The sequence below is a fragment of the Bacillus paramycoides genome, from assembly GCF_038971285.1.
Taxonomy (GTDB): domain Bacteria; phylum Bacillota; class Bacilli; order Bacillales; family Bacillaceae_G; genus Bacillus_A.
This window is the reverse complement of record NZ_CP152427.1, coordinates 3,681,772-3,797,114: the sequence shown is the minus strand read 5'-3', so window position 1 is coordinate 3,797,114 and position 115,343 is coordinate 3,681,772. Positions and strand designations below refer to the sequence as shown.

The following is a 115,343-nucleotide window of genomic DNA, read 5'->3' as shown; positions in this document are numbered from 1 at the left end:
GCAATTGAACCAGCAAGTGATATACCGGAAAAGCCAGATCCATCTAATCCTGTTATGACACCAACGATAGTTAATGTTCCCGCTGATACATATTGATTTAAAGGAACTGTTTGAGACAAAGCGATTCCTAAGTCGTTAATGATTCCATGTGAACCTTTCGGTAAATAGTCCCCGATAATTTTTACAAAACCGCTATCTCCTAAATAAAAGAGTGCAGCAATTGGGATAACTGGGCCAAAGATTTTAAAGCCAAATTGGAGCCCTTCTATAAAATAATCGGTCGTTTTATTTAGTCCATTACCTTTGTAGGCGATGAGGGAAATGATGATAATCATAATAACAGTCGTCCCGCCGATCAGTGCAGTTGCATCGCTTCCTTGTAGTTTAAATTGAATCATGCAAAGAATATCGATGACATATACGATCGGGATGCAAATAGCAAGCCATTTTTTTGTCCGAGGAGATAATGAAGTGAGCGTTTTAGAAGCCACAGTTGATGAAATAGATTCTTGTATGGATAAGCCTGTATGAAATTCTTTTCGTAAGAAGAAAAATGCGACGGAAGTTGTTACAATGCCCATAACAATTACGAGAGGAACACTGGCAGAAACAACGCTGGAAACAGGAAGGCCAGCAGCGTCTGCAGTTAATTTTGGTGCACCTTGAATAACGAAGTCACCAGATAAGGCGATGCCGTGTCCGAATAAATTCATAGCAATGGCAACTCCAATTGGAGGAAGGCCGACGCGTACAGCGACGGGTAATAAAATAGCTCCCATTAAAGCGACAGCTGGAGAAGGCCAAAAGAAGAAAGAAATTGTCATCATTAAAAGGCCGATAATCCAATAGGCGAGGGTAGGGGTACGAATCATTTTTGTAAACGGTGAAATCATCGTGTCATTTATACCAGTATGAACGAGTAGATTGCTCATTGATACGATAATGGAGATGATTAATATAGTTGGTAATAGCTCAGTAATAGCGTAAATGAAACTTTGAAAAATACCGCTAACGGCAAGAGGGATAGAACTTGTAGCAGTTAATGCTAATAAAAAGATAAAAATGATACAAATAATCGTCGTATCTTTACGGAGAATAAAAAAGGTAATAATGGTGAGTAAACAAAGAATATAGAGAGCATGCAACAGCGTTAATTCAACTCCCATAACAGTCACATCCTTTAGGCATTCGTGTAGTTTATTGTATGAAAGCAGTGAAAGTATGTGAGTATAGGAAAAAGAAAAAAATGAAATTTCATGTACTGTAATGGTAAGAATAGTAAATGGATGTTACAATACAATTAATCCTAAAATTGGAATTTAAGGAGGGCTTATGCGCAAAAAAATTGGATTTTGGGGATTCGTTATATCTTGTAGTCTATTAATCATTTTAAACCTGATTACAAACAATGAATGGATCAGTATTATACCTGTTTTCGGGTTTGTATTTATACTTTTATATAACTGGGAAGATATGAAACAATATAGTAAGAAAAGTATCGGAATTATGATAGGTAGTATTGTTGTTTGCTCATTTTTCGTAGGGTTTATTTTAATAGAAGGGCAGAAGCAAATGGAGAAAATGTCTATTTTTCAAGAGTGGATGTCTTCTGCGAAGGGGCTTTATATTGTCATTGTAGTTGTTGTTTTTCTAAGAATTGTTATAAGGATAACAAGTTACATATTAAAGGGAAAGTAGAATGGGGGAGTATGAATGAGAGAGAAAATAGGATATTATGGTGTGCTCGTTTGTTTACTATTATCAGTTATTTTAGGACAATTTCTTAAAAGTGAATGGATACCGCCGATTATATTATGTATAGGAGTATTGATTTTTGCACCTATGTATCGCTGGGGTGAATGGAAAGCATATAGCCGAAAAAAGAAATTTGTTTTCAGCATAGAGTTTGTCATTATCATTAGCGCAATTCCATTTTTGTTATTGAAAGGAAATGAGATCATAGACGGAATTGTAATGTTTCAAGGGTGGTTATTTATTGCGAAATTGCTATATTTAATATGTATTTTAATATCGGTAGCGGTAGTCGCCAAAAAAGTAAATGAAAAGCTATTCGCTAATGAATAAAAAAATGCCACCTTATTCGGTGGCATTTTTTTCTATGATTTCAACAAGGAATAACAATTAGTTCTCGATTTGATTTCGTAATCACTTCATATCCGTCTTTTGTAATGACAATATCATCTTCAATTCTACAACCGCCCCAGTTTGGTATGTAAATACCTGGTTCAACTGTAACGACCATACCTTCTTCTAAAGTAGCTTTACTTTCTTGGGATAGGCGAAGTGGTTCATGAATTTCTAATCCAAGACCATGACCAGTAGAATGTCCAAAATATTGACCGTATCCATGCTCAGTAATGTAGTTTCTCGTTATATCATCGATACGTTTCGCAGTTTCTCCAGGGCTAATTGCTTCAATCCCACGTTTTAACGCTTCAAGTACAATATTGTAGATCTTTTTGAATTCTTCTGATGGTTCCCCGATTGCTACAGTACGTGTTATATCGGAACAATATCCGTCATAAAGTGCACCGAAATCTAATGTAACGATGTCACCTCGTTCGATTATTTTATTTGATGCAACTCCATGTGGAAGAGAAGAACGAACACCAGAGGCTACAATAATTTGAAATGATGAGGATGTAGCCCCTTTTTTTCGCATGAAAAATTCTAACTCATCTCGTACATCATTTTCGCTTATTCCCGGTTTTAAAAATGTAATAATGTGTTGAAATGCCTCGTCAGCGATATTAGCTGCGATTTTCATTATTTCTATTTCGGGCGTGTCTTTAATAATACGAATATTTTCGATGATTTCGCACACTTGAACCATTTCTACATGTATATATTTTTGTAAGTTTTTATATTGTTGCAATGTCATGTTGTTTTCTTCAATTCCGAGTTTTTGAATGTTTAATTTCGATACTTGATTTGCAATTTCTTTTTCCAAATTTCCTTGATGCATAATAATTTCAGCCTCTTTTATTTGTGATTTCGCTTGATCTACATAGCGAAAATCAGTTATAAAAACAGCCTTATCCGCAGAGAGTAAGACGACGCCAGCGCTACCTGTGAAGCCAGTTGCGTATTGGCGATTTTCTTTTTTTGTAATAAGTAACCCGTCAATCCCGTACTTATGTAGTTGTTTTTGGATATTAGTTATTCTTATATTCATTTTAATGCCTCCTTTTTATATTTAATAAAGCAAAAATTGTGCCAGTATACTTATTGACAATAAAAGAGAAGAGGGAGTTTTGTGTCAAAAAAACTAGAAAAATATAAAATGAGGATGTCAGAAATTTATACAGTAATTTAAACTTGCGGATTGTAATCTTTTAATTTTAATATTATATTTTTTTATAAGCGAATGGTGATAATTGGTATAATAAGGGGTCGTTATGTTTTCTTGTAGATAAAGGTACGTAACGAATAAATAGGAATAAGGAATGTGAGTATATGAAGAAATTAAGTAAAGCCATTTCATTTTGCTTCGCTGCTAGTATGCTAGTTGTAACAGGGTGTGAAAAAAGTGAAATCAAAGTTCAAGCAAATGAAACGATTGAACACCTTGATGAAGCGCCAGAAGTGACAGAAAAAGAAGCGAAAAAGATTGTAAGAAAGAGTGTAGATGCAATAGCAAATGTATTTAGTGAGATGGAAAAAGAAAATGGATGGAGTCGAAATAATCCTGGAGATTTAGGTACCGCTAAAAAAGGCGTTAAGGGATTAGTTACAGATAAGTTTGTGGACAGGGAGCTTCCAGGATCGCTTGATACATTTAATAGGTCAAGGGAAACTGATATGTTACCATTTCCGATTCATATTGAGCCGGACGTGAGGACAACTTATTCACAGAAAAAAGATGTTTTAAAGATTGAGACGCTTACTCTTGCAAATGATATGGGGAATGAAGCGGAGATATGGGAATTTGTTTTAGTGTATACCGATGGAAAATGGTTAATGGATAGATGGTCATCAAATACGACAGTAGATTTAAAGTTAACTAAAGAAGAAGCTAAAGAACTTCTTAGAGTACAAGGGTTCAAGAATGTCTCTTTCGTTAGAGAAGAGAATAGTGGAAATAAGAAATATATTTTTAAAGAAAGTAACGGAGTAGTTGCTGTCGACGCCCAAACCTCAGTTATTACACACAATGTAGATGATGAAGAGGAAGAAAAGATAACGAAGAAAGATTATATTCAAGAGCAAAAAACAGTTAAGGGGAATGATTCTAGTACGTATACGAGTTCAAAAAAAGAAACTTCGTCAGCAGTAGGTAAAGCTAAGGTTTTAAATGAATTAGCTGCTCTAGAAAATCAAGAAACACATGCAAATGTTGCGTCAGATAATGACATAGTAAGTGAAATAGAAGGAAATTATGAACTGTGGGATAATAAACTAAATGAAATTTACAGTACATTAAAAAGTACGATGTCAGCTGATGCGTTCCAGTCGTTAAAAACGAAACAAATTGCGTGGGTTAAAGAAAAAGAAAATAAAGTTAAAGCAATTGGTACGGATACAAATAACGGAACGATGAGGCGTATAGAAGCTTCGGAAGAGAAATACAAGATGACAAAAGAAAGATGTTATGAATTAGTGAATGGGTATATGAACTAGTATGAACGAATATAAAAAATGCGTTGCTTACAAGCAACGCATTTTTTATATTTACGCTTTTAATTTCATTACAGTATCAGCATCTGGTGTTACATAAACTGTTTGCTGATTGTCGTACGTAACAAAACCAAGTTTTGCGCCACTCGGTTTTTTGACATGGCGTATTTTGGTGAAATCAACAGGTACGGAGCTAGACTCTTTTGCTTTACTGTAATAGGCAGCAATTTTGGCAGCTTCTAGTAAAGTTTCTTCAGCAGGCTCTAAAGAACGAATGACAACGTGAGAACCAGGTATGTCTTTCGTATGTAACCAAATTTCATCACGGCGGGCAAATTTCGTTGTTAAATAATCATTTTGTTTATTGTTTTTACCAACGAAAATCTCTGTGCCATCACTTGCTACATATTTATCTAATACTGGTTTAGTAGGCTTTTTCTTTGCGTTTTTCGTTTTACGATTGCGCATATAACCTTCTTCAGCTAATTCCTCTCGAATTTCTTCAATATCTTTTGAAGAAGCAGCTTCCATTTGTTGAAGTAAGCTATCAAAATAAAGAATTTCTTCATTTGTTTTTTCGATTTGTTCTTCAACAACAACAACTGAATTTTTCGCTTTTTGATACTTTTGGAAATAGCGTTGCGCATTTTCAGATGGCGTTTTTAAAGGATCTAATGTGATCTTTACAGTTCCGCCATTTTCATCATAATAGTTAACGACCTCAATATCTTTATCACCTTTTTTCAAAGCGTACATGTTAGCTGTAAGTAGTTCTCCAAATAGTTGATATTTATCTGCTTTTCCAGCATCTTGTAATGTTTTTTGTAGTTTAATGAGTTTTTTCTCATTTTTATTTTTTTCGTTTTGCATAAAGCGCTCTAAATCATGGGCTTGCTGTTTTACACGGTCGCGCTCTGCTTTTCCGAAAAAGAAACGGTCTAGCAATTCACTAACAGATGAGAACGTCTTGTTTTCCCCTTGCAAATGTGCAAGAGGGAAAAGGTAGAAAAATTCTTTTCCATTTGAAGTAGTCATCGTTGGTGAATATGTATGAGTTAATAATGGTTTTTGCATGGAGAAAAATGCGTCCGCTAATGCTTTTTCATTTACCATACCAGCTTTTTTTACTACTTCTTTTGCGAATAACGGCGATATTCCCGTAAAGGTGCCGACAAGCTGTTTATCCATGTTTCCAGATAAAAAGTCTAGCGGTCTAATAAATTCCTCATTTGTTTCAATCTGAAGTGGATTAATTTTATGTTGTGCTGGTGGCGCAACATATTCAGCTCCAGCGTATACAGTTCGATGTCGGTTTACGGATAAAGAAACGTGTTTTAAGCTATCTAAAATATTATTTGTTTTTGTGTCTACTAAAATGATGTTACTATGTCGTCCCATTATTTCAATTACTAATGTTTTTAGCGATTCATCACCAATTTCATTTCTGCTTCGCACAGTAATTTGAATAATGCGCTCTAAATCAATTTGTTCAATTTTTTCAATGAATCCACCTTCTAAATGCTTACGAAGAAGCATACAAAACATTGGCGGAAGTGCAGGTGAATCGTAATTTTGATTTGTTAAGTGTAAACGTGCATATGTCGGATGAGCGGAAAGAATCAGTTTTTGATTTTTTCCGTTTGCTCGAATATGTAATAAAATCTCATATTTTGAAGGTTGATATATTTTGGAAATTCTCCCCGTGTAAAGAGAATTTGCAATTTCATGTGTAATTGCTCTTGTAAATAATCCATCGAATGCCATAAAAACACTCCTTTCTAACTAAAAGTTAATTATAGCATTTTTTTGGACGAGGCTGAATAAGCTTTCAATAGAGTATGTCTGGAATCAGGAGGTCGATAGCAGGATGAACTGGTATGGAATGCGTGCACATGAAGTGGAAGAAAGAACGAATACGAATGTGAAGATTGGGCTTACAGAGAAAGAAGCAGAAGGGCGAATAAAGAAATTTGGTACAAATGAACTAGATGAAGCAAAGAGGCCTTCTGCACTCATGGTATTTTTAGCACAATTTAAAGATTTTATGGTACTTGTTTTGTTTGGTGCAACAATCGTTTCGGCTTTTTTAGGGGAATACATTGATTCTATTGCGATTGTTGCGATTGTTATTATCAACGGTATTCTCGGCTTTTTCCAAGAAAGAAAGGCTGAAAAGTCATTGGAAGCTTTAAAAGAGCTAGCCGCCCCGCAAGTTACTGTACTGCGGAATGGAAAGTGGGTAAAGGCACCGTCCAAAGCACTCGTTTTAGGTGATGTTATTAAATTTTCTAGTGGCGATCGTATCGGGGCCGATGTACGTCTTGTTGAGGCATCGAGTTTATATATCGAAGAATCAGCTTTGACAGGAGAGTCAGTACCAGTGCAGAAGAAAGTAGAAGCATTGCAAGGGCAAGATGTTTCAATTGGTGATCAAAAAAATATGGCTTTTATGGGTACGATGATTACGCGAGGATCTGGAACAGGGGTCGTTGTTGCAACTGGTATGAATACAGCAATGGGCCAAATTGCAAATATGTTACAAAATGCAGAGCAAATGGAAACACCACTGCAAAGAAGATTAGAGCAACTCGGAAAAATATTAATTATTGTGGCTCTTGTTTTGACAGCGCTTGTCGTATTAGCCGGTGTGTATCAAGGGAATGAAGTGTATCATATGTTTTTAGCTGGCGTGTCACTAGCCGTTGCTGCTATTCCAGAAGGATTACCAGCAATTGTTACAGTCGCTTTATCGCTTGGTGTACAGCGTATGATAAAAAAGAGAGCAATTGTAAGGAAGTTACCGGCGGTAGAAACGTTAGGTTGTGCTTCCGTTATATGCTCTGATAAAACAGGAACGATGACGCAAAACAAAATGATGGTAACACATATGTGGTCAGGTGGAGAGTTGTGGAAAGTGACAGGGCAAGGATATGAACCGAATGGCTCTTTTATGAAAGGTGAAAAAGAAATTAATCCAGATAAGACGAAATCACTTTATCAATTACTCACATTTGGTTCACTATGTAATAACGCAAATATAATTCAAAAGAAAAAGACATATGTATTGGACGGAGATCCAACTGAGGGAGCGCTTGTAGCTGCAGCAATGAAAGCGGGGATAACACGTGAGGCACTGAAAGGGAAATTTGAAATTATCCGCGAATTTCCGTTTGATTCCACTCGAAAAATGATGAGTGTTATTGTACGAGATCGAGAAGGGAAAAAGTTTGTCGTTACAAAGGGAGCACCAGATGTCCTTCTGCAAATGAGTCAAACAATTTTATGGGGGGATAAGCAGCAACCATTAAGTGAGTTGTATAGAAAAGAAGTACAGGCGGCTATTCATAGCTTAGGTAGTCAAGCACTTCGAACAATTGCAGTCGCTTTTAAGCCTTTAAAAGTAACAGACTCAATTGAACATGAAAGAGACGTTGAAAAAGATTTTATGTTAGTCGGGATACAAGGAATGATTGATCCGCCAAGACCAGAGGTAGAGCAGGCTGTAAAAGAGTGCAGAGAAGCTGGTATTCGAACAGTTATGATTACAGGGGATCATAAAGTAACTGCAATGGCGATTGCGGAACAATTAAGCATTTTACCACCAGGTGGACGCGTTGTTGAAGGGGTAGAACTCGCAAGTATGGATGTAGAAGAGTTAGAAAATGTCGTAGAAGACACGTATGTATTTGCTCGTGTATCACCGGAACATAAATTGAAAATTGTTAAGGCGTTGCAAAATAAAGGACATATAGTAGCAATGACAGGTGATGGAGTAAACGATGCACCTGCTATAAAAACAGCGGATATTGGGATAGCGATGGGAATTACAGGTACGGACGTTGCGAAAGAAGCTTCTTCTCTCGTATTGCTGGACGATAATTTCGCTACGATAAAATCAGCAATTAAAGAAGGGAGAAATATATACGAGAACATACGTAAGTTTATTCGTTATTTATTAGCATCGAACGTTGGAGAAATTTTGGTCATGTTATTCGCAATGTTACTTGCATTACCGCTGCCGATGGTTCCAATTCAAATTTTATGGGTGAACTTAGTTACTGACGGCTTACCGGCGATGGCATTAGGTTTGGATAAAGCTGAAGGAGACGTGATGAAGAGAACGCCGCGTCATCCGAAAGAAGGGGTATTTGCTAGGGGGCTTGCCTGGAAAATTATAAGTCGTGGCTTTCTAATTGGGGCAGTGACGTTAGTAGCGTTTATAGTAGCATTTAATCAGCATCCAAATGAACTGAAATATGCACAAACTGTAGCGTTTGCAACGTTGGTACTTGCTCAGCTTATTCATGTATTTGATTGCCGAAGTGAGCATTCTGTTTTCCACCGCAATCCGTTTGGAAATGTGTATTTAGTAGGAGCGGTTATCATCTCATTACTACTCATGCTAGTGGTTATATATTATCCACCGTTACAACCGATTTTTAGCACGATGCCAATACAAGCAAGAGATTGGTTGTTAATCGGAGGTTTATCATCAATTCCGACCTTCTTACTAGTAGGTTCTTTATTAACAGGGAAAAAGGGGAAGAAGGAAAAGCCGATATTATATAAGAAGGGATTAAACTTGAAATAGTCAATGATATGAAAATGTGATATAATTTATAGAAGGTAGTAGAGCCTTGTCTCTATTACCTTTTTCATTGAGTTATTTCATGGCTTGGATGTGATAAAAAATGATTTGTAGTATGACAGGATTTGGAAGGTCGAAAGTAGAAAATGATACTTTTCAAATTACAGTAGAAATGAAATCGGTAAACCACCGTTTTCTAGAGATGAGTATTCGACTTCCGAAGCAAATGATGGTATTCGAAGACAAAATTCGTAAAATAATTGCAGAACAAGTTCGACGTGGACGTATTGAAGTGTCTATTAGTATAACGGGTGAAGGGCTTGTTGAAAGAAAATTAAGTGTGAATTGGTCGCTTCTTGAGCAGTACCAATCGATTATGGAAGATATAAAAGGAAAATTTCAATTACAAGATTCTATTACGCTTCAGCAATTAATGGCAATGCCAGAAGTAACAGCGATTGAAGAAGTAGAAAATGTAAATGAACAATTTGAGAACAGTTTATATGAGGCGGTTCGCCAAGCTGCTCATATGTTAAAAACGATGAGAGATGGCGAAGGAGAACGATTACATAAAGATATAGCGTATCGTTTACAAGAGATTCACAATTGTGTAGATGCAATTATTCCGTATGCACCAATTGTTACGCAAAAATATCGTGAACGATTAGAAAATCGCTTAAAAGAATTACATAATCAAGATCTAGATGAACAAAGATTGCTAACAGAAGTTGCAATCTTTGCTGAGCGTTGTGATATTCACGAAGAGTTAGTTCGTTTGCAAAGTCATTTAGAGCAATTTCGTGAAACACTGCAGATTGAAGAGCCTGTTGGAAGGAAAATGGATTTCATCGTGCAAGAGATGCATAGAGAAATTAATACGATTGGTTCTAAGGCGAATGACTTAACAATTTCAAAATATGTTGTAGAAATGAAAAATAACCTTGAAAAAATTCGTGAACAAGTACAAAATATTGAGTAGCTTTCAAAAAATATATAAAGTTATACGTGGTGGAGAAATCGGATAGACTTACTAGGAGGCGCAAACTATGGCCATGCGGTTTTTAAATATTGGATACGGAAATATTGTATCTGCTCATCGAATTATTGCTATTGTAAGTCCGGAGTCAGCTCCTATTAAACGAACAGTACAGGAAGCACGCGAACATAATGCTTTGCTTGATGCTACGTATGGGAGAAAAACAAGGGCGGTTATTGTTATGGATGATGGGCATGTTGTATTAAGTCCAATTCAGCCAGAGACGATTGCACATCGTTTGAATAATAAAGAAGATTTAAGTGAGGAAGGGTAGGTTTTACATATTTATGAGAAGTAGAAGAGGATTGCTCATCGTTCTTTCAGGACCTTCTGGGGTTGGTAAAGGAACGGTTCGAAAAGAGCTGTTTAGTCATGAGGATACACGTTTTCAGTACTCCATTTCAGTAACGACACGTAAGCCACGTGAAGGTGAAGTGGATGGTGTGGATTATTTCTTTAAAGAGAGAGAAGAATTTGAGGAAATGATTCGTAATGAAAAATTACTTGAGTGGGCTGAATTCGTAGGTAATTATTACGGAACACCGATTGACTATGTTGAAAAAACATTACAAGAAGGAAAAGATGTATTCTTAGAAATTGAAGTGCAAGGAGCAATTCAAGTTAAGAAAGCTTTCCCAGAAGGTGTATTTATTTTCTTAGCACCTCCAAGTCTATCTGAACTAAAGAACCGAATTGTTGGTCGTGGTACAGAAACTGAAGATGTTATTGAAAATCGTTTAACGGTAGCGAAAGAAGAAATTGATATGATGGACGCTTACGACTACGTTGTAGAAAACGATCAAGTTGAACTAGCTTGTGAAAGAATTAAAGCAATTGTGGTTGGCGAACATTGTCGCCGCGAAAGAGTAGCAAAATATTATAAAGAAATGACGGAGGGTCTATAATTATGTTAAATCCATCAATTGATTCATTATTAACAAAAATCGATTCTAAATATACACTTGTAACAGTGGCTGCAAAACGTGCGCGCGAAATGCAACTTGCTAATAACTGTGTTGTAGAAAAACCGGTTTCTCATAAATGTGTAGGTAAAGCATTAGAAGAAATCGATATTGAAGCGTTAAGCTATGTACCAAGTGAAGATAAAGTAACTGAATAAGACTTTGTCTTCGACAATTTAGAACATAGACTTTATAATTTTCTATGTAACGGTAACAACCTATTTACAAGTAGGTTGTTATTTTTTTACGGTAGGGACGAAGTATTGATACTGACGAGATAAGAATTTTGTTTCAGTATGGATAAGTTTGAAAAAGAAAGAGGACGAGCCATATGCTAAAAGGGAAAAAGATACTTTTATGTGTAACAGGAGGCATTGCGGTCTTTAAAGCGGCTGCGTTAACGAGTAAATTGACACAAGCTGGTGCTATTGTAAAAGTAATGATGAGTGAGTCGGCAATGAAGTTTGTTACACCTCTTACATTCCAAGCGCTTTCTCGCCATGATGTATATACGGATACATTCGATGAGAAAGATTCAGCTGTTATTGCTCATATCGATTTAGCGGATTGGGCTGATGTTGTACTTGTTGCACCTGCTACAGCCAATTGTATTGGAAAGTTAGCTAACGGTATTGCGGATGATATGATTACAACTACTTTGTTAGCTACTACAGCCCCAGTGTGGATTGCACCTGCTATGAATGTGCATATGTATGAAAATAAAATTGTTCAAAAAAATATGATGACGTTAAAAACGTTAGGATATACATTTATTGAGCCTGGAGAAGGCTTTTTAGCGTGTGGTTATGTAGCGAAGGGAAGATTAGAAGAACCTGAAGCGATTATTGCACGGTTAGAAGAGGCTTTTTCAGAACAAAAACCATTGCAAGGAAAAAGAATATTAATAACTGCTGGCCCAACTCGCGAAAAGATTGATCCAGTTCGTTTTATGACCAATTTTTCTTCTGGAAAAATGGGCTATGCGATTGCAGAAGTGGCCTCGAACTTAGGTGCTGATGTCATACTCGTTTCGGGACCGACAGCACTAAATCCACCGTTACATGTAACTACGGTGCAAGTGGAATCTGCACAAGATATGTTAGAGGCAGTTCTTCAACATTATCAAAACGTAGATGTTGTCATAAAAACAGCAGCAGTTGCAGACTATCGCCCGAAATATGTTCATGATAATAAAATGAAAAAGAAAAATGGCGATGCTGTAATTGAACTCGAGAGAACAGTAGATATTTTAAAAACATTAGGTGAGATGAAAGAGAAACAGTTACTTATCGGTTTTGCGGCTGAAACGACAAACGTAGAGGAATACGCAACGAAAAAATTACGTGAGAAAAATGCAAATATGATTGTTGCGAACGATGTAAAGGCGCAAGGAGCTGGATTTGGTACAGATACGAACATTGTAACAATGTATAGAAAAGATGGAGAAATTATAGAGTTGCCACTTTTAACGAAGAAAGAGGTCGCTCGTGAAATATTAAAGCAAATTGAAATGATGTTAGAAGATGATCGTCTATGAAATTTGCAAGTGTAATTGTTGATGTACCTGCACGTCAGACAGATCGACCATTTGATTATATTATTCCTAAAAAATGGGAAGATATTGTCCAAACAGGTATGCGTGTAGTAGTTCCATTTGGCCCGAGAAAATTGCAAGGTTTTATTATTGGGATTAAAGATTCGGCTGAAGTAGAAAGTAAGAAGTTAAAAACAATCCATGAAATATTAGATGTAACACCGGTATTAAACGAGGAATTATTAAAGCTTGGATATTGGCTTACCAGTGAAACGTTATGTTATATGATTTCAGCTTTTCAAGTTATGCTTCCAACGGCGATAAAAGCAACATATAAAAAGCGTCTACAACTTCGTAAACAAGAAGAAGTAGCACCTGAACTACTGTTTTTATTTCAGGATAAAGAAGCGATAGATTGGGAAGCGATTGAGACGCAGCCACATCTATACCTTACGATTCAACAAGAAATTAAACATGGCACGATTGAAGTTGTGTATCAAGTAAAAGATAAAGTGCAAAAGAAGAAACAAAGAGTCATACAACCGGAGTTGCCAGAAGATAAATTAGAATTAGCAGCATTTGAATTGAAAAGCAAAAAACAACAAGATGTCCTCTATTATTTTGTGGAAAATTATAAAAGTGTACCGTTGAAAGTAATAACAGAGGAGTTGCAAATAACAGATGCTCCGATTAAAGCACTTGTTAAAAAGGGGCTACTCTCAGAAAAGTATGTGGAAGTGTACCGAAATCCGTATGACGATGATGATTTTGAACAAACGAAACCATTCCCGCTTACGGAGGAACAACAGCAAGTTATTACACCGATTTTATCATCAATTACAAATGAAACTTACAATCCATTTTTACTATATGGTGTTACAGGGAGCGGAAAAACAGAAGTATATTTACAATCTATAGCAGCTGTGCTCAAGAAAGGAAAAGAAGCTATTGTGCTTGTTCCTGAAATTGCACTAACGCCTCAGATGGTAGATCGTTTTAAAGGTAGATTTGGCTCACAAGTTGCAGTTCTTCATAGTGCGCTGTCTGTTGGAGAAAAATATGATGAATGGCGTAAGATTTTAAGAAAAGAAGTGAAAGTTGTAGTTGGTGCACGTTCAGCTGTATTTGCTCCTTTTGAAAATTTAGGGATTATTATTATTGATGAGGAACATGAATCGAGCTATAAGCAAGAAGATAATCCGAGATATCATGCAAGGGATGTAGCTGTGTGGAGGGGACAATATCATAAATGTCCTATCGTTCTTGGCAGTGCAACACCGACACTTGAATCGTTTGCAAGAGCAAAAAAAGGTGTGTATGAATTACTGACGATGGAAAAGCGTATGAATGAACAAGCTTTACCGACAGTAGAGATTGTTGATATGCGTGAAGAACTTCGTGACGGGAATCGCTCCATGTTTTCAAAGGCACTGCATGAAAAAATAGCAGATCGGTTAGAAAAGAAAGAACAAATGGTGCTCTTTTTAAATAGAAGAGGTCATTCTACATTTGTTATGTGTCGTGATTGTGGGTATGTTGTACAATGTCCGCATTGTGATATCTCTCTGACATATCATAAAATGAATCATCGTTTAAAATGTCATTATTGTAGCTACGAAGAGAATATGCCGACTGCTTGTCCTGCTTGTCAAAGTACATACATTCGTTTCTTTGGTACAGGTACACAAAAGGTAGAAGAAGAAATTACAAAACTATTTCCAGAGGCAAGAGTCATTCGAATGGATGTAGATACGACAAGTCGTAAAGGAATGCATGAAAAATTATTAAAGGCATTCGGGGAAGAAAAAGCAGATATATTACTTGGAACACAAATGATTGCGAAGGGATTAGATTTTCCAAAAGTAACGCTTGTCGGGGTTTTAACTGCGGACACGATGCTTCATTTACCTGATTTTCGGGCGAGTGAAAAGACTTATCAGTTATTGACGCAAGTAAGTGGACGAGCAGGCCGACATGAATTGCCAGGGGAAGTTATAATTCAAACGTATACGCCAGAACATTACAGTATAGAGTTAGCAAAGAACCAACAATATGATGTGTTTTTTGATCAAGAAATGCAAATGAGACGAACGAGACAATATCCACCTTATTACTATGTTGTACTTGTGACAGTATCTCACCCGGAATTATTAAAGGCAGTACAAGTAACGGAAAAAATTGTCGGTCATTTACGGTCGCACTGCTCGCAGCAAACAATGGTGTTAGGACCAGTTGCTTCAGCAATTCCAAGGATAAAAGATAGATATCGTTATCAATGCATGATAAAATACAAACGGGAACCAAACTTAAAGAACGTGCTCAAAATGGTAAATGAACATTATCAAGCAGAAATGCAAAAAGAGCTACAAATCTCAATTGATTTTAATCCAACAATGTTAATGTAGCGGAGGGAAATATGGCAGTTTTAGAAATAGTAAAGCACCCAAATGAAGTGTTAGAAACACCGTGTGAAAGAGTAATTAACTTTGATAAAAAGTTAGTGAAATTGTTGAAAGATATGCATGAAACAATGTTAATTGCGGACGGAGTCGGTTTAGCTGCGCCTCAAGTAGGGGTAAGCTTGCAAGTGGCGGTAGTTGATATCGGTGATGATACTGGGAGAATCGAGTTAATCAATCCATCGATACTAGAAAAACGTGGTGAACAAGTAGGTCCCGAAGGCTGTTTAAGCTTCCCGGGACTTTATGGTGAAGTGGAACGTGCGGATTATATTAAAGTACGTGCGCAAAATCGCCGAGGTAAAGTATTTTTACTAGAAGCAGAAGGATTTTTAGCGCGTGCAATTCAACATGAAATCGATCATTTACATGGTGTGTTATTTACATCGAAAGTGACGAGATATTATGAGGAAAGCGAATTAGAATAGGTATTAAAAGGAGCGGTTTTTAAATGATAAAAGTAGTATTTATGGGAACACCGGACTTTTCAGTGCCGGTGCTTCGTCGTCTTATTGAAGATGGCTATGATGTAATAGGTGTTGTGACGCAACCAGATCGTCCGGTAGGCAGAAAGAAAGTATTAACACCTACACCTGTTAAAGTGGAAGCAGAAAAACATGGTATTCCAGTGTTACAACCGTTAAGAATTCGTGAAAAAGACGAATATGAAAAAGTATTGGCATTAGAGCCAGATTTAATTGTAACAGCTGCATTCGGCCAAATTGTACCAAATGAAATTTTAGAAGCACCGAAGTATGGATGTATTAACGTCCACGCCTCTTTACTTCCTGAACTTCGTGGTGGTGCGCCAATCCATTATGCAATTATGGAAGGGAAAGAGAAAACAGGTATTACAATTATGTATATGGTAGAAAAATTGGATGCTGGTGACATCTTAACGCAAGTAGAAGTGGAAATTGAAGAGCGTGAAACGACAGGCTCGTTATTTGATAAATTAAGTGAAGCAGGAGCGCATCTTCTATCTAAAACAGTACCTTTATTAATTCAAGGTAAGCTAGAACCGATTAAACAAAATGAAGAAGAAGTAACGTTTGCATATAATATAAAACGTGAGCAAGAGAAAATTGATTGGACAAAAACAGGTGAAGAAGTATACAATCACATTCGCGGATTGAATCCATGGCCAGTTGCTTATACAACTTTAGCAGGACAAGTTGTTAAAGTATGGTGGGGAGAAAAAGTACCTGTAACGAAATCAGCTGAAGCAGGTACGATTGTTGCGATCGAAGAAGATGGTTTTGTTGTAGCGACTGGTAATGAAACGGGTGTTAAAGTTACTGAGTTGCAACCTTCTGGTAAAAAGCGTATGAGTTGTTCACAGTTTTTACGTGGCACAAAACCTGAAATTGGAACGAAGTTAGGAGAAAATGCATGAGACAAAATGTTCGTGAATTAGCTCTTGATGGTTTAATTCAAGTAGAAAAAAGTGGTGCATACAGTAACTTACTTTTAAATAATTTAATTGAAAAAAGTACAATTGATAGAAAAGATATTGGTTTATTAACTGAAATTGTATATGGAACGATTCAACGTCGTGACACATTAGATTATTATTTACAGCCTTTTTTAAAAAAGAAGGTTGAGGCGTGGGTAAGAGTATTACTTCGCTTATCTTTATATCAAATGATTTATTTAGACCGAGTGCCCGAAAGAGCGGCTATTCATGAAGCGGTTGAGATTGCAAAGCGTCGCGGCCATAAAGGGATTGCTGGTATGGTGAACGGTGTATTACGTTCGATTCAAAGAGAAGGTGTACCTTCTGTAGATGAAATTAAAGATCCAGTAGAACGTTTGGCAATTGCAACAAGTCATCCAGTTTGGCTTGTTCAAGAGTGGACTTCAGAATATGGTTTAGAAACTGCTGAGAAAATGTGTGAAGTGAACATGTTACCGCCTGTACCAACGGCGCGTGTAAATGTTGATAAAATAACAGTAGAAGAAGCAATTAAATTATTGGCTAGTGAAGGTATAGAAGCGAAGCGTGGCGATTTATCAGATGATGCCATTCAAATTGAAAAAGGGAATGTAGCGCACACAGATGCGTTTAAAAAAGGTTTTCTTTCTATTCAAGATGAAAGTTCTATGCTGGTAGCGCGCGCTCTAGAACCAGATGAGGGAGATGTAGTTCTTGATAGTTGTGCTGCTCCAGGCGGAAAAACAACGCATATTGCAGAGCGATTAAAAGGAACTGGCCAAGTTATGTCTCTTGATTTACATGCACATAAAGTACGTTTAATTAAACAACAAGCAGAGCGACTTGGTCTAGAAAATGTCGAAACAAAGGCATTAGATGCTAGAAAAGTGCAAGAGCATTTTGCAAATGGAACGTTTGATAAAATATTAGTAGATGCCCCATGTTCTGGATTTGGTGTAATTAGACGTAAGCCTGATATTAAGTTAGGTAAAGATAAAGGCGATAGTGAAAGATTATCGACGATTCAACTTGCAATACTAGAAAAAATCGCACCGTTATTAAAACAAGGTGGTCGCCTTGTTTATAGTACGTGCACAATTGAGAAAATAGAAAATGAACAAGTAATAGAGCAATTTTTACAAGAGCATCCTGAATTTGAGTGGGATACTACGATAAAAGAGCGTATGCCAGAAAAGTTAAGTCCGTATATTGATGAAGGTCAAGTACAAATTTTACCGCATTATTTTGCAACAGATGGCTTTTATATTGCTTGTTTAAGGAAGAAGGTGTAGCATCGTGGAAACGACTGTGAGAAAACAAAAGAAAAATTTAGAAACGAAAAAACCATCAATTTACTCTTTACAACTTCATGAAATGCAAGAGTGGTTAAAGGAACAAGGAGAACCAAAGTTCCGTGCTGGACAAATTTTTGACTGGTTATATAAAAAACGTGTAAAAAATTATGAGGATATGTCAAACCTTTCTAAAGGATTGCGTGATAAATTGTCGAATTCCTTTGATATTACTACTTTAAACACGTTAGTAAAACAAACGTCTTCAGATGGAACGATTAAATTCTTATTCCAATTATATGATGGATATTCTATTGAAACGGTATTAATGCGACATGAATATGGAAATTCAATTTGTGTAACAACGCAAGTAGGTTGTCGTATTGGATGTACGTTCTGTGCTTCAACGCTTGGTGGTTTAAAACGAAACCTAGAAGCTGGAGAAATTGTAGCACAAGTAGTAGAAGTGCAACGTGCACTTGATGAATCAGAAGAACGTGTAAGCTCTCTTGTTGTTATGGGAATTGGAGAACCGTTTGATAACTACGATAATTTAATGGGATTCTTACGCATTATTAATCATGAAAAAGGACTTCATATTGGTGCAAGACATATGACAGTTTCGACAAGTGGAATTATCCCGAAAATTTATAAGTTCGCTGAAGAAGACTTACAAATTAATTTTGCGATTTCACTGCATGCTCCAAACTCAGAATTACGTTCAAAATTAATGCCGATTAACCGTGCTTATAAGCTACCTGATTTAATGGAAGCTATTAAATACTATGTAAATAGAACAGGTCGTCGTATTACTTTTGAATATGGACTATTTGGAGGAGAAAATGACCAAGTTGAGCACGCTGAAGAGCTTGCTGCGCTCTTAAAAGGTGTAAAATGTCATGTAAACTTAATTCCGGTAAACTACGTACCTGAACGTGATTATGTACGTACGCCACGTGAACAAATTTTCTTATTTGAAAAAACGTTAAAAGATCGTGGAGTAAATGTAACGATTCGCCGTGAACAAGGTCATGATATTGATGCAGCCTGCGGTCAGTTGCGTGCGAAGGAGCGCAAAGAAGAGACGAGGTGACGAGATGAAAGCCGTGTTTCTATCAGATAAAGGAAAAGTTCGTCAACATAATGAAGATAGTGCAGGAGTTTTTCACAATTTAGATGGAAATATTTTAGCGGTAGTAGCAGATGGAATGGGAGGTCATCGAGCTGGTGATGTAGCTAGCTCGATGACCATTCAATTATTCCATGATTATTGGAAGCAAACGCATAATATGAATGAGCCCAAAAAAGTAGAAGAGTGGTTACATACTAGTGTTGGGATTATTAATGAGCGTGTATATGAGTACTCTAAGCAACATGTAGAATGTAATGGTATGGGAACAACGCTTATAATAGCAGTTTGTACGCCAAACTTTGTGACAATAGGTCACATAGGAGATAGTCGTTGTTATATGATATCAGAGGGGAAAATCTCGCTTGTAACGGAAGATCATTCACTTGTAAATGAACTTGTGAGACATGGTGAAATTTCAAAAGAAGACGCAGAATATCACCCGAAAAAGAATGTTTTGTTAAGGGCATTAGGAACAGAAGAAAAAGTCGGATTAGATGTTAAAACATTAGTGCTTGAGGAAGATGATCAGTTACTTCTTTGCTCTGATGGATTATCTAACAAAGTTTCTATTGCTGATATGCAACAAATTTTACAGTTAAATGAACAGCTAGAAGCTAAGGGACAACGTCTCATTCAATTGGCGAATGATCGTGGCGGGGAAGATAATATCACCCTTGTTCTTATTGATTATGCGGGTTCGACAAACGAAAGTAGGTGAAGTGCAACGTGCTGATTGGAAAACGCTTAAATGACCGTTATAAGCTACTGAAAATGATTGGTGGCGGTGGAATGGCCAATGTGTATTTAGCTCATGATGAAATACTGGGCCGGGATGTAGCGGTAAAAATATTAAGACTCGACTATTCAAATAACGAAGAGTTTATTAAACGTTTCCATCGAGAAGCGCAGTCTGTTACAACGTTGTCGCATCCAAATATTGTGAATATGTATGATGTCGGAGAAGAAGATGGTATATATTATCTTGTAATGGAGTATGTACCAGGACAAACATTGAAACAATACATAATCGAGCGAGGGATGTTACCTATAGGAGAAGCTCTTGATATTATGGAGCAGTTAACATCCGCCATGGCACACGCCCATCATTTTGAAATTGTGCACCGTGATATAAAACCGCACAACATATTAATTCGAACTGATGGAGTAATAAAAGTAACAGATTTTGGAATTGCGACAGCTACAAGTGCGACAACAATTACACATACAAATTCGGTACTCGGTTCGGTGCATTACTTATCACCAGAACAAGCGCGCGGCGGGATAGCAAATAAACAATCAGATATTTATTCCCTAGGGATTGTTATGTTTGAGTTGTTAACAGGAAGACAACCGTTTTCTGGCGAATCTGCTGTTGCTATAGCTTTGAAGCATTTACAAAGTGAAATTCCGTCTCCAAAAAGATGGAATGAAAATATTCCACAAAGTGTGGAAAATATTATATTAAAGGCAACTGCAAAAGATCCGTTTCATCGATATCAATCTGCCAATGCGATGAAACGAGATATTGAAACTGCACTATATCCAGAGAGGATAAATGAGCAGCCATTTTACATACCGGAAGATATGGAAGCGACAAAAGCGATTCCAATTATTCAACAAGAACAATTATTCGAAAATGTAACTGATGAAACAATTGTTTTAAAAGGAAGTAAAGTGGATGAACAGACAAGAAACGAAGAAGCAGAATTAAATAAGAAGAAAAAACGAAGTAATAAATGGCTCAAAATTTTAATTACAACATTTTTACTTTTATCGATTGGAATAACATTAGCGCTTACTGTTATTCCTGGGTTCTTTATTCCAAAAGATGTAAAAGTCCCTGATGTGGCTGGTATGAAATATACGACAGCAGTAAATACATTAGTTGAAAAGGGTTTCGAGGTTACCGAACCTAATATTGTATATACAGATGATGTAGAAGTCGGTGATGTCATAAAAACAGACCCTGTGGCAGGGAGAGTCGTGAAAGAAAGTTCTAAAATTACTATCTATCAATCAGGTGGAAAAAAGAAAAATAAGATGAGTGATCTCACAGGAAAAGATTTTGAGAGTATAAGGAATGAATTAGAAGAAAAATATAAGCAAGTTACAATAAATTATATTGAAAATGATAGACCAAAAGGTGAAATCGTTGAGCAAATTCCGACGCCGGATCAAATGGTAGTAGAAGCGGAACAAGAACTGAAAATTTGGGTAAGTAAAGGTCCTTATCAAATTAGACCAGGTGATTTTTCAGGATGGACTGAAAATAGCGTAAATGGTTATTTGAATGAGAGAAAATTAACTCCAGATATAAAACGCGAGTATTCCGATACTGTTGATAAAGGACTTGTCATTTCGCAATCTCCAAAACCAGGAACGCCGTTAAAAGAAGGAGATAAAGTGACGATTGTCATCTCAGAAGGTCCTAAGCCGAAAGTAACGAAAACAGTGAAAGTAGATAATATTTCTATTCCGTATGAGTCTTCTATAATAGGTGAGAAAAAACCACAAACGATAGAAATTTATAAAGAAGATATGCAACAAAAAATGGATAGACCATTTGAAACTAGAGCAATTTCAGAGTCGACAACTATTTCATTAGAATTTGTAATTCAAGAAGGCACAAAAGGACACTATAAAATTGTGCGAGATGGTGTAACGATTATCGACAAAGAAGTACCTTACCCAACTCAATAATAATGAATTTCATGTTCTGTTTTAAGAGGATGGAATGTATTACTCTTGCCTGTTATGTTGTCTACATATAGTAGAAAGTATAACAGGCAAAAATATATGATTCAAAAAGCTATAAAAGTGATACTGTTATAAATAATATTTTAAATTTGATGGTAGGTTAAATATAATAACTTGTATATATGACGGGTTTTGAAATCATTATTTAATAATTTTAATTACAGCTTCACTTTATACAAAATAAAGGAGAATTATATGCCAGAAGGAAAAATTGTAAAAGCTCTAAGTGGGTTTTATTATGTGCAGCATGAAGAGGGGATTACACAATGTCGCGGGCGTGGTGTGTTTAGAAAAAATAAAATTACACCACTGGTAGGAGACCAAGTTGTTTTTCAAGCAGATAATCCAACTGAAGGATACGTGCTTGAAGTATTTGATCGAAAAAATGAACTTGTTAGGCCTCCTATTGCTAATGTTGACCAAGCCATCCTTGTTTTCTCCGCAGTAGAACCAGATTTTAATCCGGGACTGTTAGATCGATTTTTAGTGCTGATCGAATATCATAACATTAAACCGATTATTTGCATTAGTAAGATGGATTTAGTAGATGAAAAAATGAGAGAGACTGTTGAATCTTATGCAAATGACTATCGCGAGATGGGATATGATGTATTATTTACTTCTATAAATACATCGGAAAGTATTGATATTTTAAAACCATTCTTAGAAGGTTGTGTTTCTGTCGTTGCAGGACAATCAGGTGTTGGAAAATCTTCTATGCTAAACGTTTTACGTCCAGAGTTAGAACTGAAAACGAATGATATTTCCTCGCATTTAGGACGCGGGAAACATACGACAAGACATGTGGAATTGATTGCGATTGGAAGCGGACTAGTGGCAGATACACCTGGTTTTAGTTCACTTGATTTCATAGATATCGAGGTAGAAGATCTTACATATTGTTTTCCAGAGTTGAAAGAAGCGAGCCAATACTGTAAATTTAGAGGGTGTACACATCTTTCTGAACCGAAATGCGCTGTGAAGGCAGCAGTTGAAGAAGGGAAGATTACAGAATATCGTTATAAGAATTACAAACAATTCGTAGAAGAAATTAGAGAGAGAAAGCCGAGGTATTAGTTATGATTAAAATTGCACCATCGATCTTATCAGCAGATTTTTCAAAATTAGGGGAAGAAATTAAAGATGTAGAAAAGGGTGGAGCAGATTACATTCACGTCGATGTAATGGATGGACATTTCGTACCAAATATTACGATTGGACCATTAATTGTAGAAGCAATCCGTCCGATTACATCGTTACCATTAGATGTACATTTAATGATTGAAAATCCTGATAACTATATCCCGACTTTCGCAAAAGCGGGAGCGGATATTATTACTGTTCATGTAGAGGCGTGCCCTCATTTACATCGTACAATTCAGTTAATTAAATCTCATGGCATTAAAGCGGGGGTTGTATTAAATCCGCATACGCCAGTTTCAGTGATTGAGCATGTATTAGAAGATATCGATATGGTATTACTTATGACAGTAAATCCTGGATTCGGTGGACAGAAATTTATCCATTCTGTATTACCGAAAATTAAACAAGTTGCAGATATGGTTAAAGAGCGCAATCTAGACGTAGAAATTGAAGTTGATGGTGGTGTAAACGCTGAAACAGCAAGACTTTGTGTGGAAGCAGGAGCAAATGTACTTGTAGCTGGATCAGCTGTATACAATCAAAAAGACCGCGGTGAAGCAATTCGTGTCATTCGTGGATAATGAATGAACGAGTCTTTATCCTAGTGAATCTTCTAGTGTAATAGGTTTTCACTATTTATAAAGGATAGAGAAAAAATATGTAAAAAGGCAATCTACCGAATGGCAGATTGCCTTTTTACAATAGAAGGGGAAGGAAACATGATAATTCATATTTTAGCGGGAGGACCTGCGGAATATTGTGCAGATTTTTCTCGATATGAAAATGAGAAAGTAGTGTGGGCGGCAGTTGATAGAGGAGTATATCGTTTATTAAAAGGAGGGATTACTCCAGCTGTTGCGTTTGGAGATTACGATTCGGTTACTGAAGAGGAATTAGAATGGATGGGACAGCAAACAAATGACTTACATATTGTTTCTCGTGAAAAAGATCAAACAGATTTAGAAATTGCGATTAACTGGGCGTTAGAAAAAAATCCAGCATTAATTCGCATTTTTGGTGCTACCGGCGGAAGGTTGGATCACGGTTTAGCAAATATACAGATGCTTTTAAAAGGGTTAGAAGTAGGAATAGAAATGTGCATTGTAGACAATAAAAATGAAATAAGCGTAAAAAAAGTGGGTACACATATAATTGAAGAAAATAAAAATTTTCCTTATGTATCTTTTGTACCGGTTACTGAAATAGTGGAAGGGATTACATTACTTGGTTTTAAGTATCCTCTAACAAATAAAACAATAGAGTGGGGATCGACACTTTGTATTAGTAATGAACTCGTTGAGGAAAAAGGTACTTTTTCATTTACTTCTGGCATATTAATGGTGATAAGAAGCACTGATTAAAGAAACAATTTTGCTCCTTACATCATATAGTGAACAAGTGGAGTAATGGGGATTAGGAGGGAAACCATGAGATTTTATACAATTAAGTTACCTAAATTTCTTGGTGGAATTGTTCGTGCCATGTTAAATACCTTCAAAAAAGATTAAAAAAAGCACCTATTACCGGTGCTTTTTTCATTGGTATAGTAAAAAAAGAGCCTATCGGCTCTTTTTTTTATTATTAAACACGTTCGATTTTGCCAGATTTTAATGCTCTAGCAGAAACGTAAACACGTTGAACTTTTCCGTCGATGCGTACGCGAACTTTTTGAAGGTTAGCGCCCCACTTACGTTTTGTAGCGTTCATTGCGTGAGAACGAGAGTTACCAGAACGAGCTTTTCTTCCAGTAATAGCACAAACACGAGCCATTTATATTTCCCTCCCTTGATACCTTACCATACGTAATTTTTCAATGTTAGTCTTTTATGCGATGCTAAAAACACTACTATAATTTAACACAACTAAATAGAGAATGCAACACTGTAGAAAAAAGAAATCAAGAAAAATTACTTGACACTACATATCAATGAAGAAAAGTTGAAATCAAGAAAAATTGCTTGACATATTATAGTGGTACATGTTGTATAATAACAATGGACTATTTTGCTCATCATAAAAAATGTGATTTAAAACATAAAATATGAGAGTGAAAAGAAAGAACGATGGAATTTTCTTTAAAAAGATTATATGATAGTAACTAAAGTAGTCTAACTCACTTTCACCATTTATGAAGGGGGAAAACGAGATGTCAATTGAAATTAAAACGAAGTACGGTCAAATTGATATTAGTACAGATGTAATTGCAACAATTGCTGGAGGTGCCGCGGTAGATTGCTACGGTATCGTAGGTATGGCATCAAAAAATCAGTTAAAAGATGGATTAACAGACATTTTACGAAAAGAAAACTTCACTAGAGGTGTTATCGTTCGTAAAGATGAAGATGAAGTACATATTGATATGTATATTATTGTGAGCTATGGTACGAAAATTTCAGAAGTAGCACATAACGTGCAGACGAAAGTGAAATATACATTAGATCAAACTGTAGGACTAGCAGTAGATTCTGTAAACATCTACGTACAAGGAGTTAAAGTAATAAACTTGTAATGTGCATTAAGGAGGAAAATCTGTGTCAATTCAAAAAATTGATGGAAAACGTTTATCACAAATGATCATTCAAGGAGCGAATAATTTAACAAATAATGTTCAGCTTGTTGATGCATTAAACGTATTTCCAGTTCCAGATGGCGATACCGGTACAAACATGAACTTATCTATGACTTCAGGCGCACGTGAAGTGAAAGCAAATCCTTCACAACATGCTGGTAAAGTCGGCGTAAGTTTAGCCAAAGGATTATTAATGGGAGCTCGTGGTAACTCTGGAGTTATTTTATCTCAGTTATTCCGTGGTTTCTCAAAATCCATTGAGCAAAAAGAAAAATTAACAACAGTTGATTTTGCTGAAGCTTTAGAAGCTGGAGTAGAAGCGGCTTACAAAGCGGTTATGAAACCGATTGAAGGAACGATTTTAACGGTTGCTAGAGAAACGGGTAAATATGCAGTAACAGTTGCGAAAAAACAGCGCGACTTTGTTTTGTTTATGGAAGACGTTGTGAAAGAAGCAAATGCATCGTTAAATCGTACGCCGGATTTATTACCTGTATTAAAACAAGTTGGCGTTGTAGATAGCGGTGGTAAAGGTCTTGTTGTTGTATACGAAGGATTTTTAGCTGACTTAAAAGGAGAAACAATTTCTTCTGATGCGCCGACGCAACCATCTATGAATGAAATGGTACGCGCAGAACATCACCGTAGTGTACAAAGCCAATTGAGTACAGAAGATATTAAGTATGGATACTGTACGGAGTTCATGGTGAAATTAGAAGCTGAAAAAGTGAAAGAACATAATTTCTCTGAACAAAAATTCCGTGAAGATATTAGTGTGTATGGTGATTCTTTACTAGTTGTATCTGATGATGAGATTGTAAAAGTTCATATTCATGCAGAGCATCCTGGAGACGCTATGAACTATGGACAACGTTACGGTAGTTTAATCAAGATTAAAGTAGAGAATATGCGTGAACAGCATACTGCTTTATTAGATGAGCCTGCTATGATGCCTGAGCCAATTAGCCAGTCTAAAGAGAAGCAACCGTACGGTATCGTAACTGTAGCTATGGGATCTGGTATTAAAACTTTATTTGAGAGCATTGGCGCAACGAAAGTGATCGAAGGTGGCCAAACAATGAATCCAAGTACGGAGGATATTGTGAAGGCGATTGAAGAAGCGAACGCTGAAAAAATCATTATTTTACCGAATAACGGGAATATTGTGATGGCAGCAGAACAAGCAGCGTCAGTTGTCGATCAAGAAGTAATTGTAGTTCGTTCAAAAACAGTTCCTCAAGGTATGGCTGCAATGTTAGCATTTAACCCAGTTGGAACGTTAGAAGAAAATGAAGAAAACATGAAAGAAGCTTTATCTCATGTGAAAACTGGTCAAATTACGTATGCTGTACGTGATACGGAAATTGATGGTGTAGCAATTCAAAAAGATGACTTCATGTGTATTGCAGATGGAAAAATCGTATCAACAAATACTGAAAAAGTAGGAGCTGCAAAGCAATTACTAGAAGCGCTTATTGATGAAGATTCTGAAATCGTAACGATTCTACAAGGTGAAGATGCAACTGATGAAGAAGTAGCTGAGTTAGTTGAATTTGTAGAAGAGAACTTTGAAGATGCAGAAGTAGAAGTACATGCTGGAAACCAACCAGTGTATTCTTTCATCTTCTCTGTAGAATAAGAAAAAATTCGTTTTGAAAATAAATGGATTATTTACTTGCTAATGGATAATAAGTAGTAATATGAAGTTTATTACTAGTTTTTATTCAAAAGGCTAGCATATTGTAGATAAAAAAGAGCCTTGCTGCTAATAGTGAGGCTCTTTTCTTTCGTGTTGCTTATGAGGGATTTGAGTAGTTTCTCTTAGAATGCCTATGATAGAATATATAAGGTGAAAGAGAGCGATTACAGATGTCAATCGCGTTAATGGATAATGAAAGAAAATAATGTGACGGAGCGTGAGAATCTTGAATGAAGTTGTACAAGTTCCTGTTACGGATGTAAAGGGAATCGGAGGAGAAACATCTGAATTACTACACGAGATGGGAATTTATACAGTTTCTCATCTATTAGAGCATTTTCCGTACCGTTATGAAGATTATGCGATGAAAGATCTTGCTGAAGTAAAGCATGATGAACGTGTAACAGTTGAGGGGAAAGTTCATAGTGCTCCTTTACTACAATATTATGGGAAGAAAAAATCGCGTCTTACGGTTCGTGTCCTCGTCGGTCGTTATTTAATTACAGCTGTATGTTTTAATAGGCCGTACTATAAGCAGAAGTTAACTTTAGATGAAACGGTAACGATTACTGGTAAATGGGATCAGCATCGTCAAACGATTGCAGTATCAGAACTTCACTTTGGACCGGTTGTACGTCAACAAGAAGTAGAACCTGTATACTCAGTGAAAGGAAAGCTTACAGTAAAACAGATGCGCCGTTTTATTGCACAAGCGCTAAAGGAGTATGGAGATTCTATAGTCGAAGTGTTGCCTGATGGATTGTTAAGTCGATATAAATTATTGCCACGTTATGAAGCGCTTCGGGCGTTGCATTTTCCGGCAGGACAGGAAGATTTAAAGCAAGCGCGTCGTCGTTTTGTATATGAGGAATTTTTCTTATTCCAGCTTAAAATGCAAACATTACGGAAAATGGAGAGAGAAAATTCGAAAGGGACGAAAAAAGAAATTCCTTCAGCAGAATTGCAAGAGTTTATCGATGCACTTCCGTTTCCGTTAACTGGCGCGCAACGCCGTGTTGTGGATGAAATTATGAAAGATATGACATCTCCTTATCGAATGAATCGTCTGTTGCAAGGTGATGTAGGTTCTGGTAAAACGGTGGTTGCAGCAATTGGTCTTTATGCAGCGAAATTAGCACATTATCAAGGTGCTTTAATGGTTCCTACAGAAATTTTAGCAGAACAACATTATCAATCGCTTGCAGAGACGTTCTCGCACTTTGGTATGAAAGTTGAATTATTAACAAGTTCAGTTAAAGGCGTGAGACGTCGAGAGATTTTGGCAAAATTAGAGCAAGGAGAAATAGATATCCTTGTTGGAACACATGCTTTAATTCAAGATGAAGTTATTTTTCATAGGTTAGGTCTCGTGATTACTGATGAACAACATCGATTTGGTGTAGCACAGCGACGAGTTTTAAGGGAGAAAGGTGAAAGTCCAGACGTATTATTTATGACAGCAACACCAATTCCGCGTACGCTAGCAATTACTGCATTTGGGGAGATGGATGTTTCTATAATCGATGAGATGCCAGCTGGTAGAAAGGTAATTGAAACATACTGGGCAAAACATGATATGTTAGACCGTGTTCTCGGTTTTGTAGAGAAAGAGATAAAAAAAGGAAGACAAGCATATGTTATTTGTCCTCTTATTGAAGAATCTGAGAAACTGGATGTACAAAATGCAATCGACTTACATAGTATGTTGACTCATCATTATCAAGAGAAATGTCAAGTCGGATTAATGCATGGAAGATTATCATCTCAAGAAAAAGAAGAGATAATGGGACAATTTAGTGAAAATAACGTGCAAATTCTTGTATCGACAACAGTTGTTGAAGTAGGTGTGAACGTACCGAATGCGACTGTAATGGTTATTTATGACGCCGAACGTTTCGGTTTATCACAGCTTCATCAGCTGAGAGGGCGTGTTGGCCGCGGTAGTGAACAATCGTATTGTTTATTAATCGCAGATCCGAAATCGGAAACAGGAAAAGAGCGAATGCGTATTATGACCGAAACGAATGATGGATTTGTATTGTCGGAAAAAGATTTAGAGTTAAGAGGTCCTGGAGATTTCTTTGGAAGTAAGCAAAGTGGTTTACCAGAATTCAAGGTTGCTGATATGGTACATGATTATCGAGCGTTAGAAACAGCTAGACAAGATGCGGCGTTACTAGTAGATTCAGAAGCATTTTGGCATAATGATCAATATGCATCGCTACGTACGTATCTTGATGGGACAGGTGTGTTCCAGGGAGAGAAGCTCGATTAAAGGGAGGCAACGAAAGTTTTTGTTGCATTCTACTTTTAATGATTATATACTACTGTTAGTACCTAGTCATAAAAATGGATGGTGCGGTATGAAAAAAAGAAGAAGTAAAAAAGAAAGACAAGAATTATTACAACAAACTATAGAAACGAATCCTTTTATTACGGATGAAGATTTAGCAGAAAAATTTCAAGTGAGTATACAAACCGTACGTCTTGATCGTATGGAATTATCTATTCCTGAATTAAGAGAAAGAATTAAACATGTAGCTACAAAGCAACATGAAGAAGATGTGAAATCTTTACCGTTAGAAGAGGTTGTCGGAGAAATTATCGATATAGAATTAGATAGACATGCGATTTCTATTTTTGAAGTGAAGGTAGAACACGTATTTAAAAGAAATCAAATTGCCCGTGGGCACCATTTGTTTGCACAAGCAAACTCACTAGCTGTTGCAGTTATTGATGAAGAATTAGCATTAACTGCAAAGTCTACCATTCGATACATTCGTCCTGTAAAATTAGGAGAGCGTGTCGTTGCGAAAGCGCGCGTTGAAGATGTAGAGAATGATAAAGGACGGACGATTGTCAAAGTGCGTAGCTTTGTTGGAGAAGAACTTGTTTTTACAGGCACTTTTGAAATGTATCGATCTAGTAATTATAGTGAGGAAGGTAACAACTTATGAAAATCGCAATAGATGCAATGGGCGGCGATCATGCTCCAAAGGCTGTCGTACTAGGGGCAATGAAAGCTATTAAGGAATATTCTGATTTACATATTACGTTAGTAGGGAAAGAAGAGGAAATTCGTCAATACTTAACGAGTGAAGAACGAATTACTATACTTCATACAGATGAAAAAATCGAATCGACAGATGAACCAGTAAGGGCAGTTCGTCGAAAAAAACAAGCTTCAATGGTACTAGCAGCACAGCAAGTGAAAGACGGTGTAGCGGATGCTTGTATATCAGCTGGTAGCACAGGAGCTTTAATGGCGGCTGGATTGTTTGTTGTAGGTCGTATGGAAGGAATTGAGCGACCAGCTTTATCCCCTACAATGCCAACTGTTGATGGAGAAGGTTTTGTTATGTTAGATGTTGGAGCGAACGTTGATGCAAAACCAATTCATTTATATCAATATGCAGTAATGGGATCTGTATATGCTGAGAAAGTAAGAGGGATTAAAAATCCTCGCGTTGGACTTTTAAACGTTGGAACAGAGGATGGCAAAGGTAACGAGCTTTCAAAACAAGTCTTTGCAATGCTTAAGGATGCCCCAATTAATTTCGTTGGGAACGTTGAATCAAGAGATTTATTGCAAGGTGTAGCAGATGTTGTAGTATGTGATGGTTTTACAGGTAATGTAGCACTGAAATCATTAGAAGGAACAGCACTTGCATTATTCTCTATGCTAAAAGAACAGTTAATGAGTTCGTTTACGAGCAAATTAGCAGCAGCGGTATTAAAGCCAAAACTTATGGTATTAAAAGATAAAATGGATTATTCGGAGTATGGAGGAGCGGCATTATTTGGATTGAAGGCTCCTGTCATTAAGGCTCACGGTTCTTCCAATGACCAATCGATATTTAGTGCGATTCGTCAGACGAGAGAAATGGTAGCGAAAGAAGTTATTCCTACTATTTCAAGCGTAATGGAGAAAGAGCCACTCCAATAAGAGGAGGATTTGAAATGGGAAAACTAGCATTTCTTTTTCCGGGCCAAGGTTCACAGGCAGTTGGAATGGGTAAACAGTTAGCAGAGAATAATAAAGAGGTTGCAAATGTATTTGCAAAAGCAGATGAGGTATTGCAAGATTCACTTTCAGAAGTGATTTTTGAAGGGCCGCAAGACAAGCTTACGCTAACAACAAATGCGCAACCAGCCTTATTAACAACGAGTTTTGCTATTTTGACAGCTTTAAAAGAGTATGATATTACACCAGACTTTGTCGCAGGGCATAGTTTAGGTGAATATAGCGCTCTTGTAGCGGCGGGTGCAATAACTTTTGAAGACGCAGTATATGCTGTAAGGAAACGTGGGGAATATATGGAAGAAGCTGTTCCTGGCGGAGAAGGTGCAATGGCGGCTATTTTAGGTGCTGATCCACATATGCTGAAACAAGTTACAGAAGAAGTAACAAGTGAAGGATATGCAGTACAAATTGCTAATATGAATAGTACGAAGCAAATTGTGATTTCTGGAACAAAGCAAGGAGTCGAGATTGCTTCTCAAAGAGCGAAAGAAAATGGTGCAAAGAGAGCTGTTCCGCTTAAGGTAAGTGGACCGTTCCACTCTTCGCTTATGAAGCCAGCAGCGGAGAAATTCCAAAGTGTCTTAAATGAAATTACAATTCAAGATACGAATATTCCGGTTATTGCAAATGTAACAGCAGACGTTATTACAAGTGGTGCGCATATTCAAGAAAAGCTAATCGAGCAGCTCTATTCGCCTGTCTTATGGTACCCATCCATTGAATACATGGTGAGTCAAGGGGTAGATACATTTATTGAGATTGGACCTGGGAAAGTACTTGCTGGACTTATGAAGTCAATTGATTCATCAGTGAAAGCATACGCGATATATGATGAAGAGACATTACAAGATACCATTTCGAATTTGAGAGGAGAAAACTGATGTTAAAAGGGAAAGTAGCATTAGTAACGGGTGCTTCACGTGGAATCGGTCGTGCAATTGCGATTGATTTAGCGAAACAAGGTGCAAATGTTGTAGTAAATTATGCTGGTAACGAGCAAAAGGCAAATGAAGTAGTTGATGTAATAAAGAAATTAGGTTCGGATGCAATTGCAGTAAGAGCAGATGTTGCAAATGCTGAAGACGTTACAACTATGGTGAAACAAACTGTAGATGCATTTGGACAAGTTGATATTCTTGTAAATAATGCAGGTGTAACAAAAGATAATTTATTAATGCGTATGAAAGAAGAAGAATGGGATACAGTTATTAATACAAACCTAAAAGGTGTATTCTTATGTACAAAGGCAGTATCTCGATATATGATGCGTCAACGTCATGGACGTATTGTAAATATCGCTTCGGTTGTCGGAGTAACGGGAAACCCAGGACAAGCAAACTATGTTGCTGCTAAAGCGGGTGTAATTGGATTAACAAAAACATCAGCAAAAGAGTTAGCGAGCCGTAATATTACTGTAAATGCAATTGCTCCTGGATTTATTGCGACAGATATGACAGACGTATTAGATGAAAATATAAAAGCTGAAATGTTAAAATTAATTCCTGCAGCTCAGTTTGGTGAGGCGCAAGATATCGCGAATGCTGTAACATTTTTTGCCTCTGATCAAAGCAAATATATTACAGGTCAAACGTTAAATGTTGATGGTGGTATGGTAATGTAATAAAAGAATCGATTTCAGCTAGTTTTTTTGGACAATATTTAATATAATATTTGAGGGGAGGTGAATGGAATGGCAGATGTTTTAGAGCGTGTAACAAAAATCATCGTTGATCGTTTAGGAGTAGAAGAAACAGAAGTAGTACCAGCTGCAAGCTTCAAGGAAGATTTAGGAGCAGACTCCCTAGATGTAGTAGAACTTGTAATGCAATTAGAAGACGAATTCGAAATGGAAATTTCTGATGAAGATGCTGAAAAGATTGCTACTGTTGGCGATGCTGTGACTTACATAGAGAGTCATCTATAATGCTTGAATGAAGTCCCGTTTTTTAGCGGGGCTTCTCGGCTTATATCTGGAGGGACCTATGCCGTACCGTAAATATAGAGAAAAAAAATACGAAACAAAATATCGTGAAGCGTTTAAAGTATTTCAAGAAAAGATAGGTATTACGTTTACAGATGAAAAATTATTGATTCAAGCATTTACGCATTCATCGTATGTGAATGAGCATCGAAAAAAACCGCATGAAGACAATGAGCGTCTCGAATTCCTTGGAGATGCAGTATTGGAACTTACTGTATCGCAGTATCTGTTTCAAAAATATCCGACAATGAGCGAAGGAGAGTTAACAAAACTACGTGCAGCTATTGTATGTGAACCCTCTCTTGTTCGTTTTGCAAACGAGTTGTCATTTGGTAGCCTTGTTTTATTAGGAAAAGGTGAGGAAATGACAGGCGGACGTGAACGACCAGCTTTATTAGCGGATGTCTTTGAAGCGTTTATTGGTGCCCTTTATCTTGATCAAGGGCTAGAAACAGTATGGGGCTTCTTAAAAGAAATTGTATACCCTAAAATTAATGAAGGTGCTTTTTCTCATGTGATGGATTATAAGAGTCAATTACAAGAGTTGATTCAGCGTGATGGTAGTGGCAATATTGAGTATCAAATTTTGCAAGAAAAAGGACCGGCTCACAATCGAGAATTTGTGTCACGTGTTACGTTAAATAACGTGGCTTTAGGTCTTGGTAGTGGCAAGTCAAAAAAAGAAGCAGAGCAACAAGCTGCTGCAGAAGCGTTGAAAAAGTTAAAAGAACAACTATAAGGAATCCCCCTTTGAATGAGGGGGATTCCTTGTGCATAGAATGAAACTTTCCTTTCGTTTGTAAATGTAAGGAAAGGAAATCCGTATAATAGTTTGTTTTTGTATAAACAACATTTATAGCAACGGAGAATAGGAGGAAGGCCTTTCGTGTTTTTAAAAAGATTAGAAATAGCAGGATTTAAGTCTTTTGCTGAGCGTGTATCTGTTGATTTCGTCCCAGGTGTAACGTCTGTAGTAGGACCTAATGGAAGCGGGAAAAGTAATATTACTGATGCCATTCGCTGGGTACTTGGTGAACAATCGGCAAAATCATTACGTGGTGCAAAGATGGAAGATATTATTTTTGCAGGCAGTGATACGAGAAGAGCAGTTAATGTTGCTGAAGTAACGATAACTTTAAATAATGAGGATCAACGTTTACCGATTGAATATAATGAGGTGTGTGTAACGCGTCGTGTATCTCGTTCTGGTGATAGTGATTTTTATATTAATAAACAATCATGTAGATTGAAAGATATTATCGATTTATTCATGGACTCTGGTATGGGAAGAGAAGCTTTTTCGATTATTAGTCAGGGGAAAGTTGAAGAGATTTTAAGTAGTAAATCAGAAGAACGTCGTGGTGTATTTGAAGAAGCAGCTGGAGTGCTGAAATACAAACTTCGTAAAAAGAAAGCTGAAGGGAAATTAGCAGATACACAAGAAAACTTAAATCGTGTACAAGATATAATTCACGAATTAAGTAGTCAAGTAGAACCTTTAGAAAGACAAGCTTCTATTGCGAAAGATTATCTTGAGAAAAAAGAAGAATTAGAGAAAGTAGAAGCGGCGCTTATTGTACATGAAATTGAAGAATTACATGAGAAATGGGAAGCGCTTCGAAATCAGTTTGGGCATAATAAAAACGAAGAAGCGAAAATGTCAACGCATTTACAAAAAGGTGAAGAAGAGCTAGAGGAATTACGAGGTCAATTACAAGCAGTAGATGAGTCTGTAGATTCCCTGCAAGAAGTACTTCTTCTTTCTAGTAAAGAACTAGAAAAGTTAGAAGGGCAACGTGAGCTATTAAAAGAGAGAAAGCAAAATGCAACGACGCATTGTGCGCAACTCGAACAGTTAATTGTTGAATTAACAGCGAAAGCTACAAGTTATGATGGTGAAATAGAATCAAGTACAGAAGTGTTGATGCAATTTGTAAATCAAGTAAAAGAGTTGGAGACGAAATTGCATGATAATGAGCAAGTACTTGCAACGTTTGCCGACAATTTAGAGGAACAGATTGAGAATTTAAAAGGTGACTATATTGAACTTTTAAATCAACAAGCTAGTCATCGTAATGAATTATCTATGATTGAAGAACAATCTAAGCAACAAAACTCTAAAAATGAACGCCTTGATGAAGAAAATGCGAAATATGTAGAAATGCGTATGGAAATTACAGCGAAAAAGACGAAACTTGTGGAAAGTTATGAACAAGTGAAAGAAAAAGTAGCTGGAATCCTTTCGAATATACAAAAGACAGAAGCGGCACTTGGGAAATGCAAGGCGCAGTATAGTGAAAACGAAACAAAACTGTATCAAGCGTATCAATTTGTACAACAGGCACGTTCTCGAAAAGAAATGCTAGAAGAGATGCAAGAAGATTATTCTGGTTTCTACCAAGGGGTACGTGAAGTATTAAAAGCTAGAGAAAATAGGTTGCAAGGTATCGAGGGTGCTGTTGCAGAACTGCTAACGGTACCGAAAGAATATGAAGTTGCAATGGAAATTGCTCTAGGTGCAGCAATGCAGCATATTGTCGTACAAAAAGAAGAGCATGCTCGTAATGCTATTGCATTTTTAAAGCAAAATAAACATGGACGAGCAACGTTTTTACCACAAGCTGTTATTAAAGGTAGATCGTTATCGTTTGAGCAATTACGTATTGTAAATCAGCACCCATCGTTTGTAGGTGTGGCGGCAGAACTTGTGCAATATAACAATAAATATGAAAATGTAGTTTCGAATTTGTTAGGTACTGTTATTGTTGCAAAAGATTTACGCGGGGCGAATGAGTTGGCGAAACAACTACAATACCGTTATCGCATTGTAACAATCGAAGGTGATGTAGTGAACCCTGGCGGTTCTATGACAGGTGGAGCGGTAAAACAGGCGAAATCTTCTTTATTAGGACGTCAACGTGAGCTAGAAGAGTGGACAAACAAGTTAACTGATATGGAAGAAAAAACGACGAAGTTAGAAAACTTTGTTAAAGCAGTAAAGCAAGAAATTCAAGAAAAAGAAGTACAAATACGCGAACTGAGACAAAGCGTAGAGGTAGAGCGTGTAGAAGAACAGAAATTAAGAGAAGAAATTAGTCGCTTAGAATTAGAAGAACATCGTATTAATGATCGTTTATCAATTTATGATTTAGAGATTGAAGGGTTCTTGCAAGATCAAGTGAAAATGCAAAGGCGTAAAGAAGAGCTAGAAAAGATTTTAGCGACCCTTCAAGCGGAGATTACGGAATTAGATAGCAACATTGCAGCTTTAACAAAACAAAAAAGTGAGCAGCATTCTTCGAAAGAAAAAGTTCAAAAAGAAATGACAGAGTTAAAAGTGTTGGCAGCTGAAAAGCAACAACGCTTATCTAACCAAAAAGAAAAAGTTGAACGATTGACGAAGGAAAAAGAAGAAACAGATGCAACGCTTGTTAAAACGAAAGAGGACTTAGCATTCTTAAAACAAGAAATGACATCGAATTCAAGTGGTGAAGAGCAAATTACGAATATGATTGAGAAGAAAGCATACGATCGTAATCAAACTTCAGAGTTAATTCGCTCTCGTCGTGAACAACGTGTATCGTTACAAGAGAGAGTAGAACAGTTAGAGCGTAATCTGAAAGAGACCACAGGTAAACATAAATACATTCTTGAGATGTTGAAAGATCAAGAGGTAAAAATTAACCGACTTGATGTAGAGTTAGAAAATAGATTACAACATTTACGTGAAACATATACGATTTCATTTGAAGCGGCAAAACTGAAGTATACAATGGTGATGCCTGCCGAGGATGCACGTAAAAAGGTGAAATTAATTAAATTATCTATTGAAGAGCTAGGTACAGTAAACTTAGGAGCAATTGATGAATATGAGCGTGTAGCAGAGCGTCATACATTCTTACTAGAGCAAAAAGATGACCTAGAAGAAGCGAAAACGACATTGCACCAACTTATTACTGAAATGGATGAAGAAATGAAAAAACGCTTTTCTACTACGTTTGAAGGAATTCGAATGGAGTTTCAATCGGTATTCTCTGAATTGTTCGGAGGCGGTAGAGCGGATTTAGTCATGACGAATCCAGAGGACTTATTAAATACAGGTATTGATATTGTAGCGCAACCGCCAGGGAAGAAACTGCAAAACTTAGGTTTGCTTTCAGGTGGAGAGCGTGCTTTAACAGCAATTGCGCTGTTATTTGGTATTTTAAAAGTGCGCCCAGTTCCATTCTGTGTACTAGATGAGGTAGAGGCTGCTCTTGATGAGGCGAACGTTGCCCGTTTTGCCCAGTATTTAAAGAAATTTAGTGATGAGACACAGTTTATTGTAATTACACATAGAAAAGGTACAATGGAAGAGTCTGACGTATTGTACGGTGTAACAATGCAAGAGTCAGGGGTATCTAAACTTGTCTCGGTTCGTTTAGATGATGGAGAAGAACTAGTTGCAAGCAAATAGGAAGGATGGGTCAGTATGAGCTTTTTTAAAAAACTAAAAGAAAAAATTTCGAAACAAACAGATACGGTAACAGAGAAGTTTAAACAAGGATTAGAAAAAACGAGAAATTCATTTGCGGATAAAGTAAATGATTTAGTCTTTCGTTACCGTAAAGTAGATGAAGATTTCTTCGAAGAATTAGAAGAGATTTTAATCGGTGCAGACGTTGGCGTGTCAACAGTAATGGAATTAATTGATCAATTGAAAGAAGAAGTGCAACGCCGTAACATTCAAGATCCAAGAGAAGTACAAGCTGTTATTTCGGAAAAATTAATAGAAATTTATAAAGGCGACAGCGATTTTACTAATGAAGTTAATATGCAAAAAGATGGCTTGACAGTTGTTTTATTTGTTGGTGTTAATGGTGTAGGTAAAACGACAACAATTGGTAAGATGGCTCATAAGTTTAAATCAGAAGGTAAGTCTGTCTTATTGGCGGCAGGAGATACATTCCGCGCTGGGGCGATTGAACAATTAGAAGTGTGGGGCGATCGCGTTGGTGTAGAAGTGATTAAACAAGGATCAGGGTCTGATCCAGCAGCGGTTATGTATGACGCTGTACAAGCTGCAAAAGCACGTAACGTAGACGTATTACTATGCGATACAGCAGGACGTTTACAAAATAAAGTGAACTTAATGAAGGAGTTAGAGAAAGTGAAGCGTGTAATTGAGCGTGAAGTACCAGGAGCTCCTCATGAAGTATTACTTGTTATTGATGCTACAACAGGACAAAATGGTTTAAGTCAAGCGAAAACATTCCGTGAAGCAACGAATGTTACTGGTATTGTTTTAACGAAGTTAGATGGAACTGCTAAAGGTGGTATTGTATTAGCAATCCGTAACGAAATGGATGTACCGGTGAAATTTGTTGGATTAGGAGAACAAATGGATGATCTGCAACAGTTCGATCCAGAACAATATGTATATGGTTTATTTGCGAACTTAGTAGAAACAGAAGAAGTATAAGTGAAAGAAGCGGTATTTTCCGCTTCTTTTTCTATAAAAATATGTGATGTTAAGAAAAAAACTTGACACTCTTTTGTACTCCATGTAAACTAATTCATGTAAAGGGAAATCACTTAACAAAGGATGATCCAACATGCTCGAAAAAACAACGAGAATGAACTATTTATTTGATTTTTATCAATCGTTGTTAACGCAAAAACAAAGAAGTTATATGTCGCTTTATTATCTAGATGATTTATCTCTTGGTGAAATTGCGGAAGAATTTGATGTAAGTCGCCAAGCCGTGTATGATAACATTAAACGGACTGAAGCGATGCTTGAAGAATATGAAGAAAAATTAGTATTACTTCAAAAGTTTCAAGAGCGACAGCGACTTGTTGCAAAGCTAAAACAGCTAATCAGCGAAGAAGAGCATGTGAATGAAGAAATGAAACAAGTTGTTGAAGCTATCGAAAAATTAGATTAGGAGGGCGGCAATATGGCATTTGAAGGATTAGCCGACCGACTTCAACAGACAATGCAAAAAATCCGCGGCAAAGGAAAAGTTTCTGAAGCCGATGTGAAAGAAATGATGAGAGAAGTTCGTCTAGCTCTTTTAGAAGCGGACGTTAACTTTAAAGTAGTAAAAGATTTTGTAAAGCGTGTGTCTGAACGTGCTGTCGGACAAGATGTAATGAAAAGTTTGACACCTGGACAACAAGTAATTAAAGTTGTACAGGAAGAACTTACAGAACTTATGGGCGGAGAGCAAAGCAAAATTGCTGTTGCTAATAAGCCACCGACTGTTATTATGATGGTTGGTCTGCAAGGTGCAGGTAAAACAACGACGACAGGTAAGCTTGCGAATTTGCTTCGTAAAAAGCATAATCGTAAACCTATGCTTGTTGCAGCGGATATTTACCGTCCTGCAGCGATTAAACAGCTTGAAACATTAGGGAAGCAATTGGACATGCCTGTATTCTCTTTAGGAGATCAAGTAAGTCCTGTTGAAATTGCGAAACAAGCGATTGCAAAAGCAAAAGAAGATCATCACGATTATGTTTTAATTGATACAGCAGGTCGCCTGCATATTGATGAAGAACTAATGGATGAATTAGCGAAAGTGAAAGAAGTTGCGAAACCGGATGAAATTTTCCTTGTTGTCGATGCGATGACAGGACAAGACGCGGTTAATGTTGCACAAAGTTTCCATGAACAGTTAGGTTTAACTGGGGTTGTATTAACAAAATTAGATGGTGATACGCGCGGTGGTGCGGCATTATCTATTAAAGCTGTTACAAATACACCAATTAAATTTGCTGGTATGGGTGAAAAACTAGATGCACTTGAAGCGTTCCATCCAGAACGTATGGCATCCCGTATTTTAGGGATGGGAGACGTCTTAACATTAATTGAAAAAGCGCAAGCTACAGTTGATGAAGAGAAAGCAAAAGAACTTGAGCAAAAAATGCGTACACTTTCGTTTACGCTTGACGATTTCCTAGAACAACTTGGACAAGTGCGTCAACTTGGACCGCTTGATGAATTGTTAGGAATGCTTCCTGGTGCAAATAAAATTAAAGGGCTGAAAAATGCACAAGTTGATGAAAAACAAATTGGGCATATTGAGGCAATTATTCGTTCTATGACTAAATTAGAGCGAGAACAACCGGAAATAATCAATGCTAGTCGCAAAAAGCGCATTGCCAAAGGTAGCGGTACAACGGTACAAGAAATCAATCGTTTAATCAAGCAATTTGATGATATGAAAAAGATGATGAAAACGATGACTGGAATGCAAAAAGGTAAGAAAAAAGGACTAGGTGGATTGAAGTTTCCATTCATGTAAGGAAAAAAGATGGCTCTGTTAAGAAAAAATACTTTACAAAGCAATAGTCTTTTTGCTAATATAATTATCTGTGTGAAATAAATTCGGAGGTGCTTTATAAATGGCAGTTAAAATTCGTTTAAAACGTATGGGAGCTAAAAAAACTCCTTTCTATCGTGTAGTTGTTGCAGATTCTCGTTCTCCTCGTGACGGACGTTTCATTGAGGAAATCGGTACTTACAATCCGGTTGCTCAACCAGCTGAAGTTAAGATCAACGAAGAAGCAGCATTAAAATGGTTAGGAAATGGTGCTAAACCATCTGATACAGTTCGTAACTTATTCTCTAACCAAGGTATCATGGAGAAATTCCACTTATCTAAACAAGGTAAGTAATTGAGGCAATGACTATGAAGAAGTTAGTCGAGACGATTGTCAAGCCTCTTGTCGATCATCCTGAAGATGTAAAAGTTACACAGGAACTTTACAACGGAGAGATAAAGTATCGATTAACTGTACATCCTGAGGATGTTGGAAAAGTCATTGGAAAGCAAGGCAAAGTTGCGAAAGCAATTCGAATGCTCTTGTATTCAGTGGGACATCATAATGATGAAAAAGTAACACTGGAAATTCAATAAACGTAAAAAGGGCGAGGAGTTATTTCCTCTCCCTTTTTTAACATTTAAAGAGAAGTTGCATGTTCCATATGTGAAATGGGGATGCTTAATTTATATAGAAACCAGGGGTGACATACTATTTATGACAAAATGGTTTAACGTAGGGAAAATTGTAAATACTCATGGCGTAAGAGGAGAAATTCGTGTAGTTTCTCGTACTGATTTTCCAGAAGAGCGATATAAAGTAGGAAATACATTATACATATCGAATGAAAAAGGTGGAGAGCCCTTCCCAGTAAAGATTACTTCTCATCGTCAACATAAAACATTTGATTTATTGACATTTGAAGGATATGGGAATGTAAATGAAGTAGAACAGTTTAAAGGATCTCTTTTAAAAGTGCCTGAAGATCAATTAGGCGAACTAGCTGAAGGTGAATACTACTATCATGAAATTATTGGTTGCAACGTTGTAACGGAAGAAGGAGAAGCGTTAGGGACAATAAAAGAAATTTTATCTCCCGGTGCAAATGATGTTTGGGTTATTAAACGTCCAAAAGGTCAAGATCTGTTAATTCCTTATATTGATGATGTTGTACTTCAAGTTAACATTGAGAATAAATTAGTAACCATTCATGTAATGGAAGGGCTGCTATAATGAAAATTGACATTTTAACATTGTTTCCAGATATGTTTACAGGTGTGTTTGGATCTTCAATTTTAAAGAAAGCACAAGAAAAAGAAGCGGTAGAGCTTCGTGTGGTCAATTTCCGCGATTATACAACGAGTAAGCATAATAGCGTAGATGATTATCCGTATGGTGGTGGCGCTGGGATGGTATTAACCCCTCAGCCTATTTTTGATGCTGTAGAAGATTTAACGAAAGAGACAGAGCGTAAACCGAGAGTTGTCTTAATGTGTCCGCAGGGTGAAAGATTTACTCAAAAGAAAGCAGAAGAGCTTGCAGAAGAAGAACATTTAATCTTTGTATGTGGACATTATGAAGGATATGACGAGAGAATTCGTGAACATCTCGTGACAGATGAAATTTCTATTGGTGACTACGTATTAACGGGTGGAGAGTTAGCCTCTATGGTTATAACTGATAGTGTCGTACGTCTCTTGCCAGGAGTACTAGGAAATCATGCTTCACAGGTCGAGGATTCGTTTAGTACAGGTTTATTAGAGCATCCTCATTATACACGTCCAGCTGATTTTCGTGGTATGAAAGTGCCCGATGTATTAATGTCAGGAAATCATAAAAATATTGATGAGTGGCGACATAAAGAATCGTTGCGTCGTACGTACACGCGTAGACCGGATTTACTAGAAGAACGAGAATTGTCTAAGCAAGAAAAGAAATGGCTAGAACAGATTAAAGAAGGCAAATAAGGGCTTGATATATTTTCTATTGCAACAGTTCTAGCAATATGCTATTATAACACTTGTGCTGCTGAAATCAGTAGCCGTATTAACGATGTTCCGCTGTAATTTATTTAGACTTTATAAGAGCATCTGTTTAAAGGAGAGAATTTAATATGCAACAATTAATCGCAGAAATTACAAAAGGCCAATTAAAAACTGACCTTCCTTCATTCCGTCCTGGAGACACTTTACGTGTACACGTAAAAGTAGTTGAGGGAACTCGTGAAAGAATTCAGCTTTTCGAAGGTGTTGTAATTAAACGTCGTGGTGGCGGAATCAGTGAAACATTCACAGTTCGTAAGATTTCTTACGGTGTAGGTGTAGAGCGTACATTCCCAGTTCACACGCCAAGAATCGCGAAAATCGAAGTACTTCGCCGTGGTAAAGTACGTCGTGCTAAGTTATACTACTTACGTAACCTTCGCGGTAAAAAAGCACGTATTAAAGAAATTCGATAAGACATGTATGGGAGCTTGTAAATGCACAAGCTCCCTTTTTCCAATCTATATAAAATTTTGATATAATACGAGCAGCTTACATAATCGTGGAGGGGAAAAGCATGAAGAAAGAAAAGAGTTCACTTTGGGAATGGATCAAAGCAATTTTGATTGCTGTTGTATTAGCGGGTGTTATTAGACAGTTTTTCTTTGCGCCAATTCTCGTAGATGGAGTATCGATGGCGTCTACTTTACATGACCGCGATCGAATGATTGTTAATAAAATTGGTTATCACATAGGAGATCCGAAACGATTTGATATTATTGTATTTCGAGCAACGGAAGATAAAGATTATATTAAGCGTATTATTGGCCTACCAGGCGATGAAATAGAGTATCGTAATGATAAACTATATGTTAACGGAAAGGCTTATGAGGAGCCGTATTTAGACAAGCAGAAAAAACAAATTGCTGACGGACCGCTTACATATGATTTTACTCTTGAAGAAATGACAGGGAAGAAAACTGTTCCGGAAGGTCAATTATTTGTTTTAGGCGATAATCGTCGTTTTAGTAAAGATAGCCGTTCGATTGGTACAATTTCAATGGACCAAGTGATCGGAAAAGCAAATATACTATATTGGCCGTTAAAAGATGCTCGTATTGTGAAATAAAAGAAAAAGAAGGTGGCAACATGGTAATTCAATGGTTCCCGGGCCATATGGCAAAGGCTAGACGCCAAGTAACAGAAAAATTAAAGTTAATTGATGTTGTAATTGAGCTTGTAGATGCTCGATTACCTTTATCTTCTCGAAATCCGATGATTGATGAGATTATTACACATAAACCGAGGCTTGTTGTTTTAAATAAAGCAGATATGGCGGATGATCGTTTAACAAAACAGTGGATCGCATATTTTAAAGAAAAAGGCCATATGGCAATTTCAATTAACGCACAAGCTGGACAAGGTATGAAGGAAATTGCAGCAGCTTGTAAAGTGTTAGTGAAAGAAAAATTTGATAAAATGGTTGCAAAAGGTATTAGACCGCGAGCGATTCGTGCATTAATTGTAGGTATACCGAATGTTGGTAAATCTACGTTAATCAATAAGTTAGCGAAGAAAAATATTGCTAAAACAGGAGATCGTCCTGGTGTGACAACAGCTCAACAATGGATTAAGGTTGGGAAAGAAATGGAGCTGTTAGATACACCTGGTATTTTATGGCCTAAATTTGAAGACGAATTAGTTGGTTTACGTCTAGCTACGACTGGTGCAATTAAAGACTCTATTTTAAATCTACAAGATGTAGCTGTTTATGCGTTACGTTTTATGGAGAAACATTATCCAGAACGATTAAAAGAGCGCTATAGTTTAAATGACATTCCAGAAGATATCGTGGAGTTATTTGATGCGATTGGGAAAAACCGAGGCTGCTTAATGGGCGGCGGAATGATTGATTATGATAAAACATCTGAACTTGTACTTCGTGAGCTTCGTGGTGGCAAACTTGGAAAAATGACATTTGAAACACCAGAAGAGTTTGCAGAGCAAACAGAAGATGTAGAAAAAGTAGAAGAAGTATAAGACGTGCGTTTGTACGTCTTTTCTTTTTTTTGTATATAAAGGGAGTGGCATGAATGCAAAAAGTGACTATTCAAGAAGCGGAACATTTACTGCAAGAAATTATGAGTGAAGAGGACGATCGCTTTCAAATATTAATGAAAGATGAACGTAAAGGGGTACAAAAGCTCATTACGAAGTGGTATAAACAAAAAGAGTTAGCGCAAAAGGAAAAAGAAAAATTTCTAGAAATGTCTAAGTATGAAAATGCGTTACGTGAAAAAGGCCTCACATATATCGCTGGTATAGATGAAGTGGGTCGTGGACCGCTAGCTGGGCCTGTCGTGACGGCAGCTGTTGTCCTTCCTGGAGATTTTTATATTCCAGGGTTAAATGATTCGAAAAAGCTGAGTGAGGCGAAGCGAGAGCGTTTTTATGATGAAATTAAAGCGCAAGCAATTGCAATTGGAGTTGGAATTGTATCACCGCAAGTGATTGATGAGATAAATATTTATCAAGCGACGAAACAAGCGATGTTAGATGCTGTTGCAAATTTATCTTGTACACCAGAATACTTATTAATTGATGCGATGAAACTCCCTACACCAATTCCGCAAACATCCATCATTAAAGGTGATGCAAAAAGTATCTCTATTTCAGCTGCATCCATTATTGCAAAAGTAACGAGAGATCGTATGATGAAAAAGCTTGGAGAAAAGTATCCTGCATATGGATTTGAACAACATATGGGATATGGAACGAAACAACATTTAGAAGCGATCGAAGCACATGGAGTATTAGAAGAACACCGAAAATCGTTTGCGCCAATTAAAGATATGAATAAAAAATAAGCTGTGTTTTCACAGCTTATTTTTTATTTTGACATATAAACATTACTATTTTCAAAAAAGAATAAAGCGATTTCAGTTTTCTGACACTTTATTGTAGACAGCGTGCCAATCATCTTATACAATGGCAATGTAATGTTTTTTAAACATTAAAAAACTTTTCGAGTAAAACAGGAAAACAGGGGAGGATGGGACCATGAATATCCATGAGTACCAAGGTAAGGCAGTCCTTAGAAGCTATGGGGTTAGCGTTCCGAACGGGAAGGTTGCATTTACAGTAGAAGAAGCTGTAGAAGCAGCGAAAGAATTAGGAACGGATGTATGTGTAGTAAAAGCACAAATTCACGCTGGTGGACGCGGCAAAGCTGGCGGAGTAAAAGTTGCAAAAAATTTAGATGAAGTTCGTACATATGCAGAGAGCATTTTAGGAACTACACTTGTGACACATCAAACAGGTCCTGAAGGTAAGGAAGTAAAACGCTTACTTATCGAAGAAGGTTGCGATATTAAAAAAGAATATTATGTAGGTCTTGTTTTAGACCGTGCAACTTCTCAAGTTGTTTTAATGGCGTCTGAAGAAGGCGGAACAGAAATTGAAGAAGTAGCAGAAAAAACACCTGAAAAAATCTTTAAAGAATATATTGATCCGGCAGTAGGCTTACAAGGCTTCCAAGCGCGCCGAATCGCATTTAACATCAATATTCCAAAAGAGCTTGTAGGACAAGCTGTGAAGTTTATGATGGGCTTATACCGTGCGTTTATCGAAAAAGATTGCTCTATCGCGGAGATTAACCCACTTGTTACAACAGGTGATGGTAAAGTTATGGCATTAGATGCGAAATTAAACTTTGATTCTAACGCTTTATATCGCCATAAAGATATTTTAGAACTTCGTGATCTTGATGAAGAAGATGCAAAAGAAATCGAAGCTTCTAAATATGACTTAAACTACATTCCTTTAGATGGAAATATCGGTTGTATGGTTAATGGTGCAGGTTTAGCGATGGCTACAATGGATATCATTAAACATTACCATGGCGATCCAGCTAACTTCTTAGATGTTGGTGGCGGTGCGACAGCTGAAAAAGTTACAGAAGCATTCAAAATTATCCTTTCTGACAAAAATGTAAAAGGTATCTTCGTTAACATTTTTGGTGGCATTATGAAGTGTGATGTTATCGCAGAAGGTGTTATTGAAGCAACGAAACAAGTAGGTCTTGAGTTACCTTTAGTTGTACGTCTTGAAGGTACAAACGTAGAGTTAGGTAAGAAAATTTTAAATGAGTCTGGCTTAAATATTGTTGCAGCAGAATCTATGGCAGACGGTGCACAAAAAATTGTTTCACTAGTGGGCTAATAGAAAGCGGGGGAGAAAAATGAGCGTATTAGTTAATAAAGATACAAAAGTTATTGTTCAAGGTATTACAGGTTCTCAAGGGTTATTCCACACAAAACAAATGATTGAATACGGTACGAAAATTGTCGGTGGTGTAACGCCAGGTAAAGGTGGCACTGATATTGAAGGTGTACCAGTATTTGATACTGTAGAAGATGCAGTGAAAGCAACAGGCGCAAACGCTTCAGTTGTATACGTTCCACCCGCTTTTGCGGCTGATGCAATTATGGAAGCAGTTGATGCAGAAATTGATTTAGTAGTATGTATTACTGAAGGAATTCCTGTATTAGATATGGTAAATGTAAAGAGATATATGGCGGGTAAACATACACGTTTACTTGGACCAAACTGCCCAGGTGTTATCACGCCTGATGAATGTAAAATCGGTATTATGCCAGGATACATTCATAAAAAAGGTCATGTAGGTATCGTATCTCGCTCTGGTACATTAACGTATGAGGCTGTACATCAGTTAACACAAGAAGGTATTGGTCAATCTACGGCTGTAGGTATCGGCGGAGACCCAGTTAACGGTACAGACTTTATTGATGCGTTAAAAGCCTTTAATGAAGATGAAGAAACACATGCTGTAATTATGATTGGTGAAATCGGTGGTACAGCGGAAGAAGAGGCAGCTGAATGGGTGAAAGCTAATATGACAAAACCTGTTGTAGGCTTCATTGGCGGCCAAACAGCGCCTGCTGGCAAGCGTATGGGTCATGCTGGTGCGATCATTTCTGGCGGTAAAGGAACTGCTGCAGAAAAGATTAAAACGATGGAAGCTTGTGGTATTAAAGTAGCGGAAACTCCAGCAGTTATGGGTGAAACGCTAATCTCTGTCTTAAAAGAAAAAGGTCTATTTGAGACTTGTAAAAACTACTAATCTGTTGAAAGACACCTTCTTGCTTGAAGGTGTCTTTTTACAAACTTCTTGTTAACATAATAAAAATTATGGGTAAGGAGAATTATGATGAAAAGAGAACGATTATTGCATCTCCACTACTTGTTAGCGGATCATTGGAAGGCAATAGAGAGGCTATTATATGTCGATCCAGAATTGAAAGGAATATACACTTTTAATGCAAAACAAATGGAATGTTACACTGGAATATCCTCGGAAAAATCTTCAGAATTAGTAAATTTTCTTCAAAGTTCAAATCTCCCGCAATATATATCTTATTTAGAGAAAAACCGAATCTTTTATATGACTATATGGGATGAAGAGTACCCACAATTATTACGTGAAATACAAGACCCTCCCTTTGTATTATATGGAAAAGGAGAGAAGGATTTCCTCAATAAAGCGAATAAATTAGCGGTTGTTGGAACGAGAGAACCGAATTTATATGGACATGAGAGTTTGCAATTTATTTTACATCCATTATTAGAAAAGGAATGGCTTATTGTCAGTGGGTTTGCAAGAGGGATAGATACGATGTCCCATGAAATTACAGTAAGACGGCATTGCCCGACTATAGCGATACTAGGACACGGATTATCGTATATATATCCAAAAGAGAATCGATATTTATATGAAGCTTGGAATGAATATATATTGTTATTAACAGAGTATCCTCCGCACTATGCACCGAAAAAATGGTATTTTCCAAAGAGGAATCGGATTATTAGTGGTATAAGTAAAGGTGTTTTAGTTGTAGAAGCGAAATCGAGAAGCGGAACACTTATTACCGCGGACCTTGCTTTAGAGCAAAATAGAGAGGTATTTGCACTTCCTGGACCGATATTTATAGATAGTGCATCAGGAACAAATCATCTAATTCAACAAGGGGCGAAACTAGTAAGAAATGCAGAAGATATCCTAGAAGAGATTTTAAATTAACCTTATATTTTTATGTTTTTATTAAACAATTATTGACAAATGGTAGATAGGCACTGTATGGTATATTCATTCTTGATTGACAAAAACAAGAGAAATCAATAAGATTAATGAAGACTTGAATCCACCTCTTAAGGAGGCACTAGCATGTCAGATTACCTCGTAATCGTGGAGTCGCCTTCTAAGGCGAAGACCATTGAGAAATATTTAGGGAAAAAATACAAAGTTGTCGCGTCTATGGGACACGTTCGCGATTTACCTAAAAGCCAAATGGGGATAGAAGTAAAGAACAACTTCACCCCGAAGTACATTACCATTCGTGGTAAAGGTCCCGTCTTAAAAGACTTAAAATCAGCGGCAAAAAAAGCAAAGAAAGTCTATCTCGCGGCCGATCCAGACCGCGAAGGGGAAGCTATTGCTTGGCATTTAGCCAATACGTTAAATGTGGACGTTGAATCAGATTGCCGAGTTGTGTTTAATGAGATTACAAAAGATGCAATAAAAGAATCATTCAAACATCCTCGAGCGATCAATATGGATTTAGTAGATGCACAACAAGCAAGACGTATACTAGATCGTCTTGTTGGTTACAATATTAGTCCTTTATTATGGAAGAAAGTAAAAAAAGGATTAAGTGCAGGACGCGTACAATCTGTGGCAGTTCGTTTAATTATCGAACGTGAAAGAGAAATTCAAAGTTTTGAGCCTGAAGAATTCTGGACAATTAAGACAGAATTTGTGAAAGGGAAAGACACATTTGAAGCAAGCTTTTACGGTGTAGATGGTGAAAAAGTTCAATTAACGAATGAAACGCAAGTGAATGAAATAATTGAACAGCTGAAAGATAATGCGTTCTCAGTTGAAAATGTAACGCGAAAAGAGCGAAAACGTAATCCTGCATTACCGTTTACGACATCTTCCTTGCAACAAGAGGCAGCGCGTAAGTTAAACATGCGAGCAAAGAAAACGATGATGCTTGCGCAGCAATTGTATGAAGGAATTGATCTTGGAAAACAAGGAACTGTCGGTCTTATTACGTATATGAGAACTGATTCAACACGTATCTCAGAAACAGCTCAAACAGAGGCGCGTGCTTACATTACTGAGGCGTTTGGTACGGAATACATAGGAACAGAAAAGAAGAAAGAGACGAAGAAATCGAACGCACAAGATGCGCATGAGGCAATTCGTCCTACTTCGGTAATGAGAAAGCCAGAGGAACTAAAGAGTTTCTTAAGTCGTGATCAACTTCGATTGTATAAATTGATTTGGGAGCGATTTGTTGCAAGTCAAATGGCGTCTGCTATAATGGATACTGTGACAGCGAGACTCATTAATAACAATGTTCAGTTCCGTGCAAGTGGATCGGTTGTAAAGTTCCCAGGATTTATGAAAGTGTATGTAGAGTCGAAAGATGACGGTGCTGAAGAAAAGGATAAGATGTTACCACCTTTAGAAGTAGGGGAAACAGTATTTTCGAAGGATTTAGAACCGAAGCAACACTTTACACAACCGCCGCCGCGCTATACAGAGGCTCGTCTAGTAAGAACACTTGAAGAGCTTGGAATTGGAAGACCGTCGACTTACGTACCGACACTTGAAACAATTCAAAAACGTGGATATGTAGGTTTGGATAATAAACGATTCGTTCCAACTGAACTTGGTGAAATAGTAATTGAACTTATTTTAGAGTTTTTCCCAGAAATTATTAACATTGAATTTACTGCTAACATGGAGCAAAGCCTCGATGAAGTAGAAGAAGGAAATGCGAATTGGGTAAAAATTGTTGATGATTTCTACGTAGGCTTTGAACCGCGTTTAGAAAAAGCGGAAAAAGAAATGCGCGAAGTGGAAATTAAAGATGAACCAGCTGGGGAAGACTGTGAATTATGTAATCACCCAATGGTCTTTAAGATGGGTAAATATGGGAAGTTTATGGCTTGTTCGAATTTCCCAGATTGTCGTAATACAAAACCGATTGTGAAAGAAATCGGTGTTACTTGTCCGAAATGTGATAAAGGTCAAATTATTGAACGTCGTAGTAATAAAAAGAAACGTCTTTTCTATGGATGCGGTACGTATCCAGAGTGTGACTTTGTATCTTGGGATAAGCCGATTGGTCGTAAATGTCCGAAGTGCGAAGGTATGCTAGTAGAGAAGAAGTTGAAAAAAGGCGTGCAAGTACAATGTATTTCGTGTGATTATGAAGAAGAACAACAAATGTGAGCGTAACTGCTCACATTTTTTTCGGGAAGAAAAGGAAAGGTGATAAATATATGACAACACAAGTAGTAAACGTCATTGGCGCAGGTCTTGCAGGAAGCGAAGCAGCTTACCAAATTGCAAAACGTGGTGTCCAAGTAAGATTATATGAAATGAGACCGGTAAGGCAAACGCCAGCTCATCACACAGATAAATTTGCAGAGTTAGTATGTAGTAACTCGCTTCGTGCGAACACATTAACAAATGCTGTTGGTGTTATTAAAGAAGAAATGCGCTTAATGGATTCTGTTATTATTCGTGCAGCTGATGAGTGCTCTGTACCAGCAGGAGGGGCTTTAGCTGTAGATCGTCATGAGTTTGCGGCAAAAGTAACGGAATACGTGAAGAACCATCCAAACGTAACTGTGATGAATGAAGAAATCACTGAAATTCCAGAAGGTCCTACTGTTATCGCGACAGGTCCACTTACGTCACCTGATCTTTCTGCACAATTAAAAGAATTAACAGGTGAAGACTATTTTTATTTCTATGATGCTGCAGCACCGATTGTTGAGAAAGACAGCATTGATATGAATAAAGTGTATTTAAAATCTCGTTATGATAAAGGTGAAGCGGCATATTTAAACTGCCCAATGACGGAAGAGGAATTTGATCGTTTTTACGAGGCTTTAATCGCTGCTGAAACAGTACCTTTAAAAGAATTTGAAAAAGAAATTTTCTTTGAAGGTTGTATGCCGGTAGAAGTTATGGCAAGTAGAGGAAGACAGACACTAGTATTTGGACCGATGAAACCTGTTGGATTAGAAGATCCGAAAACAGGGAAAACGCCATATGCTGTTGTTCAGTTACGTCAAGACGATGCAGCGGGAACGTTATACAATATCGTAGGTTTCCAAACGCATTTAAAGTGGGGACCACAAAAAGAAGTGTTACAGTTGATTCCAGGACTGGAAAACGCAGAGATTGTACGTTATGGTGTTATGCATCGTAATACGTTTATTAACTCACCTAATTTACTTCGTCCAACATACCAATATAAACAACGTGATGATTTATTCTTCGCTGGTCAAATGACTGGAGTAGAGGGATATGTTGAATCGGCAGCTTCAGGATTGCTAGCAGGTATTAATGCTGCTCGACTTGTGAAAGGTGAAGAGCCAGTTGTATTACCGCCTGTAACTGCAATGGGAAGTATGGCGAATTATATTACTGCGACAAACGCGAAAAACTTCCAACCAATGAATGCGAACTTCGGATTGTTTGCACCGTTAGAGAAGAAAATTAAGAAGAAAGCAGAACGTAATGAAGCCTATGCAACACGCGCTTTAGAAACGATTCAAAATTTTGTAAATATTTAGTTAAATTTCTTGCAAAGGCTACTAAGTTGTGATACGATTTAGTAGCCTTTATTGAGGTGAATTGTGTGAATGTGAAGAAATTGTTACAATTATTCGTTGGATATTTACAAATTGAAAGAAATTATTCAAAATATACAATTGCAAGTTATCAAAATGATTTAGAACATTTTGTGCAATTTATGGAGCGAGAAGGCATATCCTCTTTTTTAGATATTACATACGCGGATGTTCGTTTGTACTTAACGACGTTGCACGATGAAAAGTTAGCCCGTAAATCTGTCGCAAGAAAAGTATCAAGCTTACGAAGTTTATATCGTTTTTTGATGCGTGAAGGTTATCGAAAAGATAATCCGTTTGCACTTGCGTCACTCCCCAAAAAAGAATTGTCAATCCCAAAGTTTTTATATGCTGAAGAATTAGAGGAATTATTTGAAGTTTCTGATACGGAAACACCGCTAGGTCAAAGGAATCAAGCTTTATTAGAGTTGATGTATGCGACTGGAATCCGTGTGAGTGAATGTGTCAATTTACAACTTACCGATATTGACTTCGCGGTGGGAACAATTTTAGTAATGGGAAAAGGAAAAAAACAAAGGTATATTCCGTTCGGGAGCTATGCACAAGATGCTTTAATTACTTATATAGAGAACGGGAGAAAACAGTTAGCTCAAAAAACTGAAGAACACTCTCATATGGTATTTTTAAACGCGAAAGGCACGCCGCTGACAAGTCGAGGGGTACGCTATGTATTAAACGAACTCATTAAGAAAGCTTCCCTGACAATGCGGATAAGTCCTCACATGTTAAGGCATACATTTGCTACACACATGTTAGATGAAGGGGCAGATTTACGTACTGTACAGGAGCTACTCGGTCATGAGAATTTGTCGACGACACAAATTTATACGCATGTCTCTAAAGAAAGATTGCGTTCTGTCTACATGAAGCATCACCCACGGGCATAAATTGCTTTTAAAGCTATAAAAACATATAAAGGAGTTTTTTCTATGGGAAATTTCCACGCTACAACGATATTTGCAGTTCATCATAATGGAGAATGTGCAATGGCTGGAGATGGCCAGGTGACAATGGGAAATGCTGTTGTAATGAAACATACAGCTCGTAAAGTTCGTAAACTTTTCCAAGGGAAAGTTTTAGCTGGTTTTGCAGGCTCGGTTGCTGATGCATTTACTCTTTTTGAAATGTTTGAAGGAAAATTAGAAGAGTATAATGGGAACTTGCAGCGTGCTGCTGTTGAAATGGCGAAACAATGGCGTGGCGACAAAATGTTACGTCAGCTAGAAGCGATGCTCATTGTCATGGATAAAACAACGATGCTCCTTGTTTCAGGTACAGGAGAAGTGATTGAACCGGATGATGGTATTTTAGCAATTGGATCTGGCGGGAATTATGCGCTTTCAGCAGGTCGTGCTTTAAAGCAATATGCAAGTGAACATTTAACAGCGAAGCAAATTGCGAAAGCGAGTTTAGACATTGCAGGCGATATTTGTGTGTATACAAACCACAATATAATTGTGGAAGAATTGTAGAATCGTAAGGGAGGCATTTTATATGCATTTACATTTTACTCCGCGTCAAATTGTGGAAAAATTAGATCAATACATTATCGGTCAAAAAGATGCGAAGAAAGCGGTTGCTGTAGCTTTAAGAAATCGATACCGCCGAAGTAAATTAGCTGAAAATCTACGTGATGAAATTGCACCTAAAAATATTTTAATGATTGGACCGACAGGTGTTGGTAAAACAGAGGTAGCACGACGAATGGCGAAACTCGTTGGAGCACCTTTTATTAAGGTTGAAGCTACTAAATTTACAGAAGTTGGATATGTAGGTAGAGACGTAGAATCGATGGTACGTGATCTTGTGGAAACGTCAGTTCGTATCGTGAAAGAAGAAATGGTAGTTAACGTACAAGACAAAGCAGAAGAACAAGCGAACCAACGTCTTGTTGAAATTTTAGTGCCGAGTCCGGAGAAGCAATCTGGATTTAAAAACCCATTAGAAATGTTATTTGGTGGCGCTCAAAATTCAAATCAAACAACAGATTCACAGGAAGATGTTGAAATTGAAAAGAAACGTCAAGACGTCGAAAGAAAGCTTGCTGCAGGACTTCTTGAAGATGAAATTGTATCGATTGAAGTGACTGAGCAACAGTCTTCTATGTTTGATATGTTACAAGGAACTGGCATGGAACAAATGGGAATGAATTTCCAAGATGCGTTAGGAAGTTTTATGCCGAAAAAAACAAAAAAACGTAAACTTTCTGTAAAAGAAGCAAGAAAAGTCTTGACAAATGAGGAAGCACAGCGCTTAATTGATATGGATGAAGTTACACAAGAGGCTGTTTATCGTGCTGAACAGCTCGGGATTATTTTTATCGATGAAATTGACAAAATTGCTGGTAAGCAGTCGAATAGCGTAGATGTATCACGTGAAGGTGTGCAACGTGACATTTTGCCAATTGTAGAAGGATCGAATGTTGCGACAAAATACGGATCAGTAAAAACGGATTATATTTTATTCGTTGCAGCTGGAGCGTTTCATATGTCTAAACCGTCGGATTTAATTCCGGAATTACAAGGGAGATTTCCGATTCGAGTAGAATTAACAAAATTATCGACTGATGATTTTGTTAAAATATTAATCGAGCCTGACAATGCGTTAATTAAACAATATATGGCTTTATTAGCGACTGAAGGTATAGAAATTGAATTTTCAGACGAAGCTATTCGTAAGATTGCTGAGATTGCTTATCAAGTTAATCAGGATACAGATAATATTGGAGCAAGAAGACTTCATACGATTATGGAGAAGCTCCTTGAAGATTTATCGTTTGAAGCATCTGAAATTACGTTAGAGAAAATAACGATAACACCTCAATACGTTGAGGAGAAATTAGCAACGATTGCTAAAAATAAAGATGTGAGCCAGTTTATTTTGTAATAGTGTCATCAGGTGACTCGCCCTAGTTTCCAAGTGATGAAAAAATATGTGAGTAATATGTAGGAGGAACTTTTGAAATGGAATTATTAGCAAAAACAAGAAAATTAAATGCGTTATTACAGAGCGCAGCAGGAAAGCCTGTAAACTTTAGAGAAATGTCTGACACAATGTGTGAAGTAATCGAAGCGAACGTATTCGTAGTAAGCCGTCGTGGTAAATTACTAGGATATGCAATTCACCAACAAATCGAGAATGAGCGTATGAAACAAATGCTTGCAGAGCGTCAATTCCCAGAAGAGTATACACAAAGCTTATTCAACATTACAGAAACATCTTCAAACTTAGATGTAAACAGTGCTTACACAGCATTCCCAGTAGAAAATAAAGAATTATTTGGTCAAGGCTTAACTACAATCGTACCGATCGTTGGTGGCGGTGAGCGTTTAGGTACATTAGTATTAGCTCGTCTTGGTCAAGAGTTCTTAGACGATGATTTAATCCTTGCTGAGTACAGCTCAACTGTTGTAGGTATGGAAATCTTACGTGAAAAAGCTGAAGAGATCGAAGAAGAAGCACGTAGCAAAGCTGTTGTTCAAATGGCGATCAGCTCATTATCTTACAGTGAGTTAGAAGCAATCGAGCACATCTTCGAAGAATTAAACGGAACAGAAGGTTTACTTGTTGCAAGTAAAATCGCTGACCGCGTAGGAATCACTCGTTCAGTAATCGTAAATGCACTTCGTAAATTAGAAAGTGCTGGTGTAATCGAGTCGCGTTCTTTAGGTATGAAAGGAACATACATTAAAGTATTAAACGACAAATTCTTACATGAACTTGCTAAATTAAAAACAAACTAATTTATAAAACTCTCCTCATGTTTTTGAGGAGAGTTTTTTTGTATATAACAGATTGATGTTGTTTGTAAATAGCGTCATAATCGTACTCTTTTGAAAAACTATGAATTGAATTTTACTTTTTTGCTTAAAAGAAATGCAGGTTGGTAATACTAGAATTCGAGTATGAACAAAGAAAGTTTTACATTGTTCGCATTTTCGACTTGATTGTAATATTTCAGTATGATATAGTAAGCAGTGGTGTCAGTACAAAGTACACACGTTTACTGATTTAAGTGTTGGTGCTACGTTTGTAGTTTCGCTTAGAGATGAAGTAAACGGAGGATATCAAAAACCATTTAGGAGGAACTATATTATGTCAGTAATTTCTATGAAGCAATTGCTTGAAGCTGGTGTTCATTTCGGACATCAAACTCGTCGTTGGAACCCAAAAATGAAGCGTTACATTTTCACAGAGCGTAACGGTATCTACATCATCGACTTACAAAAAACTGTGAAAAAGGTTGAGGAAGCTTTCAAAGTTATGCGTGACATCGCTGCTGAAGGCGGAGACATCTTATTCGTAGGTACTAAAAAACAAGCACAAGAAGCTATTAAAGAAGAAGCAACTCGTGCTGGTATGTACTTCGTTAACCAACGTTGGTTAGGTGGAACTTTAACAAACTTCCAAACAATCCAAAAGCGTATCAAGCGTCTTAAAGACATCGAAAGAATGCAAGAAGATGGTACTTTCGAAGTACTACCTAAGAAAGAAGTTGTTCAACTTAAAAAAGAGTTAGAGCGTCTTGAGAAATTCTTAGGCGGTATTAAAGATATGAAAGGTCTTCCAAGTGCATTATTCGTAGTAGACCCTCGTAAAGAGCGTATTGCAGTTGCTGAAGCACGCAAATTACACATTCCAATCATCGGTATCGTTGATACAAACTGTGATCCAGACGAAATCGATCACGTTATCCCAGCAAACGATGATGCAATTCGTGCTGTAAAACTTCTTACATCTAAAATGGCAGACGCGATCCTTGAAGCAAAACAAGGTGAAGAAACTGTTACTGCGTAACAAAGTTGGAAAGGTGATAAGGGGTTCGGCCTTTTATCACCTTTTTTAAGGTATAAACACCTTTATAAAAGGTATAAATACATATTTTAGGAGGATGAAAAGTATGGCAATCACTGCACAAATGGTAAAAGAATTACGTGAAAAAACTGGCGCAGGTATGATGGACTGCAAAAAAGCTTTAACAGAAACTAACGGCGACATGGAGAAGGCAATTGACTTCTTACGTGAAAAAGGTATCGCGAAAGCTGCTAAAAAAGCAGACCGTATCGCTGCTGAAGGTTTAACTTTCATCGAAACAAACGGTAACGACGGTTTAATCTTAGAATTAAACTCTGAAACTGATTTCGTTGCGAAAAACGAAGGTTTCCAAACATTAATTAAAGAATTAGCTGCTCACTTATTAACTAACAAACCAGCTAACGTTGAAGAAGCTATGGCTCAAACAATGGAAAACGGTAAAAAAGTTGAAGAGCACATCAACGAAGCAATTGCTAAAATTGGTGAAAAGCTTACACTTCGTCGTTTCGAAATCGTATCAAAAACTGATGCAGATGCATTCGGCGCTTACCTACACATGGGTGGACGCATTGGTGTTCTAACAGTTCTTGAAGGTTCTACTGACGAAGCAGCTGCTAAAGATGTTGCAATGCACATCGCTGCAGTTAACCCTAAATACATCGACCGCGATGCTGTAACAGCTGAAGAAGTTGAGCATGAGCGTCAAGTATTAACACAACAAGCATTAAACGAAGGCAAGCCTGAAAAAATCGTTGCAAAAATGGTTGAAGGCCGTCTTGGCAAATTCTTCGAAGAAATTTGCTTACTTGACCAAGCATTCGTTAAAAACCCTGATATGAAAGTTCGTCAGTTCGTTGAGTCTAAAGGCGGAACATTAAAAGGATTCGTTCGCTACGCTGTTGGTGAAGGTATCGAAAAACGCGAAGACAACTTCGCTGAAGAAGTAATGAACCAAGTAAAAGGTAGTAACTAATACAGATTAGGGAACACATTGTGTTCCCTTTTTTAAAATAAAGATGTAAGCAATTGGAGGTTCATTATGAGTAAACCGAAATATAATCGTGTCGTTTTAAAGTTAAGTGGAGAAGCTTTAGCTGGCGAGCAAGGATTTGGAATTAACCCAGCTGTTATTAAGTCAGTTGCGGAACAAGTGAAAGAAATTGCAGAACTAGATGTAGAGGTTGCTGTTGTTGTTGGTGGCGGTAACATTTGGCGTGGAAAAATTGGAAGTGAGATGGGCATGGATCGTGCAGGAGCAGATTACATGGGCATGTTAGCAACAGTTATGAATTCATTAGCTCTTCAAGATAGCTTAGAGAACATTGGAATTCAAACTCGCGTACAAACTTCAATTGAAATGCGTCAAGTGGCAGAGCCTTACATTCGTCGTAAAGCAGTTCGTCACTTAGAGAAGAAACGTGTTGTTATTTTTGCAGCAGGTACAGGTAATCCATACTTCTCTACAGATACAACAGCGGCATTACGTGCGGCAGAAATTGAAGCAGACGTAATTTTAATGGCGAAAAACAATGTAGATGGCGTATACAATGCGGACCCATCTATTGACCCAACAGCTACGAAATACGAAACGCTTACTTACTTAGATGTATTAAAAGAAGGTTTAGGTGTAATGGATTCTACAGCTTCTTCTCTATGTATGGATAACGATATTCCGTTAATTGTATTCTCAGTTATGGAAAAAGGTAATATTAAACGTGCCGTTTTAGGCGAAAATATCGGAACAGTTGTAAGGGGGAAATAAATATGGGACAACAAGTATTAAAGTCTTCAAATGAAAAAATGGAAAAAGCAGTTGCTGCTTATTCTCGTGAATTAGCAACAGTTCGTGCTGGCCGTGCAAGCGCGTCTGTATTAGATAAAGTACAAGTTGATTACTATGGTGCACCAACACCAGTTGTGCAATTAGCGAACATTACAGTTCCAGAAGCACGTTTACTTGTAATTCAACCTTATGATAAAACTTCTATCGGTGATATCGAAAAAGCAATTTTAAAAGCAGATTTAGGCTTAAACCCTTCTAATGACGGAACTGTAATTCGTATTGCATTCCCTGCATTAACAGAAGAGCGTCGTCGTGATCTTGTAAAAGTTGTGAAAAAATATGCTGAAGAAGCAAAAGTTGCTGTTCGTAACGTACGTCGTGACGGTAACGATGATCTTAAGAAGCTTGAAAAAGCTGGCGAGATTACAGAAGATGATTTAAGAGGATATACTGAAGATATCCAAAAAGAAACAGATAAATATATTGCAAAAGTTGACGAAATCGCAAAAAACAAAGAAAAAGAAATCATGGAAGTGTAATAGCGATACTTTCGCAAATATGACCCTCTTCTTAAGGGGGTCTTTTTACACTTTTAGGCATACGTCTGCTTGCTGGAGGGTATGAATGATGTTTAAAAACTTTCCTTTTTTTAAAGGTAAAAAGGACACATCGTTTGATCATCTCGTTGAAGAAGTAAAAAAAGGATACATCCCAGAACATATTGCCATCATTATGGATGGTAATGGAAGATGGGCAAAGAGGAGAGCGATGCCTCGTATTGCGGGACATCATGAAGGCATGCAAGTTGTAAAGAAAATCACAAAATTTGCAAGCAAACTTAATGTAAAAGTATTAACTCTTTATGCTTTTTCAACTGAGAACTGGAAAAGACCGAAAAAGGAAGTTGATTATTTAATGAAGCTTCCGGAAGAATTTTTAGGTACATTTTTACCAGAATTGATTGAAGAGAACGTACAAGTCCGAGTAATAGGGCAACAAGATCGTCTTCCTACGCATACACGCAGAGCGATGGAGAAGGCCATGGAAGATACGAAAGAGAATACGGGATTAATTCTGAATTTCGCGTTAAACTATGGAAGTCGAGATGAAATCGTTTCTGCTGTGCAACATATGATGAAAGATAGTGAGGAAGGAAAGATTCGTGTAGAAGATGTAAGTGAAGAAATGCTTTCTTCCTACTTAATGACGAGTTCTTTACCTGATCCAGAGTTGTTAATCCGTACGAGCGGAGAGCTGCGTATTAGTAATTTCATGTTATGGCAAATTGCATATTCGGAATTTTGGTTTACAGATGTGTATTGGCCAGATTTTACCGAGGAACATTTGTTAAATGCGATTACAGACTTTCAACATAGAGGGCGCAGATTCGGAGGCGTGTAGAAAGAGAGGGTTTGGTAGTGAAACAGAGAATTATTACTGGAGTGGTTGCTGCCGCGCTGTTCATTCCCATCGTAATTTACGGTGGCGTGCCTTTTACGGTTTTAGTGTATGCACTTGCTTCTATAGGTTTATATGAATTAATTCGTATGAATAAGCTTACGCTTATTTCAGTACCAACAGTTTTAGCTGCAGTATTATTATGGGTTATTTTAATTCCAAGTAGTGCATCAGAACTGTTTACTTGGATTGGATTAGGTAAATTAGAAATCACATTTGTGATTGTTTTATTACTTTTATCATATACAGTCCTTTCTAAGAATACATTTACTTTTGACCATGCTTCCTTTTTATTAATGGCAACAACATATGTTGCAATGGGATTCTTATATTTGAATGAAACGAGAATTTTAGGAATTAAATATGTGTTTTGCGCATTATTTGTTATATGGGCTACTGATTCAGGTGCATATTTTGTAGGGAAAGCATTGGGAAAAAGAAAATTATGGCCAGAAATTAGTCCGAATAAAACGATTGAAGGTTCATTGGGCGGCATCGTTTGTGGGATTGTTGTGGCACTTGTTTACAATATGTTCTTCCCAGTTGAGGCTAATGTAGGGATTTTAATTGTGTTGACAATTATCATTTCTATTTTTGGACAAATTGGTGATTTAGTACAATCTGCATTTAAACGTCATTATGGTGTAAAAGATTCAGGTACAATTTTACCTGGACATGGTGGTATATTAGATCGAACAGATAGTTGGTTATTTGTTTTACCAATTCTCTACTTCTTATTACAATACAATTAATAAATGAACGAGGGGTTGGAGTCATGAAAAACATTAGTTTATTAGGTGCAAGCGGATCAATTGGTACACAAACTTTAGATGTATTACGCTCGCACCCAGACCAATTCCGTCTCGTTGCTTTTTCTGTAGGGAAAAATATTGACTACGCAGTAAAGGTAATTCAAGAATTTTCTCCGCAAATTGTCTCTGTGCAAAGAGAGGAAGATGTTTTAAAATTACAAGCTGTCTCTGGTAATACAAAAATTGTATATGGTAGTGAAGGGCTTTTAGAAGTGGCATTACATCCAGACGCAGAAATTGTAGTAAATGCTGTTGTAGGTAGCGTAGGGTTGTTACCAACACTTCGTGCAATTGAGGCGAAAAAGACAATTGGAATTGCAAACAAAGAAACGTTAGTAACTGCAGGGCATCTTGTAATGGAAGCAGCGCGAAAACATAATGTTTCGTTACTTCCAGTAGACAGTGAACATTCAGCTATTTTTCAATGCTTGAATGGTGAAAATGAAAAAAGAATTTCTCGACTAATTATTACGGCTTCTGGAGGAAGTTTCCGCGATAAAACGAGAGATGAATTGCATCATGTGACCGTAGAAGATGCGCTTCGACATCCAAACTGGTCAATGGGTTCGAAAATTACAATTGATTCTGCTACAATGATGAATAAGGGGCTAGAAGTAATTGAAGCACATTGGCTTTTTGGTATCCCTTATGAGCAAATCGATGTTGTTTTACATAAAGAAAGTATTATTCATTCTATGGTTGAATTTGAAGATCGTAGTGTGATGGCACAGCTTGGCTCACCTGATATGCGAGTACCAATTCAATACACACTTACATATCCTGATCGATTACCTCTTTCAGACACAAAGCAGTTAAATTTATGGGAAATGGGTACATTGCATTTTGAGAAAATGAACCAAGAACGTTTCCGTTGCTTGCGCTTCGCGTATGAAGCTGGAAAAGCAGGTGGAAGTATGCCAGCTGTAATGAATGCAGCGAATGAAGTAGCTGTTGAAGCTTTTTTACAAAAGAGAATTGGTTTCTTAACAGTGGAAGACCTCATTGAAAAAGCAATGAACCATCACAATGTCATTGCACGTCCAAGCTTAGAGGAAATTCTGGAAATTGATGCAACCACAAGACGGTTTGTGATGGAACAAATTTAGCAAAGGTGGTATGGAATTGAATACAGCGATTGCCTTTATATTAATTTTCGGTGCACTCGTATTTTTCCATGAGCTAGGGCATCTATATTTCGCAAAAAGAGCAGGTATTTTATGCCGTGAGTTTGCGATTGGTTTTGGTCCGAAAATATTCTCATTTGAAAAGAATGAAACGGTGTATACGATTCGATTACTGCCCCTTGGTGGCTATGTAAGAATGGCTGGCGAGGATGCAGACACAGTAGAGTTAAAGCCTGGGAAAAAGGTTGGCCTTGTATTAAATGAAAAAGACGAAGTTGCAAAATTAGTTTTTGATGGATATGAAAAATATCCAAATGTTCGCGTTATTGAAGTGGAACAAGCTGATTTAGAACATAATTTAACAATTTCGGGCTATGAAGAGTACGAGGAAGAGCTTCAAACATTCCGAGTGAATGAAAAGGCTCGTATTATTACTGCTGGTGAAGAAATTCAAATTGCTCCGTATAATAGGCAGTTTGGCTCTAAAAAATTAGGTCAACGTGCCCTAACAATCTTTGCAGGTCCTGCAATGAACTTCATTTTAGCGTTTGTTATTTTTGTGATTCTTGGATTTGTACAAGGTGTTCCTGTTGACAAGCCAATGGTCGGAAAAGTAATGGAGAATAGTGCAGCAGAGCAAGCTGGATTAAAAGAAAATGATACAATTCAAGCAATTGATGGGAAAAACACAAGTACATGGAAAGATGTTGTTACCATTGTACGTGAAAACCCGAATAAAGAAATTACGTTACAAGTAAAGCGTGATAGTGAACAGTTTAATGTGAAAGTAACGCCAACGCTTGATAAAGAAGGGAAAGAAGAAGTTGGTAGAATCGGTGTTTACTCTCCTGTAGAGAAAACAGTGATGGGTTCTATTAAATCAGGTTTTGAACAAACATACCAATGGACGAAACTAATTTTTGAGTCTCTTGTGAAATTAGTAACTGGTCAATTTTCTATTAATGAGTTGTCAGGTCCAGTAGGAATTTATAATCTAACAGATCAAGTAGTAGATTATGGATTTACGCGTGTATTAAGTTTAGCTGCAGTATTAAGTATTAACCTTGGTTTATTTAATTTACTACCAGTTCCTGCTTTAGACGGTGGACGTTTGTTCTTCTTCTTAATTGAAGCGTTACGAGGGAAACCAATTGATCGCCAAAAAGAAGGAATGGTTCACTTTATTGGTTTTGCATTATTAATGTTACTTATGTTAGTTGTAACTTGGAATGACATTCGTAAGTTTTTCTTGTAAAATAAAGTGAAACTTATAATGAAATAGAGCTCGTAGAATAAAATCCCTCACCTAACTCGAGGTGAGGGGTTTTCCTGCGTGTAAGAGTAAAATGAAGAGGTGCGAATAAATGAAACAAAGTATGGTATTCAGTCCTACATTACGTGAAGTTCCAGCTGATGCGGAGATTAAGAGTCATCAGTTATTACTTCGTGCAGGTTTTATGCGTCAAAATGCTTCTGGTATTTATAGTTTTCTACCATTTGGTTTAAAAGTACTACACAAAGTAGAACGTATCGTTCGAGAAGAAATGGAGCGCGCAGGTGCTGTAGAATTATTAATGCCAGCGATGCAAGCTGCAGAATTATGGCAAGAATCAGGCCGTTGGTATTCTTACGGATCTGAATTAATGCGTATGAAAGATCGTAACGCTCGTGAATTCGCATTAGGAGCGACACACGAGGAAGTAATTACGGATCTTGTACGTGATGAAGTAAAATCATATAAAAAATTACCGTTAACATTATACCAAATTCAAACAAAATTCCGTGACGAACAAAGACCTCGTTTCGGTTTATTACGTGGAAGAGAGTTTCTAATGAAAGATGCATACTCTTTCCATGCTACACAAGAGAGCTTAGATGAAGTGTATGATCGCTTATACAAAGCATACTCTAACATTTTTGCTCGTTGTGGTTTGAATTTCCGTGCGGTTATTGCTGATTCTGGAGCAATGGGCGGAAAAGATACACATGAATTTATGGTATTATCTGATGTTGGTGAAGATACAATTGCATATTCTGATACATCTGATTATGCAGCGAACATCGAAATGGCTCCTGTTGTAGCTACGTATACGAAGAGTGACGAAGCAGAAAAAGCACTTGAAAAAGTAGCAACACCAGACCAAAAAGCAATTGAAGAAGTATCTGCATTCTTAAACATTGAAGCTGACAAGTGCATTAAGTCTATGGTATTTAAAGTAGATGAGAAATTAGTAGTGGTACTTGTTCGTGGAGATCATGAAGTAAACGATGTAAAAGTGAAAAATGTATACGGTGCTTCAGTTGTTGAACTTGCTTCTCATGAAGAAGTAAAACAACTATTAAATTGTGAAGTTGGTTCATTAGGACCGATTGGTGTAACAGGTGATATCGAAATTATCGCTGACCATGCTGTAGCATCGATTGTTAACGGATGTTCAGGAGCAAACGAAGAAGGATTCCATTATGTAAATGTAAATCCAGAACGTGACTTTAAAGTAAGTCAATATACAGATTTACGTTTCATCCAAGAAGGAGACCAATCTCCAGATGGAAACGGAACAATTCTTTTCGCACGTGGAATTGAAGTTGGTCATGTATTCAAATTAGGAACTCGTTATAGTGAAGCAATGAACGCAACATTCCTAGATGAAAACGGAAAAACACAACCGCTTATTATGGGTTGTTACGGTATCGGGGTATCTCGTACAGTAGCAGCAATTGCAGAGCAATTTAATGATGAGAACGGTTTAGTTTGGCCAAAAGCTGTTGCACCATTCCATGTGCATGTAATTCCAGTAAATATGAAATCTGATGCACAACGTGAAATGGGTGAAAACATTTACAACTCATTACAAGAGCAAGGATATGAAGTATTACTAGACGATCGTGCAGAACGTGCAGGTGTTAAATTTGCAGATGCAGATTTATTCGGTCTTCCAGTTCGTGTGACAGTTGGTAAAAAAGCAGACGAAGGTATTGTAGAAGTGAAAGTACGCGCTACAGGCGAGTCTGAAGAAGTGAAAGTAGAAGAACTTCAAACATATATTGCTAATATTTTACAATAAGAAGAGGTACCTCGTAATGAGGTACCTTCTCTTTCTTTGTAAACATATTTTGTAAAAGAAGAAGGGAGAAATCTTTCTTTGTAGTACGTTTCAATTTATAATAGCAAATGGAAGGAGAGTGCTTATGTCTTTAACAAATGAACAACAAGAGCGATTTCAAATTTTGCTCCAGCAGTTGCAAATACCAGACGACCTTATAAATCAATATTTACAAGGCGGTGGTATTGAAAGGCTCGTTATTGATAAAACAAATAAAAGTTGGCATTTTAATTTACAAGTGCCACGTATTTTGCCTACAGAATTATATGAATTGCTAGAAACAAAGCTTCAGCAATCATTTTCTCATATTGCAAGAACAACATTTGCATTAGAAACAGAGAATAAACAATTTACAGAAGAAGAAGTGAGGGCGTATTGGCCACTTTGTACGGAACGAATTACATTTTCACCTATGTTTGCTTACTTAAAGAAGCAGCTTCCTCAGGTGAATGGAGTGAAGTTGCTTATAAATGTGAATAATGAGCTGGAATCTACGGCTTTAAAGAAAAACGTTGCGAAACCAGTAGGGGATCAATACGAAGCTTTTGGATTCCCACGTTTCCAGTTAGACACACATATACAGCAAAATACAGAAGAAATGCAAAAGTTTCGTGAGCAAACGCAGCAAGAAGACCGCGAACGTGTTATACAAGCTATGGAAGAAATGGCGAAGAAGCAAGCTGAAGAAAGTAGCGTTGTGCATGAAGGGCCGGTTGTACTCGGATATCTTATTAAGCCAGATGAAGAGATTACACCGATGCGAGAAATTCAAGATGAAGAAAGAAGAAAAACGGTTCAAGGATATGTCTTCCACGTAGAAACGAAAGAACTTCGTAGTGGACGTACGTTATTAACTTTAAAAATAACGGATTATACGGATTCTATTATGATCAAAATGTTCTCCCGTGACAAAGAAGATATTCCAATGCTGCAGTCCTTGAAAAAAGGAATGTGGGTAAAAGCACGTGGTTCTGTTCAAAATGATACATTCGTTCGAGATTTAGTAATGATTGCAAATGATATTAATGAAATAACGGGACCGTCTCGTAAAGATAAAGCGCCAGAAGGTGAAAAACGAGTAGAGCTCCATCTTCATACTCCAATGAGTCAAATGGACGCTGTTACTCCAGTTTCTAAGCTTGTTGCTCAAGCTGGTAAATGGGGACATGAGGCGATTGCGATTACAGACCATGCTGTTGCACAGTCATTCCCAGAAGCATATTCAGCTGGGAAAAAAGCCGGAATTAAAGTTATATATGGTGTGGAAGCAAACTTAGTGAATGACGGAGTACCAATTGCTTATAATGAAGAACACCGTTTACTGGCTGATGAAACATATGTTGTTTTTGACGTTGAGACGACAGGTTTATCAGCTGTATATGATACAGTTATTGAGTTAGCTGCCGTAAAAGTAAAAGGTGGCGAAATTATTGACCGCTTTGAATCTTTTGCAAATCCGCATCAACCATTATCGGCAACAATTATTGAATTAACAGGTATTACAGATGATATGTTAACCGACGCGCCAGAAGTGGACGAAGTGTTTAAAAAGTTTGAGGAATGGATGGGTGACCATACACTTGTTGCTCATAACGCAAGCTTCGATATGGGCTTTATTAACGTAGGATTTAAAAAAGCTGGTTTAGAAAAAACGAAAAATCCAGTAATAGATACATTAGAGCTTGCACGATTCTTATTCCCAGAAATGAAAAATCACCGTTTAAATACGTTGTGTAAAAAGATGGATATCGAATTAACGCAACATCACCGTGCAATTTATGATACAGAAGCAACGGGATATTTACTTGTAAAAATGTTAAAAGATGTAATTGAAAAAGGTTTTGAATATCACGATCAATTAAACGATAGTATGGGACAAGGGGATGCATATAAACGCGGGCGTCCAAGTCATATGACATTACTTGCTACATCGGATGTTGGATTGAAAAATTTATATAAACTTGTTTCATATTCTCATCTAAATTACTTTTACCGTGTACCACGAGTACCAAGATCACTATTAAAAAAGTATCGTGAAGGTATTTTAGTAGGAACGGCTTGTGATAAAGGTGAAGTGTTTGAGGCGATGATGCAAAAAGCTCCTGAAGAGGTAGAAGAAATTGCGCAGTTCTACGATTACATTGAAGTAATGCCACCAGAAGTGTTACGTCATTTAGTAGAGCGTGAACTCGTTCGAGATGAGGGACAATTAAAAACAATTATTTCTAACTTAGTAAAACTAGGTGAGACGTTAGATAAACCAGTTGTTGCTACAGGAAACGTGCATTATTTAGATCCAGAAGATGCAATGTATCGTAAAATTTTAGTAAGTTCACAGGGTGGAGCAAATCCGTTAAACCGACATTCATTACCACCTGTACATTTCCGTACAACGGATGAAATGTTAGAGTGTTTCTCATTCTTAGGTGAAGACGTAGCGAAAGAAATTGTTGTAACGAATACACAAAAGATTGCATCATTAATTGGTGATGTTCATCCAGTAAAAGATGATCTATATACACCGAAAATTGAAGGTGCAGATGATGAAACGCGTGATATGAGTTATAAAATGGCGCGTAGCATTTATGGTGAAGAATTACCTGAAATAGTAGAAGCACGTTTAGAAAAAGAATTAAAAAGTATTATTGGGCATGGATTCGCCGTAATTTATTTAATTTCACATAAACTGGTGAAAAAATCATTAGTAGACGGATATCTAGTAGGTTCGCGTGGATCGGTAGGTTCATCATTCGTTGCAACGATGATGGAAATTACAGAAGTAAACCCATTACCACCACATTATGTATGTCCGAAATGTAAGCAATCAGAATTCTTTAATGATGGTTCTGTAGGTTCTGGTTTTGACTTACCGGATAAAGAATGTCCTGCATGTAACGTTCCATACGTAAAAGATGGACATGATATTCCGTTCGAAACGTTCCTTGGATTTAAAGGAGATAAGGTACCCGACATCGATTTGAATTTCTCCGGGGAATATCAACCACGTGCCCATAACTATACGAAAGCACTGTTCGGTGAAGATTATGTATATCGTGCAGGAACGATTGGTACAGTTGCGGAAAAAACGGCTTATGGATATGTAAAAGGTTATGCGAACGATCATAACTTAACGATCCGAAATGCAGAGATTGACCGCTTAGTAGCAGGATGTACTGGTGTAAAACGTACAACAGGACAGCATCCAGGTGGTATTATTGTTGTGCCAGATTATATGGACATCTTTGATTTCTCACCAATACAGTTTCCGGCAGATTCAATAGGGGCTGAGTGGAGAACGACACACTTTGATTTCCACTCGATCCATGATAATTTATTGAAACTTGATATACTAGGACACGATGATCCGACGGTTATTCGTATGTTACAAGATTTAAGTGGTATTGATCCGAAAACAATCCCAACGGACGATCCAGAAGTAATGAAAATTTTCTCAGGTCCAGAATCGTTAGGGGTAACGGAAGAACAAATTAACTGTAAAACAGGTACACTTGGTATACCAGAGTTTGGTACGAAATTCGTAAGACAGATGTTAGAAGAGACGAAACCGACGACATTCTCAGAGTTAGTCCAAATTTCTGGACTATCGCATGGTACGGACGTATGGCTAGGTAATGCCAACGAGTTAATTTATAACGGTACATGTACGCTGAGCGAAGTTATCGGTTGTCGTGATGACATCATGGTATATTTAATCTATCAAGGTTTAGACCCATCATTAGCCTTCAAAATCATGGAGTCCGTTCGTAAAGGTAAAGGTGTACCAGAAGAATGGGAAGAGGACATGAAAAGTAATAATGTACCTGGTTGGTATATTGATTCATGTAAGAAGATTAAGTACATGTTCCCTAAAGCCCATGCGGCTGCGTACGTACTTATGGCTGTGCGTATCGCATACTTTAAAGTACATTTCGCGCTTCTATTCTATGCCGCATACTTTACGGTTCGTGCAGATGACTTTGACGTAGAAGCGATGGCGAAAGGTTCAGCATCTATACGTGCAAGAATTGATGAAATTGCGCAAAAAGGTTTGGATGCAGCGCCGAAAGAGAAGAGTTTATTAACGGTACTAGAAATGACACTTGAAATGTGTGAGCGTGGATACTCATTCCAAAAGGTTGATTTATATCGCTCACATGCAACAGACTTTATTATTGATGGGGATACGTTAATTCCTCCATTTAATGCAGTGCCTGGACTTGGTACAAACGCAGCTTTAAGTATTGTAGAAGCACGCAAAAATGGAGATTTCTTATCAAAAGAAGATTTACAGCAACGCAGTAAGGTTTCAAAAACAATTATTGAGTATCTAGATAGTCAAGGTTGCTTAGGGGATCTACCTGACCAAAACCAGTTATCACTGTTCTAATAGGTAGGAAAAGTCTTTGCAAATCAACATTTGCTATGGTATACTATTAACCGAGATAACCATGTCATGTATATTGTGTGAAAAAAAGAGTGGGGAAACCCACTCTTTCGTGTTACTATCTACATTTTATTGATGTGGAGAGGTAAGAAATTTCTGTCGTATATACATATTTTGTTACAAGTTTTACTTCTTAAATTTGGTAATACTAAGACAGATATTCCCTGCTTAACGGCAGGGGCTTTTGTTAGCTAACGAGAAAGAATAAGATAGACCGTTCTATGGACGGGGTCTTTTCTTGTAAATGGTACATGACGGCAGGAAGGAGGCTGTTTATGGATAAGAAAGTCACAGAAGTTGTAGAAGCATTTGCGCAGCCAATCGTTGAAGAGTTAAATCTTGAACTTGTAGATGTAGAGTATGTGAAAGAAGGACAAGACTGGTTCTTACGCGTATTCATCGATTCTGAAAAGGGAGTCGACATTGAAGAATGCGGTGCGGTGAGTGAACGTTTAAGCGAAGCTTTAGATAAAGAGGATCCAATTCCTCATCTTTACTTTTTGGATGTGTCATCTCCTGGAGCAGAACGCCCATTAAAGAAAGAGAAAGACTTCCAGCAAGCGGTAGGAAAACAAGTGGCAATTAAAACATATGAGCCGATTGATGGTGAAAAGATGTTTGAAGGCAAAATGCTTTCCTATGATGGTACTACAATTACACTATTATTAACAATTAAAACACGTAAAAAAGAAATCCAAATTCCAATGGATAAAGTTGCAAATGCGCGACTTGCTGTTACGTTTTAGTTAGAAGGGGGATCTTCATGAGCACTGAGTTGTTAGATGCCTTGCTCGTATTAGAGTCAGAAAAAGGAATTAGCAAAGATATTATTATTGATGCGATTGAAGCAGCGTTAATCTCTGCTTATAAACGCAATTTTAACCAAGCACAAAACGTTCGTGTGAGCTTTAACCCAGAAGTGGGAACAATCCAAGTTTTAGCACGTAAAGACGTTGTTGATAATGTGTTTGATCCACGTCTTGAAATTTCTGTTGAAGAAGCAAGACAAATTAATCCAAACTATCAAGATGGTGACGTACTAGAAATTGAAGTAACACCAAAAGATTTCGGTCGTATTGCAGCACAAACTGCAAAACAAGTTGTAACACAACGAGTGCGTGAAGCAGAGCGTGGTGTTATTTACTCTGAGTTTAGTGACCGTGAAGAAGATATCATGGTTGGTATCGTACAACGTCAGGATGCTCGTTTCATTTACGTAAGCTTAGGGAAAGTAGAAGCTTTATTACCTGTAAGTGAGCAAATGCCAAACGAACAGTACAAACCACATGATCGCATTCGCGTATTCATTACGAAAGTAGAAAAAACAACAAAAGGACCACAAATTTACGTATCACGTACACATCCTGGTCTCTTAAAACGTTTATTCGAAATGGAAGTTCCTGAAATTTATGATGGAACTGTTGAAATTCGTTCTGTAGCACGTGAAGCGGGCGATCGTTCTAAAATCTCTGTACATGCAGAGAACATTGATGTTGATCCAGTAGGTTCTTGTGTAGGACCAAAAGGACAACGTGTACAACGCATTGTAGACGAACTAAAAGGTGAAAAGATTGACATCGTTCGCTGGTCAAACGATCCAGTAGAATATGTTGCCAATGCTTTAAGCCCATCACAAGTTGTGAAAGTACTTGTAGATGAAGAAGAAAAAGCAACAACTGTTGTTGTTCCAGACCACCAACTGTCATTAGCTATCGGTAAACGTGGACAAAATGCACGTCTAGCAGCTAAATTAACAGGTTGGAAAATTGATATTAAGAGTGAGTCTGATGCGAAACAACTTGGTATTGTAACAGAAGAAGATAGCGTAGTCGCATTCGGATTCGATTCAGTTGAAGACGAAATCGAATAGAGGTGATGAGTATGAGCAATCGAAAAGTTCCGTTACGAAAATGTGTTGTAACGCAAGAAATGAAATCAAAACGAGAGCTCGTTCGCATTGTTCGTTCCAAAGAGGGAGAAGTGTCTATTGATTTAACTGGAAAGAAATCAGGACGAGGTGCTTATTTATCAAAAGATAAAGAAAGCATTCTTCAAGCTCAAAAGAAAAATGTTTTGGAACATCATCTAAAAGCGAAAATCGACAGTTCTCTTTATGAAGAGCTTCTTGAGCTTGTTGAGAAGGAGTCGAAATAAGTGTCCGATTGGAAATCGTTTTTAGGACTAGCAAACCGGGCTCGAAAAATTATTTCGGGTGAAGAACTCGTTTTAAAAGAAGTACGAAGTGGCAAAGCAAAACTTGTTTTGCTATCTGAGGATGCGTCAGCAAATACTGCAAAGCGTATTACGGATAAAACGACGTATTACAACGTACCAATGAGAAAGGTCGAAAATCGACAACAATTAGGGCATGCGATTGGGAGAGATGAGCGAGTCGTTGTAGCTGTGTTAGATGAAGGCTTTGCGAAAAAGCTGCGTAGCATGCTCGATACAAATTACCGGGGGTGAAGGTATGAGTAAAATTCGAGTGCATGAATATGCAAAAAAACATAATATCTCAAGTAAAGATCTTATGACAAAACTAAAAGAAATGAATATCGAGGTTTCGAATCATATGACAATGTTAGACGATGAAGTAGTAAACAAATTAGATAATGAGTATCAAACTGAAAAACCTTCTGTTGCAGATGAGTTTGAAGTAGAAGAAAAAGTTGTTCGTAGTAAAAAGAACAGCAATAAGAAAAAGAAAAAAGGCAAAGGAAACGAAGATAAGCGTCAAGAAAACTTTGCTGGAAGACAACAAACACAAACTGTAGAAACACCAGATAAAATTACTTTCTCTGGAAGCCTTACAGTAGGTGACCTTGCTAAGAAATTAAGCAAAGAGCCATCTGAAATTATTAAGAAGCTCTTCATGCTTGGAATTATGGCAACAATTAACCAAGACTTAGATAAAGACACAATTGAGTTAATTGCTAACGACTACGGTATTGAAGTAGAAGAAGAAGTAATTGTGAGCGAGACTGAGTTTGAAACATTCATCGATGAGCAAGATGATGAAGAGAACTTAAAAGAGCGTCCAGCTGTAGTTACAATCATGGGACACGTTGACCATGGTAAAACAACATTACTTGACTCTATCCGTAACTCTAAAGTAACTGCTGGAGAAGCAGGTGGAATTACTCAGCATATTGGTGCATACCAAGTTGAAGTAAATGACAAGAAGATTACATTCTTAGATACACCTGGTCACGCGGCGTTTACAACGATGCGTGCTCGTGGTGCACAAGTAACAGATATTACAATCCTTGTTGTTGCAGCTGATGACGGTGTTATGCCACAAACAGTTGAAGCAATTAACCATGCGAAAGCAGCAGGAGTACCAATTATTGTTGCTGTGAATAAAATGGATAAACCAGCTGCGAACCCTGATCGCGTAATGCAAGAACTGACAGAATATGAATTAGTTCCAGAAGCATGGGGTGGAGATACTATCTTCGTGCCAATCTCTGCGATTCAAGGTGAAGGTATTGACAACTTACTAGAAATGATTCTTCTTGTAAGTGAAGTAGAAGAATATAAAGCAAATCCAAACCGCTATGCAACTGGTACTGTAATTGAAGCACAGCTTGATAAAGGTAAAGGAACTATCGCGACATTACTTGTTCAAAACGGTACGCTTCGAGTTGGAGACCCAATCGTTGTTGGTACTTCATTCGGACGTGTTCGTGCAATGGTAAGTGATATTGGTCGTCGTGTAAAAGTTGCTGGTCCATCAACTCCTGTTGAAATTACAGGTTTAAACGAAGTACCACAAGCGGGAGATCGTTTCATGGCATTCGCTGATGAGAAGAAAGCTCGTCAAATCGGTGAATCACGTGCACAAGAAGCGTTACTTGCTCAACGTGGTGAAAAATCTAAATTAAGCCTTGAAGATTTATTCCAACAAATCCAAGAGGGCGATGTAAAAGAAATTAACTTAATTGTGAAAGCAGACGTACAAGGTTCTGTAGAAGCAATGGCAGCATCACTTCGTAAAATTGATGTTGAAGGCGTTAAAGTTAAAATTATCCATACAGGCGTAGGTGCGATCACAGAATCTGATATCATTTTAGCTTCTGCATCTAATGCAATTGTAATTGGATTTAACGTACGCCCAGATGTAAATGCGAAGCGTACAGCTGAATTAGAGAACGTTGATATTCGTTTACACCGTATTATTTATAAAGTAATCGAAGAGATCGAAGCAGCGATGCAAGGTATGTTAGATCCAGAATTCGAAGAAAAAGTAATCGGTCAAGCAGAAGTACGTCAAACGTTTAAAGTAACAAAAGTTGGAACAATCGCAGGTTGTTACGTAACAGACGGTAAAATTACACGTGATAGTGGCGTGCGTATTATCCGTGATGGCGTAGTAATCTTCGAAGGACAACTTGATACGTTAAAACGTTTCAAAGACGACGTAAAAGAAGTTGCACAAAACTATGAGTGTGGTATTACAATTGAGCGATATAATGATCTTAAAGAAGGGGACATCATTGAAGCGTACATTATGGAAGAAGTGAAGCGATGATTATCGCTTCACTCTCATTCGAGTGTATGATTTACGATGTACATTCTTTAAAAGAGAAACGAGCAATTTTGCAAAGGGTGCTAACTCGTGTGAAGCAGCGTTATAACGTAGCTGTTTCAGAAGTAGGGCATCAAGATGTATGGCAACGTACAGAAATTGCAATTGTTTCTGTATCCTCTAATCGTGTTATTTGTGAAAAAGAAATGAATCGTGTACTTGAGTACATCGATTCATTTCCTGAAATTGAACGTACGATAACACAATTGGAATGGTATTGAATGAGGTGAAGAGTTATGAAATTACGTGCAAACCGTGTAGGCGAGCAAATGAAAAAAGAATTAGGCGACATCATCAGTCGCAAAATTAAAGATCCACGTGTCGGATTTGTTACTGTAACAGATGTACAAGTGAGTGGAGATTTACAAATTGCTACAGTGTATATTTCTGTTTTAGGTGATGAAGAACAGAAAGAAAGCACATTAAAAGGTTTAGCGAAGGCAAAAGGCTTCATTCGTTCAGAAATTGGCCAACGTATTCGTCTTCGTAAAACGCCGGAAATTTCTTTTGAATTTGATGAATCTATCGGATATGGTCATCGAATTGATACACTTTTACATGAAATTAATAAAGAAGGTAAACGTGAAGAATAATGGATAGACATTTGTCTATCCATTTTTTCAATGTAAAATAAGTTTTAGGTAATCATTATGAAAGAAATACGATGAGGTGAACATATATGGAAGGTGTAGTATTATTACATAAGCCAAAAGGCATGACATCACACGATTGTGTATTTAAATTAAGAAAGATATTACGTGAAAAACGAATTGGTCATACAGGAACATTAGATCCAGATGTAACAGGAGTATTACCTATTTGTGTTGGACGAGCAACGAAGATTGCACAATTTTTAACAAGCGAAACGAAAACATATGAAGGTGAAGTAACATTAGGGTTTTCAACAACAACTGAAGATGCTTCTGGTGAAGTTGTGGAAACGAAACATGTAGATCGTATTATTACTCGTAAAGAAGTGGAAGAGGTTCTTGTGGCATTAACAGGTACGATTGAGCAAATGCCTCCGATGTTTTCGGCTGTAAAAGTTAACGGAAAAAAATTATATGAATACGCAAGAGCCGGACAAGAGGTTGAACGTCCAGTGCGTACAATTACAATTCATGAATTTGTATTACTAGATGACCGTGAAGTGTTTGAAGGTGAAAATATTTCATTCCGTTTCCGTGTAACGTGTAGTAAAGGAACATATGTAAGAACATTAGCGGTAATGATCGGTGAAAAACTTGGTTTTCCATCACATATGTCTCACCTTGTAAGAACAGCTTCTGGTGAATTTTTATTAGAAGATTGCATATCATTTGAAGAAATTGAAGAAAACGTGCAAAATGGAACAGTAGAGTCTATCTTCATTTCAATTGATGAAGCATTAAGTAAGTTCCCGAAAATGGTTGTAGATGAAAAGCAAGCAGAAAAAATAAAGAATGGTATGTTCTTAAAAAATGAATTGCAAATAACAGCGCCATTTATAACAGTATTTGATAAAAACGATCGCTGCCTTGCAATTTATGAACACCATCCAAAACACCCTGGTATGCTAAAGCCGATGAAAGTACTTGTGAATAATCAAGAACTAAAGCTATAATGAATTATTGGAAGGATTATTACAGAAAAAGGTGAATTCAAGCGTGAAACTTATTCATTTAACTCATCCACATGAACAAAATAAATTAGAATTACCACCTACTGTAATGGCATTAGGATTTTTTGATGGCATTCATTTAGGACATCAACGTGTAATTCGAACTGCGAAACAAATAGCGGATGAACGAGGATATAAAAGTGCAGTAATGACATTTTACCCACATCCATCTGTTGTTTTAGGCAAAAAAGAAGCGCATGCCGAGTATATTACACCGATGTGTGATAAAGAAAAAATAGTCGAGAACTTAGGAATCGATATATTATATGTTGTTAAATTTGATGAATCATTTGCAGGCTTACTGCCACAACAATTTGTAGATGATTATATTATTGGTTTAAATGTAAAGCATGTAGTAGCAGGGTTTGATTATTCATATGGACGTTTAGGAAAAGGAAAGATGGAGACTTTACCATTTCATGCAAGAGGGGAGTTTACACAGACTGTGATTGAAAAAGTTGAATTTCAAGAAGAGAAAGTAAGTTCTACAGCATTACGAAAGTTAATTCGAAATGGCGAAATGGAACAAATTCCATCTATTTTAGGTAGAGCATATACAGTAGGGGGAACGGTTGTACACGGTGATAAACGTGGACGTCAAATTGGTTTCCCAACAGCGAATGTAGGTTTAAGTGATGAGTATCTATTACCACCTGTAGGTGTTTATGCAGTGAGATTAAAAGTTCACGATGAATGGTTCGATGGTGTATGTAATATTGGATATAAACCAACTTTTAAAGAAGATGAGCGTCAACTTTCTATTGAAGTGCACTTATTTGAATTTAACAAAGACATATATGGTCAAAATGTTACAGTAGAGTGGCATATGCGTATAAGAGAAGAGAAGAAATTCAATGGCATCGATGAGTTAGTTGAACAAATCGCAAAAGATAAGAAAACAGCACAAGAATATTTTGCGAACGAAAAGAATATACTTGCTTTTTCAAGTGAAAAGTAGTATTCTATGTTATGTACTTTATGACAACCATTGCTTGGCATTGCGACTCACCGACGCTTGCTAGGTAATCGGGGGTTTAATTAATAGGAGGTGAAATAGGATGGCTTTAACACAAGAGCGTAAAAATGAAATCATTGCACAATTTAGAACTCATGAGACTGATACTGGTTCTCCAGAGGTTCAAATTGCTGTCCTAACGGAGCAAATTAACACTCTAAACGAGCACTTACGTACTCACAAGAAAGATCATCATTCACGTCGTGGTCTATTAAAGATGGTTGGTAAACGTCGTAACTTACTAACTTACCTTCGTAATAGCGATATCACACGTTACCGTGAATTAATCACAAAGCTTGGCTTACGTCGATAGTCAAAAAAGCGGGAATATTCCCGCTTTTTTGTTAGGTAAAAATATATCTTCTACTCTTTATAGCTTACTTCATTTTCGGTAATACTAGAGGTAGAATATTGTGATATACTATCCATTTACATAGAAGAATTGAATACTTTAAATTGAGAGGGGTACTTAAATGAGTCAAGAAAAGCAAGTCTTCTCGATAGATTTAGCTGGTCGCCAGCTAACAGTTGAAACAGGTCAGCTTGCGAAGCAAGCGAACGGAGCAGTATTAGTAAGATATGGCGATACAGCGGTTCTATCTACAGCAACTGCATCAAAAGAAGCAAAAAATGTAGATTTCTTCCCACTTACAGTAAACTATGAAGAGCGTTTATATGCAGTCGGAAAAATTCCAGGCGGTTTCATCAAACGTGAAGGTCGTCCAAGTGAAAAAGCAATTTTGGCAAGTCGTTTAATCGACCGTCCAATTCGTCCACTTTTCGCAGATGGTTTCCGTAACGAAGTACAAGTTGTCAGCATCGTAATGAGTGTTGATCAAGATTGTTCTTCTGAAATGGCAGCTATGCTTGGTTCTTCATTAGCGTTATCGATTTCAGATATTCCATTTGAAGGTCCAATCGCAGGTGCAACAGTTGGTCGTATTAACGGCGAATTCGTTATCAACCCAACAGTAGAACAGCAAGAACAAAGTGATATTCACCTTGTTGTAGCTGGTACGAAAGATGCAATTAACATGGTTGAAGCAGGAGCAGATCAAGTGCCTGAGGAAACAATGTTAGAAGCAATTATGTTTGGTCATGACGAAATTAAACGTCTAATTGCATTCCAAGAAGAGATTGTACAAGCTGTAGGCAAAGAGAAATCAGAAGTAAAACTTTATGAAGTTGACGCTGATCTTAACCAAGCTGTACGTGAAATGGCTGAGAAGGATATGCATTCTGCAATTCAAGTACATGAGAAACATGCACGTGAAGATGCAATTAACGAAGTGAAAAAGCGTGTAATTGAGCATTACGAAGCGCAAGAAGCTGACGCTGATACATTAGGACAAGTAAATGAGATTTTATATAAAATTGTAAAAGAAGAAGTACGTCGTCTTATTACAGTTGAGAAAATCCGCCCAGATGGCCGTAAAGGTGACGAAATCCGTCCATTAGCATCAGAGGTTGGCATTTTATCTCGTACACACGGTTCTGGTTTATTCACACGTGGACAAACACAAGCATTAAGTATTTGTACATTAGGTGCATTAGGCGATGTGCAAATTTTAGATGGTCTTGGTGTAGAAGAATCAAAACGCTTTATGCACCATTACAATTTCCCATCATTTAGTGTTGGTGAAACAAGACCAATGCGTGGACCAGGTCGTCGTGAAATCGGTCACGGTGCACTAGGAGAACGTGCTCTTGAGCCTGTAATTCCATCTGAAAAAGATTTCCCATATACAGTACGTCTTGTATCTGAAGTTTTAGAATCAAATGGTTCTACTTCACAAGCAAGTATTTGTGGTAGTACTTTAGCAATGATGGATGCTGGTGTTCCACTTAAAGCTCCAGTTGCAGGTATTGCAATGGGTCTAGTTAAATCAGGTGAGCATTACACAATTTTATCTGATATTCAAGGTATGGAAGATCATTTAGGTGATATGGACTTTAAAGTAGCAGGTACAGCACAAGGTGTAACTGCACTACAAATGGACATTAAAATCGATGGTCTATCTCGTGAAATTTTAGAAGAGGCATTACAACAAGCGAAAGTTGGTCGTGTGCACATTCTAAATCATATGTTATCTGTTATTGGAGAGCCACGTACTGAATTATCAGCGTACGCTCCAAAGATTATTACAATGACAATTAACCCAGATAAAATCCGTGACGTTATCGGACCAAGCGGTAAACAAATCAATAAAATTATTGAAGAAACTGGCGTTAAAATTGATATCGAGCAAGATGGTACAGTATTCATTTCTTCAATAAATCAAGAAATGAACGACAAAGCTAAGAAAATTATCGAAGATATCGTTCGCGAAGTACAAGTAGGTGAAATCTACGAAGGAAAAGTGAAACGTGTTGAGAAATTCGGTGCTTTCGTTGAATTATTCAGCGGAAAAGATGGATTAGTTCACATTTCTGAACTTGCACTTGAGCGTGTAGGTAAAGTAGAAGACGTTGTGAAAATCGGTGATGTAATTACAGTTAAAGTTATCGAGATTGACAAGCAAGGTCGTGTGAATCTATCTAGAAAAGTATTGCTAAAAGAAGAGCAAGAAAAAGAAGCTGCTAAAGAAGAAAACAAACAAGAGCAGCAATAAGTAAAAGCCAGTTTAACTGGCTTTTTTTGTTATGTAAAAATATGATTTATATATATTTTTATGTCAGCATAGGTATAGTTTTCATTATAACGCTCAAATTAACAAAGATAAGAAGAAAAATGTTTTTTATATAGTTAATGGGAGGGTTTATATGAAAGCTCGTATATTGGCATACATGTGTATATTCTTTTTATATGTTAGTGTAGGCTCTTATTCCGTTTTTGCACAGGATAACTTATATGAAGAAATTCAAAAGCATGCAAAACAATATGAGATTGCACCTCAAAATGCGATGATTGATAAAATCTGGAAAGCAACACCAGGATATAATGGAAGACAAGTTGATATGGAAGCATCCTATAACAATATGAAGAAGCTAAAGAAATTTGATCAAAAACATCTTGAATTCAAGGAAGTATCACCGAGTGTCCACTTAGAAGATTTATCACCAGCTCCAATTTATAGGGGGCATCCGAATAAAAAGATGGTGGGATTAACAATAAATGTGGCATGGGGAAATGAGTATTTGCCTCGTATATTAGAAATATTGAAAAAACACGATGTGAAGGCGACTTTCTTTTTAGAAGGACGTTGGGTGAAAGAAAATTTACGATTTGCAAAAATGATTGTCGATGCAAATCAAGAAGTTGGAAATCATTCATACACTCACCCTAATATGAAAACGCTATCGTCTGATGAAATACGAGAGCAGTTACAAAAAACAAATCGAATGATTGAAGCAGCTACGAATCAAAAGGTGAGATGGTTCGCACCGCCGAGCGGAAGTTTTCGGGATGAAGTCGTGAAAATTGCAGATGATTTCCAAATGGGAACGATCATGTGGACTGTCGATACAATTGATTGGAAGCGACCTGAGCCAGATGTGCTATTGCAGAGAGTAATGAGAAAAATACATCCTGGTGCTATCGTATTAATGCATCCTACTTCATCTACATCAGAAGCATTAGATACAATGATTACAAAATTGAAGGAACAAGGATATAAAGTAGGGAATATAACAGAATTACTGGATGAAAAACGCGTGGATTAAATACATTTGCATGACATTCATCCTTAAACTTGTTATCATTAAATAATAGCACTTATTTAGAGAAACTGGCAGTAGGAGGAAAGTTTTTGATTAAAAAATATACTTGTAAAAATGGTGTAAGAATAGTTATGGAGAATATACCAACTGTAAGATCAGTTGCGATTGGTATTTGGATTCATGCAGGATCAAGAAATGAAAATGAAAAAAATAACGGGATTTCTCACTTTTTAGAGCATATGTTCTTTAAAGGGACGGAAACACGTAGTGCACGCGAAATCGCAGAATCATTTGATAGCATTGGTGGGCAAGTGAATGCTTTTACTTCAAAAGAATACACTTGTTACTATGCAAAAGTGCTAGATGAGCATGCTAAATACGCTTTAGATGTATTAGCAGACATGTTCTTTAATTCAACATTTGATGAAGAAGAATTGAAAAAAGAGAAGAATGTCGTATGTGAAGAAATTAAAATGTACGAAGATGCTCCAGATGATATTGTGCATGATATGTTAACGAAAGCAACATATGAAACGCATCCGCTTGGATATCCTATTTTAGGAACAGAAGAAACGCTTAATACGTTTACAGGTGATACGCTACGCCAATATATTAAGGATCATTACACACCTGAAAATGTAGTTGTTTCAGTTGCAGGAAATATTGATGAAGCCTTCTTACAAACGGTAGAGCAATATTTCGGTAGTTATGAAGGAACGACAAATCGTGAACAAGTACATAGCCCAATCTTCCATTTTAATAAGGTAGCACGTAAAAAGGAAACAGAACAAGCTCATTTATGTTTAGGATATAAAGGCTTACAAATGGGGCACGAAGATATTTATAACTTAATCGTATTAAATAACGTTTTAGGCGGTAGTATGAGTAGCCGTTTATTCCAAGAAGTACGTGAGCAACGTGGGTTAGCATACTCAGTATTTTCTTATCATTCTTCTTATGAAGATACAGGTATGTTAACACTGTATGGTGGAACAGGTAGCCAACAATTAGACACACTGTATGAAACAATGCAAGAAACATTAGAAACATTGAAAAATACAGGTATCACAGAAAAAGAGCTTATTAATAGTAAAGAGCAATTAAAAGGAAACTTAATGTTAAGTTTAGAAAGTACGAATAGCCGTATGAGCCGTAATGGTAAAAATGAATTGCTACTTCGTAAGCACCGTTCACTTGATGAAATTATTGAAAGTGTAAACACTGTAACAAAAGAAAATGTAGATGGGTTAATTCGTAACATGTTTACAGATGAATTCTCTGCAGCATTAATTAGTCCAGATGGAAAACTTCCAAAAGGAATAAAACTATAATTGCTTTATATGAAGTATGTAAAAATAACTGTATCTCTTTTAAATGAGATACGGTTATTTTTTTGGGATATACAGAATAGGTACTAATTATGGATAACTTACATTCATAATTTCGATAGGGGGAGAGCATATGCGATTAAGTGAATTAAGCGGTAAAGAGATCGTAAATTTAGAAAGAGCCGAAAAAATGGGTGTTTTAGGATATGTGGATTTAGAGATTGATGAGAAGGATGGCCAAATACAGGCTCTTATCATACCAGCTGGGAAATGGGGAGGTTTTAAAAAGGAACCACAAGAAGTAAGAGTTACGTGGAGCCAAATTAAAAAAGTAGGGCATGATATGATCCTTTGTGATATTACAGATCGTCCAAATTCGAAGTGAAAGATGGCCATTTTGGTCATCTTTTTTTGTGCATTCCCCGCAGAGTATTAGCTCACATGAATCGAGCTTCTACGGGCAATCAATTTCCTACATAATGTCCTCTCATATGCGGAATTTTGAGGGGAGGTTTTTCTGCATACAAAGAGCGAGATCAATCATGTGTGCTTTTTGTTTTTCAATCACCTAAAACTCGTACATTACATATGATGTGGAGGAAAAAGAAAAAGTAGGCACTTTTCTTATAAATGACAGAAAAAGAAGGTGAATTAGGGAATGTTGACTGAGATGCATATTGCTGTCATAGGAGGAGATGCAAGACAGCTAGAAGTAATTCGCAAGCTAGTTGAATTGGATGCGAAACTTTCATTGATAGGGTTTGATCAGTTAGATCATGGCTTCACAGGGGCAGCAAAAGAAAGTATACAAAATTTAGATTTCACTTCTGTAGATGCAATTATTTTGCCAGTTGCAGGTACAAATGCCAAGGGAGAAGTAGATACTATTTTTTCAAACGAAAAAGTTTCTATAACGAAAGAACAAATTGAAAATACACCAGAACATTTTACTATATATTCAGGTATTGGTACGCCTTACTTGGAAAATCTCGTATCTACTACAAACCGTAAACTAATTAAATTATTTGATCGTGATGATGTGGCAATCTACAATTCTATACCAACTGTAGAAGGTACATTAATGATGGTAATTCAACATACCGACTATACGATTCATGGTTCTAATGTAATGGTTTTAGGATTTGGTAGAACAGGGATGAGCGTTGCCAGAGCATTTCAATCATTAGGAGCCCATGTCAAAGTTGGAGCAAGACGATCGGAACATATTGCACGTATTACAGAGATGATGTTTTCTCCTTTTCATATGCAGAACATTGAGAAAGAAGTAGGGAATATTGATATTGTCATTAATACAATTCCGCATCTCGTTGTGACAGCGAATGTCATTTCAAAAATGCCGGCCCATACGTTAGTAATTGATTTAGCTTCTAAACCAGGCGGTACCGACTTTAGATATGCGGAAAAAAGAGGAGTCAAAGCGTTGTTAGCACCTGGATTACCAGGTATTGTTGCTCCAAAAACAGCAGGACAAATTTTAGCGAACGTTCTTTCTCAGTTATTAGCAGAAGATGTAATCGCAAGAAAGGAGAATGGAGAATGAATTTAAAAGGGAAGAGAATAGGGTTTGGTTTTACTGGTTCACATTGTACGTACGAAGAAGTAATGCCTCATTTAGAAAAATTGATTGCTGAGGGAGCAGAAGTACGTCCCGTTGTTTCTTATACTGTTCAATCAACGAATACGAGATTTGGCGAAGGAGCAGAGTGGATTAAAAAGATTGAAGAAGTAACAGGCTTTAAAGCGATTAATTCAATCGTTGGTGCAGAACCACTTGGACCTAAAATTCCACTAGATTGCATGGTGATTGCACCACTAACAGGAAATTCAATGAGTAAATTTGCAAATGCAATGACAGACTCTCCAGTATTAATGGCAGCGAAAGCGACGCTAAGAAATGGCAAGCCTGTCGTATTGGCTGTTTCGACGAATGATGCTCTAGGGCTTAATGGAGTAAATCTAATTACACCAACAAGGTGACGACATAGCGTAAACGCTTATATGTCGCCATCTTGAGGGAGCTTAGGGTAAAGCACAAGTTCGAAATCATCGAGCCTTTGCCACTTTTCCTTTTTATAAACAGCCTTTTCTAAAACTGACTTTAGGAGGCTGTTTTTCTTTTTGGGATCATCTGTTTTAAAGTACAGATCAAGAACATGCTCTACTTGAGGTATTGTATCTTTCTTCACTTTTTCCTTCTTAATTTCTGTTTTAATTTCTTTCTTTAAGTTTTCCATCGTGGAAGTAATTTCAGTAATACGATCAGAAACTACATTCGAGCGTTCTAAAAACATATCGACTGTGTAAACACCACGCTCTAATAAATCATGTAAATTATTTTTTTGTTTTTGGACATCCACTAATTCTTTTTCAAGTTTTCGTAATGCAGCTTCATTCATTTGAATAACTTGTGTTTCTTTTAATTTGTCATCTTGCTTATGTTTTTCAAAATCAGCTTTATAATTGATATACCACTCTTTTAATGCCTCGAGTAAACGCTTCTCAATTAATTCCGTATAGCTTGATTTGTTTTCGCAACCACGGTGCTTACAATCCATCGTTTCCTTTCGGTTTTTCGGATAACGTTGGACCATACTATAACCACATTTACTACATTTAATAATGCCAGCTAGAGGATTTTTAATTCCGTTCGTATTGTAAGGAATGTGATATCTTGAGTTTAATTTTTCTTGTACTTGTTCAAACAAACTTTCAGGTATGATTGGCTCGTGCTTACCATCGGCAATAATCCAATCCGATTTATCTTGTCGTGCACAACTTCTTTTTACAGCATCAGGACGTTTTACTTCTTTTCGTTTTTGCCACGTTACTTTTCCGATGTACACATTGTTTTTTAATATATCTAAGATGCTGTAGGGGTTCCATTCATTACCTAGCTTACTTTTGTAGCCAAGATCATTTAACTTGCTCCTAATTGCATTTGCTCCCATATCCTCATTTGCATACCAATCAAATATCATCCTTACAACTGACGCTTCTTCTGGATTAATCGTTAAAGTACGTTCTCGCTTATTTAAGCGATGGATATCATATCCGAATGGTGCATGTGTACCAAGATAATTCCCAGCCTCTACACTGGCGACACGACCTCGTTGCATACGTCGTGTAATAATCTTTAACTCCTTACGAGCCATAAACGCTTCAAATTCGCTGTATTCTTCATCCCACTCATCATTAAGGTCATAAGTCTTCCTAGGTGTCATAATCTTCGTATTCGAGCGTTTAAACGTCTCTAAAATGATTCCTTGCTCTTTCATACCACCACGACCTAAACGGTCCATATCCATACAAAGAACAACATCATATTTATTATCTTCAATCTCTTCAAGCAGAGCTAACATTTCAGGGCGTTTCACTAAGCTCTCGCCAGAAACAATTTCCTCACGGACAGATAAAACATTTAAGTTCATTTCCTTGGCAATTTTCAGCAGGGTAGTTCGATGTTTTGCTAAAGTTTCACCTTCGCCACGTGCTTCGGCTTCGAGGTCGGCACGGGACTTTCTAAGGTAGATTGCGGTTTTCATAGTTAAACCTCCTTATTGATATGTATTATATGAATTGTAATGATTGGAATGAAGTAAATGATAATATAAAAAGCTAGCCGGATTTAATATGATTAAAAAAGCCCATGAATTGGACTTTCTAATCATGAATTACTTTATTGTATTCAAGCCAGTTTTTTGTTTCTGGATTATAAAAAAAAATTGTATTTTGTTCCTGTAAATCATTTACTCTTACTAGAACCCATTCTTTAGTTGAACGAGTATGGAGATGAATTAATTCTTCATTTTTGACATTAGTTTCTGAAATGAACTTTACAGTATAGTAAACTTTTTTTAATTCACCTATTTCTTTAAGATAGAGATACATAATCGCAATTAGGAAAACCCAAATTACTATTGGACCAACTAAAAATTGAATAGCCTGTTGAGATGTTAGATCAAATTTTAGTATTTGTTCTTTAGCTAAATAGAAATGCATGGCTTGGGTAAGTAGACTAGCAACCACAAGTATAATATATATAAGTTTGTTTAGACCCAAATACATAAAAATGATGCCATTTTTGATAAAAATAAGAGCATTTTTAGTTTTATTATGTTGGTTTAGCCACTCATTTTTTTTGTTAATAAAATTTTGGTAACTGTTAATTGTGTGTAAATAATTTAAAGCGGTACGAATTATTTTAAATGCAATATAAATTAATATAGAGATAATTAAGGTGAAAACTAACATAATATCTATAGTATATATTGTATTTAATTTAACTTTTGTTGGTTTGGGAAGACCAATAAAATATAAGGAGAACGATACAAGTTGGAATAGAAGATAAAATCCAATAAAGGCCGTAATAGATTGTGTCATCTTTGTTAAAAATCTAATGTGTTTTCCTTCAAATATTAAATCAAAATTGGTTTTCTTATTATAGATAATTAGAACGCCCAAAAAAGAGGATATGGATAGAATTATTGGAAAAGCTTTAGATAATCCTTCAGAAAAAGAAGCTATATCTTTTATAAAAGTCATTTATATCAGTTCCCTTCTACAACTTTATATAACAATGAATATTAATATGTAACTAATATGTATCGGTCTTTAAATGAACGTGCGAGTTGCTTAATCACCTGATTTGTTGCACCTTGCTATTTTATCTTGATAATCAAGTGCCTGTTTTTTTGCGATCGGATTGTCATCCATTTGTTCTAATTGAGATAACGCAGAACGTGCTGTATCGCAATCCATTTTTTCAATTTCTTGTCTCTCGAATCGTTCACGGCGAGAGGCTGCCGCCCTATCGAAAGCTTCCTCTTTCTCTTTTGAATCAGCGGCTTGAAGTTCTCTTATTTGCTCCTCCTTGAATCGCTCCGATTCGGGTCCTTCTATTTTTGGTGCTGATTGATTACTGGAATCATTTTCGTCGAGTTGTTTTTGTTTTTCTTGATTCTGATGTTGCTCTGCTTTGGTTGCTTGTTCTTGCTTCGCTTTTTCTTCCGCTTGGCGTTGCACTTCAGCTTCCTGACGTTGTTCTTCTTGTTTTACTTTTTCTTCTACCTGATGTTGTTCTTCTGCACTCTTTGTTTCTTCTTGTGCGTGTTGTTCGTCTTTTTTAACTGGATTGTTAGTATCACAACCAACTAGTCCAATAGATAAAAAGAGCGCTGTAAATGGTACTAGGTATTTTTTCATTATTAATCCTCCATAAGTTAATAAAACTTCGTCTGCTTTCTTAAGAAATGTAAGTTTTTAAACGAGCGAATCCTCCAGGAATCCCATGAGCCTTCGCAATTTCTTGAATAGATAAACGAGTATCTTTATAAGCAGAAATCATTTCATCGGTAAGTAACAATTCTACAGCAAATGTATTTGCTTCGATTTCTAAGCGATCTACTGAAAAGAAGGTTTGGTTACGCAAGAAGGGGGTATTTGCTTTAGGATGAAGTACAGCATGACCTAATTCATGTGCACAAACAAATTGTTGAGTAGTTTCGTTAATTTGATTATTAATATGAATGAATTTAAAGCGTTTATAAGTGTTGTAAAAACCAAGAGTATTCCCAAGGTCTTCAAACAACACTATAATATCTTTTCGTTTAGCAATTTCAAAGGGGTTTGTTGTGCCGTGTTTTTTTACGATTTTCATTACGTAGTCTTTAATTTTCATTTCTCGCTCCGTTCAATCTTTTTTATACTTGTTTGGAGTGAATTTTTGTTTTGCTAATTGTTTTGCCATGCGCATAGAGTTTTCTAGAGAAATACGAATCATTTCTTTTGTGTGTTCGTCTATTGGTTCTCCGTCAAACATTAAAGCATCTTCGCTATTTTCTAATTCTTCTAATGTTTTTTCTAAATCACGTGCTATATCGCGTTCTTCTTTTTTAGAAAGTTTGTTAGACCTGCCTAATAATTCGTCTGTAGATATTTCATATAAATCAGCTAATTTTCCTAATGTTGTTGTATCAGGATCACGATAGTCGCGTTCATAATTTGAAAGGACAGTATTTGTAATACCGATTTTTTCGGCAACAAACTTTTGAGACCATTTGCGTCGTTCTCTTTCTTTTTTTAATCTATAGCCTAAAGTCATAGTTTATCCTTCCATTCTTCCATTTGTCTTTTCGTTAATTATTTTAACAATATTTCACGTTATGTGAAACTTTATTCACTAAAAGTTAAAAAACTCATTTACTTTCACTTTACGTGGAATTATTATTGATACATAAGGTTCACGTAACGTGGAATGAGGTGGTGTTAAATGGAGATTAATCAAAAAATACGGGAATTAAGAATTTCTAAGGGGATTTCACAAGTATTTATGGCAAAAGAACTTAGTATTTCTGTATCAGCCTATAACATGAAAGAAGCAGGGAAACGTTCGTTTAAAGCACAAGAATTAAAGTGTGTTGCAAAAGCACTAAATGAACATCCATCAATTTTTTTTGACTAAACATTACACGTAAAGTGGAATTTCGATGAAACTTGTGTGAAAGTAGGTGAGAAAATGCCATCAACTAACATGGCAGTACCAACAGACCAGTCGCATAAACATATAAAAAGCACTTCAAGAGGTGACACCATGAGCCAACAAGAAGAATATGCGGCGACTTATGAATTTGGAAAAACGAAAGTCCATGTTGTGGCTCCTGAGCCAAAATCACAAAAGGATATTGATAAAATCCGTCAAGCATATTACAAGGCTGGTTGGGCCATCATCAAAGAAATACAAGTAAAAGAAAACGTTGAGGAATAGTTCCTCTCTTTTTATACGAAAAGTAGACAAGTTACATATGTACTAAGTTCATTGTAACCATTTGAAAACTAAATATGGAGGCGAACAGATATGGGAACAAGCATATACTGCAATTCAGCAATAGGAGAATTATTACAGAATGCTAGAGAATGTTGTGACAATGTTCAGCTGAAAACGAAGAAAGGGCTATCTAAGTACCTTGGTATTACACATGAAAGATTAACCCGTATTGAATCTGGACTTTCTAAACCAGAATTTGAGCTTGCGATGGATTGGTGCCATGCAACAGGAGCAAAGTTGAATCAACAAGCAATTAAACATATTTATGGTGTTGGGTTACCACCTACAGATCCACGCTTAACTCAAGATGTAAATCTACAATTGATGAACTACATTAAGCAAGCTGAAGAGGGAATTGCGGCAGCTAAAGAAATTATGAATTTACAAGTTACAACAAGATCATGGAAGCATGATGAAAAAAAGAGACATGAATACGCAGTTCATGCAAAAGAAATCTTCGATACAATCAAAGCTACTCAATGTGTAGTTCAAGCTCTTGAACAAGTTCATTTTGGCATTATGGAACAAATACAAAGAAGTTGGTTGCAAAAGGCTATGGCGGAGAACGTTATTATTCAATCGGTGGATAGTTTAATGAATTTAACAAAGGTGCTGTAAAGGGGGAAGAAAAATGACAGTAGATTATAAGAAACCGAGTCTAAGAGAATATAAGGAATTAATTCGTTATGATGCAAAACTAACTGGTGAAATTAAAATAACAGAATTACTTAATGAGGATTCAAAAACAGTTGAGCTAAAACAAGAAAAGAAATTGTTGGGGATTCGAATCAAAATTATTGAAGCGTCATTTATTTTGAAACATAAATGGGTAAATAAAAAAGCTACCGCCTAGACAACAGTAGCTCTGAAAAATATCGTAAAGCAATTATAACATTATATAAATCATTTGGACAAGCCACTGTGCTTGTCGTTATGACCAGAAAGGGGATTGTTCCTCCCATATCCCTACAATGTTCCTTTCTGGTTGTAACGATGCGTACAGCATTAATTTAATTAGAAAGGAGGTGGGGAATTATGGATATCCAAGAAGCTACTAAATTAGCAATCAAGCAAAATAGATATATTTCGCGAGTGCATTTTATAAACACCTTTAAAGTCAAACTTAAACCAACAAATACGTATGATTTATGCAAAACGTATTCTTTAAATCCTGGTGAAGTTGAACCACGCAGGGCATGGAGCCCACGAGCAGATGATTTAATTGCTGATGATTGGATAGTTATTGATTAGGGCATCCAAGATTTTATCTCTTTAGCAGCTTTGTATCCTTTTTTTAGAAGAGTATTTTCTTCACAATATGCAATTCCTGCTGAAAGTAAAGTAGTCATATAAGCAATAGTGTCTGCTTCATATATAGATACAAAACTTTCATCTTGTAAATGAAATAAAGCTTTTGAAATTGATTTGTCAGTTTCATCAGGACATAGTTGCTGGAATCTTTCGAAAGAAAACATATCAGTTTCGTGTTTTTTATACTCAGTCGTCATGTATTTTAATAGGATTTCGGATAGTTTAATCATTTTCATATATTACACCTCCCTTAAAGGAAGATTATACCATAGGTTTTTAAATGTGTTTATAAAAATAGACAAGCCACTGTGCTTGTCGTTATGACCAGAAAGGGATTGTTCCTCCCATCCCCCTACAATGTTCCTTTCTGGTTGTAACGATGCGTACAGCATCAATTTAATTAGAAAGGAGATGTAATTCATGAACGATAAAAACAATCGTCTTCATGATCTTGTTCTTCCCGGGGATTTTTCGTTTGCAAATAAGCTTCATAACTGTATGAGTGCATGTATTCATAACATGTTTAATGCAGAATCAATCGAAGAATCGAATTGCTGGGAAGAAGAATTGGAGCGATGTATGAAAGAATTTAAAATGCTTCGTGATACAAAAGAGGAACATGAGGCATCGATGAGTTATCGTGTAGTGATTAAAAATTTAAGAACAAGAGGAGTTAACGCTTCATTAGTAACACGTAGAAAATAAAAAAAGTCTATCACTTGGCAGAGTGATAGATAAATGGTCTTGCAAAAGATCTTAGGATTAATTATATCAAATTAGCATTCGTATAACAACGGAGTGTGCTACATGCTATTAGACAAATCGTTACATAGAGTGTTGCTGAACCCTAAAGTGTTTCAACAAGCAACATCAGAGCAACACCTAATTTACTTAGTAAAACAATATCTCAAAATAGGATACAAGAATTATCGCTTATTACGTGTAGAGGACGGATTCGCGATATGTAAACGGGAGGATGAATAATATGGCAGTTTATAGACCAGTACATGTTTCATTTTGGCAGGATTCATTTGTTTTAGATCTTACACCGGAGGAGAAGTATTTCTACTTATATTTGATGACAAACAGTAAGACGTCTCAATCAGGAATCTATGAGCTTCCACTTCGTATCATTGAAACTGATACAGGATATAACCGTGAAACTGTTATGAAGCTATTAGAACGTTTTGCTGAATACGGAAAAATTAATTACAACCAAAAAACAAAAGAATTGTTCTTAATCAACTGGTTGAAATTCAATCCAATTAAAAATGTAAACATTGAAAAGTGTGTTTTAAAAGAAATTCAATCTGTAAAGGACCAGGATTTTTTAGTTGATTTCTATGAAACTTGCTTGCAATTAGAACGTGAACAAGATTTTAAAATCCCTCGTATTAAGGAGTATTTATCGGTCCGTTTGGAGGGGCTTATAAGGGGCTTCCAAGACCCTAGCAAGGAAGAAGAAAAAGAAAAAGAAGAAAAAGAACAACAACAAGAAGAACGCGCAAGCGCGGAAGAAGTTGTTGAGGTTAATCCAATTTCTTTTTACGAGCAAAACTTCGGATTCATTACACCTTTTATCGCAGATGGTATTTATGCTTGGATAAATGATTTAAATGCAGAGCTAGTTATTAAGGCTATGGAGATTGCTTTAGAGAAGAATACGAGAAACATGTCTTACGTAAATACGATTTTAAGAGATTGGCATCTTAAAGGCTTTAAAACAGTAACTGATGTTGAGGCAGCTGATAAAGCATTTCGTGCTCAGCGACTAACAAAAGCTCAGCAACAGACACAAGCACCTTATCAACAAAAAGGATTATCGGAATCTACTAAAAACGTATTACAGCAGCAACAAGCATGGGAGCAGAACATTCCAACAGAAGAAGAACTTGCAGTACTTAATCAACAGAATGCGTGGTTGGCCAAATGAGTAACGATATGATTCGTAATGTAGAAGCTGAGCAAAGTGTTTTAGGTAGCATAATCCAAGAAGGCGATTTAATTAAAGATTGTCAGCTAAAGGTAAAACAGTTTTCTTTACCAACGCACCAAGTGATTTTCAAGGCAATGAGAGAATTAGAGGATGCTGAAGTTCCGATAGATCTTGTTGCTCTCATTGGAAAATTCGATGAAAGCTTTATGCATCAAATTGGCGGAATTGAATTCTTTGTAAACCTGACAGAAGTTGTAACAACAACTAAGAACTTCTCGTATCACGAAGGCTTAGTTATCGAAGCTTGGAAAATGCGACATGCTCAGGAGGTTGCTGGTAACTTATATAACCGCCTTCAGCAAGATAGGGATATGAGTGCTATTAGCACATCAATTGATGAATTAAGCGCCATTGAAGAAACGGGTTACTCAGATGAATTTAACTTGAAAGATACGCTTGTTGATTTGTATAAGAACATGCAAATTGATGTAGGAGATTTAACCGGTATACCAACTGGTTATGACGACTTGAACAGAATGACAGCAGGGTTACAAGAAGGTGATTTAATCATTGTCGGTGCCCGTCCTTCAATGGGGAAAACCGCATTTGTATTAAACGTTGCTTTTCATGCAGCAAGTGCTCATACAGCAACAGGAATCTTCTCGCTCGAGATGGGGGAGGAGCAGCTACTTAAGAGAATGATTTCAAGTACTGGAAATATTGATGCTACAAAATTAAAGAATCCTAAGAAACTATGTAATTTAAAGGATTGGGAAAAATTAGTCAAGCAATGGGATTAATTAATGATTTGCCATTAGAAATTTACGATAAAGCAAATGTAACGATGCAAGAGATTTATGCAAAGGCTAGGAAATTAAAGCGTAAGTACCCTGATAAAAAGGTTTTAATTGCAATTGATTATTTGCAGCTTATTGTAGGGGATCCAAAGCATAGAGGGAACCGCATGCAAGAAATCGGTGAGATTAGTCGTAAGTTAAAACTGATGGCAAGAGAGCTAAATGTATGTGTAGTTGCATTATCACAGTTAAGTCGTGCGGTAGAAAGTAGACAAGATAAGAGACCATTGCTATCAGATTTACGTGAGAATGGTCAAATTGAGCAAGATGCGGATTTAATAGCATTCTTATACCGCGAAGATTACTATGATCGTGAAACGGAAAATAAAAACATAACGGAAATTATTTTAGCAAAACAGAGAAATGGCCCAGTTGGCGTTGTTGAACTAGCATTCATTAAAGAATTTAGTAAGTTTGTAAATTTAGAGAGAAAGTTCAATCATCAGCAGGAGGCTTAATCATGTTGTTACGTCAGGAAGTAGAACGTAGAAAACTAATAATTATTCGTAAATTATTGGGTTTAGGATTAGCTGAAATTAACGGACAAACACTAGATCAACTAACGTTAACGCAGCTTGAAGGAATCTTAATTGCAAGCTTGCAGGTATTGGAGGGGAAAAACAATGCCAAAACAATTAACAATTTTTGATGTGGAACCAGTTGTATCATTTGATCCTAAGAAAGCTCATATTCAACGTTTAAATTCAAAATTACGGTATGCAGATGTGGTTGTGCAAATACCACGCCAAGCCAAAGCGATTGATGAATTAAAACCAACGACAGCACCTGATGAGCGGTATGAGTTGTTTGAAGATTACGTAATAGGGATTTGGCGTTACAAACGAGCGGAGGATAAGCAATTTGTATGGGAAGAAGCAGAAGAAATGTGTAAGCGAGCACGGGATGAGAAAAAGCCGATTCCAATACGGCTTCATTTATCTTCTGAACAATCATTTGTTCCAGAAAATGTTGTGCGATATCTATAGACAAATAAAAAAAGCTGAGATCACTCTCAACTTACTTCGACAAAGTAATTATAACATATGGGAGTGATCTTGGTGGGAATTAGAAAAGAAAATCTTGTAAAAATGACAGCTGAGATAGATTTGAAAATAAACGGAATATATGTTGTTAAAAATGGTCAAGTCCAACTAATAGAACCGCCTCAAGGTGGATTTGGTGAACAATCATTTGTATATCAAAGTGGAAAAGTAATTCGTATGGAAGAACGAAAAACACAGTTACTTTAATCAAATTTGAATTTTATAGAAAAGGAGCAGCTCGCAAAAGCTAACCGCTCGGTTGATTAAACGTAGAAAATTTAACATTCACTTTATAGTATTGGGATGTGTGAACGCTATTTTTAATTAAACTGGATCAGGGGGATATATTACAGCAGAAAAACCGCGGTTTCTGACTTGAGCAGATGTTATAGTGTCACTTAAATCCCCTATATTCGCTATAACTCGATAATGAATCGGACCTGTTGGTAATATTGGGTCCGTTGGATGATCTACCCATGTAAATGTGGAGTTAAAAGAATATACCATATCTATATTAGCACCTACTTCGTATTTTCCGGATACAAGTGTATCTGTCAGCAACACATCATCACGGAATAACTGATACGTAATAGCATCTACGTTAAAGGATGTGCCTTCATCTGCACCTATTTGAACAAGAAGTTCTGTACCGATTGTCGCGTTTAATAGGACTTTGTCACCTTTATTTTCTATAGGGACAAAGACCTCCATAATTAGAATGTTATTTGTATTTGGTGGAAGATCTATAGAATCAGGTTCTGGTGTAAGGGGAGTGAAAAATAGGGCTGGTCCAGTCGGTCCAGTCGGTCCAGTCGGTCCAGTCGGTCCAGTCGGTCCAGTCGGTCCAGTCGGTCCAGTCGGTCCAGTCGGTCCAGTCGGTCCAGTCGGTCCAGTCGGTCCAGTCGGTCCAGTCGGTCCAGTCGGCCCAGTCGGTCCAGTCGATCCAGTCGGTCCAGTCGATCCAGTCGGCCCAGTCGATCCAGTCGGCCCAGTCGATCCAGTCGGCCCAGTCGGTCCAGTCGATCCAGTCGGAAATTGGAATGGTGGGATGGGAGGAAGTGTAGGTCCAATTGAACCGGGATTTAGTGCAGCGGAAGATAAAAATTCGTCCATTATATTTTCACCTCTAAAAAATTCGTATTACTAATAGTAAATGTTGAAGTCAAACAAAGTGAAATGGACAAGCGATTGTATTTATGAAATTTAACAAAATAGTTATTTTAATAAAAAACGAGGAAATGAGGGGAGTGAAAGGAAAAGAACCCTTTATATAAAGGGTTCTTCTGGTGATTTAATCTATCAATTACATTCGTGGTAATATTCATCACATGAATCGTTATTATCGTTACAGCAGATACAAAATGTTTTTTGAACAAATAAACTAACTTCACTATTAGAACCTTCCTGCTTTGTAAGAGTAAGACTTTGAAAATCTTCAACTTGAAATATTTTTGTTTGAACAGGTTGTAATGTAGTAGTAATTGGTACGCTAGATCTTCTTGTTAGAATCGTTACTTGAACGGGTGCACTCATACCGACAACGAATAACTGAATTAATGTTTTATTATGATTGTTTGTAAAATCCTCAAATACAGTTTGTGGAGCGGTGGTTTGAAGGAAAACAGACACAGGTATATTTCCATTTGCATTTTCTGCAAAACCAGCTATCGTATGAGTTTCAATAAAACAGTTGTTTTTTTGATTGTTGGAATGTGATTGGTTTTTATAATATTTTTTACCATCTTTATAAAAGTAATCAGCCATATGAATTTAAAGCTCCCTTCTTTTAGATATCTATATAGTCTATTTAATAAAGTGAAGTAGTGCTTGTACAACATAATAAAATCCGCTCTCGTAATTACCTAAAAATTTTATTATTTGGAAATTAAAGAGCGCCATTCAAGGCGCTCTCGGATAAACAATAATATTGAAAAAGAATACCACATTATATTTTATACATGTTCTTAATAAATGTGCAGTTTTTTAACAAAATCCTTATTTTAAAGCTAAAGAGCGCCTTGTAGCGCGCTCCTTATGTCTACTAAGTATAAATGTTTATGTTTGATCTTAGATTTCTTACTTAGAGTAATAAAATGCTCTTAAACAAAGTTTAGATAGACAATACAGCCAATAATTACAATATAAAACACCACACAAAAGAAGATTAAAATGTATTTGAATGTCTTGTTCATATCAGTACCGTCCTAAAAGAGGATTATTTGGATTTTAATATGGTATGTAAAAAAGGTGCGTTTATACAAGGGAAGGGTAGCTAGCAAAAGTAAAACAAAGTCTTTATTTAAATAAAAAGAGCGCTAATCGAGAGCGCTCCTTATACCTAATTATAACGAAAGTGACGAGCTCACATTATTTAGAAAGGCAGTATTATTGTATGCCAAAGTATGAGATTAGTGAATGGATTAAGACAAAATCGTTATTCGATAGAAAAGGAGAATGAAAATGTCCTTAGTGGGGAATTTGAAAGAAATCCAAGAAAAAGTCATTGATAAAAAGGTATTGGAATTTGCAGAGGAAATGGAATGCGTAATAATCGAAAGTGCTGCAAATGGATATTCAGGATATAGATATCAAATTCATAAAGAAAATCCAGACAAGCATATTCTGCATTCAAAACTATTCACGGAAAAGTTACAAGAATTAATGGATGGTGTGAAAGTTGAATTTAAGGCAGAAGAAAAGAAAAACATTTTAGGTGGATCTTATTACGAACATTACATCCGTTTTAGTTGGAATGACTAATTTCTTAATAAACCCGCTATTTTATTAGAAAACATTAAAAAGGACCCGATTAGGGGTACGGGTCCTTTTAATGGAACAATAGAACTTTATGGGATTACCAATATGTTACCATAAAAGGTAATTCGTTTCCAGAATATGAGCGTTGAGAAAACTTTTTATAAAAACTTCATCTTATACAATAAAACAGCTAGCATGATTAGCTAGCTGTCCTGGTAAGAAAAGAAAACGGTACTTATCAAATGTTGCTTTTGTAATTGCGAGTTACAACTATAGTATGAACAGAGTTGAAAATGTTATGTAAGAAAGCTAAATAAAAACTTTATTAAGCACAACAAAGCAGCTAGCCAAAGTAGCTAACTGCTCTATTGTACAATTTTAGAAGTAGCCGATCTATGCTGTAACCAAAAGTTACAACTATAGTATAAATAGATATCAAAATATTATGCAGATAAGAAACTAAATAAAAATTTCATTTTGTAGAAATAAGGAAACTAAAAAAGAGCACCATGCATAAGTGCTCTTTAAGATAGGAGGTAACACTTTGAGCTGGCCCTAGGTTAGAAGTATATGGTGTAAAAAAAGAAATAAGAACAAAATTTTATTATTAACTCAATATAAAAGAGCAATTAGCTTTTGCTAATTGCTCGGCCCAAGGTAATAGACATAGAGTGGGTATTAGTAAAATTGACTATTCACGAGCCTGTTTACAGTGTAACCAAGATTTTTTAATGTATTACCTCTTTAAAAACCTTATTCAAACAGTGTTATTTAAAGAGGGAGTGGAGTAATGAAAAAGAATACTTTTCCTTTAAACATGAGATGATTTTTTAATTCTCAATATTATATGAGTGTTAAGACAAAAATGTGTAATTAAAAGAGCAGCTAGCAAAAGCTAACCGCTCTCCGAAAAAAACGTTAAGAAGGAAGTTCAGAACTCAAGTGTATTTATAGTATGGACAAGGCTTATGGATTTATTCAAGGGGGGATGGATAATGTGTACTTATTGGGAAAACGCAGTTAAAGAATTCTTTAAGAAGCAAGAGTCGGAACGCAATAAAAAAGCAGTTAGCAAAAGCTAACTGCATAGTGAATAAGAAGAACGTAATGGTCATTCGTATTCAACCTTGGTGTATCTATATTGTTAACATGTTTTAGAAATTTATTCAATAAAAGAGCAGCTAGCAAAAGCTAACTGCTCGGTTCTCCAAGGGGGAACAAGGAGAAAAGATTACCGTGTCACCTATAGTATTGACGGAATATTGAGTTTTATTCAGGGTTGGTTCCAAAAAAGCGACATACCGCCAAAATATAAAATTATTAAAAGGAAAATTACTATGAAAGCAGTTAAAGAAACTTTCTTCCAGGGATTTTTCATTAGTAGACCTCCTTTATGAAGAATATTAACACTTTATAAGAAACTGAACAAAATAATCCTTTTAAAGTAAAACAAACAGAATATAGTCCGGCTAGAAAACTAGAGGACACCAATTCATTAAAGCAGCAATTCAAGCGGTTTTAGGAATAGGTGTCCTTTTTATTTTGAAAAGGGAGATGGGGGAAATGAAGGGGTTAAAGGATCAGCTACATGAATGGAAAAAGCAATCGAATCAAGTGAGAAAGAAAACTAAGAAAAAACGAAAAGAGAAATTAAGCACTCGTGATATTGAAGATTTAATGGGCATGCATAGACCTTGTTATGAACGAAGACGTGGAGCAATAAGACAAAAGTAATCTAAAAATAAAAAAGGAGTGGTCTTACATGACTAAACAATTATCTTTCTTACCAAAAATTGATAGAACAGCGACACAAGAGGAATTAGAAGGTGTGTTGGAAAGCGTACGTATACATAGACAATTTGGGATGATGCGTAAAGAAATGAAAGTCACTCCTTCTTATGAAATACGTGAGCACGGTCCTACACATACAGTCGGAAAACCTTTAGAAGATGTTGCTATAGCAAATATTCAACAAAGCAAACGAGAAGAGTGGCTTGAAAGAATGTCAGTACGTATTGATCAGTTTCTAAATCGATTAGGAAACGGACGTGCTGGAAGCATCCAAAGAGATATTATTTATAAACGTTATTTAGAAGAAGAGGACGTATGTGATTACATGGTTTATAACGAAATAGGAATGTCAGAGCGTACTTATCGACGTTGGAAGTCTAAAGCATTTTACAAACTTGCTTTTGCACTTGGATTAGAAGTTTATGAGACAGAAGAAACGGGAGGTAATGCATAATGAATTTCGTTCAACCGATACGTGATCCAGAGCAAATACAACAGCTTAAAGAGTATTTTAAGGAAAAGAGCTTACGCAATTACATCCTCTTCATTATGGGAATCAATACAGGCCTGAGAATCTCGGACATTTTGAAATTGAAGGTAGGAGATGTCAAAGGTAGTCATATATCTATGAGAGAAAAGAAAACTGGGAAACAGAAACGAATACAAATTACTGCAGCACTGAAAAGAGAACTTAAATGGTTTATTGAAGAAAGAGAAGATAATGAGTACCTATTACAAAGTAGACAAGGTAGGAATCGTCCGATTGGTCGTAGCATGGCGTATAAGATATTAAATGGAGCAGCGGCAGAGTTCGGGTTAGATGAAATAGGAACACATACGTTAAGAAAAACATACGGGTATCACATGTACATGCAAACGAAAAACATAGCATTACTCATGGAGATATTCAATCACTCATCAGAGAAGGTCACGTTACGTTATATAGGTGTAAACCAAGATGCAATGGATAAAGCAATGACTAGGTTTAAAATTTAATCACTGCTTATTTCTTTTTAAATCTAGGGTATTACAGTATTTTGGAAAAAAACACGCTAAGAGTATGCAAGATTTTATATAGTTCCAGTAACAAACAAGAACCCTAAAACCGCGCTAGGATAGGAATGTATAAAAAATGCATAGATCCATAAAACAAGGTTCCTTGGTGAGAGTACGATTTTCTCCCTTTTCCTTGCTACCGATAATGAGACGTTATGTTAACCTCACATGAATACAGTATACAAGAATCCGCAAACATTTATAAATAGCTATTAATTTTTTTATTTCTTCATTAAAGTATGTTTTGTTACATAAAAATTAGAATATACACCCATAATCTGTTCTTAACAAGAAACATAACCACTAATATGCATATCCAATTCAACTTCTTATAAACAAAGGACAGATCAACATGTTACGAAAAAAATTCATCTTATTAGGAGGAATCGTATGGCTTACCTCTCTCTAGAATCCGTAAACTATCCAGATAGGTTCATTCGTCATCAGAACTTTCTTGGGGAACTTACTCCAGTCCAAAGTGAGTTAGACCGAAATGATGCCACATTTGATTGGTGGGGTGATTGGAGGTATGGAGCGGAAGGAAAACTTAGATCCATTAACTTCCCAAATTATTACCTGCGACATCAAAACTTCCGTCTCAAGCTTCACGAGGTCATTTATCCATTCGGCGGCCCGCCGACACCAGAGGTGCAACTAGCAATTTTAGACTCAACTTTTACCATGGTACCTGGACTTACAGACCCCGGAGATAAAACTCTTATATCGCTTCGTTCAAAGAATTTTCCTGATCGGTTTATTCGCCACCGGAATTTTAATCTCTGGGTCGAACCTGCAGATAGTCAATTAGCTCGAGAGGATGCTACATTTAGAATACGCGCGCCTTTCGTTCCTGAGCCACCAGGACCAAGGTGGAACACCTATAATAATTACTACTGATAGATAATTGGGCATTATGTTACTGAACATATATACGATATGCAAAAAAGACACTGATATATATCTAATATCTTTTTTAGTTCAGAGATAACTAGGTATGTCCTATATCATTTTATGTCTAATATTTATTTTTATAACTACAGATAACGAGAATTATGTAAATAAGCTGTCCATATGGGCAGCTTTATTTTATGTTTCCGCATAGCTTAGGTTATTTTGAAAAATGTTGGTGGTATCCCTATACAGTTACTCATAAATTTCGTACTGTGTAACTCAAAAGAGAAAGTGAAATGAAATCAATGATACCAAGGGATTTGGCGAAGGGGTCAGTTACACACAATATAAGATATGGGTAAGTTAGCAGATATATTATTATCTTGTTTATTTCAATGGTAGAATATTAGATGGAAAGAGGTGTTTAGCTAGTGAAAAAGAAACCTAATGAAGAGAAGAATGAAACAAAAGTAATTAGAGAAGAAAAGGTTGTAAAAGAAGCATATAATACAGATTTAGAGTTATCTGAAATACTTCAAGGACCTGAATTGGCCCAAACGCTAGCAGAAATACAAAATACAGCTTATAAGCAAATTAGGCCAGTGCTAGAAGCACAAAGGAAGCTGTCTGAACAAATACAGCCAGAAATATATGGATTGGCTCAGACGCTAGCAGAAATACAAAATACAGCTTATGAACAAATTAGGCCAGTGCTAGAAGCACAAAGGAAGCTGTCTGAACAAATACAGCCAGAAATATATGGGTTGGCTCAAACGCTAGCAGAAATACAAAATACAGCTTATGAACAAATAAGACCAGTGTTAGAAGCACAAAGGAAGCTGTCTGAACAAATACAACCAATTATAGAGATATATAACAATGTTAATTGGGACTCAATTCGTGAAGCAGTAGCAGAACAAATTAAAGAAATAGAAGCTATATTAATTGAACAAGAAAAAAATTTTTGGTGCTTAGATATGGATAGTATATCTGATATAGTGGATGGGGAAATAACAGAAGATGGTTTATCAGAATATATAGACAAAAACGTTGAATCGTATATAAAAGAAATAGTTCAAGATCCTATGTATAAACTTCATGCAACCCTAATTGAAGAAACATATGAGGCGTATAAAGGTGGTTTTTATAAATTATGTATAATGCCACTTTTTGCAGCATTTGAGCATGTTATTACATTATGGTATATGGGAAAAATAAAAGAGGACAAGATATCGGTAAATCATAAACCAGATGTGAGAAAACTTTATCATAAAATTAAACCTGAAAAATATAAAGATGATAATGATGTAGAAAAAGAGCAGTTAAATACAATTTTTGGGCTATCCGTACTTAGGATGTATAAAAACACATTTGTTAAAATACCAGATAAATTATCTCAAGAGCTCAATCGTAATTCAATAGCACATGGTTATCATGATTATGATTCTCTTAATAAGGAAGATGTACTCAAACTGTTCCAATTGCTTAAATCTTCTTTAATATTAAAATCGTTTGATTCGAAAAATTTGGCAGAGTTGTGACCGATTTTTGGCAGTAAATGTATCGGTTGTTTTGGGATTAGCGTGGTATATTTGTATTATGAGAAGTGGCGGAAAACACAACTCGATTATATAATTCTTCTAAACGACTCATAACGATGGCACATAAAACCCGAAACTAGCAGATGGTACAGATTGAATGCTACCGTTATTAAGGAGAGCTTTTGCTCTTCTTCCAGTTACTTAATAATGCTGGTGCAAAAACAAACAATATTAGGTTGTTGGAAGAAGGATAAAACTATAACTTCTATATTTAAATAAATGGAGTAAAATGATACTCTTATATTATTATAGAAAATTTTGGTGTAAAAAGGCGGTTGTTTATGGGGATTTCATATTCTAATTTATTTATAAAAGTCAAAAAACTAAATGAAATAAAAGATACTGCAACGATTGTTATAGATACTAATGTATTATTAATGGGGTATCAATGGAAAAACATAACTTTTGAAAGTGTATTAAATGTTTTGAAAAAGCTATCCAGTGAAGAGCGTTTAAGAATTCCAGCACATGTAATTAAAGAATTTGCAAAAAACAGGCCAAAAAAAATCACTGAGATGTCTAGTGGAATACATAATGTAATAAGTAATATACCAAAAGCAATTAATAATGGAAAACCTTTGAATGAAGCGATTCCTGCATTAGCAATTTTAGAAGACTATCACAGTGATATTATCGCTCTAGAGGAAAAGTATAATAATTGCATTCAAGAACTAAATAAAGCAAGGAAAGAATATGTGAAAGGTTTAGGGAAATTACAACAATCATTGGGTGAGTATATTGACCATGATTTAATTTTAGAAAGTTATAAAGAAATAATTGAAAAAAGCTATTTTGCACCAGACGGATTAATGGATGAAGAACAGCTGAAACTTGAATGGGATAAAAGATCGAAAAGTAATATTCCTCCAGGTTATATGGATAAAACAAAAGATTCTAATCAATACGGTGACTTAATTGTCTGGGATCATATATGCCAAATAAGTGGTGATGTTATATTTGTGACAGCTGATCTCAAAGGTGATTGGGTACATAGTAACGATAAACAGGTTATGGGAGCTCGTAGAGAATTGGTTGAGGAGTTTTATTCAAGGGATCAGGCAAAAGGATATACATTTAAAATTTTAAGTCCTCTACAATTCATTACGTTATTCTCTGGTGAAGAGGTTAAACAGGAAATACAAGATGATTTAAATAAAGAAGTTAAACGTCCAATAGCAACAGGTTCTATTACTTTATATAATCTAGCTGATGAAGAAACGTTAGAAGAATTTGCAATGCTAAGAAATAATCCAGTTATAAAGGAATCATATCTTAATAAAGGTTTTGATGAAATTGAAAGTGAGCTAGCAAATTTCTTAATTAGGGGAGGTAGCATTGCTCAATACAAAGATTTAATGGAAGAATATAAAAAAACATTAGAACTTTTTATTGAAGATCCAACTACTGAGTTTTTAAGATCAATAGATGTAAAAAGTTTAATCGATACAATTAGAGATTTATATAAAAAGTCTAAAGGCTAAATATTCGTTATTTTAGAAAGGCATCCATTCGGATGCCTTTTATTTTGGAGGAGAATTAATGAAGGTAGTTAGAGAGCATAATGGCAAGTATTATCTAACGGAGTATTATGAACCTTATGGCTGGTACGCTACAGAGATTAGCTATGAAGCGTTTAAACTACTTGAGCATCTGGATTCTTTAAATGATTTCTATAGTGTTGATTGGATAAATGATGAGGAATAGGAGGATAAAGGATGGATTTAACTAGATGAGAACAAGCGGTGCGTTAAGTCCATCACTTAGACAAGACCTTGTAAACGAAGGAATCGATAAACACAAATTAGAAAGTGCAATTCGGGTCTTTAATGCAATGGAAGGCAACACAACACCAAAGCAAAGAAGAGGAGTGGGGATTAATTTGCTTGATAAAATAATAGATGAGTTCTTAGTAGCGAATGAATGATGAAAGAATATAAAACTAAACAACAGAAGCGTAAGTTCTATGACAGTGGTGAGTGGAAGAGTATACGCGAACAAGTAAAGAAGCGTGACTCTTATGAGTGCCAGGAGTGTAGGCGTAATGGTCGAGTACAAACAGATACCAATGAGTACAGTGAGAGTGCAAAGCGTAAGAAGATTCAGCTCGTTGTCCATCATATAAAAGAACTAGAACATCATCCAGAACTTGCATTAGAAATGGACAACCTCGAAACAGTCTGTGTGGATTGCCATAATAAAGAACACGGTAGAACATTTAAAAAGAAACCGAATAAATGGGAAAACGATGAAAAGTGGTAAAAATGATTCGATAATAACACCCCCCCTAAAAAAATTCCATCAAAAATTGCTATAAGGGGCACCGGAGGAGGGGGTTAACTGTCAGGTTTTTTTCGATTTTACGCACGTAAGGGGGGTGGGTAGATGGCTGTTAGTATTGTGAGGTTAAAAGAACAGCTCATGAATAGCATTGATGTTACAGATTTAGTCGAAGTTGAAAAGGTAGAAAGATATATTGATCTGGTAAAAGCATTTAGAAAAATAAATAAAACTATTAATAAAGAAGGTGAGTCCGTAACGATAAAAAACGGTTCTCAAGTTTTTGTTAAAGCCCACCCTCTTATAAGTGAGAGGAATAAAATTAACAGTTCATTAATTGCTTTAGGAAGAGATATAAAACTTGTTCCTAAAGTTGGTGCTTCTAATTCAGGATACAGTCCAAGTGATTTAATATGATTAGGCAAAAGTATGTAGATGAATACATTGAGCTTTATAGAAGTGAGAAAATAAAGTTCAACAAAGAAAGAGAACTGTTAATTGACTATCTAGAAAAATATGTTTTGAACAGAGACGATTTGTATTTTGATGATGAAATGATTGAGAAGTGTATCCGCTTTGGAGAGAAATGGTACTTTCCGTTACAATCATTTCAGAAATTCTTAATAGCATTCGTTTTTTTATTTTATAAGAAAAATGGTCGCATATTTTATCGTAAATTTTTGTGGATGCTTGGACGTGGTGGCGGTAAAAATGGATTAATATCAGTTATCATTCATTTCTTAATTAGTGAAATGCACGGTATTACCGAATATAACATTTCCGTTGTTGCAAATAGTGAAGAACAAGCGAAAACAAGTCCGGATGAAGTTCATAAATGTGTTAAACGAAATGAAATATTGCAACGAGCATTTAAGACAACATTAACTCAAACTGTTTCTAAAGCCACAGGAAGTGTATTGAAGTTTAGGACATCAAACGGAGATACAAAAGATGGTTTGCGTGATGGTGCAGTTGTATTCGATGAAATACATCAATACGAAAGTAATAAAGATGTTCGAGTCCACATTAGTGGTTTAGGGAAAAAGAAGAATCCACGCGAGTTTTACATTGGTACAGATGGATATGTTCGTGATGGTTTCTTAGATAAACAAAAAGAAAAAGCAATGAAGGTCTTGAATGGTGAAGCCCGTCCCAATGCTTTTTTTTCGTTCATATGCAAATTGAATGATGAAAGAGAAGTGGATGATCCAGATAATTGGGAAATGGCAAATCCGATGTTATCGGAGCCTTTAAGTGAGTATGCAGAAGGTTTACTTGAAACGATAAAGGAAGAATACGAAGATTTAGAAGATGATCCAAGTAATCGTGAAGAGTTTATGACAAAGCGTATGAACTTACCTGTAACAAATTTAGAAAGATCAGTAGCAAAATGGGAAGAGATTGTTGCTACAAATCGTCCATTTCCTGATTTATATGGTCGAGAATGTATAGGGGCTTTAGACTTTGCAAGTATTAGAGATTTCGCAGCTTGTGGTCTGTTATTTAGAGTAGACGGTGAATACATTTTCAAAACACATTCTTTTGTACGTAAAGAGTTTGTTGATATTTATTATGGTTATTCTAAAAAAGCAAATGAGTATAAGAAGGAAAAATTTGCACCAATAAAGGATTGGGAAGACCAAGGACTTTTAACGGTTGTGGACGAGCCAACCATTAATCCAACTCATATTGTAAATTGGTTTGTAGAAATGCGCGAAAACTACGGGCTAAAAAAGATTATAGGTGATAATTATCGATTAGAAGCTATAAAGCCTTTATTAATAGATGAAGGATTTGAAGTAGAGATTATTAGAAATCCTAAAGCAATCCATGGTTTGTTAGCACCAAGAATTGAAATGGCATTTGCTAATCGTCAAATTGTTTTTGATGATAACCCTCTTATGCGTTGGTATACACAAAACGTGTTAGTTGTTATTAAAAGTGATGGTAATAAGATGTATGAGAAGAAAGAGCCAGTTCGCAGAAAAACAGATGGATTTCAATGTTTTGTACACGCTCTCTATAGAGCTGATGAAATACAAGAAGTAACGGATTTCGTTATAGGCGACATTAAATTCTAATAAAGGGGGTGATAACCATTGGATGGTTAGGTTCAGTATTTAAAAGAAATAAAGAATTAGAATTTATGGTGGATCTCGACATAATTACAGATACAGCAAACAGACTTCATATGAAACGATTGGCAATTGATACATGTGTATCATTTTTAGGAAGAACAATAAGTCAATCTGAATTCAGAGTCAGACATGGTAAAGCATTTGAGAAGAATGAACTTTATTACCGATTAAACGTTAGACCGAATAAAAATATGACGGCAAGTACCTTTTGGGAAAGATTTGTTCGCAAACTTATTTATGATAATGAGTGTTTAGTTATACAAGCAGATGATGGAGATTTACTTATTGCAGATGGATTTCAACATAATGAATACGCCGTGTTTGAGGATACTTTTACTAATGTAATAGTAAAAGATTATACGTTTAAGAGAAGTTTTAGGCAAAGTGAAGTGATTCACTTAAAGTATCGAAATGACAAATTAACTCCGCTTATTGATGGTTTATTTACAGATTACGGAGATTTGTTCAGTAGAATACTGAGTTCTCAAAAACGAAAAAATCAAGTTCGTGGAACAGTTGATATGGAAATGACAGGTGCAAAAACGGAAGAGAACATAACGAAATTACAAAAGTTTATTGATGATATGTATCAAGCGTTTGGTAATAAGGATATTGCTATTGTTCCACAACAAAAGGGTTTTAAATATAACGAAATATACAATGGTGTTGCGAATGGTCCAAGTGTGGAAGAAATCAATAAAGTAACAAATGGTTTCTTAAATCAAGTAGCTATGGCAATTGGTATTCCAACAGCGTTGATATATGGCGAAATGGCTGATGTAGAGAAGCAAACGAAAAATTTTATGCTTTTCACAGTACGACCATTATTAAAAAAGTTATCCGATGAAGCGAACGTTAAATTCTTTGAAATGAGTGAATATCTTTTAGGACGAAAAATTGAGGTTAAGGCTGTTTCCTATCAAAGTATATTTGATCTTGCGACAAGTATTGATAAACTCATTTCTTCAAGTGCATTTACAGGAAATGAAATTCGTTCAGAAGTAGATTATGAGGAGTCGGATGATCCAAATCTAAATATCCATCATATTACTAAAAACTATACAAAATTAGATGAATCTGAAGGAGGTGAGAAAGAAAATGACAGTGAAAATTGACGTTAAAGGACCGATTATTTCAAATGATGAAGTTTGGATTTATGATTGGTTTGAAATGGATGCGACAAGTCCGGGTAAGATTTCAAAAGAGCTTGATAATGCGAATGGTGAGGATTTAATTATTTCAATTAATAGCCCAGGTGGTTATGTAGATGAGGGTTCAGAAATTTATACAGCATTAAAAAATTATCCTAGTCATGTGGAAGTTCAAATTGTTGGGTTAGCAGCAAGTGCGGCTTCTATTATTGCAATGGCTGGTGATAAGGTTCGTATTTCACCAACAGCACAAATCATGATTCATAATGCATCAATGTTGAGTGGTGGAGACCATCGCGATATGACAAAGGCGGCTGAGATGTTAAAAATAACAGATCGTACACTTGTAAATGCCTATGTCATTAAAAGCGGTAAGTCAGAAGAAGAACTACTTAATATGATGGCGGAAGAAACATGGATGGGTCCACAACAAGCATTAGAAAATAATTTTGTGGATGAAATTATGTTTATGGAGAATCCACTTAAAATGACAGCTTCAAGTGCCAATTCTGCTATGATTCCACAAAAAGTAATCGATGGCTTTAGAAGCGGAACGCTGAGTAAAGGTAAGCCACAAGGAATTACAAAAGAAGATTTAAACGCAGCTTTATCAGGATTAAAAAATGAAATCCTGAATGATTTACAAAAGAATACAAATCCCAAAGAGCCTATTCAAGAGCCTGTTAATACAAAACAGAATCTGAGTACGCTCTTTTTAAATTTAGGAGGAAAATAAAATATGGTTATTAAATTTAATAATTTTGAAGAAAAGAAACTAGCATTTACGAAAGCAACGCAAGAAGGTACAGCTGAAGAACAATCGGCAGCATTAAATTCTATGATTGAAGCACTTGCTACAGATGTACGAGCAGATATTTTAAATCAAGTAAATGAATCAATGGTAGATCGTTCTATTATGCAGTCTCGTGGCGCTAATGTATTAACAAGTGAAGAAATGAAATTCTTTAATGCAGTAGTTGAAGAAGGTGGATTTAAGTCTACTGAAACTTTACCTAAAACAACGCAAGAACGAATTTTTGATGACTTAGTTCAAAGCCATCCGTTACTAGGACATATTGGATTAGAGAATTTAGGAGCCGTGACAGAGTTTATTTATGGAGATCCAGATGGTGCAGCAGTATGGGGACCATTATTTGGTGATATTAAAGGTCAATTAAACGCTACATTCAGAAAAGAATCTATTACTCAACTGAAATTAACAGCATTTATCCCATTAGCAAATGACATGCTCAAGCTTGGTCCAGTTTGGGTGGAACGATATGTTCGTACAATGATTTCAGAAGCGATGGCAGTAGGATTAGAACGAGGATTTGTAACTGGTACAGGTAAAGAAGAACCTATTGGATTGTTAAAAGATCCAAGTGGAAGTGTTGTTGGTGGAGTGTATCCAGATAAGAAGCCAGCAGGAACTTTAACTTTTGAACCTGGTCGTAAAACAATCAATGAACTGAAAGGCGTTGTTAAACTCTTAGCTAAGAAGCTAAATGCAGATGGTACAGATGCAGACAGACCTAAAAATATTGCTGGTAAAGTAGTTATGGTAACAAATCCATTTGACACTTTTGATATTCAAGCGAATGCGACAATTCAAAACGCAGCTGGAGTTTATGTAACCAGCTTACCTTTTAATCCAATCCCTTCAGAATCAGTATTTGTACCTCAAGGGAAAGTATTATTCTTTGTTAAAGGAGAGTATATTGCAGCGATGGGCGGAACGGAGCCAATCCAAAAGTATAATGAAACACTCGCTTTAGAAGATGCAACGCTTTATATCGCTAAACAATACGCTACAGGTAAACCGAAGGATAAATATACATCTCAAGTTTACACATTAAAACTTGAAGAAGTAACGCCACCAACACAAGGATGATGTAAATGGATAAAGTAATTTCAAATGAAATATTACAGCAATTTAAAGATAGGATGCACTTAGGTGATGATGAAGATGATAACCTAAGACGCATCCTTTTTGCATCCACAAAAGCTTTAATAAAAGATTGTGGAGCATATGACATAAACGAAGATGAGACGTTCAAAGAATTAGTTTTTGAACGTTCTCGTTACGTTTATAATGATGCGCTTGAGTATTTTACTAAGAATTTTTTAACCGAAATTAATAGTTTTGGGATTGCAAAAGCATTAGAAGAAATTAAGTTGGACGGTGAGTAACATGCGTCCTTTTCAATACAAGAAACCACTGAATACAGGTGATTGTAGGAATCGAATTATCATTGAACAACCTGAAGTAATAAAAGATGAACTGAATCAAGAAACTGAAACAGGTAATTGGCAAGAAGTTAAAAAAGCATGGGCGATGATAAAAACGGTAAAAGGTTCGGAGTACATTGAAGCTTCGGCTTCACAGTCTACACGAATTTATCGATTTGTAATTCCTTATACAACAGGTATTACAGAATTAATGCGAATTAATATGAAAGGTCGCACTTTTGATATTATCGAACCGCCAATGAATGATGATGAAATGTATCAAACATTGACTATTATCGCAAAGGAGCATGTTTAATATGAACGATTTTGCGAGCGAACTTGCTAGAGAATTACAAAGATATGCAAATGTTGTGGAAGAAAAATTACTGACAGTACAAGAAGAGGTTGCTGATGTTGCTGTTGGTAAATTAAGAGAAAGTGGGCCTAAAAAAACAGGTGCTTATCGTAAAGGGTGGCGCAAGAAAAAAGAAGGTAATGCTGTTATCGTCCACAATACTAAAGGGCAACTAACACATCTTTTAGAAAATGGACATGCAAAGGCTGGTGGTGGACGTGTTCCGGCTCAGGTGCATATTCGTCCAGTTGAAGAGTATGTAATTAATGAATTACCAAGACGGATTGAAAGGGCGCTTGAATAATGACATTAGGTGAATTAACAAAAATCCTTGAAACTACAGGTTATCCTGTGGCTTATTCGCATTTCATAGCCACACCAGGTAAGCCAGTGCCAGCGCCACCTTATATTTGTATCCTTGTGGATGGATCAGCAAATTTAATGGCTGATAACAAGGTTTATCACAAGATAGATGATTCAAATATTGAGCTTTACACAAATAAAAAAGATTTAGTTGCAGAAGCCAAACTTGAAAAAGTCCTAGACGATCATGAAATTCCTTATGACTCGTACGGGACTTTTATTGAATCAGAAAAAATGTATCAAAAAATATATGAAACGAGGTTGATATGAATGGAAAATAAGGTTGTTTTCGGTCTAAAGAAAGTGCATTATAGCGTGATTACTGAAGATTCATCAGGAAAAATCACATATGGTACGCCAGAAAAATTACCAGGAGCAGTTGAAATGAAGTTAGATCCAAAAGGTGAACAGTCGGACTTCTGGGCTGATGATAGTAACTATTACACTGATTCTAGCAACCAAGGATACGAGGGTACATTAAATATTGCTAATATCACTGAGGCATTTCGAACGGACGTATTAGGTGAAATTTTGGATGAAGACGATCAAGTTCTAACAGAAGTTTCAAATGCAAAAATTAAGAGAATCGCTCTTATGTTTGAATTTGATGGTGATGTAAAAGCGACTCGTCATTTACTGTACAACGTGTCTGTATCACGACCTGGTTTTGGTTCTTCTACAAAAAGCGATAAAACAGAGCCTAATATAACTGAATTAAAATTCGTTGCATCGCAGCATCCTGAAACACTTAAAGTGAAAACTTCTACAAAGGTAACTACACCAGTTGGTATTTATGACGCTTGGTATACAAAAGTTTATGAGAAAGTTGTGGGGGCATAACTAGATGGAAAAGACAATTGTAATTGATGAAAAAGCGGTTCTTTTGAAAAGTACGGCTGGTACAGCTATTCGCTATAAGGCACAATTTAGACGTGATATGTTTGCGGATATCCTTAGTTTAGGGATACTTTCTTCATATATTTCAACCGATGGAGAACAAAATAATATTGATCTTTCACAGGTTGATTTAAGTAAATTAGATTTTGAAGTTATTTATAACTTAGTATGGGCATTTGCGAAAACGGCAAACAAAGAGGTTCAGGACCCATTAACATGGCTAGATACATTTGGTGAATTTCCGATTGCTGAAATTATTACTGAAATACAGGACTTAATTAAAAGTACTGTTCAGTCAAAAAAAAACTAACAGAAGATGAACAAGGGCAAGGACGTAACGATGGAAAAGGTGGATTTTCCGTTGATACATTCCTTGCTCTTTGTTATTCATGCAAACTTTCAAAAGAAGATTTAGAAGATATGACAATAGGTGATTGTTTAGATTATATCGATGAGTATGTTGAATTACGAAATCCGAAGAAAGAAAAAGAAAATACAAGAACAGCTACACAAGATGACTTTAATAATTTCTAAGCAAGTGAGGTGATAACATGGCAGGAAGAATTAAAGGGATTACAATTTCTATAGATGGGGAAACAACCGGTCTTCAAAACGCCTTAAAAGATGTTAACAAACGAAGTAGCGAACTATCGAAAGAATTAAAAGATGTAGAACGGCTCTTAAAATTCAACCCAGGTAACGTGGAAGCTCTAGCACAAAAACAACAATTGCTTACTCAACAAATTGAGAATACAACTAAAAAATTAGATAGCTTAAAGTCAGCTCAACAGCAAGTTCAAGCACAATTTGAAAGTGGCGCGATTAATGAAGAACAATATCGGGCATTTAGACGTGAAATTGAATTTACAGAAGGGCAACTTAATACATTCAAAAACAGTCTTGCAGGATTAAAGGCTGAACAAGATAAAGCAGCAAGTTCAACAAGACAATTAGAGACTTTATTTAGCGCCACAGGAAAAAGTGTTGATGATTTTGCGGATGCGTTAGGGAATCGTCTTGTGAATGCAATTAAAAATGGTACGGCATCAAGTAGGCAGCTAGACCAGGCCATTGAGATAATTGGAAGAGAAGCGCTAGGAGCTGAAGCTGATATCAGGAAGTTACAACAGGCGCTTCGTTCTGTTGATGATGGTAATTCCATTCAAAACATTAGAAGCGACTTAAATCAACTTTCCCAAGAGGCAGATCAAGCAGGTGAAAGCGTTAAAGGATTAGGCGTTGAGTTAGAAAACGTAGTAGCTGGAATAGGTGCGGGTCTAGGACTTAAAGAAGTAATCGAACAGGCTTTAGACATGTCCGAGTTAAAGACGAAAATTGATATTACCTTTGACGTTCCAGAATCATCAAAGAGATCTGTGGAGGATGCAGTCAGAACTGTTACAGCCTATGGTGGTGATGCGGAGGAAGCTTTAGAGGGTGTACGTAGACAATGGTCATTAAATAAGGACGCTTCCGATGCTACCAATATGGCAATAGTACAAGGCGCAGCAACGATTGCTAGTTCTTATTCGCAGATTGATTTTACAGAATTAATACAAGAAACCAATGAAATTGGTAGCGAATTAAATATATCAAATGAAGAAGCGTTAGGATTAGTTAATTCTCTTTTGAAAATAGGATTTCCACCTGAACAACTTGATATTATTGCTGAATATGGTGCGCAGTTGAGACGAGTTGGTTATACGGCGCAAGAAGTACAAAGTATCATGGCAAGTGCAGCTAAGGAAAAATCTTGGAATATTGATAATTTATTGGATAAACAATTGTCCCTATGAGTGGTGACATTCATAGAAAACTCCTTTAATTCAGTGGAAATCTCTAAAAGAGACAATACTGAGCGAAGCCTGTAAAAAGGAACGTGCAACGACTAGCTGAAAAGCGTAGGGTGTAAGCTAATGGCACCCGAAATGGGGAGCATCTTTTATAAAGATGATGATATAGTCTGGTCTGTATAGCGATATACAGAAGTTCATAAGAGAACTGGCAGGGACTTGCGAATCCTGTTGAACATATCGGGTTTAAAAGAAGGTCGTGTCCGTTCTGTTGAAATGAGCCGAGGATTAAAAACCTCTATGAAAGATGCTATTCGAGATGTTGTGGATGATACTGAAAAAATGTCTGATGAACAGATATCATCGATGCAAAAAGGATTTGCTAAACAAGAATCTGCACTTGCTAACTCATTTAGTAATCAAGAAAAGGCGCTTTCCAAAAGCCATAGTCAAAGACAGAATGCATTAGCTAAAAGTCTTGATGCTGAATACAATGCGGTTTCTAAAAGTTACGATAATCAACAAAAGAATTTAGAGAAAAAACTTAGCGCTGAATACGATGCAGCATCGAAAAATTATGATAGACAACAAAAAGCTCTTGAAAAGTCCCTTGAAGCAGAAGTTAGGGCTTTTGAAAAGTCATCTGAGCAGAAAATAAAGCTCATCGATAAAGAATATATGGAACGTATGAAATTAATCGATGAGGAAAAATACAATCGCCTTAAAGCGATTGACGATCAAATTGGTTATTTAGATTCCAAAACAGCAGCGGAAGATAAATATATTAAAGAACGCGAAAATGCTGAGAAACGCGCCGATTTAAAGATAAAAATAAGTAAGGTAAAAAATGAAGAAGAACGTCAGGCAGCAATAAAAGCATTGCGAGATCTCGAAGAGAAAATGCAGCTTGATAAAATACGTGAAGAACGTAAAAGTCAGATTGATAGATTAAAAGAAGAAAAAGACGGTATCAAAGAAGCATCTGACGCAAAGAAAGAAGCGTTGAAGTCAGAGATTGATAGCCGAAAAGAGCAAGTTAAAGAACAAATAAACAACGAAAAGGAAGCTCTGAAAGAACGACAACAAGAACAAAAAGAAGCTTTCCAGCAAAACAAACAAGAGAACTTAAAGTCAATTAGTGAATCAAATAAAGCACAACTTGATTCGTTAAGAGAAGTGAATCAAGCGAACTTATCATCTTTAAAAGAAAATCATAACAACCGCAAACAAGCGTTAAGTGAGGGTTTGAGTGATGAAATGGACTCAGTTCGCGAATCACATAGAGCCGAGTTAGAATCTTTTAAAGAAATGAATGCGCAGAAACTGGAGCTTGCGAAAAATCCAACGGATAGTGCAGCAGTACAAGAAATATTTGCTCAATTAGAAGGCTGGGGCAAAGCAATTGCTAAAGGCGGAGAAGAAGGTAAACAAGCATTTGTGGATATGGTTAAATGGTTAGATCAAATCCAGGATGCTGATTTGTAGGAAGCAATTGGTGTAGAACTTTTCGGTAGATGATAAATTGTGCCGAAGTAAAATCGCGGTATGAAGCAAAGAGGGTGCGAATCCTAATTTGAACCGAAGGCTATGCAAAGTATAGTCAGGGGCAGAGCATAGAGGGTGAAAAGATATAATCCCTCCACGAGACCGCGACACTTTATCAGTGAAAACGTATGCCGAACTTGCATTAATATGAAGTGCAAGAAGTAGAGGATAAAAAGCCTTTACGATAACAAAATGACAATGTGGGAAGACCAAGGTCAAAAAATCATAAATACAATTTTACAAACCGAAGAAAAACAAGCTGACTTAAAAAAAGGAATAGATGATTTACAAGAATCCGCAAGTAAAATGGACGCATCACCAATGGTTAAGTGGAAAGAAGCGATGAACGATTTAAAAGAAGCGCTTGAACCAGTGTTGCTCACAGTAGCTGATGTTGTATCTGCATTTGCTGGGTTTATTTC

General features: G+C 36.5%; 119 protein-coding genes and 4 pseudogenes (2 of these 123 only partly in view). 111 read left to right on the top strand and 12 right to left on the bottom strand.

Features of this window, described 5'->3' with window-relative positions; translation table 11 throughout:
• A protein-coding gene (locus AAG068_RS19455) for a hypothetical protein (RefSeq protein ID WP_342715520.1) crosses the window boundary here: on the bottom strand, positions 1-1,166 show its 5' portion. Its footprint begins 220 nt before the window's first position; only the first 1,166 of its 1,386 coding nucleotides appear in the window; the start codon lies at positions 1,164-1,166; the stop codon falls past the left edge of the window.
• Between the two features lie 166 nt (positions 1,167-1,332).
• Here AAG068_RS19455 and AAG068_RS19450 point away from each other — a divergent pair, with 166 nt between their 5' ends.
• Positions 1,333-1,698 (top strand): YoqO family protein, encoded by a 366-nt coding sequence (locus AAG068_RS19450; RefSeq protein WP_342715519.1) that lies wholly within the window; start codon positions 1,333-1,335, stop codon positions 1,696-1,698.
• 15 nt (positions 1,699-1,713) lie between these two features.
• Complete coding sequence (locus AAG068_RS19445) at positions 1,714-2,085, top strand: YoqO family protein (protein WP_342715518.1); 372 nt, start codon at positions 1,714-1,716, stop codon at positions 2,083-2,085.
• 40 nt (positions 2,086-2,125) lie between these two features.
• Here the strand turns inward: AAG068_RS19445 and AAG068_RS19440 are convergent, their stop codons facing one another.
• On the bottom strand, positions 2,126-3,196 hold the full coding sequence (locus AAG068_RS19440) for a M24 family metallopeptidase (RefSeq protein ID WP_342715517.1): 1,071 nt from the start codon (positions 3,194-3,196) through the stop codon (positions 2,126-2,128).
• 281 nt (positions 3,197-3,477) lie between these two features.
• Between AAG068_RS19440 and AAG068_RS19435 the strand changes: the two genes are divergently transcribed.
• Positions 3,478-4,641, top strand: a complete 1,164-nt coding sequence (locus AAG068_RS19435) for a lysozyme inhibitor LprI family protein (protein ID WP_342715516.1) — start codon at positions 3,478-3,480, stop codon at positions 4,639-4,641.
• Positions 4,642-4,692: 51 nt separating this feature from the next.
• Here AAG068_RS19435 and AAG068_RS19430 read toward each other — a convergent pair whose 3' ends face one another.
• A complete protein-coding gene (locus AAG068_RS19430) occupies positions 4,693-6,402 on the bottom strand; it encodes an Rqc2 family fibronectin-binding protein (protein ID WP_342715515.1) in 1,710 nt (569 codons plus the stop codon).
• A 103-nt stretch (positions 6,403-6,505) separates the two neighbouring features.
• On the opposite strand from AAG068_RS19430, the gene AAG068_RS19425 reads away from it, so the two are divergent.
• From AAG068_RS19425 to spoVM, 17 genes are all read left to right on the top strand, one after another.
• On the top strand, positions 6,506-9,229 hold the full coding sequence (locus tag AAG068_RS19425) for a calcium-translocating P-type ATPase, SERCA-type (protein WP_342715514.1): 2,724 nt from the start codon (positions 6,506-6,508) through the stop codon (positions 9,227-9,229).
• A 100-nt stretch (positions 9,230-9,329) separates the two neighbouring features.
• Complete coding sequence (locus AAG068_RS19420; RefSeq protein WP_342715513.1) at positions 9,330-10,205, top strand: YicC/YloC family endoribonuclease; 876 nt, start codon at positions 9,330-9,332, stop codon at positions 10,203-10,205.
• Positions 10,206-10,272: 67 nt separating this feature from the next.
• Positions 10,273-10,536, top strand: coding sequence for an extracellular matrix/biofilm regulator RemA (gene remA, locus AAG068_RS19415; RefSeq protein ID WP_001251456.1), 264 nt, complete (start codon positions 10,273-10,275; stop codon positions 10,534-10,536).
• 13 nt (positions 10,537-10,549) lie between these two features.
• Positions 10,550-11,167: a guanylate kinase gene (gene gmk / locus AAG068_RS19410; RefSeq protein ID WP_001257738.1), complete on the top strand. Its 618-nt coding sequence runs from the start codon at positions 10,550-10,552 to the stop codon at positions 11,165-11,167.
• Positions 11,168-11,169: 2 nt separating this feature from the next.
• Complete coding sequence (gene rpoZ / locus AAG068_RS19405) at positions 11,170-11,382, top strand: DNA-directed RNA polymerase subunit omega (protein WP_000933969.1); 213 nt, start codon at positions 11,170-11,172, stop codon at positions 11,380-11,382.
• 173 nt (positions 11,383-11,555) lie between these two features.
• Entirely contained in the window at positions 11,556-12,761 is a 1,206-nt protein-coding gene (gene coaBC, locus AAG068_RS19400) for a bifunctional phosphopantothenoylcysteine decarboxylase/phosphopantothenate--cysteine ligase CoaBC (RefSeq protein WP_342715511.1), read from the top strand.
• On the top strand, positions 12,758-15,163 hold the full coding sequence (priA, locus tag AAG068_RS19395; protein WP_342715510.1) for a primosomal protein N': 2,406 nt from the start codon (positions 12,758-12,760) through the stop codon (positions 15,161-15,163). Before coaBC ends, priA begins: the two co-directional genes overlap by 4 nt.
• Before the next feature lie 11 nt (positions 15,164-15,174).
• Positions 15,175-15,645, top strand: a complete 471-nt coding sequence (gene def / locus AAG068_RS19390; protein WP_342715509.1) for a peptide deformylase — start codon at positions 15,175-15,177, stop codon at positions 15,643-15,645.
• Positions 15,646-15,668: 23 nt separating this feature from the next.
• Positions 15,669-16,613, top strand: a complete 945-nt coding sequence (fmt, locus tag AAG068_RS19385) for a methionyl-tRNA formyltransferase (protein WP_000598791.1) — start codon at positions 15,669-15,671, stop codon at positions 16,611-16,613.
• Entirely contained in the window at positions 16,610-17,944 is a 1,335-nt protein-coding gene (rsmB, locus tag AAG068_RS19380) for a 16S rRNA (cytosine(967)-C(5))-methyltransferase RsmB (protein WP_342715508.1), read from the top strand. The genes fmt and rsmB overlap by 4 nt, the downstream gene beginning before the upstream one ends.
• A gap of 4 nt (positions 17,945-17,948) precedes the next feature.
• Complete coding sequence (rlmN, locus tag AAG068_RS19375; RefSeq protein WP_048530542.1) at positions 17,949-19,037, top strand: 23S rRNA (adenine(2503)-C(2))-methyltransferase RlmN; 1,089 nt, start codon at positions 17,949-17,951, stop codon at positions 19,035-19,037.
• 4 nt (positions 19,038-19,041) lie between these two features.
• Complete coding sequence (locus AAG068_RS19370) at positions 19,042-19,794, top strand: Stp1/IreP family PP2C-type Ser/Thr phosphatase (protein WP_342715507.1); 753 nt, start codon at positions 19,042-19,044, stop codon at positions 19,792-19,794.
• An 8-nt stretch (positions 19,795-19,802) separates the two neighbouring features.
• The gene (prkC, locus tag AAG068_RS19365) at positions 19,803-21,776 is read left to right on the top strand and encodes a serine/threonine protein kinase PrkC (protein ID WP_342715506.1); all 1,974 of its coding nucleotides are present in this window, start codon (positions 19,803-19,805) and stop codon (positions 21,774-21,776) included.
• A gap of 252 nt (positions 21,777-22,028) precedes the next feature.
• Positions 22,029-22,910: a ribosome small subunit-dependent GTPase A gene (gene rsgA / locus AAG068_RS19360; protein WP_048530535.1), complete on the top strand. Its 882-nt coding sequence runs from the start codon at positions 22,029-22,031 to the stop codon at positions 22,908-22,910.
• Between the two features lie 2 nt (positions 22,911-22,912).
• On the top strand, positions 22,913-23,557 hold the full coding sequence (gene rpe, locus AAG068_RS19355) for a ribulose-phosphate 3-epimerase (RefSeq protein WP_098667721.1): 645 nt from the start codon (positions 22,913-22,915) through the stop codon (positions 23,555-23,557).
• Between the two features lie 99 nt (positions 23,558-23,656).
• Complete coding sequence (locus AAG068_RS19350) at positions 23,657-24,337, top strand: thiamine diphosphokinase (RefSeq protein ID WP_342715505.1); 681 nt, start codon at positions 23,657-23,659, stop codon at positions 24,335-24,337.
• A gap of 66 nt (positions 24,338-24,403) precedes the next feature.
• A complete protein-coding gene (gene spoVM / locus AAG068_RS19345; RefSeq protein ID WP_001213599.1) occupies positions 24,404-24,484 on the top strand; it encodes a stage V sporulation protein SpoVM in 81 nt (26 codons plus the stop codon).
• 73 nt (positions 24,485-24,557) lie between these two features.
• Here spoVM and rpmB read toward each other — a convergent pair whose 3' ends face one another.
• Positions 24,558-24,746 carry a 50S ribosomal protein L28 gene (gene rpmB / locus AAG068_RS19340; protein ID WP_000124776.1) on the bottom strand — a complete coding sequence of 63 codons (189 nt, stop codon included), beginning with the start codon at positions 24,744-24,746 and terminating at the stop codon, positions 24,558-24,560.
• Positions 24,747-25,122: 376 nt separating this feature from the next.
• Here rpmB and AAG068_RS19335 point away from each other — a divergent pair, with 376 nt between their 5' ends.
• The 56 genes and pseudogenes from AAG068_RS19335 to dpaB form a co-directional block, all read left to right on the top strand.
• Positions 25,123-25,485: an Asp23/Gls24 family envelope stress response protein gene (locus AAG068_RS19335; protein WP_000021109.1), complete on the top strand. Its 363-nt coding sequence runs from the start codon at positions 25,123-25,125 to the stop codon at positions 25,483-25,485.
• 22 nt (positions 25,486-25,507) lie between these two features.
• The gene (locus AAG068_RS19330; protein WP_342715503.1) at positions 25,508-27,184 is read left to right on the top strand and encodes a DAK2 domain-containing protein; all 1,677 of its coding nucleotides are present in this window, start codon (positions 25,508-25,510) and stop codon (positions 27,182-27,184) included.
• Positions 27,185-27,470: 286 nt separating this feature from the next.
• Positions 27,471-29,519 (top strand): ATP-dependent DNA helicase RecG, encoded by a 2,049-nt coding sequence (recG, locus tag AAG068_RS19325; protein WP_342715502.1) that lies wholly within the window; start codon positions 27,471-27,473, stop codon positions 29,517-29,519.
• Between the two features lie 88 nt (positions 29,520-29,607).
• Entirely contained in the window at positions 29,608-30,201 is a 594-nt protein-coding gene (gene fapR / locus AAG068_RS19320) for a transcription factor FapR (protein WP_074619402.1), read from the top strand.
• Positions 30,198-31,190 carry a phosphate acyltransferase PlsX gene (gene plsX, locus AAG068_RS19315; RefSeq protein WP_000684108.1) on the top strand — a complete coding sequence of 331 codons (993 nt, stop codon included), beginning with the start codon at positions 30,198-30,200 and terminating at the stop codon, positions 31,188-31,190. The genes fapR and plsX overlap by 4 nt, the downstream gene beginning before the upstream one ends.
• 14 nt (positions 31,191-31,204) lie before the next feature.
• Entirely contained in the window at positions 31,205-32,149 is a 945-nt protein-coding gene (gene fabD / locus AAG068_RS19310) for an ACP S-malonyltransferase (protein WP_342715501.1), read from the top strand.
• On the top strand, positions 32,149-32,889 hold the full coding sequence (gene fabG / locus AAG068_RS19305) for a 3-oxoacyl-[acyl-carrier-protein] reductase (protein WP_342715500.1): 741 nt from the start codon (positions 32,149-32,151) through the stop codon (positions 32,887-32,889). The genes fabD and fabG overlap by 1 nt, the downstream gene beginning before the upstream one ends.
• A gap of 69 nt (positions 32,890-32,958) precedes the next feature.
• A complete protein-coding gene (gene acpP, locus AAG068_RS19300; protein WP_000786062.1) occupies positions 32,959-33,192 on the top strand; it encodes an acyl carrier protein in 234 nt (77 codons plus the stop codon).
• Between the two features lie 58 nt (positions 33,193-33,250).
• A complete protein-coding gene (gene rncS / locus AAG068_RS19295; protein WP_001146876.1) occupies positions 33,251-33,988 on the top strand; it encodes a ribonuclease III in 738 nt (245 codons plus the stop codon).
• Between the two features lie 147 nt (positions 33,989-34,135).
• Positions 34,136-37,705 (top strand): chromosome segregation protein SMC, encoded by a 3,570-nt coding sequence (gene smc / locus AAG068_RS19290; RefSeq protein ID WP_342715499.1) that lies wholly within the window; start codon positions 34,136-34,138, stop codon positions 37,703-37,705.
• Between the two features lie 15 nt (positions 37,706-37,720).
• Positions 37,721-38,710 carry a signal recognition particle-docking protein FtsY gene (gene ftsY / locus AAG068_RS19285; RefSeq protein WP_000007650.1) on the top strand — a complete coding sequence of 330 codons (990 nt, stop codon included), beginning with the start codon at positions 37,721-37,723 and terminating at the stop codon, positions 38,708-38,710.
• A gap of 133 nt (positions 38,711-38,843) precedes the next feature.
• A complete protein-coding gene (locus AAG068_RS19280; protein ID WP_000891062.1) occupies positions 38,844-39,176 on the top strand; it encodes a putative DNA-binding protein in 333 nt (110 codons plus the stop codon).
• 12 nt (positions 39,177-39,188) lie between these two features.
• Positions 39,189-40,538, top strand: a complete 1,350-nt coding sequence (ffh, locus tag AAG068_RS19275) for a signal recognition particle protein (RefSeq protein ID WP_000863461.1) — start codon at positions 39,189-39,191, stop codon at positions 40,536-40,538.
• 100 nt (positions 40,539-40,638) lie between these two features.
• Positions 40,639-40,911, top strand: a complete 273-nt coding sequence (gene rpsP / locus AAG068_RS19270) for a 30S ribosomal protein S16 (RefSeq protein ID WP_000268750.1) — start codon at positions 40,639-40,641, stop codon at positions 40,909-40,911.
• A 14-nt stretch (positions 40,912-40,925) separates the two neighbouring features.
• Positions 40,926-41,153, top strand: a complete 228-nt coding sequence (locus AAG068_RS19265; protein ID WP_000737397.1) for a KH domain-containing protein — start codon at positions 40,926-40,928, stop codon at positions 41,151-41,153.
• 121 nt (positions 41,154-41,274) lie between these two features.
• A complete protein-coding gene (gene rimM / locus AAG068_RS19260; protein ID WP_048530513.1) occupies positions 41,275-41,790 on the top strand; it encodes a ribosome maturation factor RimM in 516 nt (171 codons plus the stop codon).
• Positions 41,790-42,524: a tRNA (guanosine(37)-N1)-methyltransferase TrmD gene (trmD, locus tag AAG068_RS19255; protein WP_000686892.1), complete on the top strand. Its 735-nt coding sequence runs from the start codon at positions 41,790-41,792 to the stop codon at positions 42,522-42,524. The genes rimM and trmD overlap by 1 nt, the downstream gene beginning before the upstream one ends.
• Positions 42,525-42,670: 146 nt before the next feature.
• Complete coding sequence (gene rplS / locus AAG068_RS19250; RefSeq protein WP_001186516.1) at positions 42,671-43,015, top strand: 50S ribosomal protein L19; 345 nt, start codon at positions 42,671-42,673, stop codon at positions 43,013-43,015.
• A gap of 101 nt (positions 43,016-43,116) precedes the next feature.
• The gene (lepB, locus tag AAG068_RS19245; RefSeq protein WP_000711857.1) at positions 43,117-43,668 is read left to right on the top strand and encodes a signal peptidase I; all 552 of its coding nucleotides are present in this window, start codon (positions 43,117-43,119) and stop codon (positions 43,666-43,668) included.
• A gap of 20 nt (positions 43,669-43,688) precedes the next feature.
• Positions 43,689-44,579, top strand: a complete 891-nt coding sequence (gene ylqF, locus AAG068_RS19240) for a ribosome biogenesis GTPase YlqF (RefSeq protein ID WP_078419062.1) — start codon at positions 43,689-43,691, stop codon at positions 44,577-44,579.
• Positions 44,580-44,632: 53 nt separating this feature from the next.
• Positions 44,633-45,406, top strand: a complete 774-nt coding sequence (gene rnhB / locus AAG068_RS19235; RefSeq protein ID WP_342715497.1) for a ribonuclease HII — start codon at positions 44,633-44,635, stop codon at positions 45,404-45,406.
• A gap of 193 nt (positions 45,407-45,599) precedes the next feature.
• A complete protein-coding gene (sucC, locus tag AAG068_RS19230) occupies positions 45,600-46,760 on the top strand; it encodes an ADP-forming succinate--CoA ligase subunit beta (RefSeq protein ID WP_001020785.1) in 1,161 nt (386 codons plus the stop codon).
• Between the two features lie 19 nt (positions 46,761-46,779).
• Positions 46,780-47,682, top strand: a complete 903-nt coding sequence (gene sucD / locus AAG068_RS19225; RefSeq protein WP_000115178.1) for a succinate--CoA ligase subunit alpha — start codon at positions 46,780-46,782, stop codon at positions 47,680-47,682.
• 87 nt (positions 47,683-47,769) lie between these two features.
• Entirely contained in the window at positions 47,770-48,639 is an 870-nt protein-coding gene (gene dprA / locus AAG068_RS19220) for a DNA-processing protein DprA (RefSeq protein WP_342715495.1), read from the top strand.
• A gap of 144 nt (positions 48,640-48,783) precedes the next feature.
• Positions 48,784-50,862, top strand: coding sequence for a type I DNA topoisomerase (gene topA, locus AAG068_RS19215; protein WP_087966343.1), 2,079 nt, complete (start codon positions 48,784-48,786; stop codon positions 50,860-50,862).
• A 50-nt stretch (positions 50,863-50,912) separates the two neighbouring features.
• A complete protein-coding gene (trmFO, locus tag AAG068_RS19210) occupies positions 50,913-52,217 on the top strand; it encodes an FADH(2)-oxidizing methylenetetrahydrofolate--tRNA-(uracil(54)-C(5))-methyltransferase TrmFO (protein WP_071716250.1) in 1,305 nt (434 codons plus the stop codon).
• 65 nt (positions 52,218-52,282) lie between these two features.
• Entirely contained in the window at positions 52,283-53,182 is a 900-nt protein-coding gene (gene xerC, locus AAG068_RS19205; protein ID WP_060631986.1) for a tyrosine recombinase XerC, read from the top strand.
• 42 nt (positions 53,183-53,224) lie between these two features.
• Entirely contained in the window at positions 53,225-53,767 is a 543-nt protein-coding gene (gene hslV / locus AAG068_RS19200; protein ID WP_000526271.1) for an ATP-dependent protease proteolytic subunit HslV, read from the top strand.
• A 22-nt stretch (positions 53,768-53,789) separates the two neighbouring features.
• Complete coding sequence (gene hslU, locus AAG068_RS19195; protein ID WP_002194930.1) at positions 53,790-55,181, top strand: ATP-dependent protease ATPase subunit HslU; 1,392 nt, start codon at positions 53,790-53,792, stop codon at positions 55,179-55,181.
• A 77-nt stretch (positions 55,182-55,258) separates the two neighbouring features.
• Positions 55,259-56,038 (top strand): GTP-sensing pleiotropic transcriptional regulator CodY, encoded by a 780-nt coding sequence (gene codY / locus AAG068_RS19190; protein ID WP_000421288.1) that lies wholly within the window; start codon positions 55,259-55,261, stop codon positions 56,036-56,038.
• 352 nt (positions 56,039-56,390) lie between these two features.
• Positions 56,391-57,092 carry a 30S ribosomal protein S2 gene (rpsB, locus tag AAG068_RS19185; protein ID WP_000111483.1) on the top strand — a complete coding sequence of 234 codons (702 nt, stop codon included), beginning with the start codon at positions 56,391-56,393 and terminating at the stop codon, positions 57,090-57,092.
• 103 nt (positions 57,093-57,195) lie between these two features.
• A complete protein-coding gene (gene tsf, locus AAG068_RS19180) occupies positions 57,196-58,083 on the top strand; it encodes a translation elongation factor Ts (RefSeq protein ID WP_060631984.1) in 888 nt (295 codons plus the stop codon).
• 66 nt (positions 58,084-58,149) lie between these two features.
• Complete coding sequence (pyrH, locus tag AAG068_RS19175; protein ID WP_000042663.1) at positions 58,150-58,872, top strand: UMP kinase; 723 nt, start codon at positions 58,150-58,152, stop codon at positions 58,870-58,872.
• 2 nt (positions 58,873-58,874) lie between these two features.
• Positions 58,875-59,432, top strand: coding sequence for a ribosome recycling factor (gene frr / locus AAG068_RS19170; protein ID WP_000531503.1), 558 nt, complete (start codon positions 58,875-58,877; stop codon positions 59,430-59,432).
• 85 nt (positions 59,433-59,517) lie between these two features.
• A complete protein-coding gene (gene uppS / locus AAG068_RS19165; RefSeq protein WP_088230122.1) occupies positions 59,518-60,294 on the top strand; it encodes an isoprenyl transferase in 777 nt (258 codons plus the stop codon).
• Positions 60,295-60,311: 17 nt separating this feature from the next.
• Positions 60,312-61,103 carry a phosphatidate cytidylyltransferase gene (cdsA, locus tag AAG068_RS19160; protein ID WP_000813596.1) on the top strand — a complete coding sequence of 264 codons (792 nt, stop codon included), beginning with the start codon at positions 60,312-60,314 and terminating at the stop codon, positions 61,101-61,103.
• A 23-nt stretch (positions 61,104-61,126) separates the two neighbouring features.
• Positions 61,127-62,269 carry a 1-deoxy-D-xylulose-5-phosphate reductoisomerase gene (dxr, locus tag AAG068_RS19155; protein WP_342715494.1) on the top strand — a complete coding sequence of 381 codons (1,143 nt, stop codon included), beginning with the start codon at positions 61,127-61,129 and terminating at the stop codon, positions 62,267-62,269.
• 16 nt (positions 62,270-62,285) lie between these two features.
• The gene (gene rseP, locus AAG068_RS19150) at positions 62,286-63,542 is read left to right on the top strand and encodes an RIP metalloprotease RseP (RefSeq protein ID WP_139365409.1); all 1,257 of its coding nucleotides are present in this window, start codon (positions 62,286-62,288) and stop codon (positions 63,540-63,542) included.
• A gap of 109 nt (positions 63,543-63,651) precedes the next feature.
• Positions 63,652-65,352 carry a proline--tRNA ligase gene (locus tag AAG068_RS19145; RefSeq protein ID WP_342715493.1) on the top strand — a complete coding sequence of 567 codons (1,701 nt, stop codon included), beginning with the start codon at positions 63,652-63,654 and terminating at the stop codon, positions 65,350-65,352.
• A 124-nt stretch (positions 65,353-65,476) separates the two neighbouring features.
• Positions 65,477-69,778 carry a PolC-type DNA polymerase III gene (locus AAG068_RS19140; RefSeq protein ID WP_342715492.1) on the top strand — a complete coding sequence of 1,434 codons (4,302 nt, stop codon included), beginning with the start codon at positions 65,477-65,479 and terminating at the stop codon, positions 69,776-69,778.
• A gap of 332 nt (positions 69,779-70,110) precedes the next feature.
• Positions 70,111-70,581, top strand: a complete 471-nt coding sequence (rimP, locus tag AAG068_RS19135) for a ribosome maturation factor RimP (RefSeq protein ID WP_000359097.1) — start codon at positions 70,111-70,113, stop codon at positions 70,579-70,581.
• A 17-nt stretch (positions 70,582-70,598) separates the two neighbouring features.
• A complete protein-coding gene (gene nusA, locus AAG068_RS19130) occupies positions 70,599-71,705 on the top strand; it encodes a transcription termination factor NusA (protein WP_098667740.1) in 1,107 nt (368 codons plus the stop codon).
• Positions 71,706-71,716: 11 nt separating this feature from the next.
• The gene (rnpM, locus tag AAG068_RS19125) at positions 71,717-71,989 is read left to right on the top strand and encodes an RNase P modulator RnpM (protein WP_342715491.1); all 273 of its coding nucleotides are present in this window, start codon (positions 71,717-71,719) and stop codon (positions 71,987-71,989) included.
• A complete protein-coding gene (locus tag AAG068_RS19120; RefSeq protein WP_001286518.1) occupies positions 71,990-72,301 on the top strand; it encodes a YlxQ family RNA-binding protein in 312 nt (103 codons plus the stop codon).
• A 4-nt stretch (positions 72,302-72,305) separates the two neighbouring features.
• Positions 72,306-74,366 carry a translation initiation factor IF-2 gene (infB, locus tag AAG068_RS19115; RefSeq protein WP_000036344.1) on the top strand — a complete coding sequence of 687 codons (2,061 nt, stop codon included), beginning with the start codon at positions 72,306-72,308 and terminating at the stop codon, positions 74,364-74,366.
• On the top strand, positions 74,363-74,644 hold the full coding sequence (locus tag AAG068_RS19110; protein WP_000582364.1) for a DUF503 domain-containing protein: 282 nt from the start codon (positions 74,363-74,365) through the stop codon (positions 74,642-74,644). Before infB ends, AAG068_RS19110 begins: the two co-directional genes overlap by 4 nt.
• Positions 74,645-74,659: 15 nt before the next feature.
• Positions 74,660-75,016, top strand: a complete 357-nt coding sequence (gene rbfA, locus AAG068_RS19105; protein WP_000776443.1) for a 30S ribosome-binding factor RbfA — start codon at positions 74,660-74,662, stop codon at positions 75,014-75,016.
• A gap of 86 nt (positions 75,017-75,102) precedes the next feature.
• Complete coding sequence (gene truB / locus AAG068_RS19100) at positions 75,103-76,026, top strand: tRNA pseudouridine(55) synthase TruB (RefSeq protein ID WP_342715488.1); 924 nt, start codon at positions 75,103-75,105, stop codon at positions 76,024-76,026.
• 43 nt (positions 76,027-76,069) lie between these two features.
• Positions 76,070-77,041, top strand: a complete 972-nt coding sequence (gene ribF / locus AAG068_RS19095; RefSeq protein WP_342715487.1) for a bifunctional riboflavin kinase/FAD synthetase — start codon at positions 76,070-76,072, stop codon at positions 77,039-77,041.
• Positions 77,042-77,141: 100 nt separating this feature from the next.
• On the top strand, positions 77,142-77,411 hold the full coding sequence (gene rpsO / locus AAG068_RS19090) for a 30S ribosomal protein S15 (protein WP_001229392.1): 270 nt from the start codon (positions 77,142-77,144) through the stop codon (positions 77,409-77,411).
• A gap of 160 nt (positions 77,412-77,571) precedes the next feature.
• The gene (pnp, locus tag AAG068_RS19085; protein ID WP_342715483.1) at positions 77,572-79,710 is read left to right on the top strand and encodes a polyribonucleotide nucleotidyltransferase; all 2,139 of its coding nucleotides are present in this window, start codon (positions 77,572-77,574) and stop codon (positions 79,708-79,710) included.
• 151 nt (positions 79,711-79,861) lie between these two features.
• A complete protein-coding gene (locus tag AAG068_RS19080) occupies positions 79,862-80,761 on the top strand; it encodes a polysaccharide deacetylase family protein (protein ID WP_342715482.1) in 900 nt (299 codons plus the stop codon).
• 86 nt (positions 80,762-80,847) lie between these two features.
• Positions 80,848-82,089 carry a M16 family metallopeptidase gene (locus tag AAG068_RS19075; protein ID WP_098667746.1) on the top strand — a complete coding sequence of 414 codons (1,242 nt, stop codon included), beginning with the start codon at positions 80,848-80,850 and terminating at the stop codon, positions 82,087-82,089.
• A gap of 130 nt (positions 82,090-82,219) precedes the next feature.
• Positions 82,220-82,471 (top strand): YlmC/YmxH family sporulation protein, encoded by a 252-nt coding sequence (locus tag AAG068_RS19070; RefSeq protein WP_060631972.1) that lies wholly within the window; start codon positions 82,220-82,222, stop codon positions 82,469-82,471.
• A gap of 273 nt (positions 82,472-82,744) precedes the next feature.
• Positions 82,745-83,647: a dipicolinic acid synthetase subunit A gene (dpaA, locus tag AAG068_RS19065; protein WP_087996537.1), complete on the top strand. Its 903-nt coding sequence runs from the start codon at positions 82,745-82,747 to the stop codon at positions 83,645-83,647.
• Positions 83,644-84,069: pseudogene (gene dpaB / locus AAG068_RS19060) on the top strand (dipicolinate synthase subunit B); the annotation flags it as partial. The gene dpaA and the pseudogene dpaB, both read left to right, overlap by 4 nt.
• Before the next feature lie 32 nt (positions 84,070-84,101).
• Here the strand turns inward: dpaB and AAG068_RS19055 are convergent.
• The 5 genes from AAG068_RS19055 to AAG068_RS19035 form a co-directional block, all read right to left on the bottom strand.
• Positions 84,102-85,649 carry a recombinase family protein gene (locus AAG068_RS19055; RefSeq protein WP_089148371.1) on the bottom strand — a complete coding sequence of 516 codons (1,548 nt, stop codon included), beginning with the start codon at positions 85,647-85,649 and terminating at the stop codon, positions 84,102-84,104.
• Between the two features lie 118 nt (positions 85,650-85,767).
• Positions 85,768-86,649 carry a hypothetical protein gene (locus AAG068_RS19050; protein WP_342715481.1) on the bottom strand — a complete coding sequence of 294 codons (882 nt, stop codon included), beginning with the start codon at positions 86,647-86,649 and terminating at the stop codon, positions 85,768-85,770.
• A 90-nt stretch (positions 86,650-86,739) separates the two neighbouring features.
• Complete coding sequence (locus tag AAG068_RS19045; RefSeq protein ID WP_342715480.1) at positions 86,740-87,309, bottom strand: hypothetical protein; 570 nt, start codon at positions 87,307-87,309, stop codon at positions 86,740-86,742.
• A 40-nt stretch (positions 87,310-87,349) separates the two neighbouring features.
• On the bottom strand, positions 87,350-87,784 hold the full coding sequence (locus AAG068_RS19040) for an ImmA/IrrE family metallo-endopeptidase (protein ID WP_342715479.1): 435 nt from the start codon (positions 87,782-87,784) through the stop codon (positions 87,350-87,352).
• 12 nt (positions 87,785-87,796) lie between these two features.
• Positions 87,797-88,207, bottom strand: coding sequence for a helix-turn-helix domain-containing protein (locus tag AAG068_RS19035; protein WP_000172329.1), 411 nt, complete (start codon positions 88,205-88,207; stop codon positions 87,797-87,799).
• Positions 88,208-88,375: 168 nt separating this feature from the next.
• Between AAG068_RS19035 and AAG068_RS19030 the strand changes: the two genes are divergently transcribed.
• The 5 genes from AAG068_RS19030 (at position 88,376) to AAG068_RS19010 (ending at position 90,181) form a co-directional block, all read left to right on the top strand.
• Positions 88,376-88,567, top strand: coding sequence for a helix-turn-helix domain-containing protein (locus AAG068_RS19030; RefSeq protein ID WP_058839516.1), 192 nt, complete (start codon positions 88,376-88,378; stop codon positions 88,565-88,567).
• Positions 88,568-88,621: 54 nt separating this feature from the next.
• Entirely contained in the window at positions 88,622-88,870 is a 249-nt protein-coding gene (locus AAG068_RS19025) for a hypothetical protein (protein ID WP_076872674.1), read from the top strand.
• A 90-nt stretch (positions 88,871-88,960) separates the two neighbouring features.
• Positions 88,961-89,548: a sporulation sigma factor-processing peptidase gene (locus tag AAG068_RS19020; RefSeq protein ID WP_342715477.1), complete on the top strand. Its 588-nt coding sequence runs from the start codon at positions 88,961-88,963 to the stop codon at positions 89,546-89,548.
• A 13-nt stretch (positions 89,549-89,561) separates the two neighbouring features.
• The gene (locus tag AAG068_RS19015; RefSeq protein WP_342715476.1) at positions 89,562-89,783 is read left to right on the top strand and encodes an RNA polymerase subunit sigma; all 222 of its coding nucleotides are present in this window, start codon (positions 89,562-89,564) and stop codon (positions 89,781-89,783) included.
• A 182-nt stretch (positions 89,784-89,965) separates the two neighbouring features.
• The gene (locus AAG068_RS19010; RefSeq protein ID WP_342715475.1) at positions 89,966-90,181 is read left to right on the top strand and encodes a Thoeris anti-defense Tad2 family protein; all 216 of its coding nucleotides are present in this window, start codon (positions 89,966-89,968) and stop codon (positions 90,179-90,181) included.
• On the opposite strand, the gene AAG068_RS19005 is transcribed toward AAG068_RS19010, so the two are convergent.
• Positions 90,178-90,477 (bottom strand): lactate permease, encoded by a 300-nt coding sequence (locus tag AAG068_RS19005; RefSeq protein WP_342715474.1) that lies wholly within the window; start codon positions 90,475-90,477, stop codon positions 90,178-90,180. The genes AAG068_RS19010 and AAG068_RS19005 overlap by 4 nt on opposite strands.
• Before the next feature lie 184 nt (positions 90,478-90,661).
• On the opposite strand from AAG068_RS19005, the gene AAG068_RS19000 reads away from it, so the two are divergent.
• The 6 genes and pseudogenes from AAG068_RS19000 to AAG068_RS18975 all read left to right on the top strand — a co-directional run bounded on the left by AAG068_RS19000 (position 90,662) and on the right by AAG068_RS18975 (position 94,284).
• Positions 90,662-90,946, top strand: a complete 285-nt coding sequence (locus AAG068_RS19000; RefSeq protein ID WP_342715473.1) for a hypothetical protein — start codon at positions 90,662-90,664, stop codon at positions 90,944-90,946.
• Between the two features lie 280 nt (positions 90,947-91,226).
• Positions 91,227-92,174, top strand: coding sequence for a DnaD domain-containing protein (locus tag AAG068_RS18995; RefSeq protein ID WP_342715472.1), 948 nt, complete (start codon positions 91,227-91,229; stop codon positions 92,172-92,174).
• Positions 92,171-93,492 (top strand): annotated as a pseudogene (dnaB, locus tag AAG068_RS18990) (replicative DNA helicase). Before AAG068_RS18995 ends, dnaB begins: the two are co-directional and overlap by 4 nt.
• A gap of 2 nt (positions 93,493-93,494) precedes the next feature.
• Complete coding sequence (locus AAG068_RS18985) at positions 93,495-93,683, top strand: hypothetical protein (protein WP_342715471.1); 189 nt, start codon at positions 93,495-93,497, stop codon at positions 93,681-93,683.
• Positions 93,658-94,020 (top strand): cell division protein SepF, encoded by a 363-nt coding sequence (locus tag AAG068_RS18980; protein WP_342715470.1) that lies wholly within the window; start codon positions 93,658-93,660, stop codon positions 94,018-94,020. The genes AAG068_RS18985 and AAG068_RS18980 overlap by 26 nt, the downstream gene beginning before the upstream one ends.
• 72 nt (positions 94,021-94,092) lie before the next feature.
• On the top strand, positions 94,093-94,284 hold the full coding sequence (locus AAG068_RS18975) for a DUF3954 domain-containing protein (RefSeq protein WP_342715469.1): 192 nt from the start codon (positions 94,093-94,095) through the stop codon (positions 94,282-94,284).
• A gap of 117 nt (positions 94,285-94,401) precedes the next feature.
• Here the strand turns inward: AAG068_RS18975 and AAG068_RS18970 are convergent, their stop codons facing one another.
• Both AAG068_RS18970 and AAG068_RS18965 read right to left on the bottom strand, forming a co-directional pair.
• Entirely contained in the window at positions 94,402-95,190 is a 789-nt protein-coding gene (locus AAG068_RS18970) for an exosporium leader peptide-containing protein (protein ID WP_342715468.1), read from the bottom strand.
• Between the two features lie 186 nt (positions 95,191-95,376).
• Positions 95,377-95,841, bottom strand: coding sequence for an exosporium protein D (locus AAG068_RS18965; protein WP_098920072.1), 465 nt, complete (start codon positions 95,839-95,841; stop codon positions 95,377-95,379).
• A gap of 696 nt (positions 95,842-96,537) precedes the next feature.
• On the opposite strand from AAG068_RS18965, the gene AAG068_RS18960 reads away from it, so the two are divergent.
• The 24 genes and pseudogenes from AAG068_RS18960 to AAG068_RS18845 form a co-directional block, all read left to right on the top strand.
• Entirely contained in the window at positions 96,538-96,837 is a 300-nt protein-coding gene (locus tag AAG068_RS18960) for a hypothetical protein (protein WP_342715467.1), read from the top strand.
• Positions 96,838-98,397: 1,560 nt separating this feature from the next.
• A complete protein-coding gene (locus AAG068_RS18955) occupies positions 98,398-98,568 on the top strand; it encodes a hypothetical protein (RefSeq protein ID WP_342715466.1) in 171 nt (56 codons plus the stop codon).
• Positions 98,569-98,596: 28 nt separating this feature from the next.
• Complete coding sequence (locus tag AAG068_RS18950) at positions 98,597-99,079, top strand: ArpU family phage packaging/lysis transcriptional regulator (RefSeq protein ID WP_342715465.1); 483 nt, start codon at positions 98,597-98,599, stop codon at positions 99,077-99,079.
• Positions 99,079-99,621: a site-specific integrase gene (locus AAG068_RS18945; protein WP_342715464.1), complete on the top strand. Its 543-nt coding sequence runs from the start codon at positions 99,079-99,081 to the stop codon at positions 99,619-99,621. The genes AAG068_RS18950 and AAG068_RS18945 overlap by 1 nt, the downstream gene beginning before the upstream one ends.
• Positions 99,622-100,071: 450 nt before the next feature.
• On the top strand, positions 100,072-100,578 hold the full coding sequence (locus AAG068_RS18940; protein WP_342715463.1) for an AbfB domain-containing protein: 507 nt from the start codon (positions 100,072-100,074) through the stop codon (positions 100,576-100,578).
• Between the two features lie 425 nt (positions 100,579-101,003).
• Entirely contained in the window at positions 101,004-102,113 is a 1,110-nt protein-coding gene (locus tag AAG068_RS18935) for a hypothetical protein (protein WP_342715462.1), read from the top strand.
• A 341-nt stretch (positions 102,114-102,454) separates the two neighbouring features.
• Positions 102,455-103,654, top strand: coding sequence for a PIN-like domain-containing protein (locus AAG068_RS18930; RefSeq protein ID WP_342715461.1), 1,200 nt, complete (start codon positions 102,455-102,457; stop codon positions 103,652-103,654).
• Between the two features lie 58 nt (positions 103,655-103,712).
• Positions 103,713-103,877, top strand: a complete 165-nt coding sequence (locus AAG068_RS18925) for a hypothetical protein (protein ID WP_199678982.1) — start codon at positions 103,713-103,715, stop codon at positions 103,875-103,877.
• A 25-nt stretch (positions 103,878-103,902) separates the two neighbouring features.
• Positions 103,903-104,097: a hypothetical protein gene (locus tag AAG068_RS18920; protein ID WP_342715460.1), complete on the top strand. Its 195-nt coding sequence runs from the start codon at positions 103,903-103,905 to the stop codon at positions 104,095-104,097.
• Positions 104,097-104,432 carry an HNH endonuclease gene (locus AAG068_RS18915; RefSeq protein ID WP_342715459.1) on the top strand — a complete coding sequence of 112 codons (336 nt, stop codon included), beginning with the start codon at positions 104,097-104,099 and terminating at the stop codon, positions 104,430-104,432. Before AAG068_RS18920 ends, AAG068_RS18915 begins: the two co-directional genes overlap by 1 nt.
• A gap of 123 nt (positions 104,433-104,555) precedes the next feature.
• A complete protein-coding gene (locus AAG068_RS18910; RefSeq protein WP_342715458.1) occupies positions 104,556-104,867 on the top strand; it encodes a P27 family phage terminase small subunit in 312 nt (103 codons plus the stop codon).
• Positions 104,864-106,531: a terminase TerL endonuclease subunit gene (locus tag AAG068_RS18905; protein WP_342715457.1), complete on the top strand. Its 1,668-nt coding sequence runs from the start codon at positions 104,864-104,866 to the stop codon at positions 106,529-106,531. The genes AAG068_RS18910 and AAG068_RS18905 overlap by 4 nt, the downstream gene beginning before the upstream one ends.
• Positions 106,532-106,539: 8 nt before the next feature.
• Positions 106,540-107,703, top strand: a complete 1,164-nt coding sequence (locus AAG068_RS18900; protein WP_342715456.1) for a phage portal protein — start codon at positions 106,540-106,542, stop codon at positions 107,701-107,703.
• Positions 107,687-108,475: a head maturation protease, ClpP-related gene (locus AAG068_RS18895; protein ID WP_342715455.1), complete on the top strand. Its 789-nt coding sequence runs from the start codon at positions 107,687-107,689 to the stop codon at positions 108,473-108,475. The genes AAG068_RS18900 and AAG068_RS18895 overlap by 17 nt, the downstream gene beginning before the upstream one ends.
• Positions 108,476-108,478: 3 nt before the next feature.
• A complete protein-coding gene (locus AAG068_RS18890) occupies positions 108,479-109,630 on the top strand; it encodes a phage major capsid protein (protein ID WP_342715454.1) in 1,152 nt (383 codons plus the stop codon).
• A gap of 5 nt (positions 109,631-109,635) precedes the next feature.
• On the top strand, positions 109,636-109,929 hold the full coding sequence (locus AAG068_RS18885; protein WP_127813970.1) for a hypothetical protein: 294 nt from the start codon (positions 109,636-109,638) through the stop codon (positions 109,927-109,929).
• Position 109,930: 1 nt separating this feature from the next.
• On the top strand, positions 109,931-110,284 hold the full coding sequence (locus AAG068_RS18880) for a phage head closure protein (RefSeq protein WP_342715453.1): 354 nt from the start codon (positions 109,931-109,933) through the stop codon (positions 110,282-110,284).
• Position 110,285: 1 nt separating this feature from the next.
• A complete protein-coding gene (locus AAG068_RS18875) occupies positions 110,286-110,627 on the top strand; it encodes an HK97 gp10 family phage protein (protein ID WP_342715452.1) in 342 nt (113 codons plus the stop codon).
• Complete coding sequence (locus AAG068_RS18870; RefSeq protein ID WP_342715451.1) at positions 110,627-110,956, top strand: hypothetical protein; 330 nt, start codon at positions 110,627-110,629, stop codon at positions 110,954-110,956. The genes AAG068_RS18875 and AAG068_RS18870 overlap by 1 nt, the downstream gene beginning before the upstream one ends.
• Positions 110,957-111,526 carry a major tail protein gene (locus AAG068_RS18865; RefSeq protein ID WP_342715450.1) on the top strand — a complete coding sequence of 190 codons (570 nt, stop codon included), beginning with the start codon at positions 110,957-110,959 and terminating at the stop codon, positions 111,524-111,526.
• A 4-nt stretch (positions 111,527-111,530) separates the two neighbouring features.
• The gene (locus AAG068_RS18860; protein ID WP_342715449.1) at positions 111,531-111,893 is read left to right on the top strand and encodes a hypothetical protein; all 363 of its coding nucleotides are present in this window, start codon (positions 111,531-111,533) and stop codon (positions 111,891-111,893) included.
• 241 nt (positions 111,894-112,134) lie between these two features.
• Complete coding sequence (locus AAG068_RS18855) at positions 112,135-113,379, top strand: hypothetical protein (protein ID WP_342715448.1); 1,245 nt, start codon at positions 112,135-112,137, stop codon at positions 113,377-113,379.
• Between the two features lie 240 nt (positions 113,380-113,619).
• Positions 113,620-114,858 (top strand): annotated as a pseudogene (locus AAG068_RS18850) (tape measure protein); the annotation flags it as partial.
• A gap of 258 nt (positions 114,859-115,116) precedes the next feature.
• Positions 115,117-115,343, top strand: a pseudogene (locus AAG068_RS18845) (tape measure protein) (its annotated part continues 1,207 nt past the right edge of the window); the annotation flags it as partial.

Coding starts and splice junctions, on each gene's coding strand:
- AAG068_RS19430 (WP_342715515.1), bottom strand. CDS start 6,402: ATGGCATTCGATGGATTATTTACAAGAGCAATTACACATGAAATTGCA.
- hslV (WP_000526271.1), top strand. CDS start 53,225: ATGGGAAATTTCCACGCTACAACGATATTTGCAGTTCATCATAATGGA.
- AAG068_RS18970 (WP_342715468.1), bottom strand. CDS start 95,190: ATGGACGAATTTTTATCTTCCGCTGCACTAAATCCCGGTTCAATTGGA.
- AAG068_RS18895 (WP_342715455.1), top strand. CDS start 107,687: ATGACAGTGAAAATTGACGTTAAAGGACCGATTATTTCAAATGATGAA.
- AAG068_RS19420 (WP_342715513.1), top strand. CDS start 9,330: ATGATTTGTAGTATGACAGGATTTGGAAGGTCGAAAGTAGAAAATGAT.
- rsgA (WP_048530535.1), top strand. CDS start 22,029: ATGCCAGAAGGAAAAATTGTAAAAGCTCTAAGTGGGTTTTATTATGTG.
- trmD (WP_000686892.1), top strand. CDS start 41,790: ATGAAAATTGACATTTTAACATTGTTTCCAGATATGTTTACAGGTGTG.
- AAG068_RS18915 (WP_342715459.1), top strand. CDS start 104,097: ATGAAAGAATATAAAACTAAACAACAGAAGCGTAAGTTCTATGACAGT.
- AAG068_RS18955 (WP_342715466.1), top strand. CDS start 98,398: ATGAAGGGGTTAAAGGATCAGCTACATGAATGGAAAAAGCAATCGAAT.
- sucD (WP_000115178.1), top strand. CDS start 46,780: ATGAGCGTATTAGTTAATAAAGATACAAAAGTTATTGTTCAAGGTATT.
- fabD (WP_342715501.1), top strand. CDS start 31,205: ATGGGAAAACTAGCATTTCTTTTTCCGGGCCAAGGTTCACAGGCAGTT.
- AAG068_RS19040 (WP_342715479.1), bottom strand. CDS start 87,784: ATGAAAATTAAAGACTACGTAATGAAAATCGTAAAAAAACACGGCACA.
- fmt (WP_000598791.1), top strand. CDS start 15,669: ATGATAAAAGTAGTATTTATGGGAACACCGGACTTTTCAGTGCCGGTG.
- AAG068_RS18885 (WP_127813970.1), top strand. CDS start 109,636: ATGGATAAAGTAATTTCAAATGAAATATTACAGCAATTTAAAGATAGG.
- AAG068_RS18945 (WP_342715464.1), top strand. CDS start 99,079: ATGAATTTCGTTCAACCGATACGTGATCCAGAGCAAATACAACAGCTT.
- AAG068_RS19280 (WP_000891062.1), top strand. CDS start 38,844: ATGCTCGAAAAAACAACGAGAATGAACTATTTATTTGATTTTTATCAA.
- AAG068_RS18930 (WP_342715461.1), top strand. CDS start 102,455: ATGGGGATTTCATATTCTAATTTATTTATAAAAGTCAAAAAACTAAAT.
- def (WP_342715509.1), top strand. CDS start 15,175: ATGGCAGTTTTAGAAATAGTAAAGCACCCAAATGAAGTGTTAGAAACA.
- dpaA (WP_087996537.1), top strand. CDS start 82,745: ATGTTGACTGAGATGCATATTGCTGTCATAGGAGGAGATGCAAGACAG.
- AAG068_RS19020 (WP_342715477.1), top strand. CDS start 88,961: ATGGGAACAAGCATATACTGCAATTCAGCAATAGGAGAATTATTACAG.
- AAG068_RS18870 (WP_342715451.1), top strand. CDS start 110,627: ATGACATTAGGTGAATTAACAAAAATCCTTGAAACTACAGGTTATCCT.
- AAG068_RS18995 (WP_342715472.1), top strand. CDS start 91,227: ATGGCAGTTTATAGACCAGTACATGTTTCATTTTGGCAGGATTCATTT.
- AAG068_RS19140 (WP_342715492.1), top strand. CDS start 65,477: ATGTCTTTAACAAATGAACAACAAGAGCGATTTCAAATTTTGCTCCAG.
- AAG068_RS19080 (WP_342715482.1), top strand. CDS start 79,862: ATGAAAGCTCGTATATTGGCATACATGTGTATATTCTTTTTATATGTT.
- AAG068_RS18880 (WP_342715453.1), top strand. CDS start 109,931: ATGCGTCCTTTTCAATACAAGAAACCACTGAATACAGGTGATTGTAGG.
- topA (WP_087966343.1), top strand. CDS start 48,784: ATGTCAGATTACCTCGTAATCGTGGAGTCGCCTTCTAAGGCGAAGACC.
- rnhB (WP_342715497.1), top strand. CDS start 44,633: ATGCAAAAAGTGACTATTCAAGAAGCGGAACATTTACTGCAAGAAATT.
- AAG068_RS18940 (WP_342715463.1), top strand. CDS start 100,072: ATGGCTTACCTCTCTCTAGAATCCGTAAACTATCCAGATAGGTTCATT.
- rpmB (WP_000124776.1), bottom strand. CDS start 24,746: ATGGCTCGTGTTTGTGCTATTACTGGAAGAAAAGCTCGTTCTGGTAAC.
- AAG068_RS18855 (WP_342715448.1), top strand. CDS start 112,135: ATGGCAGGAAGAATTAAAGGGATTACAATTTCTATAGATGGGGAAACA.
- tsf (WP_060631984.1), top strand. CDS start 57,196: ATGGCAATCACTGCACAAATGGTAAAAGAATTACGTGAAAAAACTGGC.
- dprA (WP_342715495.1), top strand. CDS start 47,770: ATGAAAAGAGAACGATTATTGCATCTCCACTACTTGTTAGCGGATCAT.
- AAG068_RS19265 (WP_000737397.1), top strand. CDS start 40,926: ATGAAGAAGTTAGTCGAGACGATTGTCAAGCCTCTTGTCGATCATCCT.
- ylqF (WP_078419062.1), top strand. CDS start 43,689: ATGGTAATTCAATGGTTCCCGGGCCATATGGCAAAGGCTAGACGCCAA.
- priA (WP_342715510.1), top strand. CDS start 12,758: ATGAAATTTGCAAGTGTAATTGTTGATGTACCTGCACGTCAGACAGAT.
- ftsY (WP_000007650.1), top strand. CDS start 37,721: ATGAGCTTTTTTAAAAAACTAAAAGAAAAAATTTCGAAACAAACAGAT.
- AAG068_RS19450 (WP_342715519.1), top strand. CDS start 1,333: ATGCGCAAAAAAATTGGATTTTGGGGATTCGTTATATCTTGTAGTCTA.
- AAG068_RS18950 (WP_342715465.1), top strand. CDS start 98,597: ATGACTAAACAATTATCTTTCTTACCAAAAATTGATAGAACAGCGACA.
- rimM (WP_048530513.1), top strand. CDS start 41,275: ATGACAAAATGGTTTAACGTAGGGAAAATTGTAAATACTCATGGCGTA.
- AAG068_RS18980 (WP_342715470.1), top strand. CDS start 93,658: ATGCCAAAACAATTAACAATTTTTGATGTGGAACCAGTTGTATCATTT.
- acpP (WP_000786062.1), top strand. CDS start 32,959: ATGGCAGATGTTTTAGAGCGTGTAACAAAAATCATCGTTGATCGTTTA.
- nusA (WP_098667740.1), top strand. CDS start 70,599: ATGAGCACTGAGTTGTTAGATGCCTTGCTCGTATTAGAGTCAGAAAAA.
- AAG068_RS19370 (WP_342715507.1), top strand. CDS start 19,042: ATGAAAGCCGTGTTTCTATCAGATAAAGGAAAAGTTCGTCAACATAAT.
- AAG068_RS18965 (WP_098920072.1), bottom strand. CDS start 95,841: ATGGCTGATTACTTTTATAAAGATGGTAAAAAATATTATAAAAACCAA.
- AAG068_RS18905 (WP_342715457.1), top strand. CDS start 104,864: ATGATTAGGCAAAAGTATGTAGATGAATACATTGAGCTTTATAGAAGT.
- frr (WP_000531503.1), top strand. CDS start 58,875: ATGGGACAACAAGTATTAAAGTCTTCAAATGAAAAAATGGAAAAAGCA.
- rpoZ (WP_000933969.1), top strand. CDS start 11,170: ATGTTAAATCCATCAATTGATTCATTATTAACAAAAATCGATTCTAAA.
- uppS (WP_088230122.1), top strand. CDS start 59,518: ATGATGTTTAAAAACTTTCCTTTTTTTAAAGGTAAAAAGGACACATCG.
- plsX (WP_000684108.1), top strand. CDS start 30,198: ATGAAAATCGCAATAGATGCAATGGGCGGCGATCATGCTCCAAAGGCT.
- dxr (WP_342715494.1), top strand. CDS start 61,127: ATGAAAAACATTAGTTTATTAGGTGCAAGCGGATCAATTGGTACACAA.
- AAG068_RS19425 (WP_342715514.1), top strand. CDS start 6,506: ATGAACTGGTATGGAATGCGTGCACATGAAGTGGAAGAAAGAACGAAT.
- AAG068_RS18925 (WP_199678982.1), top strand. CDS start 103,713: ATGAAGGTAGTTAGAGAGCATAATGGCAAGTATTATCTAACGGAGTAT.
- pnp (WP_342715483.1), top strand. CDS start 77,572: ATGAGTCAAGAAAAGCAAGTCTTCTCGATAGATTTAGCTGGTCGCCAG.
- AAG068_RS19335 (WP_000021109.1), top strand. CDS start 25,123: ATGTCAATTGAAATTAAAACGAAGTACGGTCAAATTGATATTAGTACA.
- AAG068_RS19035 (WP_000172329.1), bottom strand. CDS start 88,207: ATGACTTTAGGCTATAGATTAAAAAAAGAAAGAGAACGACGCAAATGG.
- rimP (WP_000359097.1), top strand. CDS start 70,111: ATGGATAAGAAAGTCACAGAAGTTGTAGAAGCATTTGCGCAGCCAATC.
- AAG068_RS18865 (WP_342715450.1), top strand. CDS start 110,957: ATGGAAAATAAGGTTGTTTTCGGTCTAAAGAAAGTGCATTATAGCGTG.
- rpe (WP_098667721.1), top strand. CDS start 22,913: ATGATTAAAATTGCACCATCGATCTTATCAGCAGATTTTTCAAAATTA.
- AAG068_RS18985 (WP_342715471.1), top strand. CDS start 93,495: ATGTTGTTACGTCAGGAAGTAGAACGTAGAAAACTAATAATTATTCGT.
- coaBC (WP_342715511.1), top strand. CDS start 11,556: ATGCTAAAAGGGAAAAAGATACTTTTATGTGTAACAGGAGGCATTGCG.
- AAG068_RS19005 (WP_342715474.1), bottom strand. CDS start 90,477: ATGAAAATGATTAAACTATCCGAAATCCTATTAAAATACATGACGACT.
- AAG068_RS19145 (WP_342715493.1), top strand. CDS start 63,652: ATGAAACAAAGTATGGTATTCAGTCCTACATTACGTGAAGTTCCAGCT.
- trmFO (WP_071716250.1), top strand. CDS start 50,913: ATGACAACACAAGTAGTAAACGTCATTGGCGCAGGTCTTGCAGGAAGC.
- rnpM (WP_342715491.1), top strand. CDS start 71,717: ATGAGCAATCGAAAAGTTCCGTTACGAAAATGTGTTGTAACGCAAGAA.
- remA (WP_001251456.1), top strand. CDS start 10,273: ATGGCCATGCGGTTTTTAAATATTGGATACGGAAATATTGTATCTGCT.
- AAG068_RS18875 (WP_342715452.1), top strand. CDS start 110,286: ATGAACGATTTTGCGAGCGAACTTGCTAGAGAATTACAAAGATATGCA.
- AAG068_RS19445 (WP_342715518.1), top strand. CDS start 1,714: ATGAGAGAGAAAATAGGATATTATGGTGTGCTCGTTTGTTTACTATTA.
- rpsP (WP_000268750.1), top strand. CDS start 40,639: ATGGCAGTTAAAATTCGTTTAAAACGTATGGGAGCTAAAAAAACTCCT.
- AAG068_RS18960 (WP_342715467.1), top strand. CDS start 96,538: ATGTCCTTAGTGGGGAATTTGAAAGAAATCCAAGAAAAAGTCATTGAT.
- rpsO (WP_001229392.1), top strand. CDS start 77,142: ATGGCTTTAACACAAGAGCGTAAAAATGAAATCATTGCACAATTTAGA.
- rbfA (WP_000776443.1), top strand. CDS start 74,660: ATGAAATTACGTGCAAACCGTGTAGGCGAGCAAATGAAAAAAGAATTA.
- rpsB (WP_000111483.1), top strand. CDS start 56,391: ATGTCAGTAATTTCTATGAAGCAATTGCTTGAAGCTGGTGTTCATTTC.
- AAG068_RS19440 (WP_342715517.1), bottom strand. CDS start 3,196: ATGAATATAAGAATAACTAATATCCAAAAACAACTACATAAGTACGGG.
- rncS (WP_001146876.1), top strand. CDS start 33,251: ATGCCGTACCGTAAATATAGAGAAAAAAAATACGAAACAAAATATCGT.
- gmk (WP_001257738.1), top strand. CDS start 10,550: ATGAGAAGTAGAAGAGGATTGCTCATCGTTCTTTCAGGACCTTCTGGG.
- ffh (WP_000863461.1), top strand. CDS start 39,189: ATGGCATTTGAAGGATTAGCCGACCGACTTCAACAGACAATGCAAAAA.
- AAG068_RS18920 (WP_342715460.1), top strand. CDS start 103,903: ATGAGAACAAGCGGTGCGTTAAGTCCATCACTTAGACAAGACCTTGTA.
- AAG068_RS19000 (WP_342715473.1), top strand. CDS start 90,662: ATGAACGATAAAAACAATCGTCTTCATGATCTTGTTCTTCCCGGGGAT.
- AAG068_RS18860 (WP_342715449.1), top strand. CDS start 111,531: ATGGAAAAGACAATTGTAATTGATGAAAAAGCGGTTCTTTTGAAAAGT.
- AAG068_RS19025 (WP_076872674.1), top strand. CDS start 88,622: ATGCCATCAACTAACATGGCAGTACCAACAGACCAGTCGCATAAACAT.
- AAG068_RS19055 (WP_089148371.1), bottom strand. CDS start 85,649: ATGAAAACCGCAATCTACCTTAGAAAGTCCCGTGCCGACCTCGAAGCC.
- AAG068_RS18890 (WP_342715454.1), top strand. CDS start 108,479: ATGGTTATTAAATTTAATAATTTTGAAGAAAAGAAACTAGCATTTACG.
- lepB (WP_000711857.1), top strand. CDS start 43,117: ATGAAGAAAGAAAAGAGTTCACTTTGGGAATGGATCAAAGCAATTTTG.
- codY (WP_000421288.1), top strand. CDS start 55,259: ATGGAATTATTAGCAAAAACAAGAAAATTAAATGCGTTATTACAGAGC.
- AAG068_RS18910 (WP_342715458.1), top strand. CDS start 104,556: ATGGCTGTTAGTATTGTGAGGTTAAAAGAACAGCTCATGAATAGCATT.
- infB (WP_000036344.1), top strand. CDS start 72,306: ATGAGTAAAATTCGAGTGCATGAATATGCAAAAAAACATAATATCTCA.
- AAG068_RS19435 (WP_342715516.1), top strand. CDS start 3,478: ATGAAGAAATTAAGTAAAGCCATTTCATTTTGCTTCGCTGCTAGTATG.
- hslU (WP_002194930.1), top strand. CDS start 53,790: ATGCATTTACATTTTACTCCGCGTCAAATTGTGGAAAAATTAGATCAA.
- AAG068_RS19010 (WP_342715475.1), top strand. CDS start 89,966: ATGGATATCCAAGAAGCTACTAAATTAGCAATCAAGCAAAATAGATAT.
- AAG068_RS19045 (WP_342715480.1), bottom strand. CDS start 87,309: ATGAAAAAATACCTAGTACCATTTACAGCGCTCTTTTTATCTATTGGA.
- AAG068_RS19015 (WP_342715476.1), top strand. CDS start 89,562: ATGACAGTAGATTATAAGAAACCGAGTCTAAGAGAATATAAGGAATTA.
- AAG068_RS19350 (WP_342715505.1), top strand. CDS start 23,657: ATGGCAGATTGCCTTTTTACAATAGAAGGGGAAGGAAACATGATAATT.
- fapR (WP_074619402.1), top strand. CDS start 29,608: ATGAAAAAAAGAAGAAGTAAAAAAGAAAGACAAGAATTATTACAACAA.
- sucC (WP_001020785.1), top strand. CDS start 45,600: ATGAATATCCATGAGTACCAAGGTAAGGCAGTCCTTAGAAGCTATGGG.
- pyrH (WP_000042663.1), top strand. CDS start 58,150: ATGAGTAAACCGAAATATAATCGTGTCGTTTTAAAGTTAAGTGGAGAA.
- rplS (WP_001186516.1), top strand. CDS start 42,671: ATGCAACAATTAATCGCAGAAATTACAAAAGGCCAATTAAAAACTGAC.
- AAG068_RS19070 (WP_060631972.1), top strand. CDS start 82,220: ATGCGATTAAGTGAATTAAGCGGTAAAGAGATCGTAAATTTAGAAAGA.
- rsmB (WP_342715508.1), top strand. CDS start 16,610: ATGAGACAAAATGTTCGTGAATTAGCTCTTGATGGTTTAATTCAAGTA.
- AAG068_RS19110 (WP_000582364.1), top strand. CDS start 74,363: ATGATTATCGCTTCACTCTCATTCGAGTGTATGATTTACGATGTACAT.
- truB (WP_342715488.1), top strand. CDS start 75,103: ATGGAAGGTGTAGTATTATTACATAAGCCAAAAGGCATGACATCACAC.
- AAG068_RS19030 (WP_058839516.1), top strand. CDS start 88,376: ATGGAGATTAATCAAAAAATACGGGAATTAAGAATTTCTAAGGGGATT.
- fabG (WP_342715500.1), top strand. CDS start 32,149: ATGTTAAAAGGGAAAGTAGCATTAGTAACGGGTGCTTCACGTGGAATC.
- AAG068_RS19050 (WP_342715481.1), bottom strand. CDS start 86,649: ATGACTTTTATAAAAGATATAGCTTCTTTTTCTGAAGGATTATCTAAA.
- spoVM (WP_001213599.1), top strand. CDS start 24,404: ATGAGATTTTATACAATTAAGTTACCTAAATTTCTTGGTGGAATTGTT.